Here is a 105,260-nt window from a genome sequence, read left to right as displayed (position 1 = left end):
GCCGCCGCCCGCGACGCCGTACGGCAGGCCGCAGCCCGCCGGTCCGGGCGGGCGCCCGAGCAGGTGGTGCGGGTGCAGATCGGGCGGCTGGAGGTGACGGCGGGCGCGCCGCCGCCCGCCGGCCCCGCCCGCCGTGCGCCCGCCGAACGCCCCGCCGCGACCGTGAGCCTGGCCGACTACCTGGCGCGGGGGCGGGAGTGAGGCGCCCGGCCGGGGCGGGGGCGCCCGTCAGGCACCCCGCCGGCACGGGCACGACGAGCGCCGACACGGGCACGGGCAGGACGAGCGCCGGCACCGGCAGGACGAGAGGAACCGAGGAACCGACGTCATGAGCAACGCACTCGCCATCGCCCATGTCACCCAGGCCCTCGCCCTGCTCATCGAGTCCAACGTGGGACCGGAGTTCGGCGAGGCCGTGCGGGTGGAGCCGCGCAAGCCGCCGGCCGAGCCGCCGGACCACCCCACCGTCAACGTGTTCCTGTACCAGGTCACGCCCAACACCGCGATGCGCGGCACCGACCTGCCCACCCGGGCGGGCGACGGCACGCTGGTCAGGCGCCCCGCCGCCGCGCTCGACCTGCACTACCTGATCAGCGCCTACGGCGACGAGACGGACCTGGTCGGGCAGCGCCTGATCGGCTCCGTGGTCCGGACCCTGCACCAGACACCGGTCCTGCCGAAGGACGTCATCGAACAGACCGGCCAGCGCCCGTACCTGCTGGGCAGCGACCTCGCGGAGGCCGCGCAGCGGGTGCGGTTCACGCCGACGGTGATGGACGTCGACGAGACGTCGAAGCTGTGGGGGATGCTCCACCAGACGCCGTACTCCCTGTCGGTGGTGTACCAGGCGTCCCTGATCTTCATCGACGGCCGCGGCACACCGGTGCCGCGCAAGCCCGTGGAGCGGCACGACGTACGGGTGCTGCCGTTCGGCGCGCCGGGTGCGCCGGTCCCTCCGGGAGGGGGAGGGGGCGACGCGGCCGGTACGGAGGGGGAGCGCGCCGAGCCGGGGACGGAGACGGAGAGGGCGGGGCGGGTGAAGACGCCCGTGAACGCTCCCGCGAACCCGCCCGCCGCAAAGCAGGTCAAGCCCGCAGCGAAGGCGCCCGCGAAGACCCCGGCGAAGACCGCCGCCAAGCCGGCCTCCCGGGCGCGCAGGTCGCCACGCAAGTCCACGGGGAGCGGCGGGCCCGCGCGACGGGGCGGTGACGGGCCCGAGGAGAACTGAGACCGGGACACACGACGGGGGCAGGTGAGGACATGGGCACGACGAACAAGACCGGCACGGGGCACCGGAATGGCGCCGCTGCAGGAAATGTGACCGGTACGGACGACGCTGCCGCGCTGAGCGCGGAGATCCACCGCGTCCTGGCGCGCGTCGACGCGCACGCGGCCCGCGCCACCGACCCGGACACCTCGGCGGCAGGGGAGAGCACGCCCCCGCCGGCCGGGGAGCGGGACGTGGCCTCCGTACCGCCCCGCACGGGCCCGCTCGACGCGCTCGTCGCCTGCTTCGGCCTCACCCCCTTCGAACGGGACCTCGTCCTGCTCACCGCCGCGCAGGAACTGGAGCCGACGACCGCCGCCCGGTGCGCCGCCGCGAGCGGCGATCCGGAGCGGGCGTACCCCACCTTCTCCCTCGCCCTCGCCGCGCTCGCCGAACCGCACTGGAGCGCGCTCACCCCGGTCGCACCCCTGCGCCGCTGGCGGATCGTCGAACCGGCGGACGACACCGCCCTGACCACCGCCCGGCTCCGCCTCGACGAGCGCGTCCTGCACTTCCTCCTCGGCTCGCCCTACCTGGACGCCCGGCTGCACGGCCGGCTGCGCCGCGCCCCGGTCCCGGACCGGCTGCCACCGTCGTACGACCTGGCGGCGGACCGGATCACCACCGCCTGGACGACGGGCGCCCGCCCCGACAGTCCGCCGCTGGTCGAGGTGACCGGCGGCGACCCGCGCAGCCGGGCCGACATCGCCGCCGCCGGGGCCGCCCGCGCCGGACTCGGCCTGTACACCATGAACGCCGAGGACATCCCCGCCGACCCCGCCGAACGCGACCGGCTGGCACGGCTGTGGCAGCGTGAGGCGATCCTGCTGCCCGCCGCGCTGCTGGTCGAGGCGGGCGAACTGGACCGGGACCAGCGGGCGGCGACCGAGGCCTTCCTGGCCGGGGCCGCCGTACCCGTTGTCGTGTCCGGCACCGACCCCCTGGACACGGAGCGCCCGCACGGCACCCGGGTGCCGGTGCCGCGCCTGGACGACGACGAACAACTCGCCGTGTGGGCCGACGCGTTCACCGAGTTCGGCCTCGACGAGGGCGAACTGCGCTCGCTCGTCGCCCAGTTCCAGCTGCCGCCGCACGTCGTCCGCACCGCCGCCGACACCGTGCGCCGCGACCTGCCCGGCGAGGCCGAGCCGGACATCGCGCGCCTCGCCTGGCGGGCGGGCCTGGAGGAGGCCCGCCTCGGCATGGACGCGCTGGGGCGCCGTATCGAACCGCGGGCCGGCTGGGACGACCTGGTGCTGCACGAGCGCCAGACGTCCGTCCTCCGGGAGATCGTCGCCCACGTACGGCAGCGGCCCACCGTCCACCAGGAGTGGGGCTTCGCCGCCGCCCTGCGCCGCGGCCTCGGCGTCACCGCGCTGTTCGCGGGCGGCTCCGGCACGGGCAAGACGCTGGCGGCGGAGGTCATGGCGAGGGAACTGGGCCTGGACCTCTTCGTGATCGACCTGTCCCAGGTGGTCAGCAAATACATCGGCGAGACCGAGAAGAACCTGCGCCGGGTCTTCGACGCCGCCGAACGCGGCGGCGCGCTGCTCCTCTTCGACGAGGCCGACGCCCTGTTCGGCAAGCGCAGCGAGGTCAAGGACAGCCACGACCGGTACGCCAACCTGGAAGTCAGCTACCTGCTGATGCGGATGGAGGCCTACCGCGGCCTCGCCGTCCTCACCACCAACATGAAGAAGGCCCTCGACACCGCCTTCCTGCGCCGTATCCGCTTCGTCGTCGACTTCTCCTTCCCGGCGGAGCGGGAACGCGCAGAGATCTGGCGCCGGGTGCTGCCGTCGCAGGCGCCGGTCAAGGACCTGGACGTGGGGCTCCTCGCCCAGCTGACCGTCGCGGGCGGCTCGATCCGCAACATCGCCCTGTCCGGGGCGTTCCTCGCCGCCGAGGAGGGCGAGGCCCTGCAGATGCGTCACATGCTGGCCGCGGCCCGCACCGAGTACCTGAAGCTGGAGCGGTCCCTGACGCCGACGGAGGTGCGGGGATGGAAGTGAACCCGCGCGAGATACACGTGGACGTGGGTGAGCTGGCCCTCACCGGCTTCCACGCCGACCCGGAGCGGGTCTCGGCCGCCTTCGAGCGCGAGCTGACCCGGCTGGTCCGCGAGCACGGCATACCCCTCGCGGCGGACGGCGCCGTGACCGTGGAGGCCCTGACCGGCCTCCCGCCACTGCCCGCCGGACTCTCCGCGCGGCGGCTCGGCCAGGAACTGGCCCGCGCGGTGCACCAGGGCCTCAGCGGCCACGGGGAGGTGACGCGGTGAGCTCCCAGACCCAGCGGGACCGTGCCGAGCAGTCCGCCGAGCAGCGCCGCCGCAAGCGCAGGGAACGCGCCGCGAAGTCCCGTACCCCCGAACCGAAGAACATCGTCAGCGGCGCCGGCCAGCCCCTCGACCCCGGCGTCCGGCGCGAACTGGAGGAACAGCTCGGCCACGACCTCGGCCGCGTCCGCCTCCACACCGGCCGCGACGCCGGCCGGCTGACCGAACTGCTGGGCGCCGACGCGGTCGCCGTCGGCCAGGACGTCTTCTTCCGCGAGGGCATGTTCAAGCCCGGCACCGACGAGGGCCGCCGCCTCCTCGCCCACGAACTCCTGCACACCGTCCAGAACCCCCACGGCCTCGGCACCCTGCGCGCCGGCCGCGAACTGGGAGCGGTGAGCCTGCCCCAGCAGGCGATCGAACGGGAGGCGGAGGGCGCGGCGCAGGAGTTGGTGCGCGAGCCCGGGCAGGACGCTCCGCAGGTGGAGGAGGGGCAGGCCACGCCTGGGTGGCTGCGGTACGCGACCGTGCACGCGGACCGGGGCCGGGCGGAGCAGATGGACCCGGCCACCCTCGTGGACCGGCTGACCAACACGATCGTGCGCTCGCTGCGCGGCGACCCGCAGGACCTGTCCCTGCGCACCCGCAAGCAACTCTCCCGCCTCCCGCAGGAGATGCTCGACGCCGTCCTCGTCCGCCTGGAGCGACGCCTGCTCAGCTCCGAGCACGAGCGGGTGCTCGACCTCGTCGACGAGATCGAGGCGTACGACGACTACGCCGACGACGACCTGGAGCGCAACGCGCACGACGCCCCGCAGATGGAGCCGGACACCGCCGAGGAGGTACGGGCCGAGCGCGAGGAGGAGCAGCGCAAGGCCGAGGAACGGCGGGCGGAGCGGCAGCGGCCGGGGCAGGTGCCGGGGCCGGAGAAGGAGCAGAGCGGGGACGAGGGCGAGGCCGGAAGCACTCCGCGCAACGGCGGTACCCCAGAGCAGAGGACGACACCGGAGGGCGGAGCCGCGCCGCGGGAGGCGGAGCGGGACTCGCGACCTCCAGGAGCCCCGGGCGGCAGGACCGGGCGGAAGACGTCGGGCGCACCGGCCGCGCCGCGGGAGCAGGCCTCGTCGGCCGCGGGCTCCGGCGGGAAGCCGGAGGGCGGACAACAAGGCGGGCAGCGAGCCGACGGGCAGAAGTCTGCGTCCTCGGCTGAGGGCAAGGAGCAGAAGCAGGACCCGGACGGCAAGGAAGACACCGAACAGCGGGAGACGCCGGCCGCGAGCAAGGAGGAGTCCGCGGCGAGGAACCGCCCGGGCGCAGCCGAGGCGGCCGTGGCCGGCCGGCAGGTGAAGCCGGAGGACAGGCAGGGGCAGCAGAAGCCCACCGGCACTCCGGCCCGCACGGGCCAGGACACCCAGCTACCCGGCCGCCGCAGCACCCTGGAGGGCAAGCGCAGCCAGGACCTGGAGGGTCTTCAGGAGGAGAAGGACGAGGACCCCTTCGCGTCCGGCGGCGAGTCGGAGGTGGAGGTCGGCGGCGAGGAGCCCAGCGCCTGGGACATCAAGCTGCGGCCCGAGGACTTCCTGCCCCGGCAGGACCTGGACGTGTCCGGCGTACCGACCGCGGAAGAGCTGGACCCGTCCGCGTCGCCGTCGATGCCGTCGTTCCCCGCCCCGCCGCCGACCCGGGCCGACGAGGTGCGGGCGCTGCGCGACGCGGAGGACGCCGAGGACGCGGCGGCCGAGGCGGAGCCCGCGGAGGAGACGGCCGGCGAACCGCTGGAGGTGACGCCGTCCAAGGAGACCGAGGGCGGCCCCGACAGCGCGACCGGCCTCGGCGGCCTGGCCCTCGAACAGGCCGCGGCGATGCCGCCCGTGCCGCGTACGGCGTCCAAGGACCCCAAGAGCGGGGACGATCCGAAGGCCGGCCCGGTCGCAGCGCAGACCACCGTGCAGGAGGCGCCGGGCACGGCGGACGGCAAGTCCGAGGGCGGCAGTGACGTCGGGGAAACCGCCGCGAAGGAGGAAGCGGGCACGCCCGCGGGCGGCGACAAGACCACGGCAGCACCGGAGAAGGAGTCCCAGCAGGCGGCGGGCGGCAGCTCGGCGCAGTCCGACGCCGGGACGAAGGGCGGCGCGGGGCCGGAGGGTTCGGGTGCCTCCGGTACGTCCGGGGCGGCGCCCGCGCCGGACACGGCCGGGGACACGGGCGGCACCTCTGGCTCCTCCTCCGGTACGGTCCCGACCCCCGGCCCCGCCCCGGACACCTCGCCCGGGCCGAGCGACCGTACCGACGTCCCCCCGGCGGCGCCCAGGTCCGAGCCCGCGCCCTCGCAACCGGCTTCCGCGCCGGCCCCGAAGGCAGCTCCCGAGCCGAAGCGCGCCCCCGAGACGGCACCCGAACGCCGGGCGGCGGCACCCTCGGCCGGGCGCTCACGCGGCGGCGGCGGGGGCGGAGGAGGCGGCCGTGGGGGTGGCGGTGGCGGCGGGGGTGCTGCCGCGCCGGCCCGCGGCAAGGGCAAGAAGGACTCCGGACCGGCTCCGAACCTCGCCGGCGTGTCCCCGGAAGCAGGCCTGGCCACGGCCTCCAACCTGAAGCCGCACCCGGCACTTGAGGCCATGGGCGGCGTCGGCGGCGCGGTGGACCGTTCCGTCGGCGACGAGCACCGGACGCTGGCCTCCGCCCCGCCGGAGATGCAGCGCCCGGCGGGAGCGCCGCGGACCCTCCAGGGCAAGCCGAGGACGGACGCCCCCGCGCAGTACTCGCAGGACCCGGCGCAGCAGGCGGCGGAACCGGAGCGGGAGGACGCCGAGGTCGAGGGCGCGAAGGAGCCCGAGGGCCAGATAGAGGCGGAGAAGGCGGAGGAGCCGGGCGCCTGGGACTCGTTCGCGATGGCACTGGGCTTCATCGGCGGCAAGCTGGTGAACGGCGTGGCGAGTATCTTCGGCGCCGACAAGCCTGTCGTGGACCCGCAGGAACTGGCCGCCAAGTTCGCCGGACTGCCGACGAAGGACGAAGCCCTCAAGCAGGCGCAGGCGGGCAACGCGCCGGGCGTGCAGATGCAGGGCGTCGCGGGCCAGGCGGCCGGTGAGCAGGACGGCCACGTCGACGCGAAGGGCCGACAGACCCTGGGGACCGCGCGGGACGACGCCGGGCGCGGGATGGGCGAGGACCAGGTGTACCCGGACGCGCCCAAGGAGCAGCTGACCGCGAAGGTGCCGGGCGGGAAGGGCGGCGCCGGGCAGGGAGTCGGGTCCGGCGGCGTGACCGGAGCCGTTCCCGCGGAGGCGGCCTCCGAAGTGGCGGAACACGAACGGGGTTCGCAGTTCCGGGCCGCGTTCAGCGAGGGCCAGAAGGGGATGTCCGAAAGCCGTCAGGCCAAGGACCGCGACTTCCGCGACTCGCAGGCGAAGCACAGGCAGCAGGTCGACGCCGAGATCGCGACGAACACCCGGACGCAGGCGGGCGAACGCGAGAAGGCGATGGCCGAGGTCACCGCCCAGCGCGAGGACTGGCGCGCCGACCAGGACCAGGAGCTGAAAAGCCTCGGCGACAAGAAGAGCGACAGGCGCGACAAGGTCGAGAAGGACGTCAGGGACCAAGAGAAGCAGACGGACGACAAGGTCGAGACGGAGAAGGAGGACAGCGACAAGAAGATCGAGGACGAGGCGGTACGGGCCGAGCGGGACGCCGACCAGCAGAAGAACACCGCCGCCGAGCAGTCCGGCAACTGGATCACGAAAGCCTTCGACTGGATCAAGCAGAAGGTCATCGAGATCAAGAACGCGATCGTGCGGGTCATCCGCGCGGCGCGGGACGCGGTGATCGGCTTCATCCGCACCTTCAAGGAGACGGTCGAGCGCTGGATCAACGAGGCCCGCAAGAACATCGTCGACGCGATCAAGAACTTCATCAAGGACCTGATCGAGTTCGCGAAGGCGATGGTCCGGGCAGTCATCGACCTGGCGAAGCGCGTCCGCAACCTCATCACCACCCTCATCCAGGCGGCGATCGCCCTCGTCAACCGCCTGTCCCAGATGCTGAAGCAGATGATCACGGATCTGCTGAACGCCCTCGGCAAGCTGCTCAGCAGCATCCTGGACATCCTGAAGAAGGCGCTCCTCGACGTCATCAAGGCCGTCGTCGACACGGTGAAGGGCATTCTCCAGTTCGCCGCCGGCCTGCTGAGCGCCCTCGGCGACTTCATGCTCATCGCCGTCGACTTCCTCTCCGACCCCGGCGGCTGGCTGAGCGGCGCGAAGAACTCCGCCGTGGACGGCGCCAAGAACCACCTGTTCCGCGAGGTCAAGTCCGCGGTCAAGGAATGGTTCCAGTCCAAGATCGAGGAAATCCTCGGCATCCCCAAGGCCGTCTTCGACAAACTCCTCAAGGGCGGCATCACCCTCGAACAGATAGTCAAGGAGACCTGGGACGCCATAGTCCCCCAACTCCCGCTGATCATCGGCGAGATCGTCATCACCAAGGTCATCGCCAAACTCATCCCCGGCGCCGGCTGGGTGATGGCGGTCATCGACGCCATCCGCACGGCGATCGGCGCCCTGGGCGAAATCCTCCGCGCGATGGGCGCGGTCCTGGACTGGCTGAAGGCCGTCCGCACCGGCGGCGCGGGCATCCTGTTCGCGAAGGCGGTGGCGGCCGGCATCGTCGCCCTCCTCGAACTCGCCTACGAGGCCCTGCTGAGCGGCATCGGCAAGTACGTGGCGAAGGTCGGCCGCCGCTTCAAGGACATCGCGGCACGACTGGGCAGGGGCGAAAAGAACCGCGACGGCGACCGCCGGCCGGGAGCGCCGGAGGTGGACGACAGACGGGGCGACAAGGACGCGCGATCGACTGCCGGGAACGAAGGGGGCGCCGCTTCTCCCGCCATGCCGAAATCCGGCAAAGGCGTGGAGCCCGGCACCAAGCCGCAGGGGAAAGCGGCCCCCACCAAGCCGGCGACGAGAACCCCGGGCAAGGACACGTCGGGCAAGCCGAAGCGAGGCGGCCAGGATCTTCCCGGCAGGTCCAAGGATCAGGAGCCGAACAGGCCCGGTCGCCTCAGGGGCGACAAGGACGGCTCCGTCAAGCCGGGCACCCGCCCCACCCCGGCCCCGAAGCCCAAGCCGAAGCCGGACCCGCAGCCGACACTGGACCAGGACGCGAAGCCGACGCCGAAGGACAAGCTTCCGGAGCAGTTCAAGGACGGCAAGGAGGTTTCCGACACCACCAAGCCGAAGGGCGACAGAAGTATCCCTGGCAAGACCAACGATGTGGACCCGGTCAATCCCAGGAATGACGACAAAGACACCACGGGCAAGCCCGGAGGTCATGGCTCGACGAAGCCGAAGGGCCCGGATCGTGAGGACAGGGACGGCGGCAGCAGGAAGCCACAGGGCGGCAGCAGCGGCCCAGGCAGGCCGGCGCCGCGCGTGACCCGGCCCAAGGGCCGCACGAAGGGCCCCGACCGCCGCGGTCCGCGCCCCGACACACGAGAGTCCGGTCGGCCGGGCAGGCCGAAATCCGACTCGGACAAGGTCAGGACAAGGAAGCACGAGAACTCAAGGGATTTCAAGGACGACCGGTTGCGCAGGATCGTGGCGGCCATCCGTCCCAGGCTGTACAACGCGATGCGAGACGGCATTCCCCAATCCACGTTCCTCGGCCTCCTGAAGTCGATGCGGCTGTACTACCGACTGACCGGACTCGGGCCTGTCGGTGGGGATCCCTTCACTGTCGTTGCTTCTCTCAATCCGTCACGACCCGTGTTGGGAGGAGACTATTCGGAGCCCCGGTCCCAGCCCTCGGCCTATCCGAATCCACCCGGCGCGCCTGCGCCTGCAGCCGATCTGCCCACGCCCAAGATGCCCTCTTACAGTGGCGACAGGGCAAGCCACATAGCGCCGGAATACATCAGTCAGCCGAAGATCACCAAGGGGACTCCGGCCAGCAGGACGCCCGCCGGCGAGCCGAAAGGTTGGGACTACATCACGGATCCCTCCCGGAATCTCCAGGAAGACGGAGCCTGGGTGAGAGCGCATTTGCTGCCGGACCGTCTGGGGGGTGACGCGAGAGGCAGCAATCTGGTACCGGCCCGCCGCGGGGTGAACAAAGACCTGGAACTCGGTGTCGAGATGCCCGCTTGGCGGGCAGCGAAGAACAAGCCGATCTGGTATGAGTCCAGGGTGGAGTTCGGCAACACAGGTGCCGTCGCCGACATTCCCACATTCATACGCTCCACATTCGGCCGATACGAGAAGATCAGAGGAACCGGCGCCAAGCAGACCGACTGGAAGGAGCTCGGTGCCGAAAAGACAGTCCAGCTCAACCTCAAGCCTCCCCAGGCCGACGAGAAGAACGTGCTCTACATCAATACCTTCGGTGCGACGCAGATCAAGAGTTGGCTCAACATCACCATGGGCATGGCGAACCACATAGTGAAGCAACGCCTCACGCTTCCTGGACGCCAATATCGCGGCATGTTGCATCTTGAGCTTCAACTCCGTGCGAGGAAGCGCAGTTTGGGGCCGAGGTCTCTACCGCAGCTGAGCCGTGCGCTCGAGCGCCTCAAGATGCTCGAGGGTGCGAGGTTGATCGACTGGAACCTGCTGCACGAGGAAGTGTGAGGACGAATCGAATGTTCCCGTACGAGCGTCGATTGTTCCAGGCCGTCCGAGAGGTGCGCGAATCCCCGTTCTGTGACGTCATGTACGAGCGGACGGGGCCAGGCGGGTCCGGCGAGGATCCCGCCGGAATCTTCGAGCTGATGGCGGAGTACGGGTACCCGCTCAGCCGGCGGCTCAAGGAGGCCTATTTCCCGTACCGCTACGTGGCACTGCACTGGCGCAGTACCGATCCCGGTACCTCGCTCGTCGGCGAGTTCAGCGTCATGAGCCTAGATACCAGCAGCGAACGAAAACTGCTCAACGTGGACGATTTCGTCTGGGACGAGGCGGACAGGCAGCTTCTTTCGGAACTCTCCATCCTTGACGACATCTCCCGCGGCGGCGGCGGGCAACTTGCCACGATGAGGTTTCTGCCGGGCGTCTCGAGTCCCGAGATATGGTTTCTGGACAGGTTCAATACCCTCGTCAAGCTCGATCTCGACTATCGAGACTATCTCGACAATCTGTGTATGACGAAAGGTGTCACCGGCTGGCAGTACCTGTTCGCTGATGTTCCACTCGGCGACAGGGAATACAGTCTCATCCTCCGAGATCTACAGGAAATGCTGCGTGTTTTCCCGGAGCACTTCCCGAATTACGACTACACAGACCTTCGCGCCCGCCTGGAGGCCCGCCTGTGACCCGCTACCCCGACATCCCCAAACCCATCCGCTCCGGAATAGTCGTCGTCAACCCCGACACCGGCACCCCCCAACGCGTCATCGTCCTCCAGTTCAACCCGGACACCCTGGAGCGCAGCGTCGCCCCCCAGTCGGCGGGTGACAGTGGGGACACCGGAGCCGGCGGGGCCGGCGGCGGGGACCGGAACGAGGCGCTGCGGCTCAAGGGTCCCGCGCAGGAGACGTGGAAGTTCACCGCCGAGATCGACGCGACCGACCAGTTCGAGATCGCGGCGCCGGACGGCATTCACCCGCAGCTCGCCACGCTCGAGATGCTGGTGCAGCCGACCACCGCCAGGCTCCGCGAGTCGATGCGCCTGTCCCAGAAGGGCGCCATCGAGATCACCCCGATCGAGATGCCCCTCACCCTCTTCACCTGGGGCAGCAAGCGCGTCATGCCGGTCCGGCTCACCGAGCTGTCCGTCAACGAGTCGGCCTTCGACGTGAACCTCAACCCGATCCGCGCCTCCCTCAGCATCGGCATGAAGATCCTCACCGTCAGCGACCTGCCCGCCGGGCACCGCGGTGCCGATCTGTACATGGCCCACCTCGCGCAGAAGGAACGGCTCGCGGCAGCCGCGAGGAGCACCGGCATCGGCTCGCTGGGACTCCCCGCAGCCGCCGGCTTCGGCGCCGCGACCGCGCCCGTACCCGGAAGGGGATGACAGACACCGCCATGGCCGACATCGAGCCGTACGACCACCACAGCGCCCTGGACGCCATACCCGGCGCCCACCCCTACCCCCGCACCAGCCGCTACCACGACGCCGAGATCGGCATCCACCGCCTGGCCGACGGCACCGAAGTCCGTTACGCCAAGCGACGGTTGCTCCCGCCCCTCCCCGACGACCCGGAGGAGACGCACGCGCACACCGTCGCCGCCGGCGAGCGCCCCGACCTGCTCGCGCAGCGGTACTTCGGGGACCCGGGACAGTGGTGGCGGATCGCCGACGCCAACCCCGTCCTCGACCCCGACGAGCTGACCAGCGAGGCCGGGCGGACCATCCGCGTCCCGCTCGCCGGTGGGTTCCCCCAGGGGGACCGGCGTGTTTGACGTGCCCGTGGGGCAGGGCCCCGTCCATGTCACGCTGCTCATGGGGCCGAAGCTCGTGCGCCCCGTGCCCGCCGACGTGACCGAGGCGCTGCTGTCCGCGCAGATCACGGCCACCGCCGGCGAGCGCAGCGGCTTCCAGCTCGCCTTCGACCTCACCAAGAACGGGCTCATCAGCCGGCGCCTGCTGCCCGAGGGGTTCTTCGATCCCAGGACCCGGGTGGTCGTCACCGCCACCGTCAAGGGCACCTCCGACGTGCTCTTCGACGGGCTCGTCGTACGCCAGGAGGTCGGCGCCAGCAACCAGCCCGGCCACTCCACCCTCACCGTCACCGGCGAGGACCTCACCCTCCTGATGGACCTCGAGGAGCGCACCGCCCGGTACCCCAACCTCCGGCCCTCCGAGCGGGTGCTGGCCATCCTCCGCCGCTACTCGGACTACGGCATCCGGCCCGACGTCTACCAGGAGCAGATCGCCCAGCCCCCGCACCAGGACCTGCGGGTGCACTACCAGACCGGGACCGATCTCCAGTACGTCACCGAGCTGGCCCGCGCCAACGGCTACACCTTCTACCTGGAGCCCGGACCGACCCCCGGCCGGTCCTCCGCCCGCTGGGGACCCGAGGTCCGGCTCGGCATCCGCCAGCACGCCCTCAACGTCAACATGGACGCCCACTCCACCGTCGACCAGCTCACCTTCGCCTACGACGGGACGGCCCGCGAAGAGCCGCAGGCACGCTGGCAGAACCCGGACAACCGGCAGTCGTCACTGCTCCCGCAGCCGTCGATCAGCCCGTTGCGCCCGCCCCTCGGCAAGCGCCCCACCCCGGCCCTGAAACGCCGCACCCTCTCCGGCACGGCGAAGCAGCAGCTCGCGCAGGCCGAGGCCGAACTCCTCGCCCGCGCCGCCGTCTCCGCCGACGTCGTCTCCGGCTCCGGCTCGCTCGACGTCAACCGGCACGGCTACATCCTCCAGCCCCGCCGGCTCGTCGGGGTGCGCGGCGCGGGACGGGCGTACGACGGCGACTACTACGTCAAGTCCGTCACCCACAACCTCCGCCCCGGCTCGTACCAGCAGAACTTCACCCTCTCCCGCGAAGGCCTCGAAGCGCGCAGCCCCTACGTCCGGCCCTGAGCGACCCACCACGACTCCGACCGACCCATCACGACTCCGACCGACCCACCAGGAGCAGACCCACATGGCGGCACCCGGCAATCGCTACCTCGGCAAGTTCCGCGGCAAGGTCCTCAGCAACGACGACCCCCTGCGCATCGGACGCCTCACCGTCGAGGTCCCGGACGTGCTCGGCGAGGAGCCGTCGACCTGGGCGCTGCCCTGCCTGCCGTTCACGGGACCGAAGTCGGGGCAGTTCGTGGTGCCGCCCCCCGGCACCGGCGTGTGGGTGGAGTTCGAGCAGGGCGATCCCAGCTTCCCGGTGTGGACGGGGTGCTGGTACGGCGCCGCCGACGAGCTGCCGGCCGACGCCCGCGACGCGCTGCGGGCGGGCGGGCCGGACAAGCCGGTCGTCGTACAGACACCGCGCGAGCACAAGGTCGTGCTGAACGACGCCCCCGGCGACGAGCAGGGAATCCTGCTCCAGGCCCAGGGCGGGGCGTACATCCGCATCACCCGCGAGGCCGTGGTCATCGCCACCGGCGCGGGCGCCGAAGTCGTCCTGCGCGGACGCGAAGTAACCATCAACGAGGGGCAGTTGACGGTTCTCTCCCAACGGTAGACGACCGTGCTCGACCAACGAACCAGCAGAACAGAGACGAAGACGGGGGACGAAACCAAGTGTCCGGGAGTCTGCTCGACGCCGACGCAGTGATCGGCTGCCCGCACGGCGGCCGCGTCGCCGTCACCACCTCACCCGCGGACGGAGTGCGGCTCGCGGGCGCCGCCGTCGTCACGGCCGCGCACACCTACGCCGTCACCGGCTGCCCGCACACCGTCGACAACGTGCCCACGCCCTGCGTGTCGGTCCGCTGGACCGCCCACGACACCGGCGTCACCGTGGCCGGCCGGCCCGTGCTGCTCGACACCTCCGCCGCCCAGTGCCTCACCGCTGCCCTCGTCCCGCAGGGCGCGCCCGTCGTCCGGGCCGCGCAGCGAAAGGTCACCGTCCGATGAGCCCACGCAGCGACATGAGCCCGTACGGCAACACGAGCCCGTACGGCAACACGAGCCCGTACGGCGGCATCACCGCACCCGGCGGCACGCGCCCCCGCAGCGACATCGCCTTCCCCTTCCGCGCCGACCGCCGCGGCCGCACCGCCCACGCCCGCCCCGCCGAGCACGTGTACGACCTCATCGAGCAACTGCTGTTCACCAGCCCGGGGGAGCGGGTGATGCGCCCCGACTTCGGCTGCGGCCTGCTCGACCTGGTCTTCGCGCAGAACAGCCCGGAGATCCTCAGCACCCTGGAACTGTCCGTGCACGCCGCCCTCCAGCGCTGGCTGGGCGACCTGATCGAGGTGGACGACCTCGACATCGCCGGCGAGGACACCGTCGTACGCGTCCGGCTGTCCTACGCCGTACGCGCCACCGGCACCCGCCGTGAGGACGTCTTCGAAGGGAGGGCCGCCGCATGACCGGCGCCACCGTGTCCCGCCGCGCCAAGGTGCGGGCCGCCCGGCTGAACGGGGTCGACACCGTCGAGGCCGGCGACGACGGGCTGCTGCTCACCGTCACCTTCCTCGGCAAGGCCCCGCACGGCCTCGGCCCGGAGAACGTACGGATCGACGGCGGGCGGCGCGTCACCGGCGTCACCGCCGTCGACGTCAGCGTCGAACGCGAGGAGGACCCGGAGCTGGACGACCGGCTCTACGTCACCCTCGACCGGGCCGGCGACACCTCCCGCTACCGGCTCTCCCTCGTGGAGGCCGACCCGTACGGCCGTCCCGGCACCCGCCCCTACCGCGGCTTCGACCAGCGCTACCACACCACCACCTTCACCTTCCGGCCCGACTGCCCCACCCCCTTCGACGACACCCCCCGCACCCCCGGCGGCGACGCCGGCCCTCCCGCCTTCCCCGCCACCCCCGTCATCGACTACACCGCCCGCGACTACGACACCATCCGCAAGCTGCTCCTCGACCGGCTCACGCTCACCACCCCCGACTGGGTCGAGCGCCACCCCGCCGACCTGGGCACCACCCTCGTCGAACTCCTCGCGTACACCGGCGACCGCATCAGCCACCAGCAGGACGCCGTCGCCACCGAGGCGTACCTCGGCACCGCCCGCCGCCGCGTCTCCGTGCGCCGCCACGTCCGGCTCATCGACTACGCGATGCACGACGGCTGCAACGCGCGCGCCTATGTCACCGTCCAGACCGCCGAGGACCACACCCTCGCGCCGGGCACCTTCCGGTTCGCCTCCGTCGACGTCCGCAGCCTCGACCCGCACGACCGGCCCGAACCCGGCACGGTGATCCACGAGACCGACCTCGGCGACCTGGACGAGCGCGGCTCGGTGGAGGTCTTCGAGCCCGTCCCGGCGACCGAGTCGCTGCGGTTGCGCGTCGCGCACAACGCGATCCGGCTGTGGAGCTGGGGCGGCGAGGTCCGCGTCCTCCCCAAGGGCGCCACCGCCGCCACCCTGCGCGACGCCTGGGTGGACCCGGAGACCCGCCGGGAACGGCGGCTCGACCTGCACCCCGGCGACGTGCTGATCCTGGAGGAGGTCAAGGGCCCCCGCACCGGCACCCCCGGTGACGCCGACCCCTCCCACCGCCAGGCCGTCCGCCTCACCTCCGTCACCCCGGCCGTCGACCGCGTCGAGGACCAGCCGGTGCTGGAGGTCACCTGGGCCGCCGAGGACGCCCTGCGCTTCCCGCTGTGCCTGGTCACCCGCGCCGGCCGGGACTGCCTGCCCGTCGAGGACGTCACCCTCGCCCGCGGCAACGTCGTCCTCGTCGACCACGGCCGCACCCTCGACGGGCTGCCCGAGACGTTCACCGTGCCCGCCGACCCGGCCGTCCTCGGCTCCTGCTGCCCTGGCGCCTTCGGCTGCGCCGACCCCGACGAGGGCAACGCCCCCGCCCGGCTGATCAACGCCCTCACCGACCGCACCGCCGACGGGCACGCGCTCACCCCGGACGACGTACGGGAGCTGTTCGCCACCGTCGGGGAACCGGCCGTCACCCGCGCCGGGATCGGGCTCCAACGCGCCGGGCAGCGGCACGAACGCGTCGTGCCCGGCACGGCGTACGCGCAGACCGCCGCGCTGCGCACCCTGCTCGCCCAGTCCGTGTACCCGGGCATCCGGCCCCGCTTCCGGCCCGTCCTCGGCCGGGCGCCGGTCACCCAGGCGGTGCCCTTCCCCGAGCCGCGCACGGTCGCCGCCGGGCAGGCCGAGCGCATCGCCGCCATCCCGGACCGGGTCCGGCAGCGGCTGGTCGAGCTGTGGCGCAGCGCCCGCGACCGCGACGGGCTCGACGCGCGCGAGATCGCCGAACTCGCCGTCGTGTTCGGGCTGCGCGTCCTGGAACGGCTGGAGCTGCGCCTGCACCCCGTACGCGCCCTGCGCGAACTCCTGCACCGCTCCGACCAATTGTTGGATGCCAAGCTCCGCCGGATCGAGGTGCTGGCGGCCCGCGCCCGCGCGGGCACCGTCCTCGACCCGCACATCGTCTGGGAGATCGCCCACAGCTGGGGCCCCGCCTACGCCGAAGGGCTCCACCCCGACGCAGCCGTGCTGCGCGGCTCCGCCACCGGCGCGCTCACCCAGGACCCACGCCACGCCCTGCCCGCCGTACGCCTGTACGAGGCGAACGCGGCCGACGCGGTCCACGCGGCCGACGCGGCCGACGCGGCCGACGCGGCCGAGGTGGCCGACGGGAGGACGGACAAGACGCACGACTCCGGCTGGAACCCCCGCCGCGACCTCCTCCGCAGCACCCCCCGCGACCGCCACTTCGTCGGCGAGCTGGAGGACGACGGGCGGCTCGCGCTGCGCTTCGGCGACGGCCGGCACGGCGCCCGGCCCACCCCGGGCAGCCGGCTCACCGCCCGCTACCGGACCGGCGGCGGCACCGCCGGCAACGTCGGCGCCGAGGCCATCAACCACCTCGTGCTGCGCGACGCCACCGAGGCGCTGTCCGCCGCCGTCGTCCGCAACCCGCTGCCCGCCACCGGCGGCACGGAACCCGAACCCGTCGACCAGGTACGCCGGCTCGCCCCCCTCGACCTGCGCCGCACCCGGCTGCGCGCGGTCACCGCCGAGGACTACGCCGCCCTCGCCGGCGCCCTGCCCGGCGTCCAGCGCGCGGCCGCCCAACTGCGCTGGACCGGCAGCGTCCAGGAGGCGCACATCGCCGTCGACCCGGTCCGCCGGCCCGGCGAGGACACACCGTCACCCGCGCTGCCGGACCGCGTCGCCCAGGCCCTGGAGCCGTACCGGCGCATCGGCCACGACCTCGTCGTACGCCCCGCCCGGCTGGTGCCGCTCGACATCGCGCTGACCGTGTGCGCCCGGCCCGGCCACCAGCACGGGCAGATCCTCGCCGAGCTGTACCGGGTGCTCGGCAGCGGACGCGGCGGCCTCTTCCACCCGGACGCCCTGACCTTCGGCGAACCGGTCCGGCTCAGCCGGCTCGTCGCCGCCGCCGCGGCGGTGCCCGGCGTGGAGAGCGTGCGCGTGACCCGGCTGCGGCGGCTGTTCGAGCCGGACCGCGGCGAACGCGAGGCCGGCCTGCTGCGGATCGGCCCGCTGGAGATCGCCGCCTGCGACAACGACCCCGACCGGCCGGAGAACGGCCGGCTGGAGATATCCCTGGGAGGTGCCCGATGACCGCGACCGACGAGTGCGCCCGCGGCGGGGCGTGCGGCGGCGGACACGACGAGCGCCGGGCCCCGGCCCCGCTCCACAATCCGCCCGGCCGCACCGCCCTCGACTACCGCGTCGGCACCTACGGCACCTTCCTCGCCGCCCTCCTCGACCGGCTCGCCTCACCCGCGTACCCGGCCCTCGCCGGGCTGACCGTACGCACCCCGGACGACCCGGCGATCGGGCTGCTCGACGCCACCGCCGTCCTCGGCGACCTGCTCACCTTCCACTCCGAGCGGATCGCCGACGAGGCCTACCTCCGTACGGCGAACGAGCACCGCTCGCTCGTGCTGCTCGGGCGGCTCGTCGGGCACCGGCCGCGGCCCGGCGTCGCCGCCGCCACGCACCTGGCGTACACCCTCGAACGCGACCCGCGCGCCGAGAGCCTGCCCGTCGTCGTCCCGCGCGGCGCGCGCAGCCACAGCGTGCCGGCGTCCGCCGACGAGGAGTCCCTGACCTTCGAGACCAGCCGCGACCTCACCGCCCGGTGGGACTTCAACGAGCTGAAGGTCCGGCGGCGCCGGCCGTCCCTCGTCACCCCCGAGGACCTGGAGAGGCGCTCCGAGCTGTTCGTCGAGGGCACCACCAACTCGCTCCAGACCGGGGACCAGTTGCTGTTCGTCTTCGGGGAACAGGCCGGTGGCGGGCCGAAGCTGCTGCCGGTCGCGCGGGTGCGGATCGACCGCGAGGACGAGGTCACCGCGGTCTCGCTGCCCGCGTCGGCACCGCGGACGCTGCGCGAACTGGTCGACGAGGTGCGGCGCTGGACCGCCGCGCCCGCCGTCCCCGGCGAGCCGGGGGAGGAGCCGCCGACGCCGGACGTGCCGAACCCCCGGCCCGTCAGCCGGCTGATCGAGGACTTCGAGGACCAGGTGCTCGCCCCGCTGCGGGACGATCTCGACGGCGTCCGCACCCCCGGGCAGCTGGCCGCCCGGCTCGCCGAGCCGGTCGCCCGGCTGGGCGAGGCGCAGGTGCTTGCCGCGCCCTACGAGGAGGTCGCGGAGTGGTTCGCGCGGCTGGAGGCGGTGCTGGCGGAGATCGCCGAGCGCGCCCTGGGGCTGGCGCCCGCGCAGGAGGAGGGTGCCACTGCGGGGCGCCGGGCGGATGCGGCCTCGTCCGGGCCGGTCGCGCAGTTCCCCGCGCCCCTCGAGAACGATCCGCGCACCGCTGCCCTCCGAGCGCTCGGCGACGTACTCCCCGCCCTGCGGGGGCGTACGCCCACGCAAAGCGCCGCCCCGAGCGGCCGGCGGCCCGGCAGCGACACCGCGCGCCTCCTCACCGCCCTCGACCCCGCCCTGCGCGGCCTCTACCCCGCCTGGCGCACCGCCGCCGCGCCCGGCCCTCGGCCGCTGCTGCGGGAGCTGCTGGCCATGCGGGTGACCACCGCGCCGTTCGGGGCGACCGCGCCGCTCAAGCCGGTGCAGGACGCCCGGGGCCGGGTCATCCGGACCGCGGACTGGCCGCTCACCGGAGCCGTCCTGGTCAGCATGCGGATCGTGTTCGACACGGCGGGCAAGGTGCCGGTGCGGGCGGAGTTCCAGTACGTCGAGGGCGGCAGCTCCGACCAGCGGGCCGAGAACCTGCCGGTGCCGCAGTCCGTCACCTTCCCGCTGGGCACCGGGCAGGTCGACCTCTCCGTGCGGCCCGCCCAGGACACCGACCGCGGCCGGCGCGCCGGCCCCCAGCGGCCCGGTGTCACCGCCCGGCTGCACTCGGGCCTGCCCGAGCGCACCCTGACCGTGTCCCGGCCCGACGCGGACGGCCTGGTGCACGTCGTCGTCGAGCACGGCGCCGACCGCCGGGAGATCCCGCTGCGGCCGGGCACCGGCGACCAGTTCACCCACGGCGACCACGAGGTGAGCCTGCGCTACACCGCCGGCAGCGCCGAACCGGGCGTCGAGGTCGTCGTCGCGAGCAAACCGCAGCCCGTCAACCGGCGCGTCCTCCAACTCGACAGCGTCCACACCGGCATCACCCCCGGCAGCTGGGTGGCGATCCAGCGCCCCGCCAAGGGCGCCGAGGGCGGCGTGCCCGGCGACCGCGAGCTGGCCTTCGTCACCACCCGGGTCGTCGCGGCCCGCACGGCGGCATACACGAACTACGGCATCACCGGCCGCGGCACCGAACTCACCCTCGCCGACCCCTGGCTGGACGAGTTCGACGTGCTGCTCTCGCACATCCGCGACACCACCGTGCACGCCGCCGGGGAGCCCCTGCGCCTCGCCGGCGAACCGCTCGGCGAGGACGTCGACGGCGACGAGATCGAACTCGCCGAGCTGTACGACGGCCTGCGGCCCGGCCGCACCCTGATCGTCACCGGCGAGCGCAGCGACATCCCGGGCGCCGCCGGGGTCACCGCCACCGAGGTCGTGACCGTCGCCACCGCCGACCCGGCCCTCGACCCGCACCTGCCCGGCGACCGGGTGCACACCCGCCTCACCCTGACCGCCCGCCTCGCCCACCGCTACCGCCGCGAGACCGTGCGCGTCCTCGGCAACGTGGTGGAGGCCACCCACGGCGAGAGCCGCGAGGAGGCCATCGGCAGCGGCGACTCCGACCGCGCCCACCAGACGTTCGCCCTGTGGCAGTCCCCGCTCACCTGGCTCGCCGACGCCACGCCCCTCGGCGCCGGCCCGGTGCTGGAGATCCGCGTCGACGGCGTGCTGTGGCACGAGGTCGACAGCCTCGCCGGACGCGGCCCCACCGAGCGGGTCTACCTGACCGGCACCACCTCCGACGGCCGCACCACGGTCACCTTCGGCGACGGCGTGCACGGCGCCCGGCTGCCCAGCGGGCACGAGAACGTCCGCGCCCGCTACCGGTTCGGCACCGGCAGGGCCGCCAACGTCCCCGCCGACCGCGTCACCCAGCCGCTGAGCCGCCCGCTCGGCGTCACCGCCGTCACCAACCCCCGCCCGGCGACCGGCGGCTCCGACGCGGACGGGCCGGGCCTGACCCGCCGCACCATCCCGCTCGCCGTGTCCGCCCTGGACCGGCTGGTGTCCGCCGCCGACTACGAGGACTTCGCCCGCTCCCGCGCCGGCATCGGCCGGGCCGCCGCCCGCGAACTCTTCGACGGACGGCGGCGCGTCCTGCACGTGACGGTCGCGGGCACCGACGACGTCCCCCTCGACCCCGACTCGGACACTCTGCGCGCCCTGCGCTGTGCCCTCACCGAGTACGGCGACCCGAACCTCCCCGTCCGCGTCGACGTCCGCGAGCCGGTCCTGCTGCTGATCGCCGCGCGGGTGAAGACCGCCCCCGACCACACCTGGGAGACCGTCGAACCCCGGCTGCGCCGCGCCCTGCTGCGCCGCCTCGGCTTCGACGGACGCGAACTCGGGCAGCCCGCCCGGCTCTCCGAGGTGCTCGCCACCGCCCACACCGTGCCCGGCGTGGACCACGTCGACGTGGACGTCTTCACCGGCGTCCCCGCCACCACCGGCCCGGCGGAACTCACCGCGCTGCTGCGCGACCCCGGCCCGCCCCGGGCGACGGTCGCCGCGCCCCCGGCGGCGTACGACGAACGGATCCACACCGTCCGCGCCGAGGGCGGTGAGACCCTGTCGTCCGTCTGCGCCCGGTACGGCGTCCCGCTCGCCGAACTGCTGCGCCTCAACCCCGGCATCACCGACACCCGGCGCCTGCCGCGCGGCCGGTCGGTGTACGTCTTCCGCGGCATCCGCCCGGCCCGGCTCGCGATGCTGTCGCCGCGCGCCGCCGACACCCTGATCCTGACGGAGGCCAAGTGATGTCCCCGGACGTCCCGTTCGAGCACGCGGGACCGCCGGCGTCCCGCAACCCCGACGCCCTCGCCGGCCTGCTGCCCCGCCGGCACCGGCTGCGCGACCTGGAGGAGGGCGAACCGCTGCGCGCCCTGCTCGCGGTGATCGCCGAACAGCTCGACCGGGTCCGCGACGGCGTCGAGCAGGGTTACGAGGACCTGTTCGTGGAGACCGCGGCGCCCTGGGTGCTGCCGTACCTCGGCGACCTCGTCGGCTACCGCACCCTGCCCGGCTACGAGCGAGTCCTGACCACCGGGCTGCACACCGGCGGCCGGGCCGCGCTCGCCGAGGCGGTCGCCCCGCGCGCCGACGTGGCCGCCACCGTCGCCCACCGCCGCCGCAAGGGCACCCTCCACCTGCTGGAGGAGATCTCCGCGCAGGTCGCGCTCTGGCCCGCGCGCGCCGTGGAACTGTCCCGGCTGACCGCCCACCACCAGTCCGTGAGGCTCGGCGTCACCGGCCACCGCGCCGCCCGCGGCCGCCTCGCCGACCTGCGCGACGGCGCCGCACTCGACCTGGCGGGCGGCCCGTTCGGCGCCCTGGCCCGCACGGTCGACGTACGGCGCGCGAACTCCGCGCGCAGGCAGGGCGGCCCGGGTCCGGCCGCCGTCGGCCTGTACGTGTGGCGGCTCAAGGCCCACCCGCTGACCTCCGCCCCGGCGTACTGCGTCGACCGGGCCCGCCACCTGTACACCTTCTCCATCCTCGGCAACGACACCCCGCTGATCACCAAGCCGTTCCCGGAGCCGTCGCCCACCCACCTCGCGACCCTCGACCACGTGCCCGCGTTCATCCGGCGCAGGCAGCTCCGGGACCGGCTGCTCGACCACTACGGCCCCGGCAAGAGCTTCGTCATCCGGCGCGACGGCGAGGACAGGCCCGTAGCGCCGTCCGACATCGTCGTCGCCGACCTGTCCGACTGGCGCTACCGGCCCCGGCGCGGCCAGGTCGCCGTCGACCCCGAACTCGGCCGCATCGCGTTCGGCGCCCGGTCGGCGCCCCGGCAGGGCGTATGGGTCGACTACCACTACGCGGCCGCCGCCGACACGGGAGGAGGGGAGTACGACCGCCCCGACCGGGTCACGCGGCCCGACGCCGCCTTCTACCGGGTCGGGCCCGGACAGCCGTACCGGCAGATCATGGCCGCCTACCGCGCCTGGCAGCACGACCGGCGGGCCGGACACGCCGCGCCCGAGGGCATCATCGAGATCACCCACAGCGGCGCCTACCAGGAACAGCTCGACTTCGACCTCGACCCCGGCGACCGGCTCCAGCTGCGCGCCGCCGAGGGCACCCGGCCCGTCATCCGGCTCCTCGACTGGTACAGCAACCGGCCCGACGCGCTCAACATCCGCGCCGTCGACGAGGACTGCGCCCCGCACGAGCGGCCCCGCGTCGTCCTCGACGGGCTGCTCGTCGCCGGACGCGGCATCAACGTCACCGGCCCGATGGGCGCCGTCACCGTGCGGCACAGCACGCTCGTGCCCGGCTGGTCCCTGGAACCCGACTGCACCCCGCACTCCCCGGAGGAACCCAGCATCGTGCTGGAACGCACCACCGCCTGCCTCCAGATCGAGCACAGCGTCCTCGGCACCATCGAGGTCATCGGCGACGAGGTGAGCGAGGACCCGCTCGCCATCCACCTGCGCGACAGCGTCCTCGACGCCACCGCCGACGACCGCGAGGCCCTGTCCGCCCCGGACTGCCGCCACGCCCACGCCGTGCTCCACCTGCACCGCACCACCGTCATCGGCGAGATCCACACCCACGCCGTGGAGATCGCCGAGAACTCGGTCCTCACCGGACGGCTGCACGTGGCCCGCCGCGGCACCGGCCGCCTGCGCCACTGCTACGTCCCGCCGGGCTCGCGCACCCCGCGCCGCCACCGCTGCCTCCCCGACCTGGCGCCGGGCACACGGCCGCTGTTCGTCTCCCGGCGCTACGGCACACCCTGGTACGCCGTGCTGTCCGACCGGTGCCCCGAGGAGATCCGGCGCGGCGCGGACGACGGCGCCGAGATGGGCGCCTTCCACGACCTGTACCGGCCGCAGCGCGAGGACGGACTGCGGGCGCGGCTCGCCGAGTACACGCCCGCGGGCACCGACGCCGGGATCTTCTTCGTGACGTGAGCCGCACCCACACCGACCTCAAGCGCAGTTTCTCGAACCAGGGGGACCCCCTTCATGCACGCTGACCTCTCCCGCGTCACGTTCCGCCCGGAACGCCACTACTCCGCGGTCGTCGCCCAGCAGGGCCGCGTCCAGCTCGACGCCGACACCAACGAGCAGACCGCCATCCAGCTGCACCAGGCCCGCACGCTCGCCGCCGACCTGATCGGCCCGCACGGCGGGCCCCGCGACGCGGCCGGCTTCCGCATCGACTACGTCGGCGGCAAGCACGACCTGGACACCCTGCACATCCACGGCGGCCGCTACTACGTCGACGGCATCCTGTGCGACGCCGACCGCCCCGCCCCCGGCGTACCGGTGCGCGCCGCCGGCGAGGACGACGAGGAGACCGCCACCACCCCCGAGCCGCCCGCGCACTGGACGTACTGGGACCAGCCGGACGCCTTCCTCGACCCCGAGCGGCCCGGCGACCGGCTCCCCTCACCCGCCGCCGCGCCCTTCGTCGTCTACCTGAAGGTGTGGGAGCGCACCGTCACCGCCGCCGAGGACCCGGCGCTGCGCGAGGTCGCCCTCGGCGCCGCCCTGCCGGACACCGCGGCCCGCGTGAAGGTCGTCTGGCAGGTGCTGCCGCTCTCCCTCAGCGCCCTGGGCGTCCAGGAGACCGACCCGTCGAAGGACACCGTCCGCGCCGCCTTCGCCCGCTGGGCGCGGCGCCGGTCCGCCCCGTCGGCGCGGCTCGCCGCCCGCGCCGAACGGCCCGGCCACGCCGACGAGGACCCCTGCCTGGTCAGGCCCGACGCCCGCTACCGGGGCGCCGAGAACCAGCTGTACCGCATCGAGGTGCACGCCGGCGGCGCCGCCGAGGACGCCACCTTCAAGTGGTCCCGCGAGAACGGCTCCGTCGTCTTCCCCGTCGACGACCTCGACGGCACCTGGGTGCACCTGGCCACCCTCGGCCACGACGACACGCTCGACCTCGACGTCGGCGACCTCGTCGAGCTGACCGACGCCGCCCACGCCTCCCGCCTCGACGCCGCGCCGCTGCTGCGGGTCGAGGAACTGGACCTGCCCGGCCGCCGCGTCCGGCTCTCCGCCGAGCCCGCCCCCGGCGTCGGCCGCCTGCCCCACCTGCACCCGTTCCTGCGCCGCTGGGACCACCGCGAGGGCCCGCGGCGCAAGGGCCGCACCACCGCCCTGCGCGGCGGCGCCGTCCCCGTCACCGAGGGGGAGTGGCTGCCCCTGGAGGACGGCGTCGAGGTGTACTTCGCCAAGGGCGGCACCTACCGCACCGGCGACCACTGGATCATCCCCGCCCGCACCGCCACGGGCGGCGTCGAGTGGCCGGCCGACACCGCGCACCGCCCCCTGCTCCGGGCGCCCGCCGGGATCGTCCGGCACTACGCCCCGCTGGCCCTGGTCAAGGGCGAGTACGGCGCCGTCGACCTGCGCCTCGCCTTCGCCCCGCTCGCCACCGCCGTGCCCGCCGCCGACGAGGCCGCGCTCGCCGCGGAGGAGCAGGCCCGCCGCGAGGAACAGGCCGCCGAGGCCGCCGCGCCCGCCGAGGCCCGGCCCGAGCCGGTCAGCCGCCCGCAGGACACCCCGGAAGGAGACCGGTGATGGCCAGGCCGATCAGCGCGTCCACGATGGTGGAGATCCTGCGGGCGGAGGGCCTGACCGTCCACGAGGTCCGCGACTGGCGCACCCACAACCGCAACAGCAAGGGCCCCTGGGGCCCGGTCAACGGCGTGATGATCCACCACACCGTCACCTCCGGCACCGCCCGCTCCGTCGACATCTGCTACGACGGCTACGCCGGACTGCCCGGCCCGCTCTGCCACGGCGTCATCGACAAGCGGGGCCACGTCCACCTCGTCGGCAACGGCCGCGCCAACCACGCCGGCCTCGGCGACGGCGACGTGCTGCGCGCCGTGATCAACGAGACGACGCTGCCGCCCGACAACGAGGCCGACACCGACGGCAACCGGCACTTCTACGGCTTCGAGTGCGTGAACCTCGGCGACGGCCGGGACCCGTGGCCCGAGGCGCAGAAGGAGGCCATCGAGAAGGTGGCCGCCGCGATCTGCCGCCACCACGGCTGGAGCGAGAGATCCGTCATCGGCCACAAGGAGTGGCAGCCCGGCAAGACCGACCCGCGCGGCTTCACCATGGACGGCATGCGCGGACGCATCCGCGACCGGCTGCGGGGCGGCGGGGGCGGCGGAGGCGGCACGAAGCCGGCACCGGCCCCGCCGAAGCCGTCCTACGAGCCCTTTCCCGGCAGCGCCTTCTTCCACCCCGGTCAGCGGTCGCCGATCATCACGGCCATGGGCCGCCGCCTCGTCGCCGAGGGCTGCGGCCGCTACGAGAACGGACCCGGCCCCGAGTGGACCGACGCCGACCGCCGCTCCTACGCGGCCTGGCAGCACAAGCTCGGCTACCGGGGCAAGGACGCCGACGGCATTCCGGGCCGCTCCAGCTGGGAGAAACTGAAGGTGCCGGACGTCCGGAACTGAGGGCCCGCGAGAAGGGGCGCCGGACCCGGAAACGACGGATCCCCCGGCCGCCGCAGCGACCGGGGGATCCGGCTGGTGTCCGAGGGGGGACTTGAACCCCCACGCCCGATAAAGGGCACTAGCACCTCAAGCTAGCGCGTCTGCCATTCCGCCACCCGGACAAGGTGTCTGTCGTGCGGGGCGGTTTCCCCCGCGGCGACGACGTAAACATTACCAGGCTTTCGGGGGTGGCCGATCACCCCCGGGTCTCGGTCCGGTCTCCCGTGAACGGCGTATGACGGGCCGGGCCCGCGCTTGGGCCCGGCAGGCCGGAGGGGGAGGATGTGGAGGAACCACCAGCGGCGACAGCGGGAGGAAGCAGCGTGAGCCAGACGGGCACCGGCCGGGGCGTCACCGGCGAGGACGAGGTCGTCGACCTCTGCAGCGAGCTGATCCGGATCGACACCAGCAACTACGGCGACCACTCCGGCCCCGGCGAGCGCAAGGCGGCCGAGTACGTCGCCGAGAAGCTCGCCGAGGTGGGACTGGAGCCGAAGATCTTCGAATCCCACTCCGGCCGCGCCTCCACGGTGGCCCGGATCGAGGGCGCGGACCCCACCCGGCCCGCCCTGCTCATCCACGGCCACCTCGACGTCGTCCCGGCCAACGCCGACGACTGGACCCACCACCCCTTCTCCGGCGAGGTCGCCGACGGCTGCGTCTGGGGGCGCGGGGCCGTCGACATGAAGGACATGGACGCGATGACCCTCGCGGTCGTCCGCGACCGGCTGCGCACCGGCCGGAAGCCCCCGCGCGACATCGTGCTCGCCTTCCTCGCCGACGAGGAGGCCGGCGGCACCTACGGCGCCCGCCACCTGGTCGACCACCACCCGGACCTGTTCGAGGGCGTCACCGAGGCGATCGGCGAGGTCGGCGGCTTCTCCTTCACCGTGAACGAGAAGCTGCGGCTCTATCTCGTCGAGACCGCCGAGAAGGGCATGCACTGGATGCGGCTGACCGTCGAGGGCACGGCCGGCCACGGCTCCATGACCAACAACGACAACGCGATCACCGAACTGTGCGACGCCGTCGCCCGCCTCGGCCGCCACACCTGGCCGGTCCGCGTCACCAAGACCGTACGGTCCTTCCTCGACGAGCTGTCCGACGCGCTCGGCACCGAGCTGGACCCCGAGAACATGGACGAGACCCTCGCCAAGCTCGGCGGCATCGCCAAGATGATCGGCACCACCCTGCGCAACTCGGCCGCGCCCACCATGCTCGGCGCCGGCTACAAGGTCAACGTCATCCCCGGCCAGGCCACCGCCCACGTCGACGGCCGCTTCCTGCCCGGCTACGAGGAGGAGTTCCTCGCCGACCTCGACCGCATCCTCGGCCCGCGGGTGAAGCGCGAGGACGTGCACGCCGACAAGGCGCTGGAGACCGACTTCGACGGCCGGCTCGTGGACGCCATGCAGAGCTCCCTGGCCGCCGAGGACCCGATCGCGCGGGCCGTGCCGTACATGCTCTCCGGCGGTACCGACGCCAAGTCCTTCGACGACCTCGGCATCCGCTGCTTCGGCTTCGCGCCGCTCCAGCTGCCGCCGGAGCTGGACTTCGCCGGCATGTTCCACGGCGTGGACGAGCGGGTCCCGGTCGACGGGCTGAAGTTCGGCGTCCGCGTGCTCGACCGCTTCATCGACGCGTCCTGATTCGTCCCGCTGAAACGCGACTTCACTTTTCGGGCACGCGTGCGGGCCCCCGCCGGGACGGGTGAATGCGCTCATAGGGTCGTAGCTCTATTAGTCCCTCCTCGTTATCGGTGATGTGATCCGAACGTGGGATCACCTTGCCAACCAGGAGGAATTAATGATCAAGAAGGTTGTCGCCGCTGCCGCCGCCACCGGTGGACTGGTTCTCGCGGGTGCGGGCATGGCCGTCGCCGACTCCGGTGCCCAGGGTGCCGCCGTGCACTCCCCGGGCGTCGCGTCCGGCAACGTTGTCCAGGTGCCCGTGCACATCCCCGTGAACGTCTGTGGCAACACGGTCTCGGTGATCGGCGTGCTGAACCCCGCCTTCGGCAACTACTGCGTCAACAAGTGACATCGGGCCTCGCCTCATGAGGGTCTGAGCCGTTCGGCCCCGGAGCGCGCGCCATGCGCTCCGGGGCCGAACGCTCTTCCCGGTTCTGTCACGACGTCGAAGGGGATTCAGCAATGCGACAGGCCACCCGCAAGGGCCTGATGACCGTGGCGGCCGCCACGGGGGTGATCGCCGCCGCCGGCGGCCAGGCCCACGCGCACTCCGCGGGTGCGGCCGGCTCCGCCGCCGGCTCGCCCGGCGTGCTGTCCGGCAACACCGTGCAGGCGCCGGTGCACGCACCGGTCAACGTCTGCGGCAACACCGTCAACGTCGTCGGGGTGCTCAACCCGGCGGCCGGCAACTCCTGCGGGAACCACAGCCACGGCCACGGCGGCTCAGGGGGGTACGGCGACACGCACGGCACCGGCGGCTCGGGCGGCTCCGGTGGCGCGCACGCGAGCGGCCACACGTCCGACTCACCCGGCGTCGCCTCGGGCAACACCGTGCAGGTGCCGGTGTACGCGCCGGTCAACGCGTGCGGCAACAGCGTCGACGTCGTCGGGGTGCTCAACCCGGCGGCCGGCAACTCCTGCGGGAACCACAGCCACCACCACCCGGGCGGCCACGGTGCCCCGGGCGGCCACGGCGGCGCGCACGCGGACGGCCACGCCTCCGACTCGCCCGGCGTCGCCTCGGGCAACCACGTCCAGGCGCCGGTGCACGCGCCGGTCAACGTCTGCGGCAACACCGTCGACGTCATCGGCGTCGGCAACACCGCGACGGGCGACGACTGCGCCAACGAGGACAGCGGCTCCGGCGGCGGTCACCCCACCCCGCCGGGAGACGGCGGCGGCACGACGCCGCCCGGCACGAACCCGCCGGGCACGAACCCGCCCGGGACGACACCTCCCGGCACCACCCCGCCGGGCACCCCGGATCAGCCCGGCACCCCGGGCGGCCCCACGGATCCCGGCACCCCGGGAACCCCGGTGAGCCCCGGCACTCCGGGCACCCCGCCCCAGGCCGGCGGCACCACCCCGGACGACCACGGCCCCGGCAGCCGGCCCGACGTCCAGTCCGTCACCCAGCCGCGGGCCGACGCCCGGCTCGCGGACACCGGCAGCGGCCTGCCGCTCGGGACCGCCGCGTCCCTCGGCGCGGGAGCGCTGGTGGCGGGCACCGTCCTGTACCGCAGGGCACGCGCCTCCGCGTAACGCACGCACCGGAAACGGAGCGGGCCCCGCCGTCCGGCGGGGCCCGCTCCGATGTGCCTCTCACCTCACCACGTGGCACGCGTCTGGCGAATGATCCGCCGGCGCAACCGCACCTTGCGGCTGCCGTCGCGCAGCAGGCTCAGGCGGTGCAACTCCCAGTGTCCGTACTCGGCATGGTCCGTCAGCAGACGTGTGGCGTCCTTGCGGGAGACCCCGCGCGGTACGTACACGTCGACAAATTCGTATTCCGGCATCGCATCTATTGTGCGTGCTGGGGTCCGGTACGGATAGCGTCTGCAGTATGTCTGATGCTGCGCAGCCCACCGCTGCCGAGGTACGCGCCGCCGCCGAGGCGGTCAAGACCGCGCTCGACCGCCATCTCGCCGCGGTCGAACGCCGGTCGGGGGAGGACGACCCGGCCGTCTACGAGGCGTTCAACCAGCTGGCCGCGGCCGCAGAGGCGTACGACGAACTGCTCTACGACCGCTATGACGAGGTCACGCCCTTCGAGATCCCCGGAGCGGACGACTCACTGCCGCCGTACACCGGGCCCGACGAGCCGAACGCGCTCAGTGTGCTGATCCGCCGCGACTACGCGGTGGCCCACCCACAGCGGCTGATGGCGCAGGCCCGGCGGATCGTGACGGCGGACGAGGGCACGGACGCGGACGCCGCGGAGAGTGTCAACGGCGCGCTCGGCATCCTGTTCGGCGAGTTCGAACCGGACGAGATCGCCTCCCGGCACAAGGAGTTCGGGCTTGAGGAGGGCGACTCCACGATGTGGGTGACCGCCGCGGACGACCTCCCGGAGCCCGGCGAGTGGCTGTCGGCCCCGTTCGACTCCGTCGACCAGCAGCGGGTGGTGTGCCGCTTCGACGTCAGCGCGGTCTTCGACGAGGACCTGGACGACGAACCCGACTCCGAGCAGCTGGAGGCGGAACTGGAAGAGGAAGAGGAAGGGGACGACGACCTGGACCTCGACGAGGACGAGGAACTGGAGCCGCTCGACGCGGACCGCTGACCCATCCGCCCCAGGCGTCACGGCGGCCACGGGAACCCCCGTGGCCGCCGTTCCTCGTCCGACCCCCCGCTCAGCCGTCCCGCCCGGCCACCGTCTCCCGGCCGCCGTCCTACCCGGCCGCCGTACTGCTCGGCCACCGTCCTACTCGGCCGCGGGCGCCTCGGGCCGCAGCAGGTCGGGCAGCCGCGTGGTGCGCGGCTTGGACAGGCCCTCCGCGACGGCCCTCGGCAGCGCCTGCTCCACGCCCTGGACGACGGACAGATGACGCTCGGCCCGGCCGAAGGCGGTGTAGATCCAGGCCCGGGTGAGGATCCGCGCGGCGTCGCCGGGCAGCACCGCGACCACCGCGGGCCACCGGCCCCCGACCGCCTGGTGCGCGGTCAGCGCCCACCCGTGCCGTACACACTGCTCGACCCGCTCGCGCGGCACGACGACGTTCTCGTCCGCGCACGACAGCCGCAGCCCCTCGGCGTCGGCCCCGACCACCCGCCCCGGCACCGTGCGGCCGGGCGCGGGGGAGTAGGCGACCCGGTCGCCGGGGTCGAAACCGCCGAAGCGGCCGGGGCCGGGATTCAGCCGTTCTTTCAGCGCCGCGTTCAGCACCCGCGTCCCCGCGGCGCCGCCGTGTCCCGGCGTGATCACCACGGTCTCCTCCGGGGGCACCCCGATCGCCCGCGGCACCGAGTCCGCGACGAGCTGCACCGTCCGGTGCACGGCCTCGCCCGCGTCCCGCACGGGCACGATCACGATCTCCTTGCCGGGCGCCTCGACCTGGTTCAGCTCACCGATGCCGATCCCGGACACCAGCTCGCCCAGCGGTCCGGGATCCGGGCGCCGGGAGGCGATCTGCGGCACCCGCCGCGCGGCCAGCAGATCCGCGAAGACCCGGCCGGGTCCCGCCGACCACAGCACCGCCGGATCCCCGGACAGCACCAGCCGGGCCCCGTCGGGCAGCGACTCGACGAGCGAGGCGCCCGCCTCCACGTCCAGCTGGGGCGCGTCGAGCACCACCAGCAGATCCAGGTCCAGTGCCCCCTCGGCGTCCCGCCCCGGTCCCTCGGCCCCGGACAGCAGCCCCGCCACGGTGACCACCCGGTCCCGCTCCGCGGACCGCCCGCGCCCCAGCGGGCTGTGCACGGCGGCCCACGCGCGCAGCCCCAGCTCGCGCGCCGAGTCCAGCAGCTCCACGGCCTCGGCACGGGCCGCCTCACCGCCCGTGTGCAGCACCAGACCGTGCCCGGCGACCGCCCGGACCAGTTCGGCGGCGGACCCCTGGGCCGCCGCCGCGACCCGGTCCCAGTCCGCCGGCGCACCGGCCTCCTTCGGTACCGAGCCGATCAGCCGCGCGAGTCCGTCGGCCAGGCTCTCCTCCGCCAGCGCGTACCGCTCCAGCCCGACGAGGACCCGCACCGGCTCCTGGGCCCCGCCCTCCCCGGACTCCTCCCCGGACTCCTCTTCGCCGGACTCCTCCAAGCCGTCCTGGAAGGCCAGCACCTCGCCCTCCGCGAGGGCGTCCTGCACGGCCGCGTCAGGATCGGGCACGCCCCGCTGCGCCAGCGCCGCGGTCAGCGCCGGCAGCTCCAGCGCGGTGTGCCCGGCCAGCGCGGCCTGCTCCAGCAGCCAGACGGTGAGCGCGCGCAGCCGCCGCTCGTCGTCCGGGCCGCACTGCGCGCCGAGCAGCGCCCGCGCGAACCCGTCGGCCTGCTCCGGCCGCACCCCGCCGACCCTCAGCAGCAGCCACGGATCGGCCCGCAGCCGCTCCTGAGCGCCGTCCCCGAGCACGGCGACGACCTGCGGCGCCAGCGCCTGCGGCGCACCGCCCTCGGCGAGCACCCGGCCGACCCCGTCCACCACCTCGGGCGCGGGAGCGGCCGTCACCGGGGCCACCGGCTGCGTGCGCCGCACCGGCTCCGGCGCGGGCCGCCGCACCGGCTCCGGCTCGGCGAACACGGCGGCCACGGGCTTCTCGCCGCTCTCCACGGCCCGCACCGCGGCGAGCAGGTCGGCGGCCTTCCCGCTCAGCTTCGTGCCGGCTTCGATCCGCTTCTTCTCCGCCTTGCGCCGCTCGATCCGCTCCCGCTCCAGCCGCTGCGCCGCCAGCTCCGCCTCGGCCTCCGACAGCCGCGCCGCCTCGGCGCCCGCCGTCTCCGCGCCCGCCGTCTCTGCGGCGCCCGCCGTCTCCGCGCCCTCGGGGGTGCCGCCCTCCGCCTCGGCGCCCGGCGTCTCCCGCGCGGCGTCCTCGGTGGTCTCCGGCTCCGTGCTCACAGCGTGCTCCAGTCGTGATCGGGATAGCGGTGCACGGGCGCCGACACATCGTCGAGCGCCCGGCAGATCTCGTCAGGAAGACTAAGCGCCTCCACTGACAATGCCGCCGTGAGCTGCTGCGCGGTGCGCGCGCCCACGATCGGCGCGGCCACTCCGGGCCGGTCGCGCACCCACGCCAGCGCCACCTGCAACGGCGTCACCGCGAGCCCGTCCGCCGCGGTGGTGACGGCGTCCACGATCCGGCTCGCCGTGTCGTCGAGATACGGCTCGACGAACGGCGCGAGATGCTCCGAGGCCCCGCGCGAGTCCCCGGGTACCCCGTTGCGGTACTTGCCGGTCAGCACGCCCCGTCCCAGCGGTGACGAGGGCAGCAGCCCGATCCCCAGGTCGATCGCGGCGGGCAGCACCTCCCGCTCGACCCCGCGCTGCAACAGCGAGTACTCCATCTGCGTACTGGCCAGCCGGGTCCGCGTCCCGGGCGCCGCCAGCTGCCACGTCGCCGCCTTCGCCAGCTGCCACCCGCAGAAGTTGGACACCCCGGCATACCGCACCCGCCCGCTGCTCACCGCCAGGTCCACCGCGTGCAGGGTCTCCTCCAGCGGCGTCTCGGGGTCGAACGCGTGCACGTGCCACACGTCGACGTAGTCGGTCCCCAGCCGGGCCAGCGAGGCGTCCAGCGCGGCCAGCAGGTGTCCCCGCGACCCGTCGAACCGCCGGTCCGGATCCGGCACGCTCCCGGCCTTGGTCGAGATGACCAGTTCCCGCCGCGGCACCAGCCCGTCCATCAGCCGCCCGAGCAGGTACTCCGCTTCCCCGTCCCCGTACACATCCGCCGTGTCGACCAGCGTCCCGCCCGCTTCCCAGAACGTCTTCAGCAGGTCCGCGGCGTCATGCTCATCGGTGTCCCGGCCCCACGTCAGGGTGCCGAGCCCGATCCGGGACACACGCAGGCCGGTCCGGCCGAGATGCCTCTGCTCCATGACCGCCGAGATTACTGGCCAGAACCTTGCCGTGGATCGCCTGTGGACAACCGATGCCGCCCACGGCAGGACCCCGCCGCACAGCCGAACAGCCGACGGCGCGACGACCGCGACGGACACCCCTGGCGCGGCCCCGACCCGCCGCGCACCCGGTAGGGTCTGCCCCACAAGGGACGTTACTGATGAGTAAGGGGAAGGCCATGCAGCTCGGCATCAACCTCGGCTACTGGGGCGCCGGAATGGACGCGGACAACCTCGCCGTCGCCCAGGAAGCGGACCGCCTCGGCTACGCGGTCTGCTGGGCCGCCGAGGCCTACGGCTCCGACGCCGCGACCGTACTCAGCTGGGTCGCCGCCCAGACCACCCGCATCGACGTCGGCTCGGCCATCTTCCAGATCCCCGCCCGGCAGCCCGCGATGACCGCCATGACCGCCGCCACCCTCGACTCCCTCTCCGGCGGCCGCTTCCGCCTCGGCCTCGGCGTCTCCGGCCCCCAGGTCTCCGAGGGCTGGTACGGCGTCAAGTTCGACAAGCCCCTCTCCCGCACCCGCGAATACGTCGAGATCGTCCGCAAGGCCATGTCCCGCGAACGCCTCACCCACGACGGCGAGCACTGGACCCTCCCGCTCCCCGGCGGCCCCGGCAAGCCCATCAAGCTCACCGTCCACCCCCAGCGCGAGCACATCCCGCTGTACATCGCCGCGATCGGCCCCAAGAACCTCGAACAGACCGGCGAGATCGCCGACGGCGCCCTGCTGATCTTCCCCTCCGCCGACCACCTCGAGGACACCGCGATCAAGCACCTGCGCGCGGGCCGCGCGAAGGCCGGCAAGACCCTCGACGGCTTCGACGTCTGCCCCACCCTCCCGCTCGCCGTCGGCGACGACAAGGACATCGCCGCCCTCGCCGACACCTTCCGCCCGTACACCGCCCTCTACGTCGGCGGCATGGGCAGTCCCAAGCAGAACTTCTACAACCAGCTCGCCCGGCGCATGGGGTACGAGAAGGAGGCCGCCGAGATCCAGGAGAAGTACCTCTCCGGCGACAAGCAGGGCGCCGCGGCCGCCGTACCGCACGACCTGATCGACAAGACCACCCTCCTCGGCTCCGTCGACCGCATCGCCGACCGCATGAAGGCCTACGCCGAGGCGGGGGTCACGACGCTGTCGCTGGCGCCCGCGGGCTTCACCCTCGACGAGCGCATCGCCTCGCTCCGCGCCGGCACCGAGGCCCTGGAGCGCGCCGGTCTCGCGTAGCGGAATTCCCACGGCCGTGGTGGGGGCTCGGGGGTCTACCCCGCCACGGCCGTCACGCGGAACAACGCGCCGCCGCGCCCGGGGTTACGCCTCCCGCACGGCCCCGCACGGCCCCGCCCGCCTCGGGGCACGCCTTCGGCCACGCTTCCGGCGCGCCCGCGGCACAGCCCCCGCCGTCCTCCGTTCGGCGGAGTGGTCCGGCACACCTGTCGCACGCGGCCGAGCGCGACCTCGCCCCCGCAACCGTGCGGCACGGCGCCGACGAGGACAAACACGACCGGATCCGCACCGCCCTGATGAGGAAGCGGGGCCTGACCCCGGTCCCCGTCCCGCCCGAGACCGCGCGCGGTCAGGATGATCTCCGAGGACGAGGACGACCACCTCGCGTACTGCCACGAGGAACTGCTCGGCTTCGCCCGCGCCGGCCACGGCGCCGAGGGTGCCGGGGCCGGCGCCCTCGGTCCTCGGCTGGTAGGGCCAGGTCGGTCCTGCCGGCGGCCGGCCTCCACGCGGTCTCCGCGTACGAACGCCTGGCCGGCTGGCGCCGCATGCTCTCCCTGCACGACCCCGCAGCGCCGCGACGCCCTCGGCGGCCCGGCGGAGCCGGCCCCGGAGTGCGTGTGACCCGGGACCCGGCCGAGCCCCGCGCCCTCACAGCCACCCCCGCCCCTTGAACAGCCGGTAGAGGCCCACCTCCAGCACCGCCATGACCACGATCACCGCCGGATAGGACCACACCCACCGCAGCTCCGGCATGTGCTCGAAGTTCATGCCGTAGACGCCCGCGATCATCGTCGGCACCGCGGCCATGGCCGCCCACGCGGAGATCTTCCGCATGTCGTCGTTCTGCCGCACACTCATCTGCGCCAGATGCGCCGACAGCACGTCGGACACCAGCCGGTCCAGCGCCTCCACCGACTCGTTCACGCGCGTGAGGTGGTCCTGCACGTCCCGGAAGAACGGCCGCGCCCGGTCGTCGACGAACGGCACCGCCCCGCCGAACTGCCCGTTCCCGGCGAGCCGGGTGAGCGGCAGGGCCAGCGGGCCGGTGGCGCGGCGGAACTCCAGGATCTGCCGCTTGAAGCCGTAGATCCGCGAGGCGATGTGCCGCGAGCCCCCGCCCTCGGGCGAGAACACCTCCGTCTCCAGCTCCTCCAGGTCGTTCTGCAACTCCGCCGCGACCTCCAGATAGTGGTCGACGGTCGCGTCGGACACGGCGTACAGCACCGCCGTCGGCCCCTTGACCAGCAGCTCCGGCTCCTGCTCCAGCCGGCGCCGCACGGCGGCCAGCGGCGCGCCCTCGCCGTGCCGGACGGTCACCACGAAGCCCTCGCCGAGGAACACCATGAGCTCCCCGGAGGACACGGTGTCGCTCTCCGGCTCGTACACCACCGGCTTCAGCACCAGGAACAACGAGTCGTCGTACACCTCCAGCTTGGGCCGCTGGTGGGCCTTCAGCGCGTCCTCCACGGCCAGCGGATGGAGCCGGAACTCCTCGCTGACGTGGGCGAACTCCTCCTCGCTCGGCTCGTGCAGCCCGATCCACACGAACCCGCCCCCGGCCCGCGCCTGATCGAGGGCGTCGGACAGGTCCCCGGGACCCTTGACCCGGTGCCCGTCCCGGTAGACGGCACAATCGACGATCACTGAGTGCTTTCTCCCTTCACCGGCCCACCACCACACCCCGGCGTACGCCTACGCTGGGCGCCATGCCCACGCTGATCCTCGTCCGGCACGGACGTTCCACCGCCAACACCGAGGGACTGCTCGCCGGCTGGACGCCCGGCGTGCGGCTCGACGAGCGCGGCGCCGCCCAGGCCGCCGCCCTGCCCGCCCGCCTCGACGGGCTGCCGCTCGCCGAGGTCGTCACCAGCCCGCTGGAGCGCTGCCAGGAGACCGTCCGCCCGCTGCTCGACGCCCGCCCCGGCCTGACCGCGCACACCGACGAACGCATCGGCGAGTGCCACTACGGCGACTGGTCCGGCCGCAAGCTCGCCGACCTCAAGGAAGAGCCGCTGATGGACGTCGTGCAGGCGCACCCGTCGGCCGCCGCCTTCCCCGGCGGCGAGTCGATGCGCGCGATGGCCACCCGCGCCGCCGAGGCCGTACGCGAGTGGAACGCGCGCGTGGAGCGCGATCACGGGCCGGACGCGGTGTACTTGATGTGTTCGCACGGCGACATCATCAAGTCGCTCGTCGCGGACGCCCTCGGACTTCATCTCGACCTCTTCCAGCGGATCAGTGTGGAACCGTGTTCCATCACCGCGATCCGTTACACCCGGCTGCGCCCCTTTCTCCTGCGCCTCGGCGACACGGGCGACTTCGCGTCGCTGGTGCCGCGCGAGGAACCGCCGGCCGAGGAGGCGCCCGTCGGGGGTGGTGCGGGCGCACCGTGATCGTCGGCCGCAGTAGGGTGAAGCGGTCAGTCGGTCCCGAAGTCGATGCCGATCCGTCGATGCCGATCCACAAGTCCAGACGATTCCAGGAGACAGGACGTGTCCCGTCAGGTGTTCCTCTACGACCCACCGGACCGCTTCGTGGCCGGCACGGTCGGACTGCCCGGGCGCCGTACGTTCTTCCTCCAGGCCTCCGCCGGCTCCCGGGTGACCAGCGTGGCCCTGGAGAAGACACAGGTCGCGGCGCTCGCCGAGCGCATGGACGAACTCCTCGACGAGGTCGTACGGCGTAGCGGCGGCAGCGCCGCCGTGCCGGCCGTCGCCCCCGCCGAGATCACCGACACCGCCCCGCTGGACACCCCCGTCGAGGAGGAGTTCCGGGTCGGCACCATGGCCCTCGCCTGGGACGGCGAGGAGCAGCGCATGATCGTCGAGGCGCAGGCCCTCGTGGAGATCGACGCCGACTCCGACGAGGACCTGGCCGAGGCCGAGGAGCGGCTGCTCCAGGACGACGAGAACGGGCCCCCGATGCTGCGGGTCCGGCTCACCGGAGCCCAGGCCAGAGCCTTCGCCAAGCGCGCCCTCGACGTCGTCAACGCCGGCCGGCCGCCCTGCCCGCTGTGCAGCCTGCCGCTCGACCCGGAAGGACACGTATGTCCGCGCCAGAACGGATACCGCCGCGGAGCATGACGCCGGCGGACCTGCTCGCCGAGGGTGAGCTGACCGTACGCGGACAGATCCGTGACGCCTCCAACGCGGCGCTGTACTGCACGGTCACGCACGAGGGCGAGGAGACCGCCTGCGTCTACAAGCCGGTCGCCGGGGAGCGCCCGCTGTGGGACTTCCCCGACGGCACCCTCGCCGGACGCGAGGTGGCCGCCTACCTGGTCTCCGAGGCCACCGGCTGGGGCCTGGTGCCGCCGACCGTGCTGCGCGACGGCCCGTACGGCGAGGGCATGGTCCAGCTGTGGATCGAGGCCGCCCCCGGCAGCGAACTGCTGGCCCTCGTCGAGGACGAGGAGCCGGGGCCGGGCTGGAAGGCGATCGGCCTGGCCGAGGTGGGGGAGGGGCGCACCGCGCTGCTGGTGCACGCCGACGACCCCCGGCTGCGGCGGCTCGCGGTGCTCGACGCGGTGATCAACAACGCCGACCGCAAGGGCGGCCATCTGCTGCCCGCCGCGGACGGCCGGCTCTACGGCATCGACCACGGCGTCACCTTCAACGTGGAGAACAAGCTGCGCACCCTGCTGTGGGGCTGGGCCGGGCAGCCGCTCACCGAGGAGGCCGTCACGGTCCTCGGCGGGCTGCGCGAGCAGCTGAGGGAGGGCGCGACGCTCGCCGGACGCCTCACCGGTCTGATCACGCCCGCCGAGCTGGAAGCCACCCGCGCGCGGGTCGACGCCCTGCTGGCCGCCAAGGTCCACCCGGAGCCCAGCGGGGAGTGGCCGGCCATCCCCTGGCCGCCGGTGTGAGACATCCCGTCCCCGGCACATCCGCCGGGAACGCGCAAGAGCGCCTTCCCGGCCATATGGCCTGGTCCGGTTCGTATACGGAACTCCAGTCCGGTTAGGCTCAGGACATGCATGCCTGGCCCGCTTCCGAGGTCCCCGCCCTGCCTGGTCAGGGCCGCGACCTGAGGATCCACGACACCGCGACCGGCACTCTGGTCACCCTCGATCCCGGCCCCGTCGCCCGTATCTACGTCTGCGGCATCACCCCGTACGACGCGACCCACATCGGTCACGCGGCGACCTACAACGCGTTCGACCTCGTCCAGCGCGTCTGGCTGGACACCAAGCGGCAGGTCCACTACGTCCAGAACGTCACCGACGTCGACGATCCGCTGCTGGAGCGGGCGCAGCGCGACAACGTCGACTGGGTCGCGCTCGCCGAGAAGGAGACGGCGCTCTTCCGTGAGGACATGACGGCCCTGCGGATGCTGCCCCCGAAGCACTACATCGGCGCCGTCGAGGCGATACCCGGCATCGTGCCGCTGGTGGAGCGGCTGCGCGACATGGGCGCGGCCTACGAACTCGACGGCGACATCTACTTCTCCGTCGAGACCGACCCGCACTTCGGCCGGGTCTCGAACCTGGACGCCGCCGCGATGCGGCTGCTCTCCGCCGAGCGGGGCGGCGACCCGGACCGCCCCGGCAAGAAGAACCCGCTGGACCCGATGCTGTGGATGGCCGCCCGCGAGGGGGAGCCCAGCTGGGACGGCGGCTCGCTGGGCCGCGGCCGCCCCGGCTGGCACATCGAGTGCGTCGCCATCGCCCTCGACCACCTCGGCATGGGCTTCGACGTCCAGGGCGGCGGCTCCGACCTCGCCTTCCCGCACCACGAGATGGGCGCCTCGCACGCCCAGGTGCTGACCGGCGAGTTCCCCATGGCCAAGGCGTACGTCCACGCCGGCATGGTCGCCCTGCACGGCGAGAAGATGTCCAAGTCCAAGGGCAACCTGGTCTTCGTCTCCCAGCTGCGCCGCGACGGCGTCGACCCGGCCGCGATCCGGCTCGCCCTGCTCGCCCACCACTACCGGGCCGACTGGGAGTGGACCGACCAGGTGCTGCGGGACGCCGAGGAGCGGCTGGCGCGCTGGCGCTCCGCCGTCTCCCGCCCCGACGGGCCGGGCGCCGACACGCTGGTCGAGGAGATCCGCGAGGCCCTGGCCGACGATCTCGACGCGCCGGCCGCGCTGGCCGCCGTCGACCGCTGGGCCGCCCTCCAGCACGAGCGCGGCGGCGAGGACACCGGAGCGCCGGGTGTCGTCACCCGCGCCGTGGACGCGCTGCTCGGCGTCGCCCTGTAGCGGCCGGTCCGGCTCGGCTCACGGCGAAGGGCGGTGCGGAACGTGTCCGCACCGCCCTTCGCCACAGCGCTCAGTCCTCCGGCGACTCCCCGTCCTCCGTGCCCGGCTTCGGCGGCATCGGCGGGCGCGTACGGTCCCCGGGGCCGCCGTCCCGGCCGCCGTCCCGGCGCCGCAGATACCGCTCGAACTCGCGGGCGATCGCCTCGCCGGACGCCTCCGGCAGCTCCGCGGTGTCGCGGGCCTCCTCCAGCGTCTGCACGTACTCGGCGACCTCGCTGTCCTCGGCGGCCAGCTGGTCCACGCCCACCTGCCAGGCACGCGCGTCCTCGGGCAGCTCGCCCAGCGGGATCCGCACGTCGATCAGGTCCTCCAGGCGGTTGAGGAGGGCCAGCGTCGCCTTCGGGTTGGGCGGCTGCGAGACGTAGTGCGGTACGGCGGCCCACAGCGAGACCGCCGGGACGCCCGCGTGCGTGCAGGCCTCCTGGAGGACGCCGACGATGCCCGTGGGGCCCTCGTACTTGGTCTCCTCCAGATCCATGCGGCGGGCCAGGTCCGGGTCGGACGTGGTCCCGCTGATCGGCACCGGACGGGTGTGCGGGGTGTCGCCCAGCAGGGCGCCCAGGATCACCACCAGTTCCACGCCCAGCTCATGGGCGAAGCCCAGCAGCTCGTTGCAGAACGAGCGCCAGCGCATGGACGGTTCGATGCCGCGCACCAGCACCAGGTCACGCGGCTTGTCGCCGCCGACGCGGACCACCGACAGCCGGGTCGTCGGCCAGGTGATCTTGCGGACGCCGCCGTCCATGAACACCGTGGGGCGGTTCACCTGGAAGTCGTAGTAGTCCTCGGCGTCCAGCGCCGCGAAGACCTCGCCCTTCCATTCCCGCTCCAGGTGCGCGACCGCGGTGGAGGCGGCGTCGCCGGCATCGTTCCAGCCCTCGAACGCGGCCACCATGACCGGGTCGATCAGCTCGGGAACCCCCTCGAGCTCGATCACCCAGTGCCTCCTTCCGACGTGCCCTCGCTTGACGTCCCAACCTTACGGCGTGCGGCGAGGGCGCCCGCAGCCCCCTTGCACGGGGGAGTGAACGGATCACTGCCCCGAAGGTCCCCCCGGAACACCCCGCGGTCAGGGAGCGGCGGCGTCGAACCACTCCTTGCCCGCCGCCCAGTGCGCGACCCAGCCGGCGAAGCCGGGGGCGCCGGTGGTGTGACCGAACCCGGCGCCGAAGGGCAGGGCGCCCACGTCGGTGATCTGCCATATGTGCCCGCGGTGCGGGCCGGTGACGATCAGATGCCAGTCCATGGCACATCCGTCGGTGCCCAGCACGACCGAGCCGTGCCGGAAGACGGCGTCGAGGTCCGGCTCGTCGTCGTCCTCCTCCCACAGCCAGGCCTCGGTGAGCGGGAAGGGCTTGCTCAGGTCGCGGTCGGCGGGGCCGTGCTGCGACCCTTGCGGAAGCTCGCCGAGTGCCAGCAGGCCGAACTCCGGCGGCCCTTGGTACGAGCCGTCGGTGATCTCCGCGACGAAGGTGCGGTAGGGCTCGGGCAGCACGATCGCGTGCTCCGCCTCGAAGGCGCGCACCTTCTCCCAGCCGAGGGCGGACGCCCCGCCGTCGTCGACGCCGAAGGCCGCGCGCAGCGCCGCGAGTTCCCCCGGATCCGCGTGTTCCGTGTTCATGCCGTCCATCGAAGCACGCGGCACTGACAACGCCGGTCGCCCGGGCGCCCGCGGCCACCCCCGCGCACCGGGGCATGCGAAAGGGGCGGCTCCGTCGGTGCGGAGGCCGCCCCTTCGCGTGCCGGCCCCCCAGTGCGGTGGGGGCCGGGCCTCGGCTGCCGGCGGCGGTCAGGGAAGAGCCGGCGCGCGAGCCGTGCTGCTTGGAGCCGCTACTTCCTCTCGTCCAGCAGGTCCTGGACCTTGGCGCGGACCTCGTCCGTGGCCAGACCGCGGATCGTCAGCGTCGTACGGCGGCGCAGCACGTCGTCCACCGTCTCGGCCCACTCGTGGTCGCGGGCCCAGACGACCTGCGCCCAGATCTCCGGCGCGTCCGGGTGGACCCGCCGGCCCAGCTCCGGGTTCTCGTTGGCGAGACGGGCGATGTCGAAGGCCAGCGAGCCGTAGTGGGTGGCCAGGTGCCTGGCGGTGTCGGCCGCCATGCGCGGGCCGGGCGCCGGGCCGTCGACCAGCAGCCGGTGGGCGACCGCGCGCGGGTTGGCGACACCGGGCAGCGGCAGCTTCTTCGGCAGCGACGAGATCGGCTCGAAGTCCTCGCCGAGCGGGTGGCCCGGCAGCGACTCCAGCTTGCGCATCACCGTACGGCCGATGTGGCGGAAGGTCGTCCACTTGCCGCCCGCGACGGACAGCATCCCGCCCCTGCCCTCGGTGACGACCGTCTCGCGCTTGGCCTTGGCCGTGTCGCCGGGGCCGCCCGGCAGCACCCGCAGACCGGCGAAGGCGTAGGTGATCAGATCGCGGTCGAGCTGCTGGTCGCGGATGGAGAACGCGGCCTCGTCGAGGATCTGGGCTATGTCCTTGTCGTTGACCGCGACGTCCGCCGGGTCGCCCTCGAACTCCTCGTCCGTGGTGCCCAGCAGGAGCATGTCCTCCCAGGGCAGGGCGAAGGTGATGCGGTACTTGTCGATCGGGGTGGCCAGCGCGGCCCTCCACGGGGAGGTGCGCTTCAGGACCAGGTGCGCGCCCTTCGACAGCCGGATCGACGGCGCGGCGTTCGGGTCCTCCATCCGGCGCAGGTGGTCCACCCACGGGCCGGTCGCGTTCAGCACCAGCCGGGCGTCCACGCCGAACTCGTCACCGGACATCCGGTCCTTCAGCTCGGCGCCGGTCACCCGGCCCTTGGTGAAGCGCAGGCCGGTGACCTCTGCGTGGTTGAGGACGACCGCACCGGCCTCGACGGCCGCGCGGACCGTCATCAGCGCCATCCGGGCGTCGTTCATCTGGTCGTCGCCGTACACGGCCACGGCCTTCAGGTTCTCGGTGCGCAGCTCGGGCACGTCCGCCGCCGCCTTGGCGGGGGACAGCAGGTGGCCGACGCCGTCGCCGAAGGCCGACAGCATCGAGTACGCGAACACACCCGCGCCCAGCTTCGCCGCGCCGTGCGGCCCGCCCTTGTACACGGGGAGGTAGAAGGTGAGCGGGTTCGCCAGGTGGGGGGCCACCTGGCGGGAGACCGCACGGCGCTCGAAGTGGTTCTCCGCCACCAGCTTCACCGCGCCGGTCTGCAGGTAGCGCAGACCGCCGTGGAGCAGCTTGGAGGAGGCGGAGGAGGTGGCGCCGGCGAAGTCGCCGGCGTCGACCAGCGCCACCCTCAGACCGGCCTGTGCGGCGTGCCAGGCGGTGGAGATGCCCAGGATGCCGCCGCCGATCACGAGAAGGTCGTACGACGCCTTGGCGAGCCGCTCCCGGGTCTCGGCACGGCTCGGGCCTACGCCGAAGGCCGGGCGCGTACCGAGGGCAGGCACGGACTGCAGGGTGGACTGACTGGTCATGTCGGGTTCTTACTCCTCATCAGAGCTCGGCTGAGAACGCGCCGCGGAGCCGGTGGCCCGCGGTCAGTTCTCGTCGTCGTCGAGCCAGCCCATGGTCCGCTCGACGGCCTTGAGCCAGTTCTTGTACTCACGGGCGCGGGTCTCCGCGTCCATGCGGGGGGTCCACTCGGCGGCCCGGCGCCAGTTGGCGCGCAGGTCGTCGGTGCTGTTCCAGAAGCCGACGGCGAGACCGGCGGCGTAGGCGGCGCCGAGGCAGGTGGTCTCGGCGACCATCGGGCGCACCACGGGGGCGTCCACGAAGTCGGCGAGGGTCTGCATCAGCAGGTTGTTGGAGGTCATGCCGCCGTCGACCTTGAGGGTGGCCAGCTCCACGCCGGAGTCCTTCGTCATGGCGTCCGCGATCTCGCGGGTCTGCCAGGCGGTGGCCTCCAGCACGGCACGGGCCAGGTGCGCCTTGGTGACGTACCGGGTCAGACCGGCGATCACACCGCGGGCGTCGGAGCGCCAGTACGGGGCGAACAGGCCGGAGAAGGCGGGGACGAAGTACGCGCCGCCGTTGTCCTCGACCGAGAGGGCGAGCGTCTCGATCTCGGCGGCGGTGGAGATCAGGCCCATCTGGTCGCGCATCCACTGCACCAGGGAGCCGGTGACGGCGATCGAGCCCTCCAGGGCGTAGACCGGCTTCTGGTCGCCGATCTGGTAGCCGACCGTGGTCAGCAGGCCGCTGTAGGAGTTGATGAGCTTGTCACCGGTGTTCATCACCATGAAGGTGCCGGTGCCGTACGTCGACTTGGTCTCGCCCTCGGAGAAACAGGTCTGGCCGAACAGGGCCGCCTGCTGGTCGCCGAGCGCGGAGGCGACCGGGATGCCGCCGAGCAGGTCGCCGAGGCGGCCGCCGGTGATCTCGCCGTAGACCTCGGCGGAGGAGCGGATCTCCGGGAGCATCGCGCGCGGGACCCCGATGGACTCGCAGATCCTCTCGTCCCACTGCATGGTGTGCAGGTTCATCAGGAGGGTGCGGGAGGCGTTGGTGACGTCGGTGACGTGCTTGCCGCCGTCGGCGCCGCCGGTCAGGTTCCAGATGACCCAGCTGTCCATGGTGCCGAAGAGGATGTCCCCGGCCTCGGCGCGCTCGCGCAGGCCCTCGACGTTGTCCAGCAGCCAGCGGGCCTTGGGGCCGGCGAAGTAGGAGGCGAGGGGAAGGCCGGTCTCGCGGCGGAAGCGGTCCTGGCCGACGTTGCGGCCCAGCTCCTTGCAGAGGGCGTCGGTGCGGGTGTCCTGCCAGACGATGGCGTGGTGGACGGGCTCACCGGTGTTCCTGTCCCACAGCACGGTGGTCTCGCGCTGGTTGGTGATGCCGATGGCCTTGATGTCGTCGCGGGTGATGCCGGCCTTCTCGATGGCCCCGGCGACGACCTCCTGGACGTTGGTCCAGATCTCGGTGGCGTCGTGCTCGACCCAGCCGGGCTTCGGGAAGATCTGCTCGTGCTCCTTCTGGTCGACGGAGACGATCCGGCCGTCCCGGTCGAAGACGATGCAGCGGCTGGAGGTGGTGCCCTGGTCGATGGCGGCGATGAACGGGCCGTGCCCGTGAGAAGCGATGCCGGCGGTGTGGGTGTCGGTCACTGTGTGCTCCTGGGGTTCTCGTCGAACGGACTGGGGTGGTGCGCTGATGCTCCAGCGAACCTCTAGGCGAAAGCCAGGTTGTAGAGGCCCGCCGCGAGCGCGGCGCCGATGAGCGGTCCGACGACCGGGATCCAGGCGTAGCCCCAGTCGGAGCCACCCTTGTTGGGCAGGGGGAGAAGCGCGTGCACGATGCGCGGGCCGAGGTCGCGCGCGGGGTTGATGGCGTAACCGGTCGGCCCGCCGAGCGACAGGCCGATGCCGACCACGACCAGCGCGACCATCAGTCCGCCGAGCGGGCCGAGGCCCTTGCCGCTGTCGTTGAGGCCCTGGGTGAGGACCGCGAGCACCAGCACGAAGGTGCCGATGATCTCGGTGGCGAGGTTCATCGCCACGTTGCGGACCTCGGGGCCGGTGGAGAAGACGCCGAGCACCGGGCCGGCCTGGGCCTCCCGGGCCTCGACGGCCTTGGTGGACTGGGTGCCCGGCCCGCCGACGATCTCGCGGTCGGTGAGGTGGGCCCGGAACTGTCCGTAGTACGCCACCCAGGCGAGCGTGGCGCCGATCATGGCGCCGAGCAGCTGTCCCGCGAAGTAGGTGGGGACGTTGCTCCACTCGCCGTCCTTGATGGCGATGCCGAGCGTCACGGCCGGGTTGAGGTGGGCGCCGGACAGCGGCGCCGAGATGTAGACGGCCGTCAGCACGGCGAAACCCCACCCGAAGGTGATGGCGAGCCAGCCGGCGTTGCGGGCCTTGGAGGCCTTGAGCACGACGGCGGCCACGACGCCGGCGCCGAGCAGGATGAGTATGGCGGTACCGATGGTCTCGCCGATGAAGATGTCGGAGCTGGACACCCGCGACTCCTTTGTCCTTCGTCCAGGGGAAGCCGAACCCCGTGTCCCAACGGAGGTTCTGCGCCCTCGGGGGTGAGAGCTGTGCCGGCCCTTGGCGTTGTCACACTCTAGCGCGTATTGCCGGTAAGTGTTCGACAATGCCGACCGATGGACGGGAGTCTTGTCGGGCGGTCGCGCATGCGTCAAGGGTTCCGTTATCGAAAGCACGATCGTTATTGATCGTGCGGAGTTATCGATCTTCGATGCCACAATGGGCAGAGTTGCCGGATGTCGGGGATTTCCCGGCGTCATGTCCAATATGCCCGAATTCGGGTACGCCGATCGCCGGAGCGCCGTCCGGCGTCCCGGTAAAACGTCCGCTGAGGCGTCGCGGCGAGGCGTCCGAGGCGTCGCGGTCGGAGAAGTCCCGCGTGCGGCGCGAAGGGCGCCACGGGGACGGCCCCCGCAGCCTGCCGCGCCTCCTGCTGTCCTCCGCGGCCTCCCCGGCCTCAGAAGCGCCCGGCGCCCAGGTCCCGCGAGACCGCGCGGGCGCAGTCCCGCACCGCCGCGATCAGCTCGGGCCGCAGCTCGCCGTCCCGGCACACCCGCTCCACCGCGCCGGTGATGCCGACCGCGCCGACCGGCATGCGGCGCCGGTCGTGGATGGGGGCGGCGATCGAGGCCACGCCCTCCCAGGTCTCCTCCACGTCGGCCGCGTAGCCCCGCGCGCGCGTGAGGTCGAGGATCTGCTCGAAGGGGGCCAGCTCGCAGACGGTGCGCTCGGTGAAGGCCTTGCGGTCGGCCTCCACGGCCTCGCTGTGCGCGACCGGATCGTACGCCGACAGCACCTTGCCCAGCGCCGTGGAGTGCAGCGGCTGCATGGCGCCGATCTCCAGCACCTGCCGGCTGTCGTCGGGGCGGAAGACGTGGTGCACGATCAGCACGCCCTGCTGGTGCAGCACCCCCAGATACACGCTCTCCCCGCTGGAGCGGGCCAGGTCGTCGGTCCACACCAGGGCGCGCGCCCGCAGCTCGTGGACGTCGAGATAGGTGGTGCCCAGGCGCAGCAGCTCCGCGCCCAGCTGGTAGCGCCCGGAGGCGTCGTCCTGCTCGACGAACCCCTCCTGCTGGAGGGTGCGCAGAATGCCGTGGGCGGTGCCCTTGGCCAGGCCCAGCGCCGAGGCGATGTCCGACAGGCCCAGCCGCCGCTCGCCGCCCGCGAGCAGTCGCAGCATCGCGGCCGCCCGCTCGAGCGACTGGATGTTCCGTGCCATCGCCGTCCTGCCTCCGTCCCCTTCGACCGTCGAGCGGCGACGTCGCTGCCGCCGTTCGGCAATGTCGAACACTACCGGTCCATGCCGACCTCTCGCTAATGGTCGACACCGACTGTCTGTCCTGCGGCCGCCCCGGATGGCCGAAACCCGGCGCCCCGTCCGGTGCCGTCCGCGGCGACCATCCTCGTCCGTCACGTGGACGCCCCTGACCATAGGGCCCCGCAGGCGGTTACTCTGACGGCGTGCGCCCGCCCCTGGGACGGTCCCCGACCGCGCCCCGAGGCACCTCGCAAAGCCGACAGCCGTCGCATCTCAGGGAGCCCTTACATGGCCTCGTTGCCGCCGACCCCTACCACCGACAGCCGGACCCGCGCGTCCGCGCTCCGAGAGGCCCTCGCCACCCGCGTGGTGGTCGCCGACGGAGCGATGGGCACCATGCTCCAGGCCCAGGAACCCTCCCTCGAGGACTTCCAGAACCTCGAAGGGTGCAACGAGGTATTGAACGTCACCCGGCCGGACATCGTCCGCTCGGTGCACGACGCCTACTTCGCGGTCGGCGTGGACTGCGTGGAGACCAACACCTTCGGCGCCAACCTCACCGCCGCCGCCGAGTACGACATCGCCGAGCGGGTCCTGGAACTGTCCGAGGCCGGCGCCCGCATCGCCCGCGAGTCCGCCGACGCCCACACCGCCCGCGACGGCCGCCCGCGCTGGGTGCTCGGCTCCATGGGCCCCGGCACCAAGCTCCCCACCCTCGGCCACACCACCTTCCGCGCCATCCGCGACGCCTACCAGCAGAACGCCGAGGGCCTGCTCGCCGGCGGCGCCGACGCCCTGATCGTCGAGACCACTCAGGACCTCCTCCAGACCAAGGCCTCCGTCATCGCCGCCCGCCGCGCGATGAAGGTCGCCGGATACGACGTGCCGCTGATCGTCTCGGTCACCGTCGAGACCACCGGCACCATGCTCCTCGGCTCCGAGATCGGCGCCGCGCTCACCGCGCTGGAGCCGCTCGGCATCGACATGATCGGCCTGAACTGCGCGACCGGTCCCGCCGAGATGAGCGAGCACCTGCGCCACCTCTCCCGGCACGCCCGCGTCCCGCTGTCCTGCATGCCCAACGCCGGCCTGCCCGAGCTGACCAAGGACGGCGCGTACTACCCGCTCACCGCGCCGGAGCTGGCGGACGCCCAGGAGAACTTCGTCCGCGACTACGGCCTGTCCCTGGTCGGCGGCTGCTGCGGCACCACGCCGGAGCATCTGCGCCAGGTCGTCGAGCGCGTCCGCGGCCTGCGCCCGGTCGAGCGCGACCCGCGCCCCGAGCCGGGCGCCGCCTCGCTGTACCAGTCGGTGCCGTTCCGCCAGGACACCGCGTACCTGGCGATCGGCGAGCGCACCAACGCCAACGGCTCCAAGAAGTTCCGCGAGGCCATGCTGGAGGGCCGCTGGGACGACTGCGTGGAGATGGCGCGCGAGCAGATCCGCGAGGGCGCGCACATGCTCGACCTGTGCGTGGACTACGTCGGCCGCGACGGCGTCGCCGACATGGAGGAGCTGGCCGGCCGGTTCGCCACCGCCTCCACCCTGCCGATCGTGCTGGACTCCACCGAGGTCGACGTGATCCGCGCCGGGCTGGAGAAGCTGGGCGGCCGCGCGGTGATCAACTCGGTGAACTACGAGGACGGCGACGGCCCGGAGTCCCGGTTCGCCAAGGTCACGCAGCTGGCGAAGGAGCACGGTGCCGCGCTGATCGCCCTCACCATCGACGAGGAGGGCCAGGCCCGCACACCGGAGAAGAAGGTCGAGATCGCCGAACGGCTGATCGCTGACCTCACCGGCAACTGGGGCATCCGCGAGGAGGACATCCTCATCGACACCCTGACCTTCACCATCTGCACCGGTCAGGAGGAGTCCCGCAAGGACGGCATCGCCACCATCGAGGCGATCCGCGAGCTGAAGAAGCGCCACCCGAACGTGCAGACCACCCTCGGTCTGTCGAACATCTCCTTCGGCCTGAACCCGGCCGCCCGCATCCTGCTGAACTCCGTCTTCCTCGACGAGTGCGTCAAGGCCGGCCTGGACTCGGCGATCGTGCACGCGTCGAAGATCCTGCCGATCGCCCGCTTCGACGAGGAGCAGGTCAGCACCGCCCTCGACCTGATCTACGACCGCCGCGGCGAGGGCTACGACCCGCTCCAGAAGCTCATGCAGCTGTTCGAGGGCGCCACCGCCAAGTCGCTGAAGGCGGGCAAGGCCGAGGAGCTGGCCGCGCTGCCGCTGGACGAGCGCCTGAAGCGGCGCATCATCGACGGCGAGCGCAACGGGCTGGAAGCCGACCTGGACGAGGCGCTCAGCCGGCGCCCGGCGCTGGAGATCGTCAACGAGACGCTGCTCGACGGCATGAAGGTGGTCGGCGAGCTGTTCGGCTCCGGCCAGATGCAGCTGCCGTTCGTGCTCCAGTCCGCGGAGGTCATGAAGACCGCCGTGGCCTACCTGGAGCCGCACATGGAGAAGACCGACGAGGACGGCAAGGGCACCATCGTGCTCGCCACCGTGCGCGGCGACGTGCACGACATCGGCAAGAACCTCGTCGACATCATCCTGTCCAACAACGGCTACAACGTCGTCAACCTCGGCATCAAGCAGCCCGTCTCCGCGATCCTGGAGGCCGCCGAGGAGCACCGCGCCGACGTCATCGGCATGTCCGGGCTCCTGGTGAAGTCCACGGTGATCATGAAGGAGAACCTGGAGGAGCTGAACGCCCGCGGCCTGGCCGCCCGCTACCCGGTCATCCTCGGCGGCGCCGCCCTCACCCGCGCCTACGTCGAACAGGACCTCCACGAGATCTACGAGGGCGAAGTCCGCTACGCCCGCGACGCGTTCGAGGGATTGCGCCTGATGGACGCCCTCATCGGCGTCAAGCGGGGCGTGCCCGGCGCCAAGCTGCCCGAGCTGAGGCAGCGCCGGGTGCGGGCCGCCACCGTCGAGACGGAGGAGCGCCCGCAGGAGGGCAACGTCCGCTCCGACGTCGCCACCGACAACCCCGTGCCCACCCCGCCGTTCTGGGGCACCCGCGTCGTCAAGGGCATCCAGCTCAAGGAGTACGCCGGCTGGCTCGACGAGGGCGCGCTGTTCAAGGGCCAGTGGGGCCTGAAGCAGGCGCGCACCGGGCAGGGGCCGACCTACGAGGAGCTGGTCGAGACCGAGGGCCGGCCGCGGCTGCGTGGCCTGCTGGACAAGCTCCAGTCGCAGAACCTGCTGGAGGCGGCCGTCGTCTACGGCTACTTCCCGTGCGTCTCCAAGGACGACGACCTGATCGTCCTCGACGAGGCGGGCAACGAGCGCACCCGGTTCACCTTCCCCCGCCAGCGCCGCGGCCGGCGGCTGTGTCTGGCCGACTTCTTCCGCCCGGAGGAGTCCGGAGAGACGGACGTCGTCGGGCTCCAGGTCGTCACCGTCGGCTCCCGCATCGGCGAGGAGACCGCGAAGCTGTTCGAGTCCAACGCCTACCGGGACTACCTCGAACTGCACGGCCTGTCCGTGCAGTTGGCCGAGGCGCTGGCCGAGTACTGGCACGCCCGGGTCCGTTCCGAACTGGGCTTCGCCGGCGAGGACCCGGCCGACATCGAGGACATGTTCGCGCTGAAGTACCGCGGCGCGCGCTTCTCCCTCGGCTACGGCGCCTGCCCCGACCTGGAGGACCGCGCCAAGATCGCCGACCTGCTCCAGCCCGAGCGCATCGGCGTGCACCTGTCGGAGGAGTTCCAGCTGCACCCCGAGCAGTCCACGGACGCCATCGTCATCCACCACCCCGAGGCCAAGTACTTCAACGCCCGCTGAGGCGCACGCCGGGGCAGGCGGACGCACGTCGGCCCACGTCGGCCCATGGCGGGCACACCGAGGCACACCGGCCCCGCGGCGGGCACGCCGGGCCCCGCGGGCGGGGCAGGCCGGGTGCCCCGCCGCCCGCCGTTCAAACGAGGCGCTTCGCCGGCGCGCGTCGTACACTGGTCGGTCCACTGGAGGCCGGTTCCCGTGCGGGAACCGGCCTGCTCGTCCCTCAAGGAGGTACGCCGGATGACGACCACCGTCCCCGCGCTCGGCACCCGTACGGCCGAAGGCTCCGCCCTCCAAGCCGTGCTCCTCGACATGGACGGGACCCTGGTGGACACCGAGGGTTTCTGGTGGGACGTCGAGGTCGAGGTCTTCGCGGCCCTCGGACACACCCTCGACGACTCCTGGCGCCATGTCGTGGTCGGCGGGCCCATGAGCCGCAGCGCGGGGTTCCTCATCGAGGCCACGGGGGCCGACATCACCCTGGCCGAACTCACCGTCCTGCTCAACCAGGGGTTCGAGGACCGGATCGACCGCGCGCTGCCGATGATGCCCGGGGCCGCCCGGCTGCTCGCCGAGCTGGCCGCGCACGAGGTCCCCACGGCCCTGGTCTCCGCCTCCCACCGGCGCATCATCGACCGGGTGCTCACCTCGCTCGGCCCGCAGTACTTCGCCCTGACCGTGGCCGGTGACGAGGTGCCGCGCACCAAGCCGCACCCCGACCCGTATCTGCTGGCCGCGGCCGGGCTCGGTGCGGATCCGGCCAGATGCGCCGTCATCGAGGACACGGCGACCGGGGTGGCCGCCGCCGAGGCCGCCGGGTGCCGGGTCGTCGCGGTGCCGTCCGTCGCCCCCATCGCCCCCGCCGCCCGCCGTACCGTGGTGACCTCGCTGGAAGAGGTCGACCTGCCATTTCTGCGCGGGCTGATGACGGAAATGCGCTAGCTCTTCACCCACCGTGCAGCACGCATTGGGCGGGAATTCATCGAACGCGTCCGCGGGGGAATTCGAACCACTCCGGGTGGCCGAATTCCAGCGTCCACACACCCCGTTGGACATGTGACGTTCACCACTCACGCGCGGTCCGGTGCGTCACCCCGCGCGTGCTCCTTGTCCGGTTCCCGCGGTTTGCGCCGTGCCCTTGTGTCCCGATTGGTGAGACGCTGCACGAATCCTTCCGCTGTCGGGTTTTCGGTGCGTCCACGTCCGGTTTCGCTGCGTGATGGCGGTTCAACTCCGGTGCCCGCGAGCCGCGCTGCGGGCGCGCACTAATCTCGTCGCGAGAACATCACCCCCTGATCCCGTGATCCGCGGCGCCACCCCTGCATGCCGGATACACGGACTCGACAGCTCTGGAGAAACTCGAGCATGAACCGCAAGACTTTGGTGCTGCCGGCCCTGGCCGGCCTGCTCGCGCCCGCGCTCGCCGCATGCGGCGGGTCCGACGGCGGGAGCGACGGCGGCGACGCCATCGCCGTCGGCACCACGGACCGGTTCATCGCCTCCAAGGACGCGCCGGCCCCCCTCGACCCGGCCTACGCCTACGACGTCGGCACCTGGAACGTGCTGCGCCAGACCGTGCAGACGCTGATGATCCAGCCCCGCGGCGAGGGCGAGCCCGTCCCCGAGGCGGCCGAGAGCTGCGGCTTCACCGACACCGGCAACGAGCGCTACTCCTGCCGGCTGCGCGACGACCTGACCTTCGCGAACGGCGACCCGATCACCGCCGCCGACGTCAAGTACTCCATCGACCGCGCCCGCTCCCTCAAGGCCGACAGCGGCGTCTTCGCCCTGCTGTCCACCATCGACACCCTCGAGACGCAGGGCGACCGCGAGGTCATCTTCCACCTCAAGACCGCGGACGCCACCTTCCCGTACAAGCTGTCCACCCCGGTCGCCGGCATCGTCAACCCCGACGACTACCCCAAGGGCAAGCTGCGCGCCGGTTTCGCCGTGGACGGCTCCGGCCCGTACACCCTGGAGGCCGAGGAGAAGGACGGCGAGCTGGTCAAGGCCGTGTTCACCAAGAACCCCTCGTACAAGGGCGCCCTGACGGTGAACAACGACAAGGTCGAACTGGTCTCCTACGCGGACGCCGACGCCATGGGCGACGCCCTCGAGAAGGGCGACATCGACCTGATGTCGCGCACCATGACGCCGCAGCAGATCCAGCAGCTCGGCACCGACGCCCCCGAAGGCGTCAACCTCGTCGACATGCCCGGCCTGGAGATCCGCTACCTGGCCTTCAACACCGACGCCCCGGCCGTCCGCAGCAAGGCCGTCCGCCAGGCCATGGCCCAGATCGTCAACCGCGGCCAGATCGTCTCCGAGGTCTACGGCTCCCAGGCCGAACCGCTGTACTCGCTGGTCCCGGCCGCCATCACCGGCCACTCCAACGCGTTCTTCAACCGCTACGGCGACCCGAGCGTCGCCAAGGCCCGCGCCCTGCTCACCGGGGCCGACATCACCACCCCGGTCAAGCTGACGCTGCACTACACGACCGACCACTACGGCTCCGCCACCAAGAAGGAGTTCGAGCTGCTGCAGAAGCAGCTCAACGACAGCGGCCTGTTCGACGTCGACATCAAGGGCGCCCCCTGGACGACGTTCCGCCCCGCCGAGCAGAAGGGCGAGTACGAGGTCTACGGCATGGGCTGGTTCCCGGACTTCCCCGACGCGGACAACTTCCTCGCGCCCTTCCTCGACAAGGACAACTTCCTCGGCTCGCCGTACGCCAACAGCGAGATCCGCAACAGCCTGATCCCGCAGTCGCGCCGGGAGGCCGACCGGCTCGCCGCCGTCGACAGCCTGACGCGCATCCAGGACACCGTCGCCCGGGACGTCCCGGTGCTTCCCCTGTGGCAGGGCAAGCAGTACGTGGCCGCGCGCGACGACATCACCGGAAGCGCCTACGCGCTGAACTCCTCCTCCACCCTCCAGCTGTGGGAGCTCGGCCGCGGTGTGAGCGGCTGACATCTCCTCGCCCGTGCCCGGCCGCCGCACGGCCGCCCGGGATCCCGAGAACGACGTAAGGCACACGCACGTGAACATGCGCAAGCAGTGGCCCGTCCTGCCCCTCGCGGCGGGGCTGGCCTCCGGCCTGCTGACCGGATGCGGTACGGAGAACGGTGACGCGGGGAACAACGGCTCCTCCGTCGTCATGGGGATGTCCGACGACGTCCTGGCGACGGACCCGGCCTCCGGCTACGACCCCGGCTCCTGGCTGTTGTTCAACAACGTCTTCCAGTCGCTGCTCAGCTTCCCGAAGGGAGGCACCGAGCCGGAGCCCGACGCCGCGGAGCAGTGCTCCTTCACGGACACCTCGACCAAGGTGTACAAGTGCACGCTGAAGGACGGCCTGAAGTTCAGCAACGGGGACCCCCTCACCTCGAAGGACGTCAAGTTCTCCTTCGACCGCATGCTGAGGATCGCCGACCCCGACGGCCCGTCGATCATGTTCCCCATGCTCGACTCCGTCGAGACGCCCGACGACAAGACCGTCGTCTTCAGGCTGAAGGTGCCCGACGCCACCTTCCCCAGCAAGATCGCCTCCGGTGCCGGCTCCATCGTCAACCACCGCGAGTACGACGGCGCCGAGCTGCGCGAGGACGGCCAGGCGGTCGGCTCCGGCCCCTACAAGCTGGACTCCTTCAGCGAGGACGAGGCCGTCTTCTCCGTCAACGAGCACTACAAGGGCGACGCCGAGGTCAAGAACGACGGCGTCACCCTGAGGTTCTTCCACGGCGACCGCACCGCGCTGAAGCAGGCGCTCCTCGACGACGAGATCGACATCGCCTACCGAGGCCTGAGCGCCGGCGACATCGCCGACATCGAGAAGGCCGACGCCGACTCCGGCGCCCAGGTCGTCGAGGGAACCAGCGCCGAGGTCCAGCACCTGGTCTTCAACATGGACGACCCGGTCGCCGGAAAGCTCTCCGTCCGCAAGGCCATCGCCTACCTGATCGACCGCGACGCCCTCATCGAGGACGTCTACCAGGGCACCGCCACCCCGCTCTACTCGATCATCCCGGCCGGTATCGGCGGCCACAACACGGCCTTCTTCGACACCTACGGCGCGAGCCCCTCCAAGTCGAAGGCCGCCGCCGCCCTGCGCGAAGACGGCATCGACGGCAAGGTGAAGCTCACCCTCTGGTCGACGCCGTCCCGCTACGGCCCCGCCACCGACCAGGAGTTGCAGGCCATCGCCGGCCAGCTCAACGCCAGCGGCCTGTTCGAGGCCCGGGTCAAGTCGGTCCCCTTCGACCAGTACGAGAAGGACATCGAGGCCGGCAAGTACGGCGTCTACGTCAAGGGCTGGGTGCCCGACTACCCCGACGCCGACAACTTCACGGCCCCGTTCTTCGGCAAGGGCAACGTGCTCGGCAACAACTACGCCAACAGCACCATCACCGGGACGCTGATCCCGCGCACGGCCGCCGAGTCCGACCGCGCCGCCACCGAGAAGGACTACGCCGCGCTCCAGGACATCGTCGCCGAGGAACTGCCCCTCCTGCCCGTGTGGCAGGCCAAGCAGTACGCGGTCGTCCGCGACGGCGTCTACGGCCTGGAGTACTGCCTGGACGCCTCGACGGTGTTCCGGTTCTGGGAGCTCAGCAAGAGCTGACCGGCACCACCGGTACCGACGCCGAGGGCGGCTCTCCCTCCACGGGGAGAGCCGCCCTCGGCGTCGTCCGTCTCACTGCGCGCCGGGGCGCACCAGTCCGCTCTCGTACGCGTACACCGCGGCCTGCACCCGGTCGCGCAGCCCCAGTTTGGTCAGGACGTGGCCGACGTGCGTCTTCACGGTCGTCTCGCTGACGAACAGGTCCGCGGCGATCTCCGCGTTCGACAGACCGCGCGCCACCAGCTTCAGCACCTCCACCTCGCGGTCGGTGAGGGTGTTCAGCGTGTCCGGCACCGGCTCGTCACCGGAGGGCAGATGGGTGGCGTACTTGTCGAGCAGCCGGCGGGTGATGCTCGGCGCGAGCATGGCCTCGCCGGCGGCCACCACCCGGATCGCCTGCACCAGTTCGTGCGCGGGCGCGTCCTTCAGCAGGAAGCCGCTCGCCCCCGCCCGCAGGGCCTCCACCACGTACTCGTCCAGGTCGAAGGTAGTCAGCACCAGCACCTTGGCCGGGCCGTCCCGCCCCGGGCCGGTGATCTGCCGGGTGGCCTCCACACCGTCCATCCGCGGCATGCGGATGTCCATCAGGACCACATCGGGCTGCAGGGCCCGCACCTGGTCGAGTGCCTGGAGGCCGTCCCCGGCCTCGCCGACGACCGCGATGTCCTGCTCGGCCTCCAGGATCATCCGGAAGCCCGTACGCAGCAGCGGCTGGTCGTCGACCAGTAGGACACGGATGGCCACGTAAGTCTCCTTCGCTCGGGCCCCATTCTGCCCTGCGCGGCCGGGCTCACGGGGAGCGGGTGGGCAGCGGGTAGGGCGGGGGAGTGCCGCCGAACTCCGGGCAGTGCGCCTGGTGGTCGCACCAGCCGCACAGCTTCGTGGGGCGCGGCCGCCAGTCCCCGGTCTCGGTCGCCCGCCGGATCGCCTCCCACAGCGCGAGCAGCTTGCGCTCCACCCGCTCCAGGTCCGCCCGCACCGGGTCGTACGTCAGCACGTCGCCGCTGCCGAGGTAGACGAGCTGGAGACGGCGCGGGATCACGTTCTTCAGCCGCCACACCACCAGGGCGTAGAACGTCATCTGGAACAGCGCGCTGTCGGCGTACTCCGGCCGGGGCGCCTTGCCCGTCTTGTAGTCGACGATCCGGACCTCGCCGGTGGGCGCCACGTCGACCCGGTCGATGATGCCGCGCAGCCGGAGCCCCGACTCCAGCTCCGTCTCGACGAACAGCTCCCGCTCGGCCGGTTCCAGCCGGCTCGGGTCCTCCAGCGTGAACCAGCGCTCCACCAGCTGCTCCGCCTCGCCGAGCCAGCGCGCCATCCGCTCGCCCTCGGGATCGTCGGCGAACAGCTCGGCCAGCTCGGGTCGGGACTCCCGCAGCCGGTCCCACTGGGCCGGGATCAGCGACTTGGCGCGCGGCGCGGTGCGCTCCGGGGCGGGCGCGTCGAACAGCCGCTCCAGCACCGCGTGCACCAGCGTGCCCTTGGTCGCCGCCTCGCTGGGCTTCTCCGGCAGCCGGTCGATCACCCGGAACCGGTACAGCAGCGGGCACTGCATGAAGTCGCCGGCGCGGGAGGGGGACAGGGAGGTGGGCGGCAGGGCCGGGGCGGGACCGGCGTCCGCCGCCGTCCCGGCCGCGGCCGTGATCATGCCGGCGGGCGCGGGCTCCGCCGTACCGTCGCTGTGGGCCTCCGTCACGCCCTCGGTGCTCGTCTCCATGTCCACAGACCTTACGGCCCACCACTGACAGTGACCTCCGCCACGGTCGTGTGCGCCGGCGGAGACGGGGGAAACAGAAGGGGTGCCGGGGCGGAACGCACCCCCGTGGCCGCATACCATCGACCCGAGACCTTCCGCCCGGCAGGTGCGGGACACGCTTCGAACGAGGGGACATCGTGGACGAGAGCGGCGGGAGCGGGCAGCCGCGGTCGGGCAACGACAACTCGACCGGACCCCACGCGACACCGGCCCCCCACCCCACCCCCGACGCGCCGGTCCGCGAGGACCGGGCGGCGAGCCGGACCACCGGCTCCCGCGAGGAACCGGCCCCCCGCGGGGACGACACCGCGAGCCCGGCCGCCGCGACGGGCGCCGCCGGGAAGCCCGGCCTCGACAAGAACCCCGCCCCCGAGCGCCCCGCCCCCTCGCAGCCCGCGCCAGAGCGGCCCACGGCAGGGCGGCTCGCCCCGGAGCGGCGTACTCCGTCGCCGTCCGCACCCGAGCGGGCCACGACCGAGCGGCCCGCCACCGAGCTCGCCCCGGAGTGGCCTACTCCCTCGCCGTCCGCACCCCAGTCGCACGCGCCCGAGCAGCCCGCGCCCGAGCGGCCCGCCACCGAGTGGCTCGCCCCGGAGTGGCCTACTCCCTCGCCGTCCACACCCGAGCAGCCCGCGCCCCAGCGGCCCACCGCCGAGCGGCCCACCCTCGGGCAGCCCGCTCCACAGCAGGCCTCCCCAGCGCAGACCTCCCCAGAGCACACCTCTCCCGGGCAGCCCCCTGCCGAGCAAGGCCGACCCCCGGCCCCGCCCCGTGGCACCACCCCCGCCGGCCGGACCCCCGGCGCGGACGCGGGCGCCGACGACGCCGCCCGCCCCGGCGGCCACGACCGCCCCCACGCCCACTCCGGTCCCAAGGGCCCCGCCCCCCGGCGCCCCGAGCCCGGCGGCGGGCTGCTGATGGGGCGCCCCTTCGGCGTGCCCGTGTACGTCACGCCCAGCTGGTTCCTCGTCGCCGCCCTCATCACCTGGGTCTTCGGCGGCCAGCTGGACCACATGCTGCCCGAGCTGGGCGGCGCCCGGTACCTGGTGGCACTGTTCTTCGCGGTCGCCTTCTACGCCTCCGTCCTCGTCCACGAGCTGGCCCACACGGTCGCCGCCCTCCGCTTCAAGCTGCCGGTGCGCCGCATCCAGCTCCAGTTCTTCGGCGGCGTCTCCGAGATCGAGAAGGAGGCCGAGACCCCCGGCCGGGAGTTCGTCCTGGCCTTCGTCGGCCCGCTGCTCTCCCTCGTCCTCGCCGGCGTCTTCTACCTCGCCATGCAGCCCGTGGAGCCCGGCACGGTCCCGAGCGTCCTGCTCGCCGGCCTGATGATCTCCAACCTCATCGTCGCCGTCTTCAACCTGCTGCCGGGCCTGCCCCTGGACGGCGGCCGGATGCTGCGCGCCGTCGTCTGGAAGCTCACCGGCAAGCCCATGAGCGGCACGATCGCCGCCGCCTGGGTCGGCCGCGCCCTCGCCGTGTCCGTCCTGATCGGCCTGCCGCTGCTCACCCAGTCCGGCCTGCTCGGCGCGGACGCCGAGGACAACGTCGGCATGGACACCGTCCTGGACGCCCTGCTCGCCGCGATCCTCGCCGCGATCATCTGGACCGGCGCCGGCAACAGCCTGCGCGTGGCCCGGCTGCGCGAACACCTCCCCGAGCTGCGCGCCCGCGCCCTCACCCGCCGCGCGGTCCCGGTCCCGGGCGACACCCCGCTCTCCGAGGCCCTGCGCCGCGCCAACGCCGCCGGCGCCCGCGCCCTGGTCGTGGTCGACGCCGACGGCAGCCCGCTGTCGATCGTCCGCGAGGCCGCCATCGTCGGCGTCCCCGAGCACCGCCGCCCCTGGGTCTCCGTCAGCGGCCTCGCCCAGGAGCTCACCGACGGGATGCGGGTCCTGGCCGAGCTGGCCGGCGAGGAGCTGCTGGACGCCCTGCGCGCCCACCCCGCCACTGAGTACCTGGTCGTCGAGGAGACCGGCGAGATCTACGGCGTGCTGTCCGCCGCCGACGTGGAACGCGCCTTCGTCAAGGCCATGGCCCGGCCCAGCTGACCCGCCCAGCCGACCCGCCCAGCCGACCGACCTAGCTGACCGGCCCAGCCGACCGGCCCAGCCGACCGGCCGGGCGGCCCGGGCCGTGGTCGGCCGCCCCGGCAAAGCCCGGTAGGCTGTTCACATGTCCGAACCGACCGGTGCCGCCCGCCGCCGCGGGCCCTTCAAGGTCGGGGACCAGGTACAGCTGACCGACCCCAAGGGCCGCCACTACACGTTCACGCTCGAGGCCGGGAAGAACTTCCACACCCACAAGGGTTCCTTCCCGCACGACGAACTGATCGGCGCTCCCGAGGGCAGCGTTGTCCGTACGACGGGGAACGTCGCCTATCTCGCGCTGCGCCCCCTGCTCCCCGACTACGTCCTGTCCATGCCCCGCGGGGCAGCCGTCGTCTACCCCAAGGACGCGGGGCAGATCCTCGCCTTCGCCGACATCTTCCCCGGCGCCCGCGTCGTGGAGGCCGGCGTCGGGTCCGGCTCGCTCAGCAGCTTCCTGCTGCGGGCCATCGGCGACCAGGGCATGCTGCACTCCTACGAGCGGCGCGAGGACTTCGCGGAGATCGCCAGGCAGAACGTGGAGCGCTACTTCGGCGGCCCGCACCCGGCCTGGCAGCTCACCGTCGGCGACCTGCAGGACAACCTGTCCGACACCGACGTCGACCGCGTCATCCTCGACATGCTCGCCCCCTGGGAATGCCTGGAGGCCGTCTCCAAGGCGCTCGTGCCCGGCGGCATCCTGTGCTGCTACGTCGCGACCACCACCCAGCTCGCCCGGACCGTCGAGTCCATCCGCGAGATCGGCTGCTTCAACGAGCCGACCGCCTGGGAGACGATGATCCGCAACTGGCACATCGAGGGCCTGGCGGTCCGCCCGGACCACCGGATGATCGGCCACACCGGCTTCCTCCTCACCGCCCGCCGCCTTGCGGACGGCGTCGAGCCGCCCATGCGCCGCCGCCGCCCCGCCAAGGGCGCCTACGGCGAGGACTACACGGGCCCCAACGCCGACGGAGGCATGGGCCGCTAGCCGGTCCCGCCGCGCGCCGCCGCCGAGACCTCGCGGGCCGGGGTGGTGTCGTCTTCCGTGCCGCGTCAACGTCCCGGCGCCATGGCCGAGTTCCCGCACCCCGCGCGGAACTCGGCCGCGGCGCCGCGCCGTTGACGCCCCACGGCCCCCGCCCGCCCCACGCCCCCGGTCCGCCCCATGACCGGCCCTCCGGCGCTCGCTCGGCCGGCAACAGCCCTCCCCCCGCCGTTCCCCCGCCCTGTGACGTGTGGCACCATGCTGGCCACCTCCACCGGCACAGCCCTCACAGGAGACACTCCTCGTGCAGCATTCCGCGGTCCCGGAACTGGCCCACACGCGCACCCGTCCGATCCACTGGCTGGCCACCGCCACCGCGCTCGCCGGCGTCGTCGCCCTCTCCGCGCTCCTCCAGCCGGGCGCGGCCACCGCCGCCCAGGAGCCGGGTCAGGGGCCCCGGTCCGCGCCCGCGGCCGCCGCGCCCGCGACGGACGGCGTGGACTTCCCTCTCGAATGCGGTCCCGTCAAGGCCGTGGTGGAGCGCGAGGCGACCGGGGACCTCGACGGCGACGGAAGGCCGGAGACGGTCGCCGTCGTGCACTGCGACGCGGGCATCAGCACCCCGCCCGACGGCGTCTACGTGCTCACGCGCTCCGCCGCCGACGCCCCCGTGCGCCTGGTGGCCACCCTGGTCGACCCCAAGGACCGCTACACGGTCGAGGACTTCGCCGTCCGTGACGGCGCGGTGACCGCCACCCTGCTCGGCTACTCGTCCGCCGACGTGCCCACCTGCTGCCCGGACACCGAGGACCACGCGAAGTGGCGGTGGGAGAACGGCGCGTTCGTGCGCTCGTCACCCGCCGGCGCGCGCAGTGTGTGACGGATGTCGCCGGGCGGTGTGAGAAATCAGACAGTAGTAACGCGCCGTACAGTTCTGGTCACTCTGCGTCCGGGCCGTACATCTCCACCCTGTCCGAAACCCGACGTACGTGGATGCACTCGCCGGGACACTCCTTCGCGGAGTCGATCACGTCCGTGAGGAGCGGCAGCGGCACGGGGGTTGTCGCTCCCGGCGCCTGAAGCAGCTCGTCGCCGGGGCCTTTCACATAGGCCAGACCGTCGATGTCCAGCTCGAACACCTCCGGCGCGTACTGCGCGCAGATGCCGTCGCCGGTACAGAGATCCTGATCGATCCAGACCTCCAGCGCCTCGCCGTCGACTCCGGCCTCCTGCTGCACGGTCATCTCTCCTGCCCTTTTCTACGCCGAGCCATACGGGAATCCGGCCAGCTCTGGCGGGTGTTGAACACTTCGACCCTACCTCTGGCCGCTTTTCAATCGCGTTCGGTGGGTATTCCCCTGGCGTGAGGGAGAGCGCAAGGGTGAAGATCGGACACACCCCGACCGTCTTTGTGATCTAGGGGTTTCAATCGACACCCACCCAGGTAGGGTCTGGAAGCGTCCAGCTCCCCTTGGAGGAGGTGAGGACCGTGGCAGCCCACGACGACGACATGAACCGCGGCATCCGCCCGGGACGCGGGTCCGACGACCCGGCCGGGCAGATCGCCTACCTTGAGCAGGAGATCGCCGTCCTGCGACGCAAGCTCGCCGACTCTCCGCGACACACGAGGATTCTCGAAGAGCGGATCGTCGAGCTGCAGACCAACCTGGCCGGCGTGTCCGCCCAGAACGAACGACTCGCGAACACACTCCGTGAGGCCCGCGACCAGATCGTGGCCCTCAAGGAAGAGGTCGACCGGCTCGCACAGCCGCCGGCCGGCTTCGGTGTCTTCCTCGCGGCGAACGAGGACGGCACGGCCGACATCTTCACCGGAGGCCGCAAGCTCCGGGTGAACGTCAGCCCCAGCGTCGAGCTCGACGAGCTGCGGCGCGGCCAGGAAGTCATGCTCAACGAGGCGCTCAACGTGGTCGAGGCCATGGAATTCGAGCGCGTCGGTGACATCGTCACCCTCAAGGAGATCCTGGAGGACGGCGAGCGGGCCCTGGTGCTCGGGCACACCGACGAGGAGCGGGTGGTGCGGCTCGCCGAGCCGCTGCTGGACGTCACCATCCGCCCCGGCGACGCCCTGCTCCTCGAACCCCGCTCCGGCTACGTCTACGAGGTCGTGCCCAAGAGCGAGGTCGAGGAACTCGTCCTCGAAGAGGTCCCCGACATCGGTTACGACCAGATCGGCGGCCTCGGCAACCAGATCGAGGCCATCCGCGACGCGGTCGAGCTTCCGTACCTGTACCCGGACCTGTTCAAGGAGCACGAACTGCGGCCGCCCAAGGGCGTCCTGCTGTACGGGCCCCCCGGCTGCGGCAAGACACTCATCGCCAAGGCCGTCGCCAACTCACTGGCCAAGAAGGTCGCGGAAGTGACCGGCCAGGCGGCGGGCAAGAGCTTCTTCCTGAACATCAAGGGCCCCGAGCTGCTGAACAAGTACGTCGGCGAGACCGAGCGGCAGATCCGCCTGGTCTTCCAGCGGGCCCGTGAGAAGGCCAGCGAGGGCACGCCCGTCATCGTCTTCTTCGACGAGATGGAGTCCCTCTTCCGCACCCGTGGCTCCGGTGTCAGCTCGGACGTGGAGAACACCATCGTCCCGCAGCTGCTCGCCGAGATCGACGGCGTGGAGGGCCTGCAGAACGTGGTCGTGATCGGCGCCTCGAACCGCGAGGACATGATCGACCCCGCGATCCTGCGTCCCGGCCGGCTCGACGTCAAGATCAAGATCGAGCGTCCGGACGCCGAGGCGGCCAAGGACATCTTCGGCAAGTACCTCACCGAGCGCCTTCCGCTGCACGCGGACGACCTCGCCGAGCACGGCGGCGACAAGGCGGCATGCGTCCAGGCCATGATCCAGACGGCCGTGGAACACATGTACGCGGAATCCGAGGAGAACCGCTTCCTCGAGGTGACCTACGCCAATGGTGACAAGGAAGTCCTGTACTTCAAGGACTTCAATTCCGGCGCCATGATCGAGAACATCGTGGGCCGCGCCAAGAAGATGGCGATCAAGGACTTCCTCGAGCACAGCCAGAAGGGCCTTCGCGTCTCCCACCTCCTCCAGGCGTGCGTGGACGAGTTCAAGGAGAACGAGGACCTGCCCAACACCACCAACCCGGACGACTGGGCCCGGATCTCCGGAAAGAAGGGCGAGCGGATCGTCTACATCCGCACCCTGATCACCGGAAAGCAGGGCGCGGACACCGGACGCTCCATCGACACGGTGGCGAACACCGGTCAGTACCTGTAAAACGCAGGGCGGCTGCGGGTGCCTTCTCCGGGTACCCGCAGCCGACTGTTTTCCCGGCGACGCCCGGGACGAGGGCGCGCGAGGCAATGACGCAAATGATCTCCCCACCAGCGCAAAGGCGTTCTAGGCTCTTCCGTACCGCCGAGTCGCGCAGTGCGGGGACGGGCATCGCACACGCGACCGAGCGCGAGCGGTATCTGCGCGGGGCCCACGACCGAGGACTCCGCCGGGCAAGGAGGGCCGCATGACCGTACGGCGAGTAATGGGCATCGAGACGGAATATGGGATCTCCGTCCCCGGCCACCCCAACGCCAATGCCATGCTCACCTCATCCCAGATCGTCAACGCCTACGCGGCGGCGATGCACCGGGCCCGCCGGGCCCGCTGGGACTTCGAGGAGGAGAATCCGCTGCGGGACGCACGGGGCTTCGACCTCGCCCGCGAGGCCGCCGACTCCAGCCAGCTCACCGACGAGGACATCGGTCTGGCCAACGTCATCCTCACCAACGGCGCACGGCTCTACGTCGACCACGCGCATCCCGAGTACAGCGCCCCCGAGGTCACCAACCCGCGGGACGCCGTCCTCTGGGACAAGGCCGGCGAGCGGATCATGGCCGAGGCCGCCGAGCGGGCGGCCCAGCTCCCCGGCGCCCAGCCGATCCACCTCTACAAGAACAACACCGACAACAAGGGCGCCTCCTACGGCACGCACGAGAACTACCTGATGAAGCGGGAGACCCCCTTCTCGGACATCGTGCGCCACCTGACGCCCTTCTTCGTCTCCCGGCAGGTCTTCGCGGGCGCCGGCCGCGTCGGCATCGGCCAGGACGGCCACGAACACGGCTTCCAGCTCAGCCAGCGCGCGGACTACTTCGAGGTCGAGGTCGGCCTGGAGACCACCCTGAAGCGCCCCATCATCAACACCCGCGACGAGCCCCACGCGGACGCCGAGAAGTACCGCCGGCTGCACGTGATCATCGGCGACGCGAACCTGTCCGAGATCTCGACCTATCTCAAGCTGGGTACGACGGCCCTGGTCCTGTCCATGATCGAGGACGGCTTCATCGCCGTCGACCTGGCCGTGGACCAGCCCGTCCGCACCCTCCACCAGGTCTCGCACGACCCGTCCCTCAAGCGCCTGGTCACGCTGCGCAGCGGCCGGACACTCACCGCGGTCCAGCTGCAGATGGAGTACTACGAGCTGTCCCGCAAGTACGTGGAGGAGCGCTTCGGGGAAGACGCCGACGAGCAGACCAAGGACGTGCTCTCGCGCTGGGAGGACGTGCTCACCCGCCTGGAGAACGACCCCATGAGTCTGGCCGGCGAGCTGGACTGGGTCGCCAAGCGGGAGCTCATGGAGGGCTACCGCCGCCGCGACGACCTCGACTGGGACGCCGCGCGGCTCCACCTCGTCGACCTCCAGTACGCCGACGTACGCCCCGAGAAGGGCCTCTACAACCGTCTGGTGGCCCGGGGACGGATGAAGCGGCTCCTGGACGAGGCCGACGTCGAGCGGGCCAAGCAGAAGCCGCCGGAGGACACCCGCGCCTACTTCCGCGGCCGCTGCCTGGAGCAGTACGCCGACGACGTCGCCGCGGCCTCCTGGGACTCCGTGATCTTCGACCTCCCGGGCCGGGACTCCCTGCAGCGCGTCCCAACCCTGGAACCGCTTCGCGGAACGCGTAATCACGTCAAGGAGCTCCTGGACCGCTGCCGCACCGCCGAGGACCTGGTCAAGGTGCTCTCCGGCGGCTGAGCGGGTACCCGGGGAGAGCCGGCCGGGCAGGGTGGAAAACACCGGCTCCGGGAATCATCGATACGGGCCCCGTACGTTGGAGAAACTGCGGGGCCATTGTCAGACCCGGCGAGTAGGGTCTGATCTTGAACCAGCAACTGTGTCGGGCGAACCGAGCGGGGTGAGGGTGATGGCGACCAAGGACACCGGCGGCGGACAGCAGAAGGCCACCCGGTCCACCGAGGAGGTCGAGGAGCAGGCGGCGGAGGCGCAGGCGTCCGAGGACCTCAAGGAGCGGCACGAGAAGCTCAGCGACGACGTGGACTCCGTCCTGGACGAGATCGACGACGTCCTCGAGGAGAACGCCGAGGACTTCGTGCGCTCCTTCGTTCAGAAGGGTGGCCAGTAAAGGCATCCTGCCTCACCCGCCTTCGAACCGAAGGCAGGGAGAGGGCGAGGGACGCCCCGGAAAGCGGAGCACCGGTGCGGTGCCGGGAGCGCGCGGCCGAGTCCGGTGCCGCGCGTTACCGGCGCCGCGCTGTCTTCGCCGACCGGCTTCCGCCACCGCATGTGGATCACCGCCACAAGACGGGTAGGGTCCGTCGTACTGTGCTTCAACTGCAATTCCGGCCTCGGCCTGTTGACTATCGGAAGGAAACGCGTGGAAGCCAACACTCGTAGCACCGGGCGTCTACCAGCTGCCTTCCTGACGCCTGGATCTTCTTCGTTCATGGACTTCCTGTCGGAGCACCAGCCGGAGCTGCTGCCCGGCAACCGGCAACTGCCGCCCACGCAGGGCGTGGTCGAGGCCCCGCACGGGACGACCATCGTGGCCGTGACGTTCCCCGGCGGCGTGGTGCTCGCCGGTGACCGCCGGGCCACGATGGGCAACGTGATCGCGCAGCGGGACATCGAGAAGGTCTTCCCGGCGGACGAGTACTCGGCCGTCGGCATCGCCGGCACCGCCGGTCTGGCCGTCGAGATGGTCAAGCTGTTCCAGCTGGAGCTCGAACACTTCGAGAAGGTCGAAGGGGCGCAGCTCTCCCTGGAGGGCAAGGCGAACCGGCTGTCGACGATGATCCGGTCCAACCTCGGCATGGCCATGCAGGGCCTGGCCGTGGTGCCGCTCTTCGCCGGTTACGACCTGGACCGCGCGAAGGGCCGCATCTTCTCCTACGACGTGACGGGCGGCCGCTCCGAGGAGCACGGGTACGCCGCCACCGGCTCCGGCTCGATCTTCGCGCGAGGCGCCATGAAGAAGCTCTTCCGTGACGATCTGACCGAGGACGAGGCCACCACCCTGGTGGTCCAGGCCCTGTACGACGCGGCAGACGACGACTCGGCGACCGGCGGTCCCGATGTCGCCCGCCGGATCTACCCGATCGTCACCGTGATCACCGAGGACGGCTTCCGCCGGCTCACCGAGGACGAGTCCTCGCAGATCGCCCGGGCCGTGCTGGAGCGGCGTCTGGAGCAGCCGGACGGCCCGCGGGCCGCCCTGCTCTGACCGCGGGCTCTTGTTGTCGGGTGATCCAGTGACTTCCACAGAAAGGGACGGATAACCGGTGTCGACGCCGTTCTATGTCTCTCCTCAGCAGGCCATGGCCGACCGGGCCGAGTACGCCCGCAAGGGCATCGCGCGCGGCCGGAGCCTGGTCGTGCTGCAGTACGCCGACGGCATCGTGTTCGTCGGCGAGAACCCGTCCCGCGCACTGCACAAGTTCAGCGAGATCTACGACCGGATCGGCTTCGCCGCGGCCGGCAAGTACAACGAGTACGAGAACCTGCGCATCGGCGGTGTTCGCTACGCCGACCTGCGCGGCTACACCTACGACCGGCAGGACGTGACCGCCCGCGGCCTCGCCAACGTCTACGCGCAGACGCTGGGCACGATCTTCTCCAGCGCCGGTGAGAAGCCGTACGAGGTGGAGCTGGTCGTCGCCGAGGTCGGCGAGACGCCGGAGGGCGACCAGATCTACCGGCTGCCGCACGACGGCTCGATCGTGGACGAGCACGGCTCGGTCGCGGTCGGCGGCAACGCCGAGCTGATCAGCACCTACCTGGACCAGCGCCACCGGGACGGCATGAGCCTGGCCGAGGCGCTGAAGCTGGCGGTCCAGGCGCTGTCCCGCGAGTCGAACGGGTCGCAGCGGGAGATCCCCGCCGAGCGCCTGGAGGTCGCGGTGCTGGACCGTACGCGTCCGCAGAAGCGGAAGTTCAAGCGGATCACCGGCGGGCAGCTCTCCCGACTGCTGGCCGAGGGCGCGTCCGCCGGGACGGAAAGCGCGTCGTCGGAGTCCTCGGAGTCTTCGGAGTCCGCCGGGGAGGAGTGACCTCCGCCCGCGCGTGAACGCAAGCGCCCCGGTCCGTCCAGGACCGGGGCGCTTGCGCGTTCAGAAGGCCGCGGGAGGCGCTGTGGAGCCCCGGACGACGAGTTCCACCGGGATGTCCCCCCGCGCCGGTGTACGGCCCTCCAGGACCGCCAGAAGGGCCTGCATGCCACGCTCGCCGAACAGCTCGGCGTCGAGGCGGACGGTGGTCAGCTCCGGGTCGATGGCGGTGGCCAGGGCCAGGTCGTCCAGGCCGGTGACGGAGATGTCGTCGGGGACGCGCAGGCCGAGGCGCCGTACGGCCTTGTAGGCGCCGGCGGCGAGTTTGTCGTCGTCGCAGACGATGGCGGTGGGGCGCGGGCCGGGGGCGGTGAGCGCGGCCTCGGCGGCGGCGCGGGCGCCGTCGATGGAGATCGGCGCGGGCGCGGTGCGCACGGTGGTGCCGGGGACCGCGCCGGTCCGCGCGGCCAGCTCCCGGGCCCGGATCTCGAAGGTCCAGGAGGGGACGTCGGCGGCGAGGTGCAGGAAGCGGCGGTGGCCGAGCCCGAGGAGGTGCTCGGCGACCTGGCGCACGCCGTCGGCGATGTCGAGGTTGACGGTGGCCGCGCCGAGGCTCCCCTCGGGGTCGCTGTCGAGCATGACGAGGGGCAGCTGGTCGCCGCGGATGGCGGTGAGGGCGTCGGCGGCCATGGAGGAGGCGATGACGCCGTCCAGGGCGGCCTGCGCGGAGGCGAAGGGGTCGCGGGCGGGGCCGATGCCCTCGGGGGAGGGGTAGAGCACGACGCCGAAGCCGTGGGCGGCGGCGACGCGGGCGGCGCCGGTGTAGACGCCGGCGAAGAACTCGGTGGTCAGCGCGGGGACCACCAGCAGCACCGTGCGGGTGTGGCCGAGGCGCAGGTTGCGGGCGGCCAGGTTGGGCCGGTAGCCCAGGTCCCGCGCGGCCCGGCGGACCCGCTCGGCGGTCGCCTCGGAGACCCGGCCGCGCCATTTGTCGCCCAGCACGAGCGACACGGCGGCCTGCGAGACTCCGGCGGCCTCGGCGACGTCGCGGCTCGTGGGGCGGGTGCTGGCTCGTGCCACCGTCGGGCTGCTCCTTCGTGGGGGTCGCGCCCGGGCTCGGCCTGGACGTGCGAACAGCGCACATGGTACGTATGACGGACGACGTTATACGTAAAACCTCGATGAGCCGGAAGGCGGGGGACATGGCCGCGGGATACCTGGAGATCCTCAGGGCGAAACACGCCGCCCGGCTGCTGACGGGCACCCTGGTGGGGCGGCTGCCGAACGCCACCGCCCCGATCGCGATCGTGCTGTTCGTCCGCGCGGAGGGCGGCTCGTACAGCCTGGCCGGCGCGCTGGCCGCCGTGTACGGCGTCGCCAACGCGGTGGGCCAGCCGCTGCTCGGCCGCCTGGTGGACCTGCGCGGCCAGCCGCGCGTCCAGCTGCCCGCCGCGGTGCTGTCGGCCCTGGCCATGGCCGTCTTCGCGTTCGCCGGCACCGAGCCCGCCGCCCTGTCCTACGCCGCGGTGGCCGCGGCCGGCCTGTTCACCCCGCCGCTGGAAGGCGGCCTGCGCGCGCTGTGGCCGTCCGTCCTGCGCAAGGAGGACCAGGTGCACACCGCCTACGCGATGGACGCCGTGGCCCAGGAGGTCATGTTCACCGTCGGCCCGCTCCTGGTCACCCTCTGCACCTCCCTGTGGTCCGAGCGGGCCGCGCTGCTGGTGCTCAACGTGGTCGGTGTCCTCGGCGCCCTCTCCGTGGTCGTGTCGCCGCCCTCGCGCGCGTGGCGGTCGGCTCCGCGCGAGGCCCACTGGCTCGGCGCGCTGCGCTCGCCCGGCCTGATCGCCCTGCTGGTCGCGTTCCTGTTCGTCGGCGTGGCGCTCGGCTCGATCACGGTCGCGGCGGTGTCGTACGCCGACGACCACGGCGGCGACGCGGTCTACGGCTGGCTGATGGCGGCCCTGGGGCTGGGCGCGCTGGCCGGCGGCTCGGTGTACGGGGCGCGGCGCTGGGACGGTTCCCCGGAGCGGCGTCTGCGCGCCCTCGTGGGTCTGCTGGCGGTCTGTTATCTGCCACTGATGCTGATGCCCGGCCCGGTCGCCATGACGGCGCTCACCGCGCTCTCCGGGGTCTTCCTGGCACCCGCCATCGCCTGCGCGTTCGTCATCGTGGACCGGCACGCGCCGGCCGGCACGGTCACCGAGGCGTTCTCCTGGCTGGTCACCACGTTCACCGTCGGCGCCTCGGTCGGAACGGGCCTGGCGGGGCCGGTCATCGAGTGGGGCGGGGCGCTGGGGGGATTCGCGGTGCCGGGCGCCGCCGGCGGGGCGTCCCTGCTGGTCCTGCTGGCCACCGGGAGGGTACTCGCAGCTCCCGCGCGGACCGCGGTCGTTGCGTCTTCATCGGAAAATGATCCAAATCGTGCCGTCGAACCCCGTTTCAGTTCAGGGGATCGGGCGTAATGTTCAGTCATGGACCGCCGCATTTTCGGGCTGGAGAACGAGTACGGCGTCACGTGCACGTTCAGGGGACAGCGCCGTCTGTCGCCTGACGAGGTGGCGCGGTACCTCTTCCGCCGTGTCGTGTCATGGGGCCGCAGCAGCAATGTGTTTCTGCGCAACGGCGCCCGCCTCTATCTCGACGTGGGCTCTCATCCGGAATACGCGACACCCGAATGTGACAACGTGATCGAACTGGTCACCCACGACAAGGCCGGCGAGCGCATTCTCGAAGGACTCCTGGTGGACGCGGAACGACGCCTGCACGAGGAGGGAATCGCGGGCGACGTCTACCTCTTCAAGAACAACACCGACTCGGCGGGCAACTCCTACGGCTGCCACGAGAACTATCTGGTGGCCCGGCACGGGGAGTTCTCGCGGCTCGCGGACATCCTCATCCCGTTCCTCGTCACCCGGCAGCTGCTGTGCGGCGCGGGCAAGGTGCTGCAGACCCCGCGCGGTGCGGTGTACTGCGTGAGCCAGCGCGCCGAGCACATCTGGGAGGGCGTCTCGTCGGCGACGACCCGCTCCCGGCCGATCATCAACACCCGCGACGAGCCGCACGCGGACGCCGAGCGCTACCGCCGGCTGCACGTCATCGTGGGCGACTCCAACATGTCCGAGACGACCATGCTGCTCAAGGTCGGCGCCACCGACCTGGTGCTGCGCATGATCGAGGCGGGCACGGTGATGCGCGACCTGACCCTGGAGAACCCGATCCGGGCGATCCGCGAGGTCAGCCACGACATCACCGGCCGCCGCAAGGTGCGCCTGGCCAGCGGCAGGGAGGCCTCCGCCCTGGAGGTGCAGCGCGAGTACTACGAGAAGGCGCTGGACTTCTGCGAGCGGCGCGGCATCCGCACCGGCACCGTCGAGCGGGTGCTGGAGCTGTGGGGCCGCACCCTGGAGGCGATCGAGACCGAGGATCTGGACCGGATCGACACCGAGATCGACTGGGTCATGAAGTACAAGCTCATCGAGCGCTACCGGGCCAAGCACAACATGACCATGTCGCATCCGCGGGTCGCCCAGATAGACCTCGCCTACCACGACATCCACCGCCGTCGTGGCCTGTACTACCTGCTGGAGAAGAAGGGCCAAGCCGCCCGGATCTGCAACGACTTGAAGATCTTCGAGGGCAAGTCGGTCCCGCCGCAGACCACTCGGGCCCGGCTGCGCGGCGACTTCATCCGGCGCGCGCAGGAACAGCGCCGGGACTTCACCGTCGACTGGGTGCACCTGAAGCTCAACGACCAGGCCCAGCGCACCGTGTTGTGCAAGGACCCGTTCCGTTCGGTGGACGACCGGGTGGAGAAGCTGATCGCCGGAATGTGAGCCGCGGCGTATTCCGCACGACATGCCGGAACGCCACACGGGCGCCGTACGTTACCCGTACGGCGCCCTTCTCACGCCGTAGAGTTGCGCGCACGCCATCCGCAAGATCGACCGATTACGAGGCCCCCATCGTGCGCCGACGCTCACTCATGATCGCCGTTCCCGCCGGACTCGTCGCACTCGCCGGATGCGGCGACGACAAGGCCGATTCGAGCAAGGCCAGTGACAGTGCCTCGCCGACGGGCGGGGCCACGTCCGCCGCGCCCTCGCCGAAGATCGTCGACGGCCCGCTGCCGGCGATCACCGCGGGGACGAAGTTCGACGAGAAGCCGACGATCGCCAAGGGCGGCGGCGCGCCGTCGAAGGATCTCGCGGTGAAGACCGTCATCGCGGGCGGCGGCCAGTCCGTCGCCGAGGGCGACTACCTCCAGGCCCACTACCTCGGCCAGATCTGGGACACCGCGAAGGTGTTCGACAACTCCTACGACCGCAAGACGCCACTGGTGATCCAGCTGGCCCAGGGCAGCATCATCGACGGCTGGCGCCATGCGCTGACCGGGAAGAAGCTCGGCAGCCGGGTCGAGTTCTCGGTCCCCCCGGCCTGGGGGTACGGGGAGCAGGGCCAGCCCCAGGCGGGCATCAAGGGCACCGACACGCTGGTGTTCGTCGTGGACCTCCAGGGCACGTTCAACGCCAAGAGCTCCGCCAAGGGCAAGGAGACCGCGCAGGACGACGCGGCCGTGCCGAAGGTCGGGACGAACACGGACGGCAAGGCGCCGTCCATCGAGGTCCCGAAGAGCGACCCGCCGAAGAAGCTCGTGGCGAACTACGTCCTGGAGGGCGACGGCGCCGAGGTCGGCGCCCAGGACAGCGTCCTCGTGCAGTACAAGGGCGTGCAGTGGGACACCGGCAAGGAGTTCGACTCGACGTACGGCCGCAAGGCCCTCACCTCGTTCTCGCTCCAGCAGGTCGTCAAGGGCTGGTCCCAGGGGCTGACCGGCAAGAAGGTCGGCAGCCGCGTCGTGATCGTGATCCCGCCGGACCTGGGCTACGGCGACAACCCGCCGAGCGGCAGCGGCATCGCCAAGGGCGCGACGCTGGTGTTCACGGTGGACATCCTCGCCAAGATGTGAGCGCCGCCTCCCTGGCTCGGCGCCCGGCGCGGCCTTCGCCGGAGTGGCTGGTCACGCGCCGCGCCGGGCGGGATGAAAGACTGGGCGCGTTACTTGTCGTACACACGCAGGAGTCTGAAGACGTGAGCATCGAGAAGCCCGAGATCGACTTCCCGGGCGGCGAGCCCCCGGCGGACCTGGAGATCAAGGACATCTGGGAGGGCGACGGTCCCGAGGCCAAGGCCGGTCAGACCGTCACCGTGCACTACGTGGGTGTCGCCTTCAGCACCGGCGAGGAGTTCGACGCGAGCTGGAACCGGGGCACGCCGTTCCGCTTCCCGCTGGGCGGCGGCCGGGTCATCAAGGGCTGGGACCTGGGCGTGCAGGGCATGAAGGTCGGCGGCCGCCGCCAGCTGACCATCCCCGCCCACCTCGCCTACGGCAACCAGAGCCCGACCCCGGCGATCAAGCCCGGCGAGACCCTGATCTTCGTGGTCGACCTCCTCGCGGTCTGACCGCCGGACGGGAGTCGTAAAAGATCACGAGACGTTCCGATCGTCGTCCGCACCGCGTACGGGATCCGATCGGTTCCGATCATCCGGGGCCCATGCCTGTCCGGGCATGGGCCCTCGGCTTTTGCCTGGGCACCGCGGAGCGGTACGGTCATCGGTCGGAAGCACCATAGGGAAGGCGAAGGGCGTCGATGGCCATTGCCAAGGCCGAGCGGCTGATGAACCTCGCGCTGTGTCTGCTCGGGACGCGGCGGCCGCTCAGCAAGCGTGAGCTGCGCGAGTCCATCGAGGCGTACGTCGAGGCCTTCGGGCCGGAGAACGGTGCCACGGGGTCCGAGGACTCCTTCAACCGCATGTTCGAGCGGGACAAGGACGACCTGCGCGAGCTCGGGCTCGTCATCGAGACCGTCGAGAACCTGGACGGCGAGGTCGGCTACCTGGCCCGCCGCGACAGCAACCGCCTCCCGCCCATCACCCTCGACGCCGAGGAGGCCGCCGCGCTCGGCCTCGCCGCCAAGGTCTGGCAGCAGGCCCGGCTGGCCGGCGCGGCCAGCGGCGCCCTGCAGAAGCTGCGCGCGGCCGGACTGCCCGAGGACGTGGACCCCTACGAGGCGCACGGCGCGCTGGAGCCGCGCATCCCCGTGCACGAGGCCGCCTTCGAGCCGCTGATGCTCGCCTGCCGCGACCGCCGCCCCGTGATGTTCGAATACCGCAAGGCGACCGCCGCCCGCCCCGAGACCCGCCATGTCGAGCCGTGGGCGCTGGAGTGCTGGCGCGGCCACTGGTACCTCGCGGGCTGGGACCGCGACCGGGGCGCGGAGCGGGTCTTCCGGCTGTCGCGGATCACCGGCAAGGTGCGCTCGCGCGGCGGCCGCTTCACCGCGCCGGTGCCCGACGTCGTCACCGTCCGCGAGACCGTCGCCGGCTGGGCGGGCGAGATCGCCGACCGCAGCGCCCGCATCCGGCTGCGCGCCGGCGCCGGGTACCCCCTGCGGGCGAAGGCCACCGCCGTGCGGGAACTCGGCGACGGCTGGGACGAGTTGGAGATTCCGTACGGGCACGGACTGGACGCCTGGCTGGTGGAGTTCGGGCCGGACGTGGTGGTCCTCGAACCCGCCGAGCTGCGCGCCGACGTGGTGGACCGGCTGCGTGCCGTCGCCGAGGGCTGAGGGGAAGCGGGACAGACAAGTGGCAGGCAAACCGGTCAGGCCCGTGAACGCCATCGACCAGACCAGACGGATGCTCTCCCTGGTGACGTACCTCAAGGAGCGCCCCGGCGCCCGGATCGAGGACGTCGCCCGCGCCTTCGGCATCACCGAGGAGGAGCTGGTCTCCGACCTCGACGTGCTGCCCATGTGCGGCACCAGCTTCCGCGGCGGCGATCTGCTCGACATCGACACCGACGGCGAGCGCATCTGGTGGCACAACCCCGCCGCGCTCGGCGCCGAGGCGGCCGAGCCGCTGCGGCTCGCCGCGGACGAGGCGACCGCGCTGCTGGTCGCCGCCCGCGCGGTGGCCACCCTGCCGGGGCTGCGCGAGAGCGACCGGCAGGCGCTGCTGCGCGCCACCGCGAAGGTGGAGACCGCGGCCGGCGAGGCGGCGGGCGCCAGCTCCCGCCTCTCGGTCACCTTCGAGTCCGAGGGGGGCGTCTTCGCCGACGTCGACCGCGCCATCTCCGAGCGCCGCCGCCTGTGGATCCGCTACTACTCGCCGGCCCGCGACGAGGTCACCGAGCGCGAGATCGACCCGATCCGGCTGGTCAGCGTCGGCCACACCTATGTCGAGGCCTGGTGCCGCCGCTCCGAGGCGCGCCGCACCTTCCGGCTGGACCGGGTCGCCGAGATCAGGATCCTCGACGAGCCGTCCGCGCCGCCCGAGATCGAACTGCGCGACCTGTCGGAGGGCCTGGTGCAGCCCGCCGCCGAGGACCCCGAGGTCATCGTGGAGGTCGGCCCAGCCGGCCGCTGGGTCGCCGAGTACTACCCGCACGACAGCGCCGAGGAGCTCGCCGACGGCGGACTGCGGATCACCCTGCGCACCCCCGACCCGGCCTCGCTGCGCCGGCTCGCGCTGCGCCTGGGCGCCGACGGCCGGATCGTCGCCCCGGCCGAGCTGGCCGAGAGCGCCCGCCGCGCCGCCCGCGAGGCACTGGCGGCGTACGAGGAGGTCGAGGCGCCGGGGGAGTACGACGACCGGACCGCGGCACCGGCGCAGGCACCGGCGGAGCGGGTGCCGGGGGACGACCACCACGGGCTGTTCGAGAGGCAGGAGCAGGGACTGTGAGCGAGTCGGCGGCCGGTGCGCCGGGTGTGTCGGTGGCCTCGGCGTTCGCCGGGATGCGCGCGGTGACCCCGGTGGTGTTCAAGGCGGGCTGCCCGGACTGCCGGGGCCGCTTCGAACTCGCCGCGAGCGCCCTGCGGCTGGCCATCGGCGCCAGCAGCCGTACGACGTTCTACTCCTTCACCTGTCCCGAGTGCGGGGCGGCCGTCCGCAAGCCGGCGGGGGAGCGGATCGTCGAACTGCTCACCGGCGGCGGGGTGCGGACCCTGCGGCTCCACTCCACCGTCTGAGACGGTCTAGGCTCGGCGTCATGTTCTGGCCGATGTTCGCGGTAGCTGTGGGTTTCCTGGGTCTCGCCGTCCTCGGCGTGCTGGCGGTACGGGTGTTCGTCGAGGCCCGGCGCCTCGGCTTGCAGGTGACGGAGTCCGCCCGCCGGATCAACCGCGCCGCGGAGGACCTGGAGCGCGCCGCCGTCAGCGCGGCCCGCTCCGCGGACGCCCTGTGAGGTGCGCGGTGCGGCCCCTGTGGGTCCTGCCGGTTGATGTGCTTTGGGCCGCTTCGCCCTGTCGACCTGACCCACCCGGCAGGTACGCTGACGGTCGCGGTCCGGAAAACGAGGCCCGGACCGCGGACCGGGAGTACGCACGGGGATTGCCGGACGTTTACCCCTGAGCGTTACGATCGCTGTCGGCCCGGACGCTCGGACACCTGTCCGACCGGTCGGACAGCCACCCACCCACCCGCCTCGGTGAGAAGGTAAAGACTTATGGGACGGCTCGGACCTACCGAGATCATTCTGATCCTCGTCGTCATCATCCTGCTGTTCGGCGCCAAGAAGCTTCCGGACATGGCCCGCTCGCTCGGCAAGTCCGCGCGCATCCTCAAGAGCGAGGCCAAGGCGATGAAGGAGGACGACAAGACCTCCGCGCCGGCCGACCCGCCGCACACCGGCAACGAGCAGCCCCCCGCTCAGCGCGTCATCCAGGCCGCCCCCGGCGACGTGTCCAGCTCCCGTCCGGTCACCGAGCCGACGGACACGACCAAGCGCTGACGCAGGGCCGGTGACTCCCGGTCCGCCGCACGAGATGGGAACGTGGGTTGCTGAAGTCTGCCCGCAAGAAGGAGAAGGATCCCGAGGGGCGGATGCCCCTCGCGGAGCACCTCCGTGAGCTACGCAACCGGCTCGCGAAGGCGTTGCTGGCGATCGTCGCGGTCACGGTCGTCGCCGCCTTCTTCTACAACGACATCATCAACTTCTTCACCGAGCCGATCCTGAAGTCGGTCGGCTGCAAGCAGACCTTCGAGGAACTGGCGAAGGCCGGCGACAGTGCCGATCCGTGCGCGAACATCACGATCAACGGTCTGCTCACACCGTTCACGCTCGCGCTGAAGGTCTCCCTGATGGCCGGTGTCGTCCTGGCCGCGCCGGTGTGGCTCTACCAGCTGTGGGCGTTCGTCGCGCCCGGTCTGCACCGGCACGAGAAGAAGTACGCGTACGTCTTCGTCGGCACGGGCTTCCCGCTCTTCCTCGGCGGCGCCTTCTTCGCCTACAAGCTGCTGCCCACCACCGCCCAGGTGCTGATCGAGTTCACGCCCATCGACGTGGACAACCTGCTTCCCCTGGACGACCTGCTGGACCTCGTGACCCGCATGGTCGTCGTCTTCGGCCTCTCCTTCGAGCTGCCGCTGCTGCTGATCATGCTCAACCTGACCGGCGCCATCTCCGGCAAGCGGATGGCCGGCTGGTGGCGCGGGATGATCATGGGCATCACGGTCTTCGCCGCCGTCGCCACGCCCAGCACCGACCCGGTGTCCATGCTGGGACTCGCCGGCCCGATCTGGGTGCTGTACTTCGTGGCGGTGGCCTTCTCCCTCGTCAACGACGCCCGCCGGCGGCGCCGCGAGGCCCTGGGCCCGGCCGACGACGAGGCCTCCGAGCTGGATCTGACCCCCGAGGACATCGGCGAGGTCGAACCCGTGGCGACCGCCCCCGCGCTGCCCGAGCAGGCCACCAGGGACCGGGTCAACGGTTATGACGACGTGACCTGAGGACCGGGGCACAGCTCGTAGGGTCACTGGCGTGACCAGCGAGATCACCCTCCTCGTCAACCCCACCGCGGGCCGCGGCCGGGGCGCCGGTGCGGCGCGGCCGGCCGCTTGCGCGCTGCGGGCGGCCGGATTCTCGGTCCGCACGGTCCTCGGCACGGACGCCGGGGACGCCCTCGCCCGCGCGCGTGCCGCCGTCGCGGACGGCACCGGCGCGCTGATCGCTGTCGGCGGGGACGGCATGGCGGGCCTGGCGCTCCAGGCCGTCGCCGGCACCCGCGTCCCGCTCGGCCTGGTCGCCGTCGGCACCGGCAACGACTTCGCCCGCGCGCTCGGCCTGCCCGTGCGGGACCCGGCCGCCGCGGGCCGGCTGATCGCCGGCGCCCTCAAGGGCTCCCGGCTGGACGACATCGACCTCGGCCGGGTGGGGGACCGCTGGTTCGGGACCGTACTGGCCTCCGGCTTCGACTCCCGGGTCAACGACCGGGGCAACCGGATGCGGTGGCCCGCCGGACGCCTGAAGTACGACCTGGCGATGCTCGCCGAGCTGGCCGCGTTCCGGCCCTTCCCCTACCGGATCACCCTGGACGACGGCGCGGTACGGGAGGTCGAGGCGACGCTGGTGGCGGTCGGGAACGGATCGTCGTACGGCGGCGGGATGCGGATCTGTCCCGGCGCCGACCTCACCGACGGGCTGTTCGACATCACCGTGGTCGGGGACTGCACGCGGCGGACCCTGCTGCGGGTCTTCCCGAGGGTGTACCGGGGCGGGCACGTCGACCATCCCAAGGTCACCGTCCACCGGGCGGCGAAGATCGAGATCGCCGCCGCGGGCATCACCGGGTACGCCGACGGAGAGCCCCTCGGACCGCTGCCGCTGACCGCGCGCTGCGTGCCCGCCGCGGTCCGGGTGATACGCCCCTGAGCTGGGGCTATCGCCGGATTCACAGGACCGGATCCGGATAATGATCGTCCTGTTGTCAGTGCGGCCCGGTACGCTCGAAAGCACGATGACACAGGACCTCTCACCGGCCGAGCGGTACGCGGCAGCCCGCAGGCGGGCAGCCGAGCAGGCCACCGCACTCGCGTCCTTCCGCGAGATGTACGACTTCGGCCTCGACCCCTTCCAGATCGAGGCCTGCCAGGCGCTGGAGGCGGGCAAGGGCGTGCTGGTGGCCGCTCCCACCGGCTCCGGCAAGACGATCGTGGGCGAGTTCGCCGTCCACCTCGCCCTCCGGCAGGGCAAGAAGTGCTTCTACACGACACCCATCAAGGCGCTGTCGAACCAGAAGTACAACGACCTGTGCCGCCGCTACGGCACCGAGAAGGTCGGCCTGCTCACCGGCGACAACAGCGTCAACTCCGACGCCCCGGTGGTCGTGATGACCACCGAGGTGCTGCGGAACATGCTGTACGCCGGCTCGCAGACCCTGCTGGGTCTCGGCTATGTGGTCATGGACGAGGTGCACTACCTCTCCGACCGCTTCCGCGGCGCCGTCTGGGAAGAGGTGATCATCCACCTGCCCGAGTCCGTGACGCTGGTGTCGCTGTCGGCGACCGTGTCCAACGCCGAGGAGTTCGGCGACTGGCTGGACACCGTGCGCGGCGACACCGAGGTGATCGTCTCCGAGCACCGGCCCGTGCCGCTGTTCCAGCACGTGCTCGCCGGGCGCCGGATGTACGACCTGTTCGAGGAGGGCGAGGGCCACAAGAAGGCCGTCAACCCCGACCTCACCCGCATGGCGCGGATGGAGGCGACCCGGCCGTCGTACCAGGACCGCCGGCGCGGCCGGGCGATGCGCGAGGCCGACCGGGAGCGCGAGCGCCGCCAGCGCTCGCGGATCTGGACGCCGAGCCGCCCCGAGGTCATCGAGCGGCTGGACGCCGAGGGCCTGCTCCCGGCCATCACCTTCATCTTCAGCCGCGCCGCCTGCGAGGCCGCCGTCCAGCAGTGCCTGTACGCCGGGCTGCGGCTCAACGACGAGGAGGCGCGCCACCGGGTGCGGGCGCTCGTCGAGGAGCGCACCGCGTCCATCCCGCGCGAGGACCTGCACGTCCTCGGGTACTACGAGTGGCTGGAGGGCCTGGAGCGCGGTATCGCCGCCCACCACGCGGGCATGCTGCCGACCTTCAAGGAGGTCGTCGAGGAGCTGTTCGTCCGCGGGCTGGTCAAGGCCGTCTTCGCCACCGAGACGCTGGCGCTGGGCATCAACATGCCCGCCCGGTCGGTGGTCCTGGAAAAGCTCGTCAAGTGGAACGGCGAGCAGCACGCCGACATCACCCCCGGCGAGTACACCCAGCTGACCGGCCGGGCCGGCCGCCGCGGCATCGACGTCGAGGGCCACGCGGTCGTGCTGTGGCAGCGCGGGATGAGCCCCGAGCACCTGGCCGGACTCGCGGGCACCCGCACGTATCCGCTGCGCTCCAGCTTCAAGCCGTCGTACAACATGGCGGTCAACCTGGTCGAGCAGTTCGGGCGGCACCGCTCGCGCGAGCTGCTGGAGACCTCGTTCGCCCAGTTCCAGGCGGACAAGTCGGTCGTCGGCATCTCCCGCCAGGTGCAGCGCAACGAGGAGGGCCTGGAGGGCTACAAGGCCTCCATGACCTGCCACCTTGGCGACTTCGAGGAGTACGCGCGGCTGCGCCGGGAGCTGAAGGACCGCGAGACCGAGCTGGCCCGGCAGGGCGCCGCCCAGCGGCGCGCCGAGGCCGCGGTCGCGCTGGAACGGCTCAAGCCCGGTGACGTCATCCACGTCCCGACCGGCAAGTACGCCGGGCTGGCGCTGGTGCTGGACCCGGGCCTGCCCGCCGGACGCTCCAACGGCCACCGCGGCTTCGACCACTACGACGGGCCGCGCCCGCTGGTGCTCACCGCCGAGCGGCAGGTCAAGCGGCTCGCGGCGATCGACTTCCCGGTGCCGGTCGAGCCGCTGGAGCGGATGCGGATCCCGAAGTCCTTCAACCCGCGCTCGCCGCAGTCCCGGCGCGACCTGGCGTCGGCGCTGCGCACCAAGGCCGGGCACATCGAGCCGGACCGGCACCGCAAACGCCGCTCGCAGGCCGCCGACGACCGGGAGATCGCCCGGCTGCGGGCGGCCCTGCGGGCGCATCCCTGCCACGGGTGCAGCGACCGCGAGGACCACGCCCGCTGGGCGGAGCGCTACCACCGGCTGCTGCGGGACACCAAGCAGCTGGAGCGCCGCATCGAGGGCCGGACGAACACCATCGCGCGGACCTTCGACCGGATCGTGGCGCTGCTCACCGAGCTGGACTACTTGCGCGACGACGAGGTCACCACGCACGGCAAGCGGCTCGCCCGGCTCTACGGCGAGCTGGACCTGCTGGCCAGCGAGTGCCTGCGGGCCGGGGTCTGGGAAGGCCTCGCGCCGGCCGAACTCGCCGCGTGCGTCTCGGCGTTGGTGTACGAGGCGCGGGTCGGCGACGACGCGCTCGCGCCGAAGCTGCCGTCCGGCAAGGCGAAGGCCGCGCTGGGTGAGATGGTGCGGATCTGGGGGCGGCTGGACGCCCTGGAGGAGGAGTACCGCATCAGTCAGACCGAGGGCGTCGGACAGCGAGAGCCCGATCTCGGCTTCGCCTGGGCCGCGTACATGTGGGCCTCCGGGAAGGGGCTCGACGAGGTGCTGCGTGAGGCGGAGATGCCGGCGGGCGACTTCGTGCGGTGGTGCAAGCAGGTGATCGACGTGCTGGGGCAGATCCAGGCGGCGGCTCCCGCGGAGGGCTCCACCGTGCCGAAGGCCGCGCGCAAGGCGGTCGAGGGGTTGCTGCGGGGCGTCGTCGCCTACTCGTCCGTGGGGTAGTCCACCGTGGGGTGGTCCGCCGTGCGCGGGTGCGGGTGCGTCCTGGCCGGTCGCGCGGTTCCCCGCGCCCCTTGAGTGAGTCGTCGTTCCGTCACGTGAGCCGTTCACCCGTTGCGGTGGGCGGCTTTCGTGTGTCCGCGCATCATTACCACACGTGTGCGAATGAACTCGGACTGTGCAAATGGAGTCGAGCGTACCCCGTGTCCGCGGCCCGCTTCAGGCGGTTGCTGAATATGACACGCCGATGATCCGGTCGGACTAAGCTCGCCCGCAGCGCACCGAGTTGCGCTGATTCGTGCGTCTGTTCCCCTTTGTCGTGAATGCCCCAACGTTTCCATGACTCTTCCCCCCGCAACCTCGCCCGACACCCAGTCGATTCGTTTCAGAGGGCCCACATGGTGAGTGTTCAAACCCGTCCGCGCCGTGAACTCCCCTACGCGCGCGTGCTGTTGCCGCCGGCCATAGTGATGGCGGCGGCGACCGGAGCCGCCGTCGCCGTGGTCGTGCCCGCGGCCCGGCTCGCGGTCGGACTGTGCGGCGGCATCGCCACGCTGCTGGTCGTGCTGACGGCGGCCGAGGCGGCCCGGCGCGGCCGGGCACTGCGCCGCCAGCAGGCCGACCACGCCCGGCGCACCGCCCTGCTGGAGCAGCGCCTGGCCGAACAGGACCTGCTGGTCGACCGGTTGACCAAGGACGTGCTGCCCCGGGCGGTCAAGTGGCTGCGCAAGGGCATGCGGACCCATGAGGCGGTCACCCGCCTGGAGCAGTTCGAGCCGGGCTTCCGCGACCTGCGCAAACCGCAGGCCGACCTGCTGTACCGGGTGCTGGACACGGTCGAGAGCGAAGTGACCCGGCGCCAGGGCGCGCAGCAGTCCTTCGTGCACGTCGCCCAGCGCGTCCAGGCCATCGTCCACCAGCAGGCCAAGGAACTGCGCGAGATGGAGGAGGACCACGGCACCAACCACGAGGTCTTCCAGGACCTGCTGCGCATCGACCACGGCAACGCCCTGATCGGCCGCCTCGCCGACTCGGTCTCCGTCCTCGGCGGCGGCCGGCCCGGACGCCAGTGGCCGCAGCCGGTCGCGCTCTACAGCGTGCTGCGCGGTGCCATGTCCCGCATCCTCGAGTACCGGCGCATCGACCTGAAGTCGATCGCCCGGGTCAACATCCGGGGCGTCTCCGTCGAGCCGGTCATCCACGCCCTCGCCGAACTCCTCGACAACGCCACCCGCTACTCGCCGCCGACCACCAGGGTGCACGTCACCGCGCACGAGGTGCAGTACGGCGTGGCCATCGAGATCGAGGACTGCGGCCCGCCGCTCAACGAGGAGTCCCGCGGCCGCCTCGAGGACCTGCTGGCCATGGCCATGGAGGGCTCCGACCTGGAGGTCATCGAGGACCTGCCGCGGGTCGGCTTCGCCGTCGTCGGCCGTCTGTGCACGGAGTACGACATGCAGATCTCCCTGCGCTCCTCGGCGTACGGAGGCCTGCGGGCCGTGCTGGTGCTGCCGCGGATCATGATGACCGACCAGCCCGGCGTGTTCGGCCTCGTGCCGCACGGCATCGGCGCCCAGTCCATCGCCCCGCGTCCGCCGGACGCCCTCGAAGGCCCCCAGCGCAAGCCGAAGATCCGCCGCCCCACCAACCCGCGCATCCCGGCCGGGGTGTCCCTCGAGGACGACATCCCCGTGGTCACCGAGTGGACCGAGAACGGGTTGCCGCAGCGCCGCAGCCGCGTGAAGACCTCGTTCAGCCAGCGGATCGCCGAGGAGGCGGCCTGGGACCAGGCCGTCAAGGAGGCCGCCGAGCGGGCCGCCGCCCAGGAGATCAAGGACAACCCGTGGGCACCGCTGCACCCCGAGCCGGAGCCGGAACCGGAGCCGGAACCCGAGCCGGAGCCGGAGAAGGAACGGCCCCTGCCCGGCATGTGGGTCGAGGCCTTCTACGAGGGGCTGAAGAAGGACAACCCGGGCGACCCGACCGCCTTCACCGTCAACCCGGCGGCCTACCAGCACCTGCTCAAGGAAAACCAGCACCGACCGGCCGACGCCGACGCCGGCGTCGAGCCCGACGCCGACGCCGAGGACAAGGGGGACCTCACGTGATCCAGCAGCAAGGAAACATCGACTGGATGCTCCGCGACCTCGTCGACGGGACGCTCGGCATCGAGATGATCGTGGTGCTGTCGGCGGACGGCCTGCGCATCGCGCGCTACGGCGGCGACCCCGACGCCGCCGACCGGGTCGCCGCGGCCTGCGCCGGCATGCAGAGCCTCGCCCACGCCCTCACCGGCGAGATCCACGCCAGCGAGACGGGCGAGATGCGGCTGCTGCTGATGGAGGTCGACGGCGGCTACTTCTATCTGATGAACGCCGGCCCCAACGCCTACATCGCCGTGCTGTCCGACGTCCGCACCGAACCCGGGCTGATGAGCGGCCGGATGCGGGACCTGATCGTGCGCCTCGGCACCCACCTCACCAGTCCGCCCCGGCGGAACGGGCGGAGCGTATGACTCCTCCGCGACGCCAGAGGCGCACCCCCCGGCAGGAACCGGAACCCGCACCCCCGCAGGAGAACGAGGGCAAGCACCCCGAACGGCTCTATCTGATCGGCGAGGGCGACGGCGGACCCGCCGACATCGATCTGGTCACGTTGATCGTGGCGCGCGCCGACGACCCCAGCTCGCTGCCGCCCGAACAGGCCGCGGTGGTCCGGCTGTGCAAGTCCCCGCTCTCCGGGGCGGAGCTGTCGGCCTACCTCCAGCTGCCGTTCAGCGTGGTCTCCGCGCTGCTGGCCGACCTGCTGTCGGCCGGACTGGTGCAGGCGCGCGCCCCGATCGTCCGCCAGGCGCTTCCCGACCGTTCCCTCCTCGAAGCGGTGATGCATGGACTTCAAAAGCTCTGACACCATCCCCGGCCCGCGCGCGGAGGACCAGCTGCCGCACACGGCACAGGCCGCGGTGAAGATCGTGATCGTGGGCGGGTTCGGCGTCGGCAAGACCACCATGGTCGGTTCGGTCAGCGAGATCCGGCCGCTGACCACCGAGGAGACCATGACCCAGGCCGGTATCGGGGTCGACGACAACTTCGGCTCCGACACCAAGACCGCCACCACCGTGGCGATGGACTTCGGCCGGATCAGCATCTCCGACAAGCTGGTGCTGTACCTGTTCGGCACCCCCGGCCAGGAGCGGTTCTGGTTCCTGTGGAACGGCCTGTTCGAGGGCGCGCTCGGCGCGGTCGTCCTCGTCGACACCCGGCGCCTGCAGGTCAGCTTCGATGTGATGGGTCGCCTGGAGGAGCGCGGCGTGCCGTTCGTGGTGGCCGTCAACACCTTCCCCGACGCGCCCCGTTACCCCGTCGAGCAGCTGCGCACCGCCCTCGACCTGGAGCCGGAGATCCCGATCATCGAGTGCGACGCCCGCCGCCGCGCCTCCAGCCGCGACGTCCTCATGACGCTGATGCGCTTCCTGCACAACCTCGCCCTGACCGGCCGGCTCAAGTGACGACCGGCCCAAGACGCCTGGAAAGCGACCCACCGTGACGTCTGACATCCCCACCACCACCGGTACGGACGACCGCACCCCGGCCCCGCCCCCGGGCTGCCCCGCGCACGGACTCCAGGCCGGCGGGCTGCGCCGGCTGTACGGCCCCCAGCCGCTGGACCTGCGCTCCCTGTACGAGGAACTGCGCGCCGAGCACGGCCCGGTGGCGCCCGCGCTGCTCCACGACGACGTACCGATCTGGGTGGTCCTCGGTCACGCGGAGAATCTGCGGCTGGTGAACACGCCCGCGGTGTTCAGCCGCGACAGCCGGATCTGGACCCCGCTCCTGGACGGCCGGGTCAAGCCCGACCACCCGCTGATGCCGCACATCGCCTGGCAGCCCGTCTGCTCCCACGCGGAGGGCGACGAGCACCGCAGGCTGCGCTCCGCGGTGACCAGCGCCATGGCGCCCATCAACCACCGCATCATGCGCCGGTCCATCTACCGCCGTGCCCAGGCGCTGGTCAACGAGTTCTGCGAGCGCGGCGAGGCGGACCTGGTCCACCAGTACTCCGAGCATCTGCCGATGGCGGTGATGTGCGACCTGCTGGGCATGCCGGAGGAGTACAGCCACCGGATCGTGCACTGCGCCCGCGACATGCTCAAGGGCACCGAGACCGCCATCGCGAGCAACGCGTACATCCAGGAGGCCCTGGCCCGGCTCACCGCGCGCCGGCGGGCCGAGCCCGCCGAGGACATCGCCGGGCTGCTCGTCACGCACGAGGCCGGGCTGACCGACGACGAGATCCGCGAGCACCTGCGGGTGGTGCTGATCGCCGCGTACGAGGCGACGGCGAACCTGCTCGCCAACGCGCTGCGCATGGTCCTCACCCACCCGGGCTTCCGGGCCCAGCTGAACGGCGGCCAGATGACCGTGGCGCAGGCGGTCGAGCAGTCCCTGTGGGACGAGCCGCCGTTCAGCACGGTGTTCGCCTACTTCGCCAAGCAGGACACCGAGCTGGGCGGGCGGCAGATCCGCAGGGGCGACGGGCTGCTGTTCGCGCCCGCGCCGGGCAACATCGACCCGCGGATCCGGCCGGACCTGAAGGCCAGCATGATGGGCAACCGGTCACACCTCGCCTTCGGCGGCGGACCGCACGAGTGCCCCGGCCAGAACATCGGCCGGGTCATCGCCGACGTCGGGGTGGACGCGGTGCTGCGGCGGCTGCCGGACGTACAGCTCGACTGCGAGGAGGACGAGCTGGAGTGGCGGGAGTCCATCGCCTCCCGCCATCTGGTGGAGCTGCCAGTGCGGTTCGTGCCCAGGCCGCAGCAGGACATCGACCAGATGCCGAGCCACACGCCGAACCCGCCGAGGGGCTCGGTCTGGGACCCGCTCCCCGCGGAGCTGGAGGTGCCCCCGGCGGAGATGCCCTCGCCGCAGACGCCGTCGGCGGAGCTGCCTCCCGCGGAGCCGGCCGCCGCCGTCGCGGAGCCCGAACACGAGCCCGAGGCGGAGCCGGAGCCCGGGCCGGGCGCCCTGCAGCGCTTCCTGCGCTGGTGGCGCGGCTACTGACCGGGCCAGGCGGCGAGCGTCCGCGTACTGCGGAAGCGGTGCGCCGCCCCCGTCACCGGATCGGTGAACTCCAGCTCCCGCGCGAGCAGTTGCAGCGGGTCGCGGAAGTCGCCGGGCGCGGCGGGGGCGGTCACCTCCGGGTAGAGCGGATCGCCGAGGATCGGCACCCCCAGCGCGTTCATGTGCACCCGCAGCTGGTGGGTCTGCCCGGTGGCGGGCACCAGCCGGTACCGGCCGAGGCCGTCCCGGTGTTCGATCAGCTCGATCCGGCTGACCGCGTTCGGCTCGCCCGGCACCTCGACGGCGGTCAGCGAGCCGCGCTCCTTCACGATCCGGCTGCGCACGGTCCGGGGCAGGGCGAGCGCCGGATCGTACGGCGCCACCGCCTCGTACTCCTTGCGCACCAGGCGGTCCCGGAACAGCGTCTGGTACGCGCCCCGCTCCTCGGGCCGCACGGTGAACAGCACCAGCCCGGCGGTGAGCCGGTCCAGCCGGTGCGCGGCGCTGAGCGTGGGCACGCCCAGCTCACGGCGGAGCCGGGCGAGCGCGGTCTCGGCGACATGGCTGCCGCGCGGGGTGGTGGCCAGGAAGTGCGGTTTGTCGACGACGACGATGTGCTCGTTGCGGTGCACGATCCGCAGCGGGAACGGCACCGGGACCTCCTCGGGCAGCTCCCGGTGGAACCACACGAACATCCCCGGCACATACGGCGCGTCCGCCGCCACCGCCGTGCCGTCCGCCCCGACGATCTTCCCCGCGTCGAACATCTCGTCGACCACACCGGGGCCCGCGCCCGACAGCCGCTCCACCAGATGCTCCCGGACGGTGTCCCACGCCCCGTCCACGGGCAACCGCACCCGCACCGGATCGACCCCGCGGCACTGGGGCAGCGGCGCCGCCGGAACACGACTTCTGCGTCTCATCGCCGTCCAGCGTAAGCGGGGCCGCGAGGCAGGTGTGCCGGGACGCGGTGTGGGGGAGGAGGGGGGCGGGGTGACGGCGTCACCCGGTGGACGACGTCAAGCGGCGGACGGTGTCGCGCGGCGGACGGTGTCGCGCGGCGGACGGTGTCGCGCGGCGGACGGTGTCGCGCGGCGGACGGTGTCGCGCGGCGAACGACGTCACGCGGCGGACGGCGTCGTGCCCTCCTGCTCGGCCTCGATGCGGGCGTTCCACTCGCGCTTGGAGGCCTGCCAGCCGTCCTCGTTGTGACCGAGGCGCCAGTAGCCGGAGATGGAGAGGTCCTCGCGCGGGACGTGGTGCTCGACGCGCAGCAGCCGGCGCAGTTCCTTCACGCAGGCGGCCTCGCCGTGCACGAAGGCGTGCACGCGGCCCTCGGGGAAGCGGAGCGCGCGGACGGCCTCGACCAGGGCCTGGCCGACGGGCCGGTCGCCGCGGTGCAGCCAGACGACCTCCGCGTCGGAGTCGATCTTCTGCTCCTCCTCGGGGCCGGCGACCTCCACGAAGGCGCGGACCCGGGCGCCGTCGGGCAGCGCCTCCAGGGAGGCGGCGATGGCGGGCAGCGCGCTCTCGTCGCCGGCGAGCAGATGCCAGTCGGCACCGGGGTCGGGGGCGTAGGCGCCGCCGGGGCCGAGGAAGCGGATCGTGTCGCCCGGCCGCACGCGCATCGCCCACGGGCCCGCCAGGCCCGCGTCGCCGTGCAGCACGAAGTCCAGGGTCAGCTCGCGCGCCTCGGGATCCCAGGCGCGCACCGTGTAGGTCCGGGTCACCGGCCACTGCTCGCGGGGCAGCTCCTCGCGGATCCGGTCCAGGTCGAACGGCTCGGGGTAGGTGATGCCCTCGGCCGGCGGGAACAGCAGCTTCACATAGTGGTCGGTGCACGTGCCGGCGGCGAACTCGGCGAGACCGTCGCCGCCGAAGACCACGCGCTGCATGTGCGGGGTGAGCCGTTCGGTGCGGACGACCTGTGCCGAGTGGGCCTTTCGCGGCTTCCTGGCCGGACGTTCTGCCATGACGGCCTCCCTGATCCCTGAACTTAGGCATGCCTAAGTTAGCATCTCCCCCCTCGCGACCGACACCACGGCCCGGCAATTTCCGAGCGCGAGTCGGCCCCCGCGAGGACGCCCCGAGCGCGGGCGGAGCGCCGCGCGAGCGCCGCCCGACCGGTGAGCGAGCGCCGCGGGGTACGGCACCCCCGCCGTGGGTCCGGGTACCCTCACGCCCCCAAAGTCACCAGCAGTCGCCGAAGTGAACCGCCCAGCCCCCACCGCACCGCGATCGCGTCCAGTGCCTCCGGGTCGCGCGGGGCACGCGGCAGGGCCGTGCCGACGTCCGGCAGGGGCACGTCGTCCGCGACCCGCACCACCTTCGGGGCGACCGCCAGATACGGCCGGGCCTCGGTCAGCCGTCTGCGCTGGGTGGGCGTGAGCTTGGCGCGCGGGTCGTCCACGGCCGCCAGCACGCCGGCCAGGTCGCCGAACTCGGCGAGCAGCTTGGCCGCCGTCTTCTCGCCGATGCCGGCCACTCCGGGCAGCCCGTCGCTCGGGTCGCCGCGCAGCAGCGCCAGATCCGCGTACCCACGGCCGTCGACGCCGTACTTCTCGCGCAGCCAGGACTCGTCGGTCACCTGGAGCGTGCCGACGCCCTTGAGGGGATACAGCACCCGCACCCCGCGCGCGTCGTCCACCAGCTGGTAGAGGTCGCGGTCGCCGGTGACGATGTCGACCGGGCCGCTCGCGCGGGCGGTGAACGTGCCGATGACGTCGTCCGCCTCGTACCCCTCGACGCCGACACGGGCGATGCCCAGTGCGTCGAGCACCGCCTCGATGAGGGGGACCTGCGGCGACAGGGTGTCCGGCACCACCTCCTCGTCCGGCCCCGCCGGGTGCTCCTCGGCGACCCGGTGCGCCTTGTAGGAGGGGATCAGGTCGACGCGCCACTTGGGGCGCCAGTCGGCGTCCATGCAGGCCACCAGGTGCGTGGGGCGGTGGTCCTTGACCAGCCGGTCGATGAAGTCCAGCAGTCCGCGCACGGCGTTCACCGGGGTGCCGTCCGGGGCCTTCACGGACTCCGGGACGCCGAAGTAGGCGCGGAAGTAGAGCGAGGCGGTGTCGAGGAGCATCAGTCGTCCGGTCACGTCTCGCATCATGCCGTACGCCACTGACAGCCCCCCCGGCACGGGGAACGCGTTGCGTCCTGCGCCTCGCCCGTGAACTGGCCCACCTTCGCGTTTGCCCTGACGGGACCCGGGCAGGGGCGGGCTCGGAGCGATGCCGGTCGCGCACAGCTGTTCCCCGCGCCCGTCGCTCCGTCTTTTTGTCGCCGTCCATGACGAGAGGTTCGTGTGTCATCCAGGCTTGAGGCCGACCATCTGTACAAGGTGTTCGGCAGACGACCGGACGAGGCGGTCGACCGGCTCCGCGCCGGCGCCGACCGTGAGGAGCTGCGCGCCGACGGCACCACCGCGGCCGTGATCGACGCCTCCTTCACCGTGGAGCCGGGCCAGATCTTCGTCGTCATGGGCCTGTCCGGATCCGGCAAGTCCACGCTGCTGCGCATGCTCAACGGGCTGCTGGAGCCGACCGCCGGAGCGGTCCGCTTCGACGGCCAGGACTTGACCGCGCTCGGCGACCGCGAGCTGCGCGAAGTTCGCGCCCGCAAGATCAGCATGGTCTTCCAGCACTTCGCGCTGTTCCCGCACCGCAGCGTGCTGGAGAACGCGGCCTACGGCCTGGCCGTGCAGGGCGTGCCCCGCGCCGAGCGCGAGCGGCGCGCCGGCGAGGCGCTGGCCCTGTGCGGTCTGGCCGGCTGGGAGAAGTCCTGGCCGGACGAGCTGTCCGGCGGTATGCAGCAGCGCGTCGGCCTGGCCCGCGCCCTCGCCACCGACGCCGGCCTGCTGCTGATGGACGAGTCCTTCAGCGCCCTGGACCCGCTGATCCGCCGCGACATGCAGGACCAGCTGCTCACCCTCCAGAAGACGCTGAAGAAGACGATCGTGTTCATCACCCACGACCTGAACGAGGCCATGCGCCTGGGCGACCGCATCGCCGTGATGCGCGACGGCCGGATCGTGCAGACCGGCACCGCCGAGGACATCCTGCTGCGCCCCGCGAACGACTACGTCGCCTCCTTCATCCAGGACGTCGACCGCTCCCGGGTGCTGACCGCCTCCGCCGTGATGGACACCGGCCTGCGCGGCGACGAGGGGACCTGCGGCTGTGAGACGGCGACGCCGGACACCCCGTTCACCGAGCTGTGCGCGATCAGCGCGCGCGTGCCGCACCCGGTCGCCGTCCTGGACGCCGGGCGCGAGGTCGTCGGCGTCGTGCCCAGGCAGCGCCTCGTCGGCTTCCTCGGCGACGAGGAGGGCGGTCCCGTGCCCTGCGACGACCGGCGCGAGGGGAAGGTGACCGTCTGATGCCCAGGCTCCACCTCGGTGACTGGGTCGACTCCGGTGTCGACTGGCTGCTGAACCACCTCTCCTGGCTCTTCGACGCGGTCAGGACGCTCGTCGAGGGCATGTACGACGGCATCGACGCCGTGCTCACCGCGCCCCAGCCGCTGCTGCTCGCGGGCATCCTCGCGGTGCCGGCCTGGTGGCTGCGCGGCCTGGTCTCGGGTGTCCTCGCCTTCGCCGGCTTCGCGCTGGTCGACTCGCTTGGCCTGTGGGAGCGGGCCATGTCGACCCTCTCCCTGGTGCTCGTCGCCACCGTGATCGCCCTGGTGGTCGCCGTGCCGCTGGGCATCTGGGCGGCCCGCTCCCGGCGGGTCAGCGCCACCGTGCGGCCGGTCCTGGACCTGCTCCAGACCATGCCGTCGATGGTGCTGCTGATCCCGGCCATCCTCTTCTTCGGGCTGGGCACCGCCGCGGGCGTCATCGCCACGCTGATCTTCGCCGTCGCACCGGGCGTGCGCATGACCGAGCTGGGCATCCGCCAGGTCGACAAGGACCTGGTGGAGGCCGCCGAGGCGTTCGGCACCAGCCCCCGCGACACGCTGCTGCGGGTCCAGCTGCCGCTCGCCCTGCCCACGATCATGGCGGGCGTCAACCAGGTGATCATGCTGGGTCTCTCGATGGTCGTCATCGCCGGCATGGCCGGCACCGGCGGGCTCGGCGGCGCGGTCAACGAGGCCATCGGCCGGCTGGAGATCGGCTACGGCTTCGAGGCGGGCGTCGCCATCGTCGTCCTCGCCGTCTACCTCGACCGGATGACCAGCGCCCTCGGCACGCAGATCTCCCCGCTCGGCCGCCGCGCCGCCGCCAGGGCGCGCGTGGCGAGCGGCGCCAAGGCCCTGTGGGCCCACCGCCCCCGCCCGGCCGTGCCGCTCGTCGGCGTGGCCGTGCTCGCGCTGGTCGCGGGCGGCATGGGCGTCCTCGGCGGCTCCTCCGGCACCGCCGAGGCCTCCGCCTCGAACGTCGGCAGGGGCGAGGAGATCACCATCGGGTACATCCCGTGGGACGAGGGCATCGCCTCGACGTATCTGTGGAAGGAGATCCTGGAGCGGCGCGGCTTCGACGTCACGGCCACCCAGTACGCGGCCGGCCCGCTCTACACCGGTCTCGCCACCGGCCAGGTCGACTTCCAGACCGACGCGTGGCTGCCCAGCACCCACGCCGAGTACTGGGCGAAGTACGGCAAGCGGCTCGACGACCTCGGCAGCTGGTACGGCCCGACCTCGCTGGAACTGTCCGTCCCGGCGTACATGAAGGACGTCGACACGCTCGGCGACCTGAAGAAGCACGCCGGCGACTTCGGCGGCCGGATCGTCGGCATCGAGCCCAGCGCCGGGATGATGGGCCTGCTCAAGAACAAGGTGATGAAGGAGTACGGCCTGCAGGGCGCGTACGACGTCGTCGACGGCTCCACGCCCGCCATGCTCGCCGAGCTGAAGCGCGCGTACGCGCAGCACAAGCCGGTCGTCGTCACCCTCTGGTCGCCGCACTGGGCGTACAGCGACTACGAGCTGAAGAAGCTGAAGGATCCCCGGGGCGCCTGGGGCAAGGGCGACGGTGTGCACACGCTCTCCCGGAAGGGCTTCGCCGAGGACCACCCCGAGGTGAGCCGCTGGCTCAGGGACTTCTCGATGACCGAGGAGCAGCTGACGAGCCTGGAGGCGCAGATCCAGAAGGCCGGCAAGGGCGGGGAGCAGGACGCCGTCCGTACCTGGCTGAAGCGGCACCCCGGTTTGGTCGACCGGTGGGCCCCGGTCGACGGCCGCGGCGGCAGGAGCCAGGCGGCCGGGTGACCTGACGGACCCGACCGCCCGGAGCGAGGGGCGGGCCCCACCGTACGGCCGAGGCCGTGGTGGCGGTCCGCCCCTCGCCGTATGCGCGGCGCACCACAAGGATCCGGACAACCACGGAGCGCTACGCCGATGCCCGAGCCCCGGCCGCCGGAGCAGGCCCCGGCCGAACGGAGCCGGGCCGGCACCTTGGGGAACATCGGGGACGGCTGCCGCATTGAACTGAAAGAGCGAACGGATGTGCGGATCGGAGGCCGTGGGGCGCGCGGGGCGGCTGATCCACTGGCGCGAACTGTGAGGTCGCACCCCACCCCGTGCGACGTCGATGTGACAGCCCCGTGAAACGGTTTGCCGAACATGCGTAGGGTGCAGAGAACTACTCATCGGCGACAGCGCGACGAGCGAAGGAGGGAGCCGGAGCGATGGGCGACCACAAAGAACAGCCCCTTCGGGTGGGCGCGGCCGTCCGGCGGCGGCGCCGGGCCCTGGAGCTCACCCTCGCCGTCGTGGCCGAACGCAGCGGCCTGTCGGTGCCCTTCCTGAGCCAGGTCGAGAACGACCGCGCGCGCCCCAGCCGCGGCTCCCTGGAGAAGGTGGCCGACGCGCTGCGCACCACCGCCGTCGAACTCCTCGCCGCCGCCGACCCGGCGTGCAGCGTCGACGTGGTGCGCGCCGAGGAGACCGACCAGCCGCCCGAGCCGCAGGTGCGGTCGCTGGTGCGCGGCCACCACCAGATGCACGCCTCGGAGTTCACCGGCGACCATGACGCGGGCCGCGAGTTCCAGCACCGCAACGACCAGCTGATGTACGTCGCGGACGGCCAGGTCGAGATCGAGGCGGAGGGCCGCGCCTACCGCCTGGGCCGCGGCGACACCCTCTACCTCACCGGCGGGGTGCGCCACCGCTGGCGGGCGACGGTGCCGGAGACCCGGGTGCTCGTCGTGGCCGTGGCCGAGCACATCGAGGCCGTCCAGGACCGGCACCGCCAGTGAGGGTCGTCTCGCTGGTGCCGTCGCTCACCGAGGCGGTGGCCGTGACCCTGCCCGGCGTGCTCGCCGGCGCCACCGACTGGTGCAGCCGTCCGGCGGGCCTGGACGTCACCCGCGTCGGCGGCACCAAGAACCCGAAGACCGACCGGATCATCGCGCTCGCCCCCGACCTGGTCATCGCCAACGAGGAGGAGAACCGCGCCCCCGACCTCGACGCCCTGCGCGCCGCGGGCGTGGAGGTGCTGGTGACCGAGGTGCGCGACGTGCCGCAGGCCTTTTGCGAGCTGGACCGGGTGCTGACCGCGTGCGGCGCGCGCTCCCGGCCGCGCTGGCTGGACGAGGCGGAGGCGGCGTGGGCGTCCCCGCCGTCCCCGTTCCTGGCGTCCGCGGTGTCCCAGCCGTCCCGGCCGTCCACCCGGTCACTGCCGTCCCCGCCGTCACTGCCGTCCCCGCCGCTGCCGGAGCGCCGCGCGACGGCCGTGGTGCCGGTCTGGCGGCGGCCCTGGATGGTGCTGGGCCGGGACACCTTCGCGGGCGACGTCCTCGCCCGGCTCGGCGTCGACCACCTGTACGCCCATCACGCCGACCGCTACCCGCGCGTCCCGCTCGACGAGCTGGTCGCGGCCCGCCCGGACCTCGTCGTCCTGCCCGACGAGCCGTACCGCTTCACCGCCGACGACGGCCCCGAGGCCTTTCCCGGGCTGCGCTGCGCGCTCGTCAGCGGACGGCACCTGACGTGGTACGGGCCGTCACTGGCCGAGGCGCCGGCGGTACTGGGTGCGGCGCTGCGAGCAGCCGTCCGCTGAGCACGCCCCGCGCGGTGTGCGCGGCGGCCGTGGCCCAGGCGGCGACCAGCACGCCGTACAGCAGGATCGCGAGCCCGTCGAAGACGGCCAGGCCGGTGTGCCGGGCCAGCGACGCGGCGCCGGTGACGCAGGTGCCGACCGGGAAGGTGAACGCCCACCAGGTCATCGCGAAGCCCATGCCCTGCCGCCGGGCGCGCGCCACGTGCGCGGTGGCCAGGCCCAGCCACAGCAGCGCGAACCCCATCACCGGCACCCCGTACAGGACGGCGGGCAGCGCGAACCAGCCGTCGCCGTCGTGGGAGTGCGGCACGGCGAGCGGGGCGACGTCCGCGAACATGCCGGCCGCGGTGGTGGACTGCCCCAGCGGGCCCAGCACCAGGAACAGCGTCGGGGTCAGCGCGAGCGGCAGCGGGCCCGCCGTGACCAGCCGCGCGAAGACCAGCGGCAGCATCAGCAGCGTGCCGCACAGGCTCAGCCCGAACAGCCCGACGCACCCGAACAGCAGGGTCGCGCGGGCCTGTCCGGGCGGCAGGTGCGGCACCAGCAGCGGCCCCACCGCCGCCGACACCATCGGCGCGACCAGCGGCAGCAGCCACACCGGAGTGGCCTGCTGCGGCTCCACGCGGTGGCGTACGGCCATCAGGTACGGCACGGCGACCGCGACCCACAGCCCCACCGCCGTACCGGCGCCGAACAGCACCGCGCCCAGGGCGAGCGCCGCGCTCCCGCCGAGCCAGGCCGGGCCCAGCGTGAGGGCGCCGCCGCCGACCGACACCAGGGCCATGGCCAGGCAGCCGTAGAACGGGGCCGTGGCCGGATCGGCCAGGTGGGCGCGGGCCTGGTCGCGGTGGTGGGACCAGTGCAGGGCGCGGGCGGCGAGCAGGGTCACCAGCAGGGCGAGGGCGAGCGCCCAGACGGCGGTGCAGGCGGTGCGCAGGCCGGGGAGCGGCAGCGGGAGCGCGGCGCCCGCCGTGCCCACGACGGCGGTTCCCATCACAGAGGCGTACCAGTTGGGGCCGAGGTGGCGGACTGCGGTGACCATGCCGCAACCCTCCCGTCCCCGGACGGTCCCCACCAGGGATCATGTCTCTATGAGGGCATAAACTGGCCTTATGGGCAGCACGAGCGACACTCCCGGCATCATGGGCGGCACCCCAGGCGGCACCACGGGCCCCGACGCAGCACAGGAGTCCGCGCCGGCCCCTCCGGCCTACGCCCCGACGACCGGGTCGCTGGCGTACCGGGTGCCCGACCTGGGCGCCCTGGAACTGCTGCTGGCCGTGGCCCGGCTCGGCAGCCTGGGCGCCGCCGCCCGCGAGGTCGGCATCACCCAGCCCGCGGCCAGCAGCCGGATCCGCTCCATGGAGCGCCAGCTGGGCGTGGCCCTCGTCGACCGCTCGCCGCGCGGCTCCCGGCTCACCGACGCGGGCGCCCTGGTGACCGACTGGGCCCGGCGGGTCGTCGAGGCGGCGGAGGCGTTCGACGCGGGCGCGCAGGCGCTGCGCGACCGGCGCGACTCGCGCCTGCGGGTGGCGGCCAGCATGACCATCGCCGAGTACCTGCTGCCCGGCTGGCTGCTCGCGCTGCGCGCCCAGCGGCCCGACACGGCGGTGTCGCTGCTCGCCGGGAACTCGGCCGCGGTGGCCGAGCGGCTGCTGTCCGACGAGGCCGACCTCGGCTTCGTCGAGGGACTGACCGTGCCGCCCGGACTGGACGCGGTGGTCGTCGCCCGCGACCGGCTCATCGTCGTCACGGCCCCCGGCCACCCCTGGGCCCGCCGCCGGGAGCCGCTGTCGCCCGCCGAACTCGCCTCCACTCCGCTCGTCCTGCGCGAGAAGGGCTCCGGCACCCGGCAGGTCCTCGACGCGGCGCTGGGCGGCCTGGCCCGCCCCCTGATCGAACTCTCCTCCACCACCGCCGTGAAGGCCTCCGCCGTCGCCGGCGCGGGCCCCGCCGTCCTCAGCGAGCTGTCCGTCCGCGAGGAGCTGTCCACCCGCCGCCTGGTCAGCGTCCCTGTGGACCGCGTCAGCCTCCGCCGCGACCTCCGCGCCGTCTGGCGCACCGGCCACCGCCCGGCGGGCCCGGCACGCGACCTGCTGTCGCTGACGCGCCGGTAGCCGGCGGCTCGGCCGGCGCGAGGACGGTGAGAGCTCTGGCTATGGGCGAGTTCCCTCGCTCCGGCGAGACTTCCGGGCCGTCGTGGCGGCCCGGACCAGCGCGCGCATCACGCGGTCGTCCTCGCCCATCTCCGGGTGCCACTGGACGCCGAGCGTCCAGGCGTCGGTGTCCGGCAGCTCGATCGCCTCGATCGTGCCGTCGGCGGCGTGGGCGCAGGGGAGCAGCCCGGCGCCCAGGCGGTCGACGGCCTGGTGGTGGTACGTGGGCACGGAGGTCTCCTCCGGGACGATCGCGGCGTAACGCGTGCCCGGGACCGGCTTGACCGGGTGGCGGCCGAAGACGCCGACCACCTCGGCGTGGCCGTCGAGATGCTGCACGAGGGTGCCGCCGAGCGCCACGTTCAGCAGCTGCATGCCCCGGCAGACGCCCAGCAGCGGCACCCGGGCCGCCACCGCCGCCTCGATCAGGGCCAGTTCCCAGGCGTCGCGCGCGTGGGCCGGCGGGCCGGTGCGCGGGTCGCGGTCGGCGCCGTAGCGGGCCGGGTCGACGTCGGGGCCGCCCGCGACGACCAGCCCGTCCAGGCGGGCCACAACCGCCGCCGCCCGGTCCGGCGCGTCCGGCGGCAGCATCACCGCCAGCCCGCCCGCGCGCTGCACCAGCCGGAAGTACCCGGCGGGCAGCAGCGCCGCCTCCAGCTCCCACACGCCCCAGCGCGCCCCCGTCTCCAGGTAGGTGCTGACCCCGATCAGCGGCCGCTCGTCCGTCATCCGACCTCCCCCGTCGACCGCGACGCATCGCCTTGGACCGCACCGGGCTCGTTCACGCAACTCGTTCGAATGGACTCGTCCCGTACCTTTGCCCAGACACGGGCCTCATGGCAAGACGCTCATCCGAGAAACCCGCGCAGCAGCGCCGCCGTCCCCGCGCAGTGCTCCCGCATGATCTCCCGCGCCCCGTCCGCGTCCCCGTCGAGCACCGCCTCCACCAGCGCGGTGTGCTGGTGCTGGGAGTGCTCCAGGTTGCGCACCAGCAGCGGGATGCAGTCGAGCAGGTCGTTCACCGTGGCCCGCACCGCCGCGTACTGGGCGGTCAGCGTGGGAGAGCCGGACAGCTCGGCGAGGGTGAGGTGCAGCAGCGTGTCGCGGCGGCGGTAGTCGGCGAGCGGGGCGTCACGGGTGCCGGCCAGCGCCGCGCGCAGCCGCTCCGCCTGCGCGTCCGTCAGCCCGTGCACGGCGCACAGCCCGGCCGCCCCGGTCTCCAGCACCTCCCGGAAGCGCAGCACGTCCTCCAGGTCGACCCCCGCGACCCGCCGCCGCAGCTCGTCCTCGCCGACGGCGTCCGCGCGCTCCCGCACGAACGTCCCGCCGTACCGGCCGCGCCGCGACTCCACCAGCCCCTGGTCCTGGAGCACCTTCAGCACCTCGCGCAGCGTCACCCGGCTGATCCCCAGCCGCTCCGCCAGCTCCCGCTCGGCCGGCAGCCGCTCGCCGCCGCGCACCAGGCCGAGCCGCAGGATCTGGAGGATCTGCTCCAGCGCCTCCTCGAAGCCGTTGCCCGCGCGCACCGGCCGCAGCACGGGGGCCAGCCGGTCGCCGGGTCCCGCACCCGCCGTGACGGCACCGGCGGGTTCCACCGGATCGTGTGGCACAGGCCCGCGCCCCCTTCCCAAGTAATGGTCGTCACTCATACCTTAGGGCTCCCGGCTGACCGAAGGAGGCCCTCCCCGTGGCAGACCGCACACCCCCGCTGAGCGTCGAGGAGCTGCACGCCCTCGTCGTGGGCGGTGAGATCGACACCGTCGTCCTGGCCTTCCCGGACATGCAGGGACGCCTCCAGGGCAAGCGGTTCGCCGCGCGCTTCTTCCTCGACGAGGTGATGAGACACGGCACCGAGGGCTGCAACTACCTCCTCGCCGTCGACGCCGAGATGAACACCGTCGACGGCTACGCGATGTCCTCCTGGGACCGCGGCTACGGCGACTTCGCCATGCGCCCGGACATGACCACCCTGCGCCGCGTCCCCTGGCACGCCGGCACCGCCCTCGTCGTCGCCGACCTCGCCTGGGAGGACGGCTCCCCGGTCGTGGCCGCGCCCCGCCAGATCCTGCGCCGCCAGCTCGACCGGCTCGCCGCACTCGGCCTGACCGCGCAGGTCGGCACCGAGCTGGAGTTCATCGTCTTCAAGGACACCTACGAACAGGCCTGGGACGCGAACTACCGCGGCCTCACCCCGGCCAACCAGTACAACATCGACTACTCCGTGCTCGGCACCGGCCGTGTCGAGCCCCTGCTGCGCCGTATCCGCAACGAGATGGCCGGCGCCGGGATGACCGTCGAGTCCGCCAAGGGCGAGTGCAACCCGGGCCAGCACGAGATCGCCTTCCGCTACGACGAGGCCCTGGTCACCTGCGACCAGCACGCGGTCTACAAGACCGGCGCCAAGGAGATCGCCGCCCAGGAGGGCATGTCCCTCACCTTCATGGCGAAGTACAACGAGCGCGAGGGCAACTCCTGCCACATCCACCTGTCCCTGACGGACACCGACGGCCGTCCCGCCTTCGCCGGCGACGGTCCGCACCGCATGTCCCCGCTCATGCGCCACTTCCTCGCCGGACAGCTGGCCGCCCTGCGCGACTTCTCCCTCCTCTACGCCCCGCACATCAACTCCTACAAGCGGTTCCAGCCCGGCTCCTTCGCCCCGACCGCCGTCGCCTGGGGCCACGACAACCGCACCTGCGCCCTGCGCGTCGTCGGCCACGACCGCTCCCTGCGCTTCGAGAACCGGCTGCCCGGCGGCGACGTCAACCCGTACCTCGCGGTCGCCGCGATGGTGGCCGCGGGCCTGCACGGCGTCGAGCAGGAGCTGGAGCCGCCCGAGCCCTGCGCGGGCAACGCCTACAGCGCCGGCTACGAACAGGTGCCGACCACCCTGCGCGACGCCGCCGAACTGTGGGAGAACAGCCCGGTCGCCAAGGCCGCCTTCGGCACCGAGGTCGTCGACCACTACCACAACATGGCCCGCGTCGAACTGGCCGCCTTCGACGCCGCGGTGACCGACTGGGAGCTGCGCCGCTCCTTCGAACGGATGTGAGGCAACCCGTGACCGACACCCTCGAGGTGCTCAACCCCGCGACCGAGGAGGTCGTCGCCACCGTCCCGGCCGCCACCGCCGAGGACGTGGACCGGGCCGTCGTACGCGCGGCGAAGGCGCAGACGGCGTGGGCCGCCCTCGCCCCCGGCGACCGGGCCCGGCTGCTGCGCCGGTTCGCCGTCACCGTCGACGACCACCTGGAGGAACTGGCCCGCCTCGAAGTCCGCGAGGCCGGCCACGTCATCGGCAACGCCCGCTGGGAGGCCGGCAACGTCCGGGATCTGCTCGACTACGCCGCCGGGGGAGTGGAGCGGCTGACCGGCCGCCAGATCCCGGTCCCCGGCGGACTCGACGTCACGATCCTCGAACCGCTCGGCGTGGTCGGCGTGATCGCCCCCTGGAACTTCCCGATGCCGATCGCCGCCTGGGGCGCCGCACCCGCCCTCGCCGCCGGCAACGCGGTCATCCTCAAGCCCGCCGAGACCACCCCGCTGACCGCGCTGCGCCTCGCCGAACTCGCCCTGGAGGCCGGCCTTCCGGACCACCTCTTCCAGGTGCTGCCCGGCCACGGCCCCGTCGCGGGCAACGCGCTGGTCGAGCACCCGGACGTGGCGAAGATCGTGTTCACCGGCTCCACGGCCGTCGGCAAGCAGGTGCTGGCCAAGGGCTCCGCCCACCTCAAGCGCGTCACCCTCGAACTCGGCGGCAAGAGCCCCAACATCGTCTTCGCCGACGCCGATATCGAGGCCGCCGCCGCAGCGGCTCCCATGGCCTTCCTCGACAACTCCGGCCAGGACTGCTGCGCCCGCACCCGCATCCTCGTCCAGCGCTCCGCCCACGACCGCTTCCTGGAGCTGCTGGCCCCCGCCGTCGAGGCGGTCACCGTCGGCGACCCGGCCGACGAGACCACCGACATGGGCCCGCTGATCTCCCGGACCCAGCTGGAGCGGGTCCGCGGCTACGTCGACCGGAACGCGCCCGGCATCCGCGGCAAGGCCCCCGAGGGCCCCGGCTTCTGGTTCCCGCCCACCGTCCTCACCGGCGTCGACCCGGCCGCCCGCGTGGCCGTCGAGGAGGTCTTCGGGCCCGTCGCCGTCGTCCTCCCCTTCGAGGACGAGGCGGAGGCCGTGGCGCTGGCCAACGCCACCGACTACGGCCTGTCCGGCTCCGTCTGGACCCGCGACGTGGGCCGCGCCCTGCGCGTTGCGCAGGCCGTCCGGGCCGGCAACCTGTCCGTCAACTCCCACTCCAGCGTCCGCTACTGGACCCCGTTCGGCGGCTTCAAGCAGTCCGGCCTCGGCCGCGAGCTCGGCCCGGACGCCCTGACCGCCTTCACCGAGACCAAGAACGTCTTCATCAGCACCGTCCCCACCAGCACGGAGGGCCCCGCACAGTGACCTCTCAGACCTCTGACAGCATCTGCCGCCGGCTCGTCGGCCGCACCGCCGTCGTCACCGGAGCCGGCAGCGGCATCGGCCTCGCCAGTGCCCGCCGGCTCGCCTCCGAGGGCGCGCACGTCGTCTGCGGCGACGTCGACGAGACCCGCGGCAAGGCGGCCGCCGAGGAGGTGGGCGGCCTCTTCGTGAAGGTCGACGTCACCGACCCCGAACAGGTGGAGGCGCTGTTCAAGGCGGCCCACGACACCTACGGCAGCGTCGACATCGCCTTCAACAACGCCGGCATCTCCCCGCCCGACGACGACTCCATCCTGGAGACCGGACTGGAGGCCTGGAAGCGCGTCCAGGAGGTCAACCTCACCTCCGTCTACCTGTGCTGCAAGGCCGCCATCCCCTACATGCGGCGCCAGGGCAAGGGCTCCATCATCAACACCGCGTCCTTCGTGGCCCGGATGGGCGCGGCCACCAGCCAGATCTCCTACACCGCCTCCAAGGGCGGGGTTCTGGCCATGTCCCGCGAGCTGGGCGTGCAGTTCGCCCGCGAGGGCATCCGCGTGAACGCCCTGTGTCCCGGACCCGTCAACACGCCGCTGCTGCAGGAGCTGTTCGCCAAGGACCCGGAGCGGGCCGCCCGCCGCCTGGTGCACATCCCGCTCGGACGGTTCGCCGAGGCCGAGGAGATCGCCGCCGCGGTCGCCTTCCTCGCCAGCGACGACTCCTCGTTCGTGAACGCCACCGACTTCCTGGTGGACGGCGGGATCTCGGGGGCGTACGTCACACCGCTGTAGCACTGCGCCTACAGTGCCGGGATATGAGCATGACACCGCCGCCCGGCTGGTACCGCGACCCCTCGGCCCCGCACGCCGAGCGCTGGTGGGACGGCACGGCCTGGACCGAGCACCAGCGCGCCCCGGAACCCGCCGGGCACCCGGTGCCGGGCCCGCCGCCCGTCCCCGGCCCGCCGCCGCCCACCGTGCCGGGCGGCGGCACCGCGCGGTCCCGGGCCATCGCCCTCACCGTCGCGAGCGCCGTCCTCGTCGCGGCAATCGTCACCGGCGCCGTCTTCCTGAAGGAGGACGGGCAGGGCGGCCCCGGCCCGGTGACCACCCCCACGGCCCTGCCCCCGACAACCCCCGATCCCTCCCCGCCGCCGTCACCCGCCCCCTCCACCCCCTCCACCCCCTCCGAGCCGTCCGACACCGGCCCGGCCGTCGTCGAGGACCAGCTCAACGGCATCACCTTCCCGCTGCTCGACGGCTGGGTCCGGCCCCGCCACGTCAGCCAGGACGACGTCGTGATGACCACCGACGGCACCTACGACTGCCCGAGCGGCGTGGGCCTGTGCCGGCACGGCATGGTCTTCTCCCGGACGGCCACCGCCACCGACGAGACCTCCCCGAAAGCCCTCGCCGAGGGCGACATCGCCGACGCCGCCGACGAGGCCTACGACCGCGACGCCCTCGGCCGGCGCCCGCACGGCGGCATCGAGTCCCACCAGGTCGTCGACTCCGGACCGGTCGCGGTCGCGGGCCGCGCCGGCTACTTCGTGCGCTGGCGGGTCAGGACCGCGGACGGGCCCGGCGGCTACGTCCAGTCCCTCGCCTTCCAGTCCAGCGTCGGCACCGAGTCACCGGTCGTCGTCCGCTACGTCTTCGACGCCGGCGAGGACGGGCCGCCGCTCACCGACATGGACCGCCTCACCGAGGGCATCCGCGTCACCGGCGACACCGACCCGGGCGGCGGCGTCGGCAGCAGCGTCGGCCCCTGAGCACGGCAGCTCACAGGAACGTACGGCCCTCGCCCCGGTACGTCGGCACGGTAGCCGTCACCCGGTCGCCCTCCACCAGGTGCAGCGCGTCGAACCGCTCGCACAGCTCACCGGCCTTCGCGTGCCGGAACCACACCTTGTCGCCGATCAGCAGATCGTCGGCGGGCGAGCCCAGCAGCGGCGTCTGCACCTCGCCGGCGCCCTCCTGCGGGTCGTAGCGCAGCCCCTCCGGCAGATACGGCACCGGCAGTCGGTCCCGCCCCGCCGCACCGGACGCCGGATAGCCCCCGCCCAGCACCGTCACCACGCCCACACCCGGCCGCCGGACTACGGGCTGCGCGAACAGCGCGGCCGGACGCCCGCTGAACGACGTGTAGTTGTCGAACAGCCGCGGCACATACAGCCCCGACCCGGCCGCGACCTCGGTGACCGCGTCCTCCGCCACGGTGTACTGCACACTGCCCGTGCCGCCGCCGTTGACGAACTCCAGCCCCGGCACCACCGCCCGCACCGCGCGCACCACCGCCGCCCGCCGCTCGGCCAGCTCCCGCCGCGCCGCCGCCTGCATCAGCCGGACCGCCCGCGAGCGCACCGGCCGCCCCGCGACCGCGTCCCCGACCCCGGCGACATGACCCTCGTACGCCATGATCCCGACGACCTCGAAACCCGGCCGCCGGGCCACCGAACGCGCCAGCTCGGCGACCTCGGCGGGGGAGTGCAGCGGGGAGCGCCGGGCCCCGACCCGCACCCGCCCCCCGAACAGCCTGAGCGAGGTGTCCAACTCCAGGCACACCCGCACCACTTCCCGCCCGCCGTCCCGCGCCCCGTCGATCAGGGCGAGCTGCGCCGGATCGTCGACCATCACGGTCACGGCGGCGGCGAGCTTGGGGTCGCTCGTCAGCTCGGCGAACCCGGCCCGGTCGGCGGACGGATACGCCAGCAGGACGTCGTCGAACCCCGACCGGGCCAGCCACAGGGACTCGGCGAGGGTGAAGGACATGACACCCGAGAACCCGTCCTTCGCCAGGACGCGTTCGAGCAGCGCCCGGCAGCGCACGGACTTGCTGGCCACCCGGACCGGCTTCCCGCCGGCCCGGCGGACCAGGTCGTCCGCGTTGGCGTCGAAAGCGTCCAGGTCCACGATCGCCAGCGGGGCGTCGAGATGGGCGGTGGCCCGGTCGTAACGGGCCCGGTCGGCGGCGCGCGCAGTCATGAACGAAGCCTGCCAGACAGGATTACCGCAGGGTAGGGGGATGTTCCGGGCAGATGCCCCGCGGTCGTGGACTGGTTCCCGCAACGGCGCGGGCACGCCGTAAAGTGGCGCGCACGCACGGCGGAACGACCCCGGGGCGGTGCCCGCGCCGGATGGCGGTCCGGCCGTGCGGGTATGCGTGCGGCGTGAGGACGGGCGGCGCGCGTACCGGCGGACGGTGGCCCCGTGCGAGGAGCGGGCCCGGCAGGAGGAAACGGGGGGCGCATGAGCACGGACGCGCGGCACGCCCCCATCCCCCCGCGCCCGGCCACGCCTCCGGTCCCCACGACCGCACCATCCGTCACGCGGTCGCCGCGCCCCGCCGCGAGCCCTGCCGGTGCGCCGTCCCAGGTGCACGACCCGGCCGCCCTCGGCGCCCCGGGCTCAGCTTCGGCCGCCACCTCGTCCGCCGCCCACGCCGACTCCGGCTCGGTGCCGGGCGAGCAGCCGGGCGGCGCGACCTCCGCCGGGGACGGCTCGGCCCGGCAAGGTGCCCGCCGTGCCGCCTCCGGTCGGGCTCCGGCCGCGGGAGCGGAGCCCGCCGGGGGCTCGGGTGGTTCCGGTGGCTCCCTCGGCTCCGGTGGGTTCGGCGCCTCCGGTGCCTTCAGCGCTTCCCCTGGTTCCCGCGGCTCAGGTGACGCCCGCGCGCCCCGTCGCCCCGAGGGCGCCCCGCTCACCCCGCCCCCGCCGCCCGCCTCGGCCCGCTTCCCGGACACGCCGCCTCCGCCGCCGCGCGGTCCCGTACCGCCGCGCTCCGCGGACGCCGCCGCCACCGAGACCGCGACCGAGCGCACCACGCGGCTGCGCCCCGTCCCGCCGGAGCCCTCCGCCACGCCGGACCGCGACCGCGCCGCCGCACCGGCCGAATCGGTACGCCGGCCGGCCGCCGGGACCGCGGAGCACGACCGGCGTGAGGCGGCCGCGCCTGGCGCGCCC

The 105,260-nt window shown here is 72.6% G+C and carries 84 protein-coding genes, 1 tRNA gene and 4 pseudogenes; 67 read left to right on the top strand and 22 right to left on the bottom strand.

What is annotated here, in order from left to right:
* The 17 genes and pseudogenes from AB0K92_RS19945 to AB0K92_RS19865 all read left to right on the top strand — a co-directional run.
* Window positions 1-201, top strand: a pseudogene (locus AB0K92_RS19945) (hypothetical protein); the annotation flags it as partial.
* Between the two features lie 127 nt (window positions 202-328).
* Window positions 329-1,228 (top strand): DUF4255 domain-containing protein, encoded by a 900-nt coding sequence (locus tag AB0K92_RS19940; RefSeq protein ID WP_365924559.1) that lies wholly within the window; start codon window positions 329-331, stop codon window positions 1,226-1,228.
* 89 nt (window positions 1,229-1,317) lie between these two features.
* Complete coding sequence (locus AB0K92_RS19935; protein ID WP_365924557.1) at window positions 1,318-3,279, top strand: ATP-binding protein; 1,962 nt, start codon at window positions 1,318-1,320, stop codon at window positions 3,277-3,279.
* Window positions 3,270-3,548, top strand: a complete 279-nt coding sequence (locus AB0K92_RS19930; RefSeq protein ID WP_365924554.1) for a hypothetical protein — start codon at window positions 3,270-3,272, stop codon at window positions 3,546-3,548. Before AB0K92_RS19935 ends, AB0K92_RS19930 begins: the two co-directional genes overlap by 10 nt.
* On the top strand, window positions 3,545-10,165 hold the full coding sequence (locus tag AB0K92_RS19925) for a DUF4157 domain-containing protein (protein WP_365924552.1): 6,621 nt from the start codon (window positions 3,545-3,547) through the stop codon (window positions 10,163-10,165). The genes AB0K92_RS19930 and AB0K92_RS19925 overlap by 4 nt, the downstream gene beginning before the upstream one ends.
* 11 nt (window positions 10,166-10,176) lie before the next feature.
* The gene (locus AB0K92_RS19920) at window positions 10,177-10,845 is read left to right on the top strand and encodes a hypothetical protein (RefSeq protein WP_365924550.1); all 669 of its coding nucleotides are present in this window, start codon (window positions 10,177-10,179) and stop codon (window positions 10,843-10,845) included.
* A complete protein-coding gene (locus AB0K92_RS19915; RefSeq protein WP_365924549.1) occupies window positions 10,842-11,549 on the top strand; it encodes a hypothetical protein in 708 nt (235 codons plus the stop codon). The genes AB0K92_RS19920 and AB0K92_RS19915 overlap by 4 nt, the downstream gene beginning before the upstream one ends.
* Window positions 11,550-11,560: 11 nt before the next feature.
* Window positions 11,561-11,938, top strand: a complete 378-nt coding sequence (locus AB0K92_RS19910; protein WP_365924571.1) for a hypothetical protein — start codon at window positions 11,561-11,563, stop codon at window positions 11,936-11,938.
* Window positions 11,931-13,070, top strand: coding sequence for a hypothetical protein (locus AB0K92_RS19905; RefSeq protein WP_365924548.1), 1,140 nt, complete (start codon window positions 11,931-11,933; stop codon window positions 13,068-13,070). The genes AB0K92_RS19910 and AB0K92_RS19905 overlap by 8 nt, the downstream gene beginning before the upstream one ends.
* A 64-nt stretch (window positions 13,071-13,134) precedes the next feature.
* Complete coding sequence (locus tag AB0K92_RS19900) at window positions 13,135-13,671, top strand: phage baseplate assembly protein V (RefSeq protein WP_365924546.1); 537 nt, start codon at window positions 13,135-13,137, stop codon at window positions 13,669-13,671.
* Between the two features lie 59 nt (window positions 13,672-13,730).
* Window positions 13,731-14,066 (top strand): hypothetical protein, encoded by a 336-nt coding sequence (locus tag AB0K92_RS19895; protein WP_365924544.1) that lies wholly within the window; start codon window positions 13,731-13,733, stop codon window positions 14,064-14,066.
* A complete protein-coding gene (locus AB0K92_RS19890; protein WP_365924542.1) occupies window positions 14,063-14,527 on the top strand; it encodes a GPW/gp25 family protein in 465 nt (154 codons plus the stop codon). The genes AB0K92_RS19895 and AB0K92_RS19890 overlap by 4 nt, the downstream gene beginning before the upstream one ends.
* A complete protein-coding gene (locus AB0K92_RS19885) occupies window positions 14,524-17,727 on the top strand; it encodes a putative baseplate assembly protein (protein WP_365924540.1) in 3,204 nt (1,067 codons plus the stop codon). The genes AB0K92_RS19890 and AB0K92_RS19885 overlap by 4 nt, the downstream gene beginning before the upstream one ends.
* On the top strand, window positions 17,724-21,515 hold the full coding sequence (locus tag AB0K92_RS19880; protein ID WP_365924538.1) for a putative baseplate assembly protein: 3,792 nt from the start codon (window positions 17,724-17,726) through the stop codon (window positions 21,513-21,515). Before AB0K92_RS19885 ends, AB0K92_RS19880 begins: the two co-directional genes overlap by 4 nt.
* Window positions 21,515-23,677 (top strand): hypothetical protein, encoded by a 2,163-nt coding sequence (locus tag AB0K92_RS19875; protein WP_365924536.1) that lies wholly within the window; start codon window positions 21,515-21,517, stop codon window positions 23,675-23,677. The genes AB0K92_RS19880 and AB0K92_RS19875 overlap by 1 nt, the downstream gene beginning before the upstream one ends.
* 54 nt (window positions 23,678-23,731) lie before the next feature.
* A complete protein-coding gene (locus AB0K92_RS19870) occupies window positions 23,732-25,294 on the top strand; it encodes a DUF6519 domain-containing protein (protein WP_365924534.1) in 1,563 nt (520 codons plus the stop codon).
* Window positions 25,294-26,190, top strand: a complete 897-nt coding sequence (locus tag AB0K92_RS19865; RefSeq protein WP_365924532.1) for a peptidoglycan-binding protein — start codon at window positions 25,294-25,296, stop codon at window positions 26,188-26,190. Before AB0K92_RS19870 ends, AB0K92_RS19865 begins: the two co-directional genes overlap by 1 nt.
* Window positions 26,191-26,263: 73 nt before the next feature.
* On the opposite strand, the gene AB0K92_RS19860 is transcribed toward AB0K92_RS19865, so the two are convergent.
* Window positions 26,264-26,351: transfer RNA gene (locus AB0K92_RS19860), tRNA-Leu, on the bottom strand.
* A 201-nt stretch (window positions 26,352-26,552) separates the two neighbouring features.
* Here AB0K92_RS19860 and AB0K92_RS19855 point away from each other — a divergent pair.
* From AB0K92_RS19855 to AB0K92_RS19845, 3 genes are all read left to right on the top strand, one after another.
* Window positions 26,553-27,878, top strand: a complete 1,326-nt coding sequence (locus AB0K92_RS19855) for a M20/M25/M40 family metallo-hydrolase (protein ID WP_365924530.1) — start codon at window positions 26,553-26,555, stop codon at window positions 27,876-27,878.
* Window positions 27,879-28,035: 157 nt separating this feature from the next.
* Window positions 28,036-28,269 carry a chaplin ChpH gene (gene chpH / locus AB0K92_RS19850; protein ID WP_365767853.1) on the top strand — a complete coding sequence of 78 codons (234 nt, stop codon included), beginning with the start codon at window positions 28,036-28,038 and terminating at the stop codon, window positions 28,267-28,269.
* A 113-nt stretch (window positions 28,270-28,382) separates the two neighbouring features.
* Window positions 28,383-29,462 (top strand): chaplin, encoded by a 1,080-nt coding sequence (locus tag AB0K92_RS19845; RefSeq protein ID WP_365924528.1) that lies wholly within the window; start codon window positions 28,383-28,385, stop codon window positions 29,460-29,462.
* A gap of 65 nt (window positions 29,463-29,527) precedes the next feature.
* Here AB0K92_RS19845 and AB0K92_RS19840 read toward each other — a convergent pair whose 3' ends face one another.
* Window positions 29,528-29,716, bottom strand: coding sequence for a DUF5703 family protein (locus tag AB0K92_RS19840; RefSeq protein WP_165996999.1), 189 nt, complete (start codon window positions 29,714-29,716; stop codon window positions 29,528-29,530).
* Between the two features lie 47 nt (window positions 29,717-29,763).
* Between AB0K92_RS19840 and AB0K92_RS19835 the strand changes: the two genes are divergently transcribed.
* On the top strand, window positions 29,764-30,483 hold the full coding sequence (locus AB0K92_RS19835; RefSeq protein ID WP_365924525.1) for a hypothetical protein: 720 nt from the start codon (window positions 29,764-29,766) through the stop codon (window positions 30,481-30,483).
* A 141-nt stretch (window positions 30,484-30,624) separates the two neighbouring features.
* Here the strand turns inward: AB0K92_RS19835 and AB0K92_RS19830 are convergent, their stop codons facing one another.
* Window positions 30,625-32,748, bottom strand: a complete 2,124-nt coding sequence (locus AB0K92_RS19830) for a helix-hairpin-helix domain-containing protein (protein ID WP_365924523.1) — start codon at window positions 32,746-32,748, stop codon at window positions 30,625-30,627.
* Window positions 32,745-33,728, bottom strand: a complete 984-nt coding sequence (locus tag AB0K92_RS19825) for an aldo/keto reductase (RefSeq protein WP_165996993.1) — start codon at window positions 33,726-33,728, stop codon at window positions 32,745-32,747. Before AB0K92_RS19825 ends, AB0K92_RS19830 begins: the two co-directional genes overlap by 4 nt.
* 200 nt (window positions 33,729-33,928) lie before the next feature.
* Here AB0K92_RS19825 and AB0K92_RS19820 point away from each other — a divergent pair, with 200 nt between their 5' ends.
* Window positions 33,929-34,984, top strand: a complete 1,056-nt coding sequence (locus tag AB0K92_RS19820; RefSeq protein WP_365924569.1) for an LLM class F420-dependent oxidoreductase — start codon at window positions 33,929-33,931, stop codon at window positions 34,982-34,984.
* A 221-nt stretch (window positions 34,985-35,205) separates the two neighbouring features.
* Window positions 35,206-35,608 (top strand): annotated as a pseudogene (locus AB0K92_RS19815) (ferritin-like domain-containing protein); the annotation flags it as partial.
* Between the two features lie 27 nt (window positions 35,609-35,635).
* Here the strand turns inward: AB0K92_RS19815 and corA are convergent.
* Window positions 35,636-36,631, bottom strand: a complete 996-nt coding sequence (corA, locus tag AB0K92_RS19810) for a magnesium/cobalt transporter CorA (RefSeq protein WP_365924521.1) — start codon at window positions 36,629-36,631, stop codon at window positions 35,636-35,638.
* 62 nt (window positions 36,632-36,693) lie between these two features.
* Between corA and AB0K92_RS19805 the strand changes: the two genes are divergently transcribed.
* From AB0K92_RS19805 to mshC, 4 genes are all read left to right on the top strand, one after another.
* A complete protein-coding gene (locus tag AB0K92_RS19805; RefSeq protein ID WP_365924519.1) occupies window positions 36,694-37,380 on the top strand; it encodes a histidine phosphatase family protein in 687 nt (228 codons plus the stop codon).
* 99 nt (window positions 37,381-37,479) lie between these two features.
* The gene (locus AB0K92_RS19800) at window positions 37,480-38,070 is read left to right on the top strand and encodes a DUF3090 domain-containing protein (RefSeq protein ID WP_165996987.1); all 591 of its coding nucleotides are present in this window, start codon (window positions 37,480-37,482) and stop codon (window positions 38,068-38,070) included.
* Window positions 38,034-38,852: an SCO1664 family protein gene (locus AB0K92_RS19795; RefSeq protein WP_365924517.1), complete on the top strand. Its 819-nt coding sequence runs from the start codon at window positions 38,034-38,036 to the stop codon at window positions 38,850-38,852. Before AB0K92_RS19800 ends, AB0K92_RS19795 begins: the two co-directional genes overlap by 37 nt.
* Window positions 38,853-38,959: 107 nt before the next feature.
* Window positions 38,960-40,189, top strand: a complete 1,230-nt coding sequence (gene mshC, locus AB0K92_RS19790; protein ID WP_365924515.1) for a cysteine--1-D-myo-inosityl 2-amino-2-deoxy-alpha-D-glucopyranoside ligase — start codon at window positions 38,960-38,962, stop codon at window positions 40,187-40,189.
* Window positions 40,190-40,259: 70 nt separating this feature from the next.
* On the opposite strand, the gene AB0K92_RS19785 is transcribed toward mshC, so the two are convergent.
* The 6 genes from AB0K92_RS19785 to AB0K92_RS19760 all read right to left on the bottom strand — a co-directional run bounded on the left by AB0K92_RS19785 (window position 40,260) and on the right by AB0K92_RS19760 (window position 47,429).
* Entirely contained in the window at window positions 40,260-41,186 is a 927-nt protein-coding gene (locus tag AB0K92_RS19785) for a PAC2 family protein (protein WP_165996981.1), read from the bottom strand.
* A gap of 132 nt (window positions 41,187-41,318) precedes the next feature.
* Window positions 41,319-41,870, bottom strand: a complete 552-nt coding sequence (locus AB0K92_RS19780) for an SMI1/KNR4 family protein (RefSeq protein ID WP_365924512.1) — start codon at window positions 41,868-41,870, stop codon at window positions 41,319-41,321.
* A gap of 209 nt (window positions 41,871-42,079) precedes the next feature.
* Window positions 42,080-43,699: a glycerol-3-phosphate dehydrogenase/oxidase gene (locus AB0K92_RS19775; protein ID WP_365924510.1), complete on the bottom strand. Its 1,620-nt coding sequence runs from the start codon at window positions 43,697-43,699 to the stop codon at window positions 42,080-42,082.
* 63 nt (window positions 43,700-43,762) lie between these two features.
* The gene (glpK, locus tag AB0K92_RS19770; RefSeq protein WP_365924567.1) at window positions 43,763-45,301 is read right to left on the bottom strand and encodes a glycerol kinase GlpK; all 1,539 of its coding nucleotides are present in this window, start codon (window positions 45,299-45,301) and stop codon (window positions 43,763-43,765) included.
* Between the two features lie 86 nt (window positions 45,302-45,387).
* Window positions 45,388-46,176: an MIP/aquaporin family protein gene (locus tag AB0K92_RS19765; protein ID WP_365924508.1), complete on the bottom strand. Its 789-nt coding sequence runs from the start codon at window positions 46,174-46,176 to the stop codon at window positions 45,388-45,390.
* A 488-nt stretch (window positions 46,177-46,664) separates the two neighbouring features.
* Window positions 46,665-47,429 carry an IclR family transcriptional regulator gene (locus AB0K92_RS19760; protein ID WP_165996975.1) on the bottom strand — a complete coding sequence of 255 codons (765 nt, stop codon included), beginning with the start codon at window positions 47,427-47,429 and terminating at the stop codon, window positions 46,665-46,667.
* Window positions 47,430-47,756: 327 nt separating this feature from the next.
* Between AB0K92_RS19760 and metH the strand changes: the two genes are divergently transcribed.
* The 4 genes from metH to AB0K92_RS19740 all read left to right on the top strand — a co-directional run bounded on the left by metH (window position 47,757) and on the right by AB0K92_RS19740 (window position 55,887).
* Window positions 47,757-51,269: a methionine synthase gene (metH, locus tag AB0K92_RS19755; protein WP_365924506.1), complete on the top strand. Its 3,513-nt coding sequence runs from the start codon at window positions 47,757-47,759 to the stop codon at window positions 51,267-51,269.
* A 237-nt stretch (window positions 51,270-51,506) separates the two neighbouring features.
* The gene (locus tag AB0K92_RS19750) at window positions 51,507-52,208 is read left to right on the top strand and encodes an HAD family phosphatase (protein WP_365924504.1); all 702 of its coding nucleotides are present in this window, start codon (window positions 51,507-51,509) and stop codon (window positions 52,206-52,208) included.
* Between the two features lie 423 nt (window positions 52,209-52,631).
* Complete coding sequence (locus AB0K92_RS19745) at window positions 52,632-54,236, top strand: ABC transporter substrate-binding protein (protein ID WP_365924502.1); 1,605 nt, start codon at window positions 52,632-52,634, stop codon at window positions 54,234-54,236.
* Between the two features lie 70 nt (window positions 54,237-54,306).
* Window positions 54,307-55,887, top strand: coding sequence for an ABC transporter substrate-binding protein (locus AB0K92_RS19740; protein ID WP_365924500.1), 1,581 nt, complete (start codon window positions 54,307-54,309; stop codon window positions 55,885-55,887).
* A 72-nt stretch (window positions 55,888-55,959) separates the two neighbouring features.
* Here the strand turns inward: AB0K92_RS19740 and AB0K92_RS19735 are convergent, their stop codons facing one another.
* Window positions 55,960-56,631, bottom strand: coding sequence for a response regulator transcription factor (locus AB0K92_RS19735; RefSeq protein ID WP_073942070.1), 672 nt, complete (start codon window positions 56,629-56,631; stop codon window positions 55,960-55,962).
* 46 nt (window positions 56,632-56,677) lie between these two features.
* On the bottom strand, window positions 56,678-57,607 hold the full coding sequence (locus AB0K92_RS19730) for a RecB family exonuclease (protein WP_365924498.1): 930 nt from the start codon (window positions 57,605-57,607) through the stop codon (window positions 56,678-56,680).
* Window positions 57,608-57,783: 176 nt separating this feature from the next.
* Between AB0K92_RS19730 and AB0K92_RS19725 the strand changes: the two genes are divergently transcribed.
* The 3 genes from AB0K92_RS19725 (at window position 57,784) to AB0K92_RS19715 (ending at window position 61,598) form a co-directional block, all read left to right on the top strand.
* On the top strand, window positions 57,784-59,694 hold the full coding sequence (locus AB0K92_RS19725) for a site-2 protease family protein (protein WP_365924496.1): 1,911 nt from the start codon (window positions 57,784-57,786) through the stop codon (window positions 59,692-59,694).
* A 124-nt stretch (window positions 59,695-59,818) separates the two neighbouring features.
* Window positions 59,819-60,721: a tRNA (adenine-N1)-methyltransferase gene (locus AB0K92_RS19720; RefSeq protein ID WP_165996958.1), complete on the top strand. Its 903-nt coding sequence runs from the start codon at window positions 59,819-59,821 to the stop codon at window positions 60,719-60,721.
* 301 nt (window positions 60,722-61,022) lie between these two features.
* The gene (locus AB0K92_RS19715; RefSeq protein ID WP_365924494.1) at window positions 61,023-61,598 is read left to right on the top strand and encodes a hypothetical protein; all 576 of its coding nucleotides are present in this window, start codon (window positions 61,023-61,025) and stop codon (window positions 61,596-61,598) included.
* Window positions 61,599-61,656: 58 nt separating this feature from the next.
* Here the strand turns inward: AB0K92_RS19715 and AB0K92_RS19710 are convergent, their stop codons facing one another.
* Window positions 61,657-61,962: a ferredoxin gene (locus AB0K92_RS19710; protein WP_365924492.1), complete on the bottom strand. Its 306-nt coding sequence runs from the start codon at window positions 61,960-61,962 to the stop codon at window positions 61,657-61,659.
* A 245-nt stretch (window positions 61,963-62,207) separates the two neighbouring features.
* Between AB0K92_RS19710 and arc the strand changes: the two genes are divergently transcribed.
* The 6 genes and pseudogenes from arc to prcA all read left to right on the top strand — a co-directional run bounded on the left by arc (window position 62,208) and on the right by prcA (window position 68,042).
* Window positions 62,208-63,974: a proteasome ATPase gene (gene arc / locus AB0K92_RS19705; protein WP_365924490.1), complete on the top strand. Its 1,767-nt coding sequence runs from the start codon at window positions 62,208-62,210 to the stop codon at window positions 63,972-63,974.
* Between the two features lie 244 nt (window positions 63,975-64,218).
* The gene (dop, locus tag AB0K92_RS19700) at window positions 64,219-65,730 is read left to right on the top strand and encodes a depupylase/deamidase Dop (protein ID WP_365924488.1); all 1,512 of its coding nucleotides are present in this window, start codon (window positions 64,219-64,221) and stop codon (window positions 65,728-65,730) included.
* A gap of 169 nt (window positions 65,731-65,899) precedes the next feature.
* Entirely contained in the window at window positions 65,900-66,118 is a 219-nt protein-coding gene (locus AB0K92_RS19695; protein ID WP_062154959.1) for a ubiquitin-like protein Pup, read from the top strand.
* Between the two features lie 158 nt (window positions 66,119-66,276).
* Window positions 66,277-66,419: pseudogene (locus AB0K92_RS19690) on the top strand (endonuclease domain-containing protein); the annotation flags it as partial.
* Window positions 66,371-67,216 (top strand): proteasome subunit beta, encoded by an 846-nt coding sequence (gene prcB, locus AB0K92_RS19685; protein WP_165996948.1) that lies wholly within the window; start codon window positions 66,371-66,373, stop codon window positions 67,214-67,216. The pseudogene AB0K92_RS19690 and the gene prcB, both read left to right, overlap by 49 nt.
* A 58-nt stretch (window positions 67,217-67,274) precedes the next feature.
* Window positions 67,275-68,042 (top strand): proteasome subunit alpha, encoded by a 768-nt coding sequence (prcA, locus tag AB0K92_RS19680; protein WP_365924486.1) that lies wholly within the window; start codon window positions 67,275-67,277, stop codon window positions 68,040-68,042.
* Between the two features lie 60 nt (window positions 68,043-68,102).
* Here prcA and AB0K92_RS19675 read toward each other — a convergent pair whose 3' ends face one another.
* The gene (locus tag AB0K92_RS19675; RefSeq protein WP_365924484.1) at window positions 68,103-69,119 is read right to left on the bottom strand and encodes a LacI family DNA-binding transcriptional regulator; all 1,017 of its coding nucleotides are present in this window, start codon (window positions 69,117-69,119) and stop codon (window positions 68,103-68,105) included.
* A gap of 122 nt (window positions 69,120-69,241) precedes the next feature.
* Between AB0K92_RS19675 and AB0K92_RS19670 the strand changes: the two genes are divergently transcribed.
* The 17 genes from AB0K92_RS19670 to AB0K92_RS19590 all read left to right on the top strand — a co-directional run bounded on the left by AB0K92_RS19670 (window position 69,242) and on the right by AB0K92_RS19590 (window position 86,700).
* Complete coding sequence (locus AB0K92_RS19670; protein WP_365924482.1) at window positions 69,242-70,501, top strand: MFS transporter; 1,260 nt, start codon at window positions 69,242-69,244, stop codon at window positions 70,499-70,501.
* A 9-nt stretch (window positions 70,502-70,510) separates the two neighbouring features.
* Window positions 70,511-71,872 carry a Pup--protein ligase gene (pafA, locus tag AB0K92_RS19665; protein WP_165996941.1) on the top strand — a complete coding sequence of 454 codons (1,362 nt, stop codon included), beginning with the start codon at window positions 70,511-70,513 and terminating at the stop codon, window positions 71,870-71,872.
* A 131-nt stretch (window positions 71,873-72,003) separates the two neighbouring features.
* A complete protein-coding gene (locus AB0K92_RS19660) occupies window positions 72,004-73,005 on the top strand; it encodes an FKBP-type peptidyl-prolyl cis-trans isomerase (RefSeq protein WP_365924480.1) in 1,002 nt (333 codons plus the stop codon).
* Between the two features lie 122 nt (window positions 73,006-73,127).
* Complete coding sequence (locus AB0K92_RS19655) at window positions 73,128-73,499, top strand: FKBP-type peptidyl-prolyl cis-trans isomerase (protein WP_165996936.1); 372 nt, start codon at window positions 73,128-73,130, stop codon at window positions 73,497-73,499.
* A gap of 188 nt (window positions 73,500-73,687) precedes the next feature.
* Entirely contained in the window at window positions 73,688-74,665 is a 978-nt protein-coding gene (locus AB0K92_RS19650) for a WYL domain-containing protein (RefSeq protein WP_365924478.1), read from the top strand.
* Window positions 74,666-74,684: 19 nt separating this feature from the next.
* A complete protein-coding gene (locus tag AB0K92_RS19645) occupies window positions 74,685-75,779 on the top strand; it encodes a WYL domain-containing protein (RefSeq protein WP_365924476.1) in 1,095 nt (364 codons plus the stop codon).
* Window positions 75,776-76,066, top strand: a complete 291-nt coding sequence (locus AB0K92_RS19640; RefSeq protein ID WP_165996933.1) for a hypothetical protein — start codon at window positions 75,776-75,778, stop codon at window positions 76,064-76,066. Before AB0K92_RS19645 ends, AB0K92_RS19640 begins: the two co-directional genes overlap by 4 nt.
* 20 nt (window positions 76,067-76,086) lie before the next feature.
* Entirely contained in the window at window positions 76,087-76,281 is a 195-nt protein-coding gene (locus AB0K92_RS19635; RefSeq protein ID WP_165996931.1) for a hypothetical protein, read from the top strand.
* Window positions 76,282-76,542: 261 nt separating this feature from the next.
* A complete protein-coding gene (tatA, locus tag AB0K92_RS19630) occupies window positions 76,543-76,827 on the top strand; it encodes a Sec-independent protein translocase subunit TatA (protein WP_165996929.1) in 285 nt (94 codons plus the stop codon).
* A gap of 47 nt (window positions 76,828-76,874) precedes the next feature.
* Complete coding sequence (gene tatC, locus AB0K92_RS19625) at window positions 76,875-77,825, top strand: twin-arginine translocase subunit TatC (RefSeq protein WP_365924472.1); 951 nt, start codon at window positions 76,875-76,877, stop codon at window positions 77,823-77,825.
* A gap of 31 nt (window positions 77,826-77,856) precedes the next feature.
* Window positions 77,857-78,747 carry a diacylglycerol kinase gene (locus tag AB0K92_RS19620; RefSeq protein WP_365924470.1) on the top strand — a complete coding sequence of 297 codons (891 nt, stop codon included), beginning with the start codon at window positions 77,857-77,859 and terminating at the stop codon, window positions 78,745-78,747.
* Between the two features lie 40 nt (window positions 78,748-78,787).
* Window positions 78,788-81,640, top strand: a complete 2,853-nt coding sequence (locus AB0K92_RS19615) for a DEAD/DEAH box helicase (RefSeq protein ID WP_365924468.1) — start codon at window positions 78,788-78,790, stop codon at window positions 81,638-81,640.
* A gap of 395 nt (window positions 81,641-82,035) precedes the next feature.
* Complete coding sequence (locus AB0K92_RS19610; protein ID WP_365924466.1) at window positions 82,036-83,745, top strand: ATP-binding protein; 1,710 nt, start codon at window positions 82,036-82,038, stop codon at window positions 83,743-83,745.
* Window positions 83,742-84,152, top strand: a complete 411-nt coding sequence (locus AB0K92_RS19605) for a roadblock/LC7 domain-containing protein (RefSeq protein WP_365924464.1) — start codon at window positions 83,742-83,744, stop codon at window positions 84,150-84,152. Before AB0K92_RS19610 ends, AB0K92_RS19605 begins: the two co-directional genes overlap by 4 nt.
* Window positions 84,149-84,544, top strand: coding sequence for a DUF742 domain-containing protein (locus tag AB0K92_RS19600; RefSeq protein ID WP_365924462.1), 396 nt, complete (start codon window positions 84,149-84,151; stop codon window positions 84,542-84,544). Before AB0K92_RS19605 ends, AB0K92_RS19600 begins: the two co-directional genes overlap by 4 nt.
* Window positions 84,525-85,145 (top strand): ATP/GTP-binding protein, encoded by a 621-nt coding sequence (locus AB0K92_RS19595; RefSeq protein ID WP_165996916.1) that lies wholly within the window; start codon window positions 84,525-84,527, stop codon window positions 85,143-85,145. The genes AB0K92_RS19600 and AB0K92_RS19595 overlap by 20 nt, the downstream gene beginning before the upstream one ends.
* Window positions 85,146-85,179: 34 nt before the next feature.
* Complete coding sequence (locus AB0K92_RS19590) at window positions 85,180-86,700, top strand: cytochrome P450 (RefSeq protein WP_365924460.1); 1,521 nt, start codon at window positions 85,180-85,182, stop codon at window positions 86,698-86,700.
* On the opposite strand, the gene AB0K92_RS19585 is transcribed toward AB0K92_RS19590, so the two are convergent.
* The 3 genes from AB0K92_RS19585 to AB0K92_RS19575 form a co-directional block, all read right to left on the bottom strand.
* The gene (locus tag AB0K92_RS19585) at window positions 86,694-87,623 is read right to left on the bottom strand and encodes an RluA family pseudouridine synthase (RefSeq protein WP_365924458.1); all 930 of its coding nucleotides are present in this window, start codon (window positions 87,621-87,623) and stop codon (window positions 86,694-86,696) included. The genes AB0K92_RS19590 and AB0K92_RS19585 overlap by 7 nt on opposite strands.
* A gap of 198 nt (window positions 87,624-87,821) precedes the next feature.
* Entirely contained in the window at window positions 87,822-88,673 is an 852-nt protein-coding gene (locus AB0K92_RS19580) for a siderophore-interacting protein (RefSeq protein ID WP_365924456.1), read from the bottom strand.
* 203 nt (window positions 88,674-88,876) lie between these two features.
* Window positions 88,877-89,806 carry a 5'-3' exonuclease gene (locus tag AB0K92_RS19575; protein WP_365924565.1) on the bottom strand — a complete coding sequence of 310 codons (930 nt, stop codon included), beginning with the start codon at window positions 89,804-89,806 and terminating at the stop codon, window positions 88,877-88,879.
* A 198-nt stretch (window positions 89,807-90,004) separates the two neighbouring features.
* Here AB0K92_RS19575 and AB0K92_RS19570 point away from each other — a divergent pair, with 198 nt between their 5' ends.
* The 4 genes from AB0K92_RS19570 to AB0K92_RS19555 all read left to right on the top strand — a co-directional run bounded on the left by AB0K92_RS19570 (window position 90,005) and on the right by AB0K92_RS19555 (window position 94,699).
* A complete protein-coding gene (locus AB0K92_RS19570; protein ID WP_365924454.1) occupies window positions 90,005-91,078 on the top strand; it encodes a glycine betaine/L-proline ABC transporter ATP-binding protein in 1,074 nt (357 codons plus the stop codon).
* Window positions 91,078-92,907 carry an ABC transporter permease/substrate binding protein gene (locus AB0K92_RS19565; RefSeq protein ID WP_365924452.1) on the top strand — a complete coding sequence of 610 codons (1,830 nt, stop codon included), beginning with the start codon at window positions 91,078-91,080 and terminating at the stop codon, window positions 92,905-92,907. Before AB0K92_RS19570 ends, AB0K92_RS19565 begins: the two co-directional genes overlap by 1 nt.
* Window positions 92,908-93,326: 419 nt before the next feature.
* Window positions 93,327-93,896 carry an XRE family transcriptional regulator gene (locus AB0K92_RS19560; RefSeq protein ID WP_365924450.1) on the top strand — a complete coding sequence of 190 codons (570 nt, stop codon included), beginning with the start codon at window positions 93,327-93,329 and terminating at the stop codon, window positions 93,894-93,896.
* Window positions 93,893-94,699: a helical backbone metal receptor gene (locus AB0K92_RS19555; RefSeq protein WP_365924448.1), complete on the top strand. Its 807-nt coding sequence runs from the start codon at window positions 93,893-93,895 to the stop codon at window positions 94,697-94,699. The genes AB0K92_RS19560 and AB0K92_RS19555 overlap by 4 nt, the downstream gene beginning before the upstream one ends.
* Here the strand turns inward: AB0K92_RS19555 and AB0K92_RS19550 are convergent.
* Complete coding sequence (locus tag AB0K92_RS19550) at window positions 94,611-95,741, bottom strand: TDT family transporter (protein WP_365924446.1); 1,131 nt, start codon at window positions 95,739-95,741, stop codon at window positions 94,611-94,613. The two genes, AB0K92_RS19555 and AB0K92_RS19550, sit on opposite strands and share 89 nt — an antisense overlap.
* 70 nt (window positions 95,742-95,811) lie before the next feature.
* Between AB0K92_RS19550 and AB0K92_RS19545 the strand changes: the two genes are divergently transcribed.
* The gene (locus AB0K92_RS19545; protein WP_365924444.1) at window positions 95,812-96,816 is read left to right on the top strand and encodes a LysR family transcriptional regulator; all 1,005 of its coding nucleotides are present in this window, start codon (window positions 95,812-95,814) and stop codon (window positions 96,814-96,816) included.
* 39 nt (window positions 96,817-96,855) lie between these two features.
* Here AB0K92_RS19545 and AB0K92_RS19540 read toward each other — a convergent pair whose 3' ends face one another.
* Window positions 96,856-97,584, bottom strand: coding sequence for a gamma-glutamyl-gamma-aminobutyrate hydrolase family protein (locus tag AB0K92_RS19540; RefSeq protein ID WP_365924442.1), 729 nt, complete (start codon window positions 97,582-97,584; stop codon window positions 96,856-96,858).
* Window positions 97,585-97,703: 119 nt separating this feature from the next.
* Window positions 97,704-98,450 (bottom strand): FCD domain-containing protein, encoded by a 747-nt coding sequence (locus AB0K92_RS19535; RefSeq protein ID WP_365924563.1) that lies wholly within the window; start codon window positions 98,448-98,450, stop codon window positions 97,704-97,706.
* Window positions 98,451-98,542: 92 nt separating this feature from the next.
* Between AB0K92_RS19535 and AB0K92_RS19530 the strand changes: the two genes are divergently transcribed.
* From AB0K92_RS19530 to AB0K92_RS19515, 4 genes are read left to right on the top strand one after another with little or no spacing between them, the layout of a single operon-like run.
* Entirely contained in the window at window positions 98,543-99,907 is a 1,365-nt protein-coding gene (locus AB0K92_RS19530) for a glutamine synthetase family protein (protein ID WP_365924440.1), read from the top strand.
* 8 nt (window positions 99,908-99,915) lie between these two features.
* Entirely contained in the window at window positions 99,916-101,304 is a 1,389-nt protein-coding gene (locus AB0K92_RS19525) for an aldehyde dehydrogenase family protein (RefSeq protein ID WP_365924438.1), read from the top strand.
* The gene (locus AB0K92_RS19520) at window positions 101,301-102,092 is read left to right on the top strand and encodes a 3-oxoacyl-ACP reductase (RefSeq protein WP_365924436.1); all 792 of its coding nucleotides are present in this window, start codon (window positions 101,301-101,303) and stop codon (window positions 102,090-102,092) included. The genes AB0K92_RS19525 and AB0K92_RS19520 overlap by 4 nt, the downstream gene beginning before the upstream one ends.
* Window positions 102,093-102,121: 29 nt before the next feature.
* A complete protein-coding gene (locus AB0K92_RS19515; protein ID WP_365924561.1) occupies window positions 102,122-103,072 on the top strand; it encodes a DUF2510 domain-containing protein in 951 nt (316 codons plus the stop codon).
* A 10-nt stretch (window positions 103,073-103,082) separates the two neighbouring features.
* Here AB0K92_RS19515 and AB0K92_RS19510 read toward each other — a convergent pair whose 3' ends face one another.
* The gene (locus AB0K92_RS19510) at window positions 103,083-104,285 is read right to left on the bottom strand and encodes an amino acid deaminase/aldolase (protein ID WP_365924434.1); all 1,203 of its coding nucleotides are present in this window, start codon (window positions 104,283-104,285) and stop codon (window positions 103,083-103,085) included.
* Between the two features lie 264 nt (window positions 104,286-104,549).
* Here AB0K92_RS19510 and AB0K92_RS19505 point away from each other — a divergent pair.
* Window positions 104,550-105,260 (top strand): annotated as a pseudogene (locus AB0K92_RS19505) (hypothetical protein); the annotation flags it as partial.

The sequence above is a fragment of the Streptomyces sp. NPDC052687 genome (assembly GCF_040678395.1).
Taxonomy (GTDB): domain Bacteria; phylum Actinomycetota; class Actinomycetes; order Streptomycetales; family Streptomycetaceae; genus Streptomyces.
The sequence above is the reverse complement of the archived record's forward strand: the minus strand, read 5'-3'. Positions and strand labels throughout refer to the sequence as shown.

What these genes read in the sequence shown, in the direction of transcription:
- AB0K92_RS19820 (WP_365924569.1), top strand. Translation starts at nt 33,929, where the DNA reads ATGCAGCTCGGCATCAACCTCGGCTACTGGGGCGCCGGAATGGACGCG.
- AB0K92_RS19575 (WP_365924565.1), bottom strand. Translation starts at nt 89,806, where the DNA reads ATGCGAGACGTGACCGGACGACTGATGCTCCTCGACACCGCCTCGCTC.
- AB0K92_RS19940 (WP_365924559.1), top strand. Translation starts at nt 329, where the DNA reads ATGAGCAACGCACTCGCCATCGCCCATGTCACCCAGGCCCTCGCCCTG.
- AB0K92_RS19875 (WP_365924536.1), top strand. Translation starts at nt 21,515, where the DNA reads ATGTCCCCGGACGTCCCGTTCGAGCACGCGGGACCGCCGGCGTCCCGC.
- AB0K92_RS19930 (WP_365924554.1), top strand. Translation starts at nt 3,270, where the DNA reads ATGGAAGTGAACCCGCGCGAGATACACGTGGACGTGGGTGAGCTGGCC.
- AB0K92_RS19545 (WP_365924444.1), top strand. Translation starts at nt 95,812, where the DNA reads ATGGGCAGCACGAGCGACACTCCCGGCATCATGGGCGGCACCCCAGGC.
- AB0K92_RS19920 (WP_365924550.1), top strand. Translation starts at nt 10,177, where the DNA reads ATGTTCCCGTACGAGCGTCGATTGTTCCAGGCCGTCCGAGAGGTGCGC.
- AB0K92_RS19565 (WP_365924452.1), top strand. Translation starts at nt 91,078, where the DNA reads ATGCCCAGGCTCCACCTCGGTGACTGGGTCGACTCCGGTGTCGACTGG.
- AB0K92_RS19695 (WP_062154959.1), top strand. Translation starts at nt 65,900, where the DNA reads ATGGCGACCAAGGACACCGGCGGCGGACAGCAGAAGGCCACCCGGTCC.
- AB0K92_RS19805 (WP_365924519.1), top strand. Translation starts at nt 36,694, where the DNA reads ATGCCCACGCTGATCCTCGTCCGGCACGGACGTTCCACCGCCAACACC.
- AB0K92_RS19835 (WP_365924525.1), top strand. Translation starts at nt 29,764, where the DNA reads ATGTCTGATGCTGCGCAGCCCACCGCTGCCGAGGTACGCGCCGCCGCC.
- AB0K92_RS19825 (WP_165996993.1), bottom strand. Translation starts at nt 33,728, where the DNA reads ATGGAGCAGAGGCATCTCGGCCGGACCGGCCTGCGTGTGTCCCGGATC.
- AB0K92_RS19600 (WP_365924462.1), top strand. Translation starts at nt 84,149, where the DNA reads ATGACTCCTCCGCGACGCCAGAGGCGCACCCCCCGGCAGGAACCGGAA.
- AB0K92_RS19710 (WP_365924492.1), bottom strand. Translation starts at nt 61,962, where the DNA reads ATGACCGTGCAGCAGGAGGCCGGAGTCGACGGCGAGGCGCTGGAGGTC.
- AB0K92_RS19780 (WP_365924512.1), bottom strand. Translation starts at nt 41,870, where the DNA reads ATGAACACGGAACACGCGGATCCGGGGGAACTCGCGGCGCTGCGCGCG.
- AB0K92_RS19865 (WP_365924532.1), top strand. Translation starts at nt 25,294, where the DNA reads ATGGCCAGGCCGATCAGCGCGTCCACGATGGTGGAGATCCTGCGGGCG.
- AB0K92_RS19615 (WP_365924468.1), top strand. Translation starts at nt 78,788, where the DNA reads ATGATCGTCCTGTTGTCAGTGCGGCCCGGTACGCTCGAAAGCACGATG.
- AB0K92_RS19670 (WP_365924482.1), top strand. Translation starts at nt 69,242, where the DNA reads ATGGCCGCGGGATACCTGGAGATCCTCAGGGCGAAACACGCCGCCCGG.
- chpH (WP_365767853.1), top strand. Translation starts at nt 28,036, where the DNA reads ATGATCAAGAAGGTTGTCGCCGCTGCCGCCGCCACCGGTGGACTGGTT.
- AB0K92_RS19890 (WP_365924542.1), top strand. Translation starts at nt 14,063, where the DNA reads ATGAGCCCACGCAGCGACATGAGCCCGTACGGCAACACGAGCCCGTAC.
- AB0K92_RS19510 (WP_365924434.1), bottom strand. Translation starts at nt 104,285, where the DNA reads ATGACTGCGCGCGCCGCCGACCGGGCCCGTTACGACCGGGCCACCGCC.
- AB0K92_RS19595 (WP_165996916.1), top strand. Translation starts at nt 84,525, where the DNA reads ATGGACTTCAAAAGCTCTGACACCATCCCCGGCCCGCGCGCGGAGGAC.
- AB0K92_RS19795 (WP_365924517.1), top strand. Translation starts at nt 38,034, where the DNA reads ATGTCCGCGCCAGAACGGATACCGCCGCGGAGCATGACGCCGGCGGAC.
- AB0K92_RS19580 (WP_365924456.1), bottom strand. Translation starts at nt 88,673, where the DNA reads ATGGCAGAACGTCCGGCCAGGAAGCCGCGAAAGGCCCACTCGGCACAG.
- AB0K92_RS19885 (WP_365924540.1), top strand. Translation starts at nt 14,524, where the DNA reads ATGACCGGCGCCACCGTGTCCCGCCGCGCCAAGGTGCGGGCCGCCCGG.
- dop (WP_365924488.1), top strand. Translation starts at nt 64,219, where the DNA reads ATGACCGTACGGCGAGTAATGGGCATCGAGACGGAATATGGGATCTCC.
- AB0K92_RS19910 (WP_365924571.1), top strand. Translation starts at nt 11,561, where the DNA reads ATGGCCGACATCGAGCCGTACGACCACCACAGCGCCCTGGACGCCATA.
- AB0K92_RS19880 (WP_365924538.1), top strand. Translation starts at nt 17,724, where the DNA reads ATGACCGCGACCGACGAGTGCGCCCGCGGCGGGGCGTGCGGCGGCGGA.
- AB0K92_RS19900 (WP_365924546.1), top strand. Translation starts at nt 13,135, where the DNA reads ATGGCGGCACCCGGCAATCGCTACCTCGGCAAGTTCCGCGGCAAGGTC.
- AB0K92_RS19585 (WP_365924458.1), bottom strand. Translation starts at nt 87,623, where the DNA reads ATGAGACGCAGAAGTCGTGTTCCGGCGGCGCCGCTGCCCCAGTGCCGC.
- AB0K92_RS19730 (WP_365924498.1), bottom strand. Translation starts at nt 57,607, where the DNA reads ATGGAGACGAGCACCGAGGGCGTGACGGAGGCCCACAGCGACGGTACG.
- AB0K92_RS19560 (WP_365924450.1), top strand. Translation starts at nt 93,327, where the DNA reads ATGGGCGACCACAAAGAACAGCCCCTTCGGGTGGGCGCGGCCGTCCGG.
- pafA (WP_165996941.1), top strand. Translation starts at nt 70,511, where the DNA reads ATGGACCGCCGCATTTTCGGGCTGGAGAACGAGTACGGCGTCACGTGC.
- AB0K92_RS19760 (WP_165996975.1), bottom strand. Translation starts at nt 47,429, where the DNA reads ATGGCACGGAACATCCAGTCGCTCGAGCGGGCGGCCGCGATGCTGCGA.
- AB0K92_RS19610 (WP_365924466.1), top strand. Translation starts at nt 82,036, where the DNA reads ATGGTGAGTGTTCAAACCCGTCCGCGCCGTGAACTCCCCTACGCGCGC.
- AB0K92_RS19745 (WP_365924502.1), top strand. Translation starts at nt 52,632, where the DNA reads ATGAACCGCAAGACTTTGGTGCTGCCGGCCCTGGCCGGCCTGCTCGCG.
- mshC (WP_365924515.1), top strand. Translation starts at nt 38,960, where the DNA reads ATGCATGCCTGGCCCGCTTCCGAGGTCCCCGCCCTGCCTGGTCAGGGC.
- AB0K92_RS19870 (WP_365924534.1), top strand. Translation starts at nt 23,732, where the DNA reads ATGCACGCTGACCTCTCCCGCGTCACGTTCCGCCCGGAACGCCACTAC.
- AB0K92_RS19550 (WP_365924446.1), bottom strand. Translation starts at nt 95,741, where the DNA reads ATGGTCACCGCAGTCCGCCACCTCGGCCCCAACTGGTACGCCTCTGTG.
- tatA (WP_165996929.1), top strand. Translation starts at nt 76,543, where the DNA reads ATGGGACGGCTCGGACCTACCGAGATCATTCTGATCCTCGTCGTCATC.
- AB0K92_RS19650 (WP_365924478.1), top strand. Translation starts at nt 73,688, where the DNA reads ATGGCCATTGCCAAGGCCGAGCGGCTGATGAACCTCGCGCTGTGTCTG.
- AB0K92_RS19775 (WP_365924510.1), bottom strand. Translation starts at nt 43,699, where the DNA reads ATGACCAGTCAGTCCACCCTGCAGTCCGTGCCTGCCCTCGGTACGCGC.
- AB0K92_RS19540 (WP_365924442.1), bottom strand. Translation starts at nt 97,584, where the DNA reads ATGACGGACGAGCGGCCGCTGATCGGGGTCAGCACCTACCTGGAGACG.
- metH (WP_365924506.1), top strand. Translation starts at nt 47,757, where the DNA reads ATGGCCTCGTTGCCGCCGACCCCTACCACCGACAGCCGGACCCGCGCG.
- AB0K92_RS19845 (WP_365924528.1), top strand. Translation starts at nt 28,383, where the DNA reads ATGCGACAGGCCACCCGCAAGGGCCTGATGACCGTGGCGGCCGCCACG.
- AB0K92_RS19840 (WP_165996999.1), bottom strand. Translation starts at nt 29,716, where the DNA reads ATGCCGGAATACGAATTTGTCGACGTGTACGTACCGCGCGGGGTCTCC.
- AB0K92_RS19750 (WP_365924504.1), top strand. Translation starts at nt 51,507, where the DNA reads ATGACGACCACCGTCCCCGCGCTCGGCACCCGTACGGCCGAAGGCTCC.
- AB0K92_RS19720 (WP_165996958.1), top strand. Translation starts at nt 59,819, where the DNA reads ATGTCCGAACCGACCGGTGCCGCCCGCCGCCGCGGGCCCTTCAAGGTC.
- AB0K92_RS19515 (WP_365924561.1), top strand. Translation starts at nt 102,122, where the DNA reads ATGACACCGCCGCCCGGCTGGTACCGCGACCCCTCGGCCCCGCACGCC.
- AB0K92_RS19635 (WP_165996931.1), top strand. Translation starts at nt 76,087, where the DNA reads ATGTTCTGGCCGATGTTCGCGGTAGCTGTGGGTTTCCTGGGTCTCGCC.